Source organism: Arthrobacter sp. 01N444 (assembly GCF_056399305.1).
Genome location: NZ_JBFTRB010000017.1, coordinates 1 through 102,627, shown reverse-complemented (window position 1 = coordinate 102,627; position 102,627 = coordinate 1). Strand labels below are relative to the sequence as shown.

The window sequence follows — 102,627 nt, the reverse complement described above, 5'->3', positions numbered from 1 at the left end:
AGCCGGTAGCTGGTCCGGCCGATTTCGAGCGGGGCGCCGTCCCGGGGGTCGGTCAGGACGCGGTGGAAGGAACCGGCGCCCTCGGCGATGAGGCGGCGGGCCATCGAGGGCGGGATCGGCCCGTGCCCGTCCAGGACGGCCGGTTCGTCGGTGGCGCCGAGCAGGGCCAGGACCGGGACGGTGACCAGGACCTGCGCCCGCGGGACCGGAACACCCGCGCCGGTACCGGTGCCGCCGTCGTCCGATCCAGCACCCGTGCCGGTGCCGGTGGTGAGGAGCCAGGTGGCGGTGATGTCGGCGCGGAGCTGGGTCAGGGTCCGGGGCTCGTCCGGGCCCTGGAGGGCGCGGGCGGCGGCGGTGGCCCGGTCCCAGATCCCGGCGGCGGTGTCGGCCGGGAAATAGGCGGAGAGCCAGGCCATGCCGTCCCGGTCCGGGGTGTACTCGACCCGCCGGTCCGCGGCGCTCGTGGCGTGGCGTGCCTCGATGCCGGCCGGGTGGTGGCGTTCGCGCCAGGTGCGGGCCTTGGCTCGGAACCGGGAGGCCACGAGGTCCCCGGCCGGGCAGCCGCGGGCCGGGTTGGGTGCTTCGGGGTCCAGGAAGTGCGCTTCCAGCCCGGCCGCCCCGGCCGCATCCAGGCTGCTGGTTTCGTCCACGAGGATCCGTGCGTGGGCCCAGGAGATCGCCCCGGACTCAAGGGCGGCCAGGGTCAGCGGCAGCGCCGTCGTCAGAACTTGGGATTCGGCGAGGAGGGCCGCGGCGGTGCGTTCGCTCACGGTCAGGACACAGGCGACCTCGGCCACCAGGGCGATCTCCTGAACGGCGCGGTCCCGCGCGGACGGCGCCGGCGGTGCAACGGCTATGGCTGCCTGCGCGTAGTCGGCGGCCAGCCGCACCCTCAACGCCGCGGTCCGGGCCTCCAGCCGGGCGACCTCGGCCAGCCCGTCCAGACAGGCATCCGCCCGCCGCCGCAGCGGATCGCCGTCTCCCAACGGGTCGGCAGCAGGCGCACCGGCGTCGTCAGCGCCGGCCAAGGCAGCCAGCGCGGCAACAGAGGCGGCGACGGCCTCCACGGCCGCCCCGCTCTCTGCACTCAACTCCGCACTCCACGCTGTCCCGCGATCCATACGCCAAGCACATCACGAGCCACCGACAATATTGATGCGACCGAAACGGTGCCCGCACGAAGCCGGCACGTTTGTGAACCGCAGCGGTAGGTGGCGGTCTTTTCGCCGCGTTGTGTGGCGCCCCCGGTGCCTGTAGTCCAATCATGCACCGGGTGGTCTGGCGGGGGCAGCAGCAGAATTCGAGGAAAGGACGTCTTTGCGGACCGCCCAACGGCCGATCGCTGCCGCTGCGCCAACTGTGGCCCATGGGATCAGCAGCCAGGGCTGCCCGCCGAGACCCAGGACGCTTCCCAGCAGCCAGAACGCGAGGGTGGGCACCGCGAAAAAAGCTCTGATGTGGATCCATTGTTGCCGGACCGGGCGCAGTAGGTAGGCCAACACACAGGCCAGTGGCGCCGCGAACACCAGGGCAACTCGAAGCCATAAAGAACCACCATGCCCAAAAAGCCCCACACGTGGCCGGCATCGGTTCCGTCCAGCGCGGCGGCTACGCCATAGTGTGCTGCAACCAGGAGCAGCAGAAAGCCAACCCAGAGCGAGGTGGCGATCAGCCAGCCCTTGATGAACGCGTACGCATCCAGGACCACTCGGCATGGACGCCCGCAAACCCCTGACTGTCACCCGCGACCCAGCCACCAAAGACTACGTCGCGAAACGAACAAGCTAAGGACGCACCAAGAAAGAGATCATCCGCAGCCTCAAACGATACATCACCCGGCAGATCTACCGAACCCTCAACCACCGGTTAGTGCTGGCTAGCAGCACCTGAACCAGTGGGGGTAGAAACCGAAAACTCTCGGTCATTGAGGATGCGCGCCAAGGTGCTCCGCCCGAGCGCGCTCATCCCTGGAACCGTTTCCCGGTAGTACCAGACCAGGCCCATTGCCTGCTGGAACGCCCAGGCGGCTCCACGCCTCCACTCGAGGTCACTAGACGCCAGCTCCCGGCGTAAGAGTGCCCGCCTTTCGTTATCGAGCATGTGCCAGGCTGCGACAAGGTCAAGGGAAGGATCGGCAGCAGCAAAACCCCCACCATCCAAGACGCCAAGAAGTCGGTCGCCTCCGACGAGGAGATTGCCGGGAATCAAATCCCCGTGCGTCATCACCGCCGGGCCAGCAGAGGGCAGGCTCCGGAATTCCGACCAGAGCGCACGGAGCCGGTCTACCGGAAGCAGCCCATCGCTCTTAAGAAAACAGACTTCCATCCACTCGTCAGAGTCCTTTAAGTCGCCGCCACGACCGGATCCCGTAAATTGGCGGCCTCTCGCATCGGCGGCTCGAAGCGAATGAACGAGGGTGGCGAGGTCACGGGTGAACACTTCCGAGTTCGCCAAGCCATCGGGGGTTGCAACGACGCCGGGTAACCACGTTTGCACAGACCACGGCAACGGATAGCCGTGACCAGGACGGCCCAAAGCCACTGGCTCCGGTGTGGGGACGGGACAGCATGTTGCCAATTCACGCATTGCGGCTGCCTCCCCGGCGAGCTCAGCGCTTATGTCAGTTGGGTCAGCGGATCGGAGCGGGAAACGTGCCGTGAGATCGGCGCCGATTCTGAAGATGGCGTTGACCGTGCCGTCCGTCATGACGCGGCTGATGCGCTCGTGACCCCATCCTGGGAATTGTTCGACTACCAGTCGGCGAGCGAGGTCCTCGTCAATGTGCAACTGGTCGTCGTGCATAGTCATGCACCTGACGTTAGCCCACTTACTAGTGCGTGGTCAGGACGAGATGGGAGATGCTTTCTCCCACGTCAGGACCTGGAACACTGCTTGACGAAAATAGAGGCATCCAAGCCTACCAATGGGCAAATGCTTCGCCATGGGATCGCAGAACGGCGACTACCACTCCCCCAAGGTGTGGCAGCCGCCGTCGCTGTCGTTTGATTGTGGTTACTCCGCCGGAGCGAGTACCTTCAGGTCGAAGCCCTCGTAGCCCGATTCGCGAACTTCGGCGAGCTTGTTCCGGTAGTTGCCGAGGCCGCCGAGGTAGAACATGACCGTCCTCTTCTTGCCGGGGATATTGGCACCGAAGATCCAGGAATCGGCCTTCGGGAAGAGCGTCATGTCGGCGATCTCCTGGCAGGTCTCGGTCCAGGCTTCTTCGGCCTCGGCCGTCGGTTCCACGGAGGCCACCTGGCCGGTTTCTGCGTCCTTGACCAGTTGGGAGATCCATTCGACCTGGGTCTCAATGCTCGGCGGCAGGTTCGTGAAGGGACCGTTCGGTCCGAGGATCATGAACATGTTCGGGAATCCGGCGGTGGTGATGCCGAGGTAGCTTGTGGGGCCTTCCTTCCAGTGGTCCTGGATGGTTTCGCCGCCGCGGCCACGAATGTCCATCCGCGTGTAGTTACCGTCCACGGCGTCGAAGCCGGTGGCGAAGATCAACACATCGAGCTCGTGCTCAACGCCGTCGGACGTCCTGATGCCCTTTGGTGTCAGCTCGAGAATCGGCGTCTCCTTCACGGATACCAGCTCAACGTTGTCCCGGTTGAAGGTGGCGTAGTAGCCGCTGTCGCAGAGGGGGCGCTTGGCGTAAAGGTCGGTCGGGGTGAGCTTGCGGGCCGTCTCCGGGTCCTTGACGATCTCGGCGATCTTGCCCCGGACAAAGGATGCGGCAGCTTCGTTGGCGTCCCGGTCCGTGGCGATGTCGCCGAAAGTGTTGAACATGAAGCGGAATCCGCCGCCTTCTTCCCAGGCCTTCTGGAAGACCGCCTGACGGTCCGTTTCAGACACACTCATGGCCGGAACGGTGCTCTCCTCGAATCCGAAGGCGACGCCGGAGGCCCGGACCTGTTCCCAGATTTTGGGGTAGTCCTTCTTGACGGATGCGACGTACTCCGGCGTGACAGTGGTGTTGCCGACCGGGACGCTGTATTGCGGCGAGCGCTGGAAGACGGTGAGGTGCCCCACCTTGGGCGCGATGGCGGTGATGATCTGCAGGCCGGTGGAACCGGTGCCCATGACGCCGACGCGCTTGCCGGTAAGGTCCACGCCTTCGGGCCAGGCGCCGGAATGGTAGATCTTGCCCTCGAACGAGTCGATGCCCGGGATGTTGGGGATATTGGTGGCCGAGAGCAGTCCGAGGCCGTTGACGATGTACTTCGCCGTGATGGTTTCCCCGGCGTCCGTTCCGATGACCCAGCGGTCGGCGGACTCGTCGTAGCGGGCCGAGGTGATCCCGGTGTTGAGCTGGATATCCTTGCGCAGCTCGTACCGGTCAACCACGTGTTCGAGGTAGCTGAGGATTTCAGGCTGCGTCACGTACTTGTGCGTCCAGTTCCATTCCTTCAGCAGGTCGTCGTCGAAGGAGTAGCGGTACACGAAGCTCTCGGTGTCCGACAACGCACCAGGGTAACGGTTCCAGTACCAGGTACCGCCCACACCCCCGGCGCGGTCGAAGGCGCGGACGTTGAGGCCCAGTTCGTTGCGCAACTTGTGCAGCATGTAGATGCCGCCAAATCCAGCGCCCACGACGACGGCGTCGAATTCGGCGGTGGGGGTGGTGGAGGCAGTCTGCCCCTGTTCTTCAGCCATGATGAAATACTCCTTTGTGCTTCAGGTCTTTGTAGTGAAGTGGCCGGGGCTCAGTACTTGTACCAGCCGGCAATACGGGCGAGTTCGGCGTCGGCAACCTCGGAGTTGCCGGCCAGGAACGGGTACACGTGCTGCTGTCCTTCGCCGATGGAGAGCGTCACGTCGACGCCGGCGGCTTCCGCCAGTGCGTTCAGGCGGGTGGCATTGTCCAGGAGGGATTCGGATGAGCCTGCGGTGATGTACAGCCGCGGGAACCCGGCGAAATCAGCGTAGAGCGGGTTGGCCAGCGGGTTCTGCGGGCTGACGGACTCGCCCAGCACGCCGGCGATCATGCCCTCGAGCAGGGGCACGGAGATGAGTGCGTCCGATGCGTCGTTGGTGATCAGCGTTTCGCCCTTGTTCTCCATGTCCAGCCAGGGTGAGAAGGCGATGACCTGGCCGGGCAGCGGCTCTCCCTGCTGCTTGAGGGCCAGGGGAATGGCAACCGCAAGGTTGCCACCGGCAGAGTCGCCAATGGTGGTGATGTCCTGCGGGTCGATGCCGCTCTCGACGAGGGCCTTGAAGGCAGCCACACCGTCTTCGACCTGCGCGGGGTGCGGGTGCTCGGGCGCCCTGCGGTAGTCAAGGACAAAGGTGACGACGCCGATTGCCTTGGCAACGTGGCCGGCAAGCTTGCGGTGGCTTGACGCGGAGCCGACGGCGAAGCCGCCGCCGTGGGTGTAGAGCAGCACCTTTGTGCGGTCGGCACCTTCCGGGAAGGCCCAGATGCCGGGGACACCGCCGACGACGTCTTCCTTGTAGGTGACTGCCTCAGGCTCCCGCGTGGGCTGGTGCCACTCGTCGAAGATGCTGCGGAACAGGCGCATCGTCAGGTTGGGCGTGGTGGCGATGATTTCCGACCAGTCCGCGTACAGGTCGCGGAGGGGGTCGGTCGCCTGAGATGTTTCAGTCACTGCTGCTTCGGTCGAGATAGTCATCTCATACTCCTTCGTATGGAGAGCGCCCCCGCGTTGCCCGGGAACGGATGGATCGGTTGTTGGCTGCGTTTGCCGCTATATATAGCGTGGGTCACATTTCTGCCGGCTCAGTGTTCCACTTTGGAACACTCACGCGGCTCCTGATTGATGCGCTCAGGACATCAAAGGGGCCGCGATTTAGTATTGGATACCTATCAGAACTGGTGTCATTCTTGAATCAATACAGTCTGCGCAACGATGCGAGGTCACCATGCACGCTTTTGCCGTTTTCCAAGACAGCCCAGAGATCCAGGACATCGAACTGCCGGATCCGCTGCCGACAGGAACCGAGGCCCTCTTGAGGGTCATCCGTTCAGGTGTGTGCCACACTGACACCCATCTTCGTGAAGGTTCGTACGATCTGGGCAGCCGCGGCGCGTTGAAGCTGGTGGACCGGGGCGTCACGTACCCGCTGGTCATGGGGCACGAAGTCGTCGGCGTCGTCGAGAAGGTCGGCGACCGTGTGCACGGGACCAAACCCGGGGACATCCGGCTGGTCTATCCCTGGATCGGCTGCGGCACGTGCCGGGATTGCCTTGCCGGCCGCGACAATGTCTGCGCCAACGGACGCAACCTCGGAGTAGCGGAGCACGGAGGCTACGCCGAGCAGATCCTGGTCCGTGACGAAAAGTACCTGGTGGATATCGAGGGCCTGGACCTCAGCTGGGCGGCGACGCTGGCTTGCTCCGGACTGACGGCATTCAGCGCAGTGAACAAGGTCCTTCCGCTCGGACCCGACGAACCCGTCGTGGTGATCGGCGCCGGCGGAGTGGGACTTACCGCCATCGCCACCCTGAGCGCGCTCGGGCACCAGGCCATTTGCGCCGTCGACATTTCCGAACGCAACCTGGAGCTCGCGCGGCAGGTTGGCGCAGCCACCACCGTCCAGTCCACAGACGAGGGCCTCAGTGCAAAAATCGTTGCAGCCAGCGGCGGGCCCGTGGCGGCCGTCATTGACTTCGTGAACAACAGCCAGACAGCGCCGGTAGCCTTCGATTCCCTGCGCAAGGGCGGCCGGTTGATCCAGGTCGGGCTCTTCGGCGGCGAACTGACGGTACCCACCGCGCTCATGGCCCTCAAGATGCTCACCATCCAAGGCAGCTTCGTGGGGACCCCGGACGAGCTGAACCAGCTCATCGCCTTGGCCAAGCAGGACGCCATTCCCCACATCCCCATCATCGACGCCGAGCTCTCCGCCGCCTCTGTTGGCGAGAGCCTGGACAAGCTGACGCACGGCGGCGTGCCCGGACGCGTCGTCCTGCGCGCGGCAGACGGAGCCCAGGGCTGACCAGCCATGCAAAACCCCAGGAAGGTGCCCGATGATGCGCTCCGCGCTGCCCGGGAACAGCTCATCCGCCGCGGCCTGCTGAATGGGACCCAACTGACGGAAATCGTCTCCCCGGATATCGAGCACAGCTGGCGCCGCTCTATCGGCGTGGAGGCGTCGGCAGGGCCCGAGGCATTCCTCTTCGTCAACGACTTCGATCCGGACGGAATCCTCATCCGGGCCGCCAAGAGCGTGATGGATCACTGGCTGGAGAGCCTCAACGGCATGGGCATATCCCTGTTCCTCAGTGACCAGTCCGGTCAGATCATCGCCCGCAGGCTCGGGGACAGGACGCACGGCAATCGGTTCGATGAGGCATATGCCGCCGAAGGATTCAGTTTCTCGGAGCGCTCCGTGGGAACGAACGGGCTGGGCACCCCCATCGAAGGACGCCAGGCCGTTTTTGTCCGCGGAGCCGAGCATTTCAACGAGGCACTGGCACCCCTGTCGTGTTCAGGGGCCCCGATTCTGCACCCGGTCACCCGCCGGGTGCTCGGATCCATTTCCTTCGCCTGCGACACCGCTTTGGACAACCCGCTCATGCTGGCCATGGCCCGCGAAGCCGGCGGCCAGATCGAACGCCGACTGCTCGATCTCGGCAGCGCGACGGGACTCGCCCTGGGGATGTCGCAACTGCGTTTGAGCTCCTCCAAGGCCCCGGTCATCATGCTCGACGCCCAGGCTGTCATGACCAACGTCTCCGGACTGGCCGTCATGAGCAGCGAACTGCACACCACCCTGTGGGAACAATTGCGCGGCCTCGTGTGGACCGGCGCCAAGCAAACCATCGAGATTCCCTCCCTGAACGTCGATGCCACGGTCCAGCGAATTGACGATTCCGGCGGGAGCTCGGCCTTCGCCCTGGAGCTTTCCCGCGTTCCGGAGGCCGCAAGCAGTCCGGGCAGGGCCGAGCCTGGGGTGGCCGACGGCGGCTCTTGGGGCGGCGGGGCGGCGTTTGGGCACATCATGCGGAATGCTTTCGATCGCGCAGGTCAGGGGCCCGGGGCGATTGCTGTTTGCGGGCAGGGCGGCTCCGGCAAGCTTCACCACACACTCGCCTGGCTCAATGGGCAGGACTCCGGCCCGAATCCGCTGATCCTCGACGCCTGCCTGCTGCCAGGGGAACAGGATGCCACCTGGTTCTCTGACTGCCGCGAGGCGATCGCGGCAGGCCGGAGCGTCGTCCTGCGGCATCTGGAGGATCTTCCCCGGAGCGAGCTTAACAGGCTGAAGGCGCTGGATGTGGCGGTGCGGCAGCAGCCGGCCGGGCCGTCGGCGGGCGCCACACACGCAGGTACACCGCCGTACAGCGACACGGCCGGCCCCTCTCCAGCCCGGCTCGTCTTGACGATGAATCCGGACGCATGCCCGGACTTCGTATCCGAAGTGGTGTCCCAGATCGCCGCGCGCGTGAATGTGCCGAGCCTCTCCGCCACCAAGGAACGCATCCCGGTACTGGCGGCACATTTTCTGGACGCAGCAGCTCCGGCCGACAGATCCACGCTCTCCGCAGCGGCGCTGCAAGGGCTCATGCGCTGGCATTGGCCAGGCAATGTCGCCGAGCTGCGCGCCACCCTCGAATCACTCGGGCGGGCACATCCCGGACGCGTGGTGCAGGCCAATGACCTTCCGGAACATCTCAGAAGCACGGGCAGGAGGAAACTCTCCAAACTGGAATCCCTCGAGCGCGATGCGATCGTGGCCGCACTCGAACAGAGCGGCGGGAACCGTTCGGTCGCCGCGGAATCCTTGGGCATGGGCCGGACCACGCTCTACCGGAAGCTGCGCGCACTGGGGATCGAAACACCCGAGTCCATGGCGACCTGACCCAGTCATCCGGCGCCTGTCATCCGGCGCCGGGCAGGATCCTCTCAGCCAACTCCAGGACCGCCCGCAAGGCGGGGCTGGAGTTGTCCCGCCGCCAGGCCATGCGCAGCTCCACCGGAAGGGTCTCGTCCACCAGCTGCACAAAACGCACATGGGGATCCGTGACCGACTCGGCCACCGAGGACAGCGTGAGGGTACAGCCCACCTCCGCCGCCACCAGCGAGAGAGCCGTCCAGGAATCCGGGACAATCTGGACGACGTCGAGCTCGAACCCGGCGGCGTGCGTGAGCCGGCGGAGCCGGTCGTTCAATACGGCCCCTGCATGCGGCGGCAGCGAAACAAAAACGTCGCCCTGGAAGTCTGCCATCCGGGCCTCGGCGGCATCGGCCAGACGGTGGCTTGCCGGTACGGCCACGACGAGGTCCTCCGCCGCAAGCAGCCGCGTTTCGATACCGGCGGCAATGTAGTCCCAGCGACCGAGGGCGATGTCCATGTCCCCGCTGAGGACACGGTCCATGGCAGGTTGCGCAAAATTCTGGCTGAAGAGTTCGATCTGGATACCCGGGTGGTCGCGCCGGACCTCCCGGGCGAGCCGGCCCACCAGGGTATGGGTGGAAGCGCCCGCGTAGGCCACCCGAACGCGCCCGACTTCGCCCTTGTCCGCGGCGCGGACCGCGATGCTCGCCCGGCGCGTGGCATCGATGATCTCCGTCGCCGGCCCGATGAACGCCTCTCCGGCGCCTGTCAGCTTGACGCTGCGGGTGCTTCGGTCGAACAGCCGGGTTCCCAGCTCACGTTCCAGCTGCTGGATACTGCGGCTGACCGGAGGCTGCGCCATGTGAAGTTTTTCTGCCGCGCGGCCGAAGTGCAGCTCTTCTGCCACCGCCAGGAAGGCTCGGATCTGTTGGATCTCCATGCATGTGATTATTACACCTGACGCAACAAAAGGGCCATCAATAAGTATTGGACGGATAGCAATGTCCTCCGTCATGGTGGAGGGAGAGAACACTATTCGAGGAGCCCATCGATGGACAGCCAACACTCCGCCACCCCTGAGACGTCGGCATTCGGCCGCAGTCCGGATGGCCCGCTCAGCGGCATCGTCATCGCAGATTTCGGCAGGGTGCTGGCCGGACCATACTGCACCATGCTGCTGGCCGATCTCGGGGCGACCGTCATCAAGATTGAGAGCCCGGCCGGCGACGAGACCCGGGCATGGCGCCCGCCCACCCGCGGGGATGACTCGACGTATTTCCTCTCGATCAACCGCAACAAGACCTCGATCAAGCTCGATCTGCGCGATCCGGACGACCGCCGGACGGCCCAGCGCATCGCGGAACGGGCCGACGTCGTCGTCGAAAACTTCAAACCGGGTGACCTGGTGCGCTACGGACTGGACTACGACACCGTCGCGGCCACGAACAAGGACGTTGTCTACGCCTCGATCACGGGTTTCGGGACCGCCGGCGGCGCCCAGCTGCCCGGCTATGACCTGCTGATCCAGGCCCTGTCCGGACTGATGGACATCACCGGAGCGCCGGACACCGGGCCGTTCCGTTCCGGGGTTGCTGTATTCGACGTCATCACCGGCCTTCATGCCTGCATCGGCATCCTCGCAGCCCTCCGGCACCGGGACCGCATCGGGGAAGGCCAGCTGGTGGAAATGAACCTGATGTCCTCCGCGCTCTCCGGCATGGTGAACCAGACGGCGGCCGTCGTGCTGGGCGGGACCGTTCCGGCCAGGCTGGGCAACGAGCACCCCAGCATCTACCCCTACGAGCCATTCGAGACCGGCGAGGGGCAGCTTGTCATTGCGATCGGCAACGACTCCCAGTACCGCACCCTCTGCGCCACCATCGGCCGGCCGGAGCTGGCCACGGATCCGCGCTTCGAGAAGGCGCCGCTGCGCAGCGCCAACCGCACGGAACTGCGGCCGCTCCTGCTGGAGCGCCTCTCGACCCGGACCGCCTCCGAATGGTTCGACATCCTCACCGAAGCCAAACTCCCGTGCGCGCCGATCCAGGACCTGAGGGCCGGGATCGACTTCGCGGAACGGATCGGCTTGGAACCCGTCGTGACCGTGGGGCACGGCGGGAACACGCAGCCCGGCGTGCGCAACCCCATCCGGCTCTCCAGGACCCCGGTGAGCTACGACCTCACCCCGCCCGGTCTGGACAGCGGCGCTGAGCTCGTGCGCGCGTGGCTCGGCGAGGATACAGCAGTTTCGGCCGGCAGCCTTGCCGGTACTCCCACACGATCCCCCGAGGAGCACTGATGACCACCACAACGGACATGTCCGTCAATTCCGACTTCTATGGACTGGACGACTACCTCAACGACGCCGACCGTGCCTTGATCGCCCGGGTGCGTTCCTTCGTCGAGCAGGACGTCACTCCCATCATCAACGAATACTGGGAGAAGGCGGACTTCCCCTATCAGCTGGTACCAAAGTTCGCTGAACTGGGCATCATCGGCACCGCGATCAAAGGCTACGGCTGCCCTGGCCTGACCCGGCTGCAGACCGGACTCGTCGCCATGGAACTCTCCCGCGGTGACGGCAGCATCAACACCTTCAACGCGGTCCACTCCGGACTGGCGATGGGCAGCATCAACCTCCTCGGCAGCGACGAGCAGAAGCAGCGCTGGCTGCCGCCGATGGCCAGACTGGAAAAGCTGGGCGCCTTCGCGTTGACCGAACCGGCGCACGGCTCAGACTCTGTGGCACTGGAGACTTCCGCGCGGCTGGACGGTGACCACTACGTCATCAACGGATCCAAGCGCTGGATCGGGCTGGGCCATGTGGCGGACCTCGTCATCATCTGGGCCCGGGACACCGCGGACCAGAAGGTGAAGGCGTTCGTACTGGAGAAGAACGACGACGGCACCTACCCCGCCGAGTACCACGCCGAGGCCATCACGGGAAAGATGGCAAAGCGGGCCATCCAGCAGGCACAGATCGAGATCGAGGGCCTGCGGATCCCCGCTGAAAACCTGCTGGCAAAGTCGACGTCCTTCCGCGACGTCGGAGCGGTGCTCAACACAACCCGCAGCACCGTGGCCTGGGAGTCCCTTGGCCACGCCACCGCCGCCTACGAGATGGCGGTCAAGTACGCCCGGGAACGCGTCCAGTTCGGCCACCCAATTGCCAGCTACCAGCTGGTGCAGAACAAACTCGCCAACATGCTCGCGGACCTGACGGCCATGCAGCTGATCTGCTTCCGCACGGCGGCGCTTCAGGACGAGGGCCGGCTCAGCAACGAGCAGGCCTCCCTGGCCAAGATGTTCACCGGGGACAAGGCACGAACGCTCTGCCGGGATGCCCGGGACATGTTCGGCGGCAACGGCATCCTGCTGGAACACCATGTAGCCCGCCACCTCACCGACATGGAAGTCGTCCACACCTACGAAGGCACCGACTCCATCCAGTCCCTGATCCTGGGACGGGAAATCACAGGTCTCTCAGCCTTCTCCTGAGCGGTTCCGATTCCCAAAAGACACTGCATTCCTCAAGACAAAGCACGGCCATCCGCACTGGATGGCCGTGCTTTCGCATTGCGGACTCTCAGCGCCACTCTCCCCTGCTCCCTGCCTCGGTCCTGGCCGCTCCCCCACCGGCGCAGCTTCCGTCGACTGTTCCACATCGAAACACCTGTGACGCAGCGCACACCCCTACGGTGGAAGCAGGCACACGGACGCAACGCCACCAGGCGCTGCGCACTAATCTCGTCCCATTTCTTGTCGCATCATCACCGTCGCTTGCGAAGACCGGAGACAGCGTTGCGCCGACCCACAGTCCTGCTTCAGACCCACAGTCCTGTTTCAAAGGAGAAACAAATGACACACCCAATGACTTCGCGGCCCGCGATGACACCGCGGCGGGCGGCCACAGCTGCGCTGCTCGGCAGCGCCCTGGAGTACTACGACTTTTTCGTGTACGGCGCCGCGGCCGCCCTCGTTTTCAACGTGCTGTTCTTTCCATCCGGCGATCCCACCGTTGCGCTGATCGCATCGTTCGCCACCTTCGCAGTGGGCTACGTGGCACGGCCCGTCGGTGCGGTGGTGATGGGACACTTCGGCGATCGAATCGGCCGCAAACGCGTCATGCTGGCCACGGTCGTCATGATGGGCATCGCTTCCTTCGCCATCGGCTGTCTTCCGACGTACGACCAGGTGGGCCTGTTGGCCCCGGCACTGCTGGTGGTCCTGCGCGTCGTGCAAGGCTTCTCCGCGGGGGCCGAGTCGGCGGGAGCCTCGACATTGACCGTCGAGCACTCCCCCGTCGGGCGCCGTGGATTCTTCACCAGTTTCGTTATGGTCGGCTACGCAGTCGGCTGCTCGCTGGCCACCATCGTGTTCCTGCCGGTGGCGCTCCTGCCCGCCGGGGAACTCTACAGCTGGGGCTGGAGGATTCCCTTCTGGCTCAGCGCCGTCGTCGTCGTCATTACTTACTACGTGCGGAGCCACCTCGACGAAACGCCGGTGTTCGCCGAGGCGAAGGAAGAAAGCGCAGTTCGCAGGCTGCCGCTGAACGACGTGTTCAAGTACCACTGGCGGAAGGTCATCCGCGTCGCCGGGGCATCACTGATGGCAGCGATGCAGACCCTGTTCGCCGTGTTCAGCCTTTCGTACGCAACCTCAGTCTGGGTGGACCGGAGCGCGATGCTCGCGGTCATCTCCGGCGCAATTGCGCTGTCGATTGTCGGCATCCCGGCGGCCGGCTACCTCTCCGACGTCATCGGACGCAAGAAGACGATGCTGATCGCCTCTGCCGGCTGTTCGCTCACGATCTTCGGATACCTTTGGGCGATCTCGACGACGGATATCGTGCTGATCGCGATTTTCGCGTTCCTTAACATGACGCTGTTCTTCAGCTGCTACAACGGCGTGTGGACATCGTTCTTCGCCGAGCAATTCCCGGCACCCGTCCGGTTCACCGGCATGGCCGTCAGCAACCAGCTCGGCAACCTCCTTGCCGGATTCGCCCCTATGGTCGCGGCGATTCTCCTCAAGCCGGGCCCGTCGGGCTGGCTTCCGGTGGCAATCTTTGGCGCGGTTGCCGCCGGCATTGCCGCGGTCGCGGTGATCGGGCTGCGCGAGACCTCCAAGACTCCGACGGAACTGCTCGGTGGTCCCCGGGCGGCGGACCAGGTGCGTCAACTGGACACCGTCACGACCGTCTGATCCCGCTCCCAGGTGAGCCAGCCTCGGCTGGCTCACCTGGGCTCACTCGTTTCCGGGATCGGCGCCCAGCAGGGCACGTGCCTGGAGGATCGCTTGTTCGACGTCGTCGTTGAGGTCTCCGGTGGGGAGTGAGCCGAGTTCACCGCGGAGCAGGCCGACGTCCTTGAGAAGCAGGTCGTACTGGACGTCGACGAGGTTGTCGCTCATCCAGCTCTGCCCAGTGGAGACGCCGATGACCTCGAAGAGGTCCCCGGCGGGTACTCCGTGTTCGGCTGCGAGGTTGAGCATCCGAGCTGTGGCGGCCAGGTTGTAGGTAGCCAGGGCGTTGTTGAGGAGTTTCACCAAGGCCGGCTGGCCATAGGACTGCATCCGGAAGACGCGGCCGGAGATGTCAGCCAGCAGCCTGCCCTCGGCATCGGTGGGGGCGGGGCCGGCGAGGAAGATGGTCATCGAACCGTGGCGTGCACCCTGGGGGCCGCCTGAGACCGGGGCTTCGAACGCGCGCCAGGACTCTGGAGCCGATGCAAAAATCCTCCTGGCATCCGCGGGTGCGAGCGTGGTGTGGACGAAGACGGTCAGCGGCCGTTCGGTGTGGTCTTTGAGGGCCTCGAACACGGAGGAGACCTGGTCGGCCAACCGCACCGCAATGTGGACGCTGTCGACCGACGACCAGTCAACAGCGGCGAGGTCGTTGCCGGCAGGTGATTTGTTCTCGTCCGACCACTCGCGGATGCGGTCCTGGTTGAAGTCGTAGCCATAGACCGCTTGTCCCAGCTCGGCGAGGTGTGCGCCGATGTTTCCGCCGATGGGTCCGAGTCCTATTACCAAATGCATGAGCGTTCCTTGAGTGTGAGGGAGGAGATTGAGGAGGGCGAGGGGCGGAGGAGCATCTCAGTGCGTGGGTGAATCCGGGGTCAGACCGCGCTCTGCCATGACCTCCTTGACGAGGGTCAGTGCGTTGAGTACGCGCGGGAACCCGATGTAGGGGATGCAGTGGATCAGGGCACCGACGATCTTCTCTTTGGTCAGGCCCACGTTGAAACCTGTGTTGATGTGCAACTTCAACTGGGGCTCGGTGCCCAGGGCAACCAGCGTGGAGATGGTCACCATTGTCTGCTCCTGCTGGGTCAGGGCAGTCCGGGAGTAGATGTCCCCGAAGGCGAAGGAGACGATGTAGTCGGACAGGTCCTCGTCCAGGCTCTTGTAGGACTCGACGAGCTTGACGTGGTCGAACGTGTTGGCGTGTTCCGTGGAGACGAGTTCCATCATGCGGTCGAGTCCGCGCTGGTAACGATCTGTGGCCATGTCGGCGCTCCTAAAAGTGCGTAGGGTGGTTGTGGGTTTGTCGGGTGGGTTGCTTCAACCACCGCGAAACGCTACGTTGCGTAGCGTTATTAACATTAGCGCTTCTGGCGCGGAACGGGAAGGGGCGTGGATGTGGCTAACCCCACAGTGACGGGCGAGGACGGGACAGCCGCGGCCCCTCAACCCGCGGACACGGGTCGGCGCGCGCGGACGGAGAAGTTGATTCTTGCCGCCACGAGGGAAATGCTCGCGGAGTCTGGGGTCAACGGCCTGACTGTCGAGGGCGTGGCGAACCGTTCCGGCGTGGCCAAGACGACCATCTACCGCCGGTATCGGTCGAAGACCGACCTCGCACTGGCCGTCCTGCTGGACTCGGTCGAGTACCTGGGGACGACGCCGGATGTCGGGGATACGTACGCCGAACTGGCGGCAGTGGTTGACCGCACCATCGAGCTCCTTAGCTCCACCCTGATAGGCCGCATCATGCAGGGCCTCGTATCGGAGGTCGCTGCGGACCCGGAACTTGCGCGTGCTTACCGGGAGCGGGTGGTGAACCGCCGGGTGGCAGATGTACGCCTCCTGGTGGAGCGGGGCATCTCCCGAGGAGACCTGAGCCCGGACGTCGACGCCGAGATGCTCACCGACCTCCTGCTGGGGCCGATCTACTACCGGTTCTTCCTGAGTGGCTCGCCGCTGGATGAAGGCTTTGGGGTCCGGCTGGTCAGCACGCTGTTTTCGCGCCGACCCGCCCACGGGGGCACGCCGTAGAAGCGATGACGGCGCGGGGGCCCGTGCCGACGTCGGTCCCCGGACTGTCATTCGAAAACGACGGTCCAGCGTGCCTTACATGGGCGCGGGCATGTATAGCCCGGGCAGCAGCTCCGGGTGTGCCGGGACGAAGAGCGCGAAAACGATCAGCGAGACACCGGTTATCCGGCTGAAGGCGGGCCCGAATTTCCATGTCTTCTCCAGGAAGATAACTACCGTGAGCACGGCCATCCACGCCAGGTTCATCACGCCCACGGCAATCAGCACCACCATGAGCCCCCAACAGCAGCCGACGCAGTACACGCCGTGGTACATGCCGACGCGGACGTCCCGCAAGCGGCCCTTGTACCCGGACACGTGCAACAGGAAGGCTATGGGCGACCGGCAGTGCCTGAGGCAAAAGTCCTTCAGCGGCGTCAGCTGGTAGGCTCCGGCCGCCACGAGCACTCCGGCACCCACCCAGGGTGCGATGTCCGCCGCGTTCTCAGCGAGCAGCGCAGACAGGGCCGCGGCCGCGTAGGCCACGACGCCGAATCCGATCCATGTCAGAAGGTAGCCGCCTACCAGGGCCGTTGTCCGGATGGTCCTGATCCGGCTGCTGCGCACGGCGCGGATGGATCTGAGATACGTCGAAGTCAGGGGCGCCAGCGCCGGCAACATCATGGCTGCCATCATCAGCGTCCACACCGCCAGGAAACCCCAGAGCCTCAATCCCATCGTTCCCGGGCCCGTGGACATGTCGGAAAAGCCTAAGAACGTCAGATACCAGGCCAGCGCGGCGCACCCGATCAGCGCCAACTCTCCGGCATGGTGGCCAGCTGTCAGGCGGCTCCTGCCCGGCACCTAAGCGGACCAGGCGAAGGGGGCCGAGAATGAGTTCTTCCCGGCGTTATCCCAGGTCATCCCGAACACGTCGACGCGGGCGGTGCTGGATGTGCCGGCTGCCAGAGTGTCGGCCGGGAATCCGACCCCGCTAATTTTCACTCCCCGCCCTGTGGAATCAAATGGATTCATGAAGTCCTCGACCACCATCTCGACTGCACTGCCAATACGCACCTGGTGGACACGCCCGTCGTCGGCGTAGGCCATCTCCAGGGACTCCATGCCCGCCATTTCACCGATCAAGGGTGCGAGGCCCTCCATCGGTCCGCCGAGCTGGCCGCCGAAGACGGCACCGAGCGCTTCGGCCTGCTCGGCGGAGGCGGCGGCGTCCATCAGGAGACCGACCTTCCAGCCCCCCTCACTCATCAGGGCCGGGGTATCGGCCACGACGCAGACCGTCAGACCGCCGACGTCGACACCGTTGACTTCGCCGGTTTCCACGTGGAAGGCCAAGGCCACGTTGCAGCGGTCATTGTCCGCCGGTGCCGTCTGTCCTGTCGCCGTACACGGGCAGACCATGTCGCAATTGCAATTCTCAAAGTATGTACCCTCGACATGCCACGGCATTTAGGGCTCCTTTCGAAGAGGCCCCCCAAAACAAATCCTCCTCGCGGCCCTGAGCGGTGTCAACGTCCTGCGGACACCCCTGCAAAAGGCCATTCTGGGCGGCCCTGCCCTTCGAATGGAGGGGTGGGGGTCATGCGGCCGGGATGGGCGCCAGGGCGACTTTTCCGTTTGCAGCAGCGGTGTAACACCGCTGCTAGCTGGCCGGCGTCACGACGTCCTCCAGCATTGACCTGTCGAAGAATCGGACCTCGCCCGTTGCCTGGAAGAACACCGGGACGACCGAGGTGCTCGGGTCCTTCGAGGTTTCGTAGATCTCAGGCGCTCCCCCGTGTTTGCGCGCGATAGTTCCAACCAGGTCAGTGCCGCGAACCCGGACGGTTCGATATTTGTAGCTCATGTGGACCCCTTCGTCTGCCGACCCCTTCGTCTGCCAAGGCAAACCCTACTCCTGAAAAAGTGTCAGCCACGCCGTTGCTTGCGTGCCAGAATCCTCATATGACCAAGGAACGAAGTGAACTGAAGAGCACCGGATACGAGATCTTCATCGGTATCCTTTCGATCCTGTCGATTATCAATCTCGTGCTCTTGTATGTCGTGCAGGACCAGTACCTCGACACGGTGCTCACCGTGATGAACGCCATTTTCAGTGTGATCTTCCTTGCGGACTTCCTCTACCGGATCGTCACCGCGCCATCGGCCGGCGCCTATTTCTTCAAGCACTTTGGCTGGGCCGACCTGTTGGCCAGCGTGCCTGTCGCGCAATTCAAGATCCTGCGCATCTTCCGGCTGATCCGGGTGTACCGCCTGCTCCGAGATGTCGGCGTCCGCACGATCAGCCGCGCGCTGATCAAGGACCGGGCCGGCAGCTCCCTGTACATCCTGCTGCTCATGGGCATTCTCGTGCTCGAATTCGGCAGCCTCGCCATGCTCCGCGTCGAGCAGTACGCCCCAGGGGCCAACATCACGACCGCCTCCGACGCCATCTGGTACACCATCGTCACGATCTCGACAGTCGGATATGGTGACCAGTATCCGGTCACCGAACCGGGCCGTATGATCGGGGCAGGCATCATTGTCCTCGGCGTCGGCATCTTCGGCACATTCACCGGCTACCTGGCCAACTTCTTTCTGTCTCCCAAGAATCCCGCACCGCCGGTCGATGCCGCCGGGACGGGGACCGCGACGGTCGAAGGACTCCGTCAGCGCCTCGAAGAGTCCGAAGCCAAGCTCACCGAGATCAAAAAGCTGCTTGCCGGGCCAACCGGGTGAACGTTCGTCCCATAGCTGCCGCCATCTGACCCGGCGCCTCTATTGAAGGAGTGCTCATCGCGACGGGGGCGTGAACTGGCTGGCGGTAAACTCCGCTCCCTGGGGGTCCCGGATCAGTGCCGAGCGCGTCCACTCGGTCTCGCTTTGGCTAAGGACTTGGGCGCCGAGTCGCTTCGCCTCAACCACCGTCCGGTCCCGGTCGGCAACGGTGAACGAGACGTGCCAGTGCGGCAGTTCGCCGGGGGCCGTGGTCGCGATCCAGGCGATCGCATCCTCGAAGCCAGGTGGAGGGGCCAGCGCAGACTGCCTTTCCCTGATGCCCGGATCGATTGTCGCCTCAAGGTGATCACCGTAACCGGGCCTGCGGATCATCATCGCGAAGCCGAGGTCGTCGACTTTCCAGCCAAACACGTCCTCATAGAACTTGATGGCCGCGCCGGGGTTAGGCGTGTGGAGATCGCTGAAATTCCAAGACCCCGGCTGATTGGCCACCTGTGCCCCCAAGCGTCGCTTGGCTTGCCAGATGCGGATCGCGGCGCCCCCTGGATCGGTCAGCGCCGCACTGCGGCCGCCTTCTCCAGCGTCTGCGGCTGCCGACCGTACCGTAGCGCCGGCAGCGACCAGACGCTGCACTGCGGTATCCGCGTCCTCGACGGATACGTAGGTATTCCATGTCGCGGCACCCCGGGTGTCCGCCATCCCGGCGACGTCCTGGCCATCGAGCTTGGCAATCACGTATCGGCCTGGCGCGCCCGCCGGCACGGCGTCCTCGAACGTCCAGCCAAAGAGGCCGGCATAGAACTCGGCGGCCGCCTCGACGTCGGGCTGCTCGGTGTCGATCCAACACGGTACGCCCTCAGGGTAGGTTCGCTGGGTCATGTCTCGCTCCCGCAGTCCCTTTCGTAGTACCGCTTGGCGTGATCAGTCCTCGGCCGGGGCATCGGCTTCAGCCTCAAGCTCGGCTTCGAGCTCGGCTTCGGCCACTGCGATGACAAAGCCGAGCGCAATGGCGAGGTTTGCTGCCTGCCGCCACGATCCGGGGAGTGCCGACAATGGGCGCAACTGCGATGACGATGCCCTGGACATCATCTGCCGTGACGCCGGCGTCGACCGCCGTACCGGCGTTGAGCAGGTAGGAGGCGGGTGGAGCGTCGACGGAGACGAGGGCCGCGATACGGGCCAGCATCAACTCGCGGGGAACAAGTGTGGAGCGTTCGAGCGACACGGCGGTGATGTCGGCGAGGGCGTCGACGACGGGGGTTTCTTCTTCGGCCATGATCATGTCTCCATCTGGATTCGGTGTTGGGTGCCGAGCCGACGGCACGGGCGAGGGGCCCGGCCCGTCTGCAAAGTAACCCTGTACGTCCCAGGGAGACATCACCCCCGCGGGATGAACCGATCGCCGGCCATCGGACTCCGTAACAGACGGGCCCCGACGGCGAAAGGATCATTTCTCGGTAGCCGCCAAGTAGTGAGGTCGCCTTTGACGCACAATTGATGACCCGCCCAAAAGGATTTGAGCCCGATGTATCCGTCGGCCCGAATGCCGAGCGATATACCCCGTTACGGTGTCGGCTGGAAGTAGGTCTGGATGAAACGTAGGAGTCGGTGAGTCCGTCATATGTGGGGCCGAAATCGGCCACGGGGCGTGGCTGACCCGCGGGCAGCGCATCAAGTAGATCGTTCGTTGCGGATGAGCCGGATGTCAAGAAGCGGCTGCCATGCTTGTCCCATGGATGACCAGGTTGGTGCCGCGCAGCCGCAACCCCGGCCGTCTGCCTATCGGACCGGGCGGATGGAAGCATTCAGCGACGGCGTGTTCGCCATCGCGATAACGCTCCTCATTTTGGAGATTTCGGTCCCTGCCGGCTCCCACGAGAACCTCGTCGGCGCGCTGGTCGACCTGTGGCCGTCGTACTTAGCATACTTGGTCAGCTTCTCGACGATTGGGGCGGTCTGGTTTGCCCACACGGTCATCACCGAATACCTCGACCATGCCGACTCGGTGTTCGTACGGCTGAACCTGTTACTGCTCCTGGTTGTCTCGTTCCTGCCGTTTCCGACGAAGTTGCTGGCCGAATTCATCCACGAAGCCGGGCCCGAGCGGATCGCGGCGACCGTCTACGGCATCAACCTGCTCCTATCGATGATCATGATTTCGGTGACCTGGCGATATGCTGTCCGCGCGCGTCTCGTGCGCCCGGATCTGGCTGATGAGGATGTGAAGACCCTCACCAAACGGCTAACGCCGACGCTGGGCGTGTACGTCGCCATGATCCTGATTGGGCTGGTCCAGCCAGTCATCGCCGTCTTCGGCTATCTGGCACTCGCCCTGTTTATCCTCCTGCCGTTCAGCGCCATCCGGCGCCGTTCCCGTTCCGCTTGACCGGCGGGTAGGCAGAATCGGGGGCTTTGCATTCAAGATTCCTGTCGATGCGCTGCGGCCGCCACGGCGGGCTGAGCATCGGTTCATCCCATGGGGGTGATGTCGTCCTCCGCTTTCGAGGGTTACGTTGATGTCGAGTCGCAGCGACCGGCCCCGGTCGCGCCACTCGCCATACAATCACCGCAACCAGATGGAGACATGGCCATGGCCGAAGAAGAAACCCCGATCCTGGACGCCCTCGCCGACCTCACCGCCGTATCGGTTGAACGCTCGACGCTTGATCCTCGCGAGTTGATGCTGGCCCGGATCGCTGCCCTCGCCGCCGTCGACGCCCCGGCCGCGTCCTACTTTTTCAATGCCAGTACCGCGATGGATGTCGGCATCACCAGTGAGGACATCCAGGGCATCCTGATCGCTGTTGCCCCAATCGTCGGCACCCCCCGGATCGTGGCGGCAACCGGCAACCTAGCCAGCGCCCTGGGCTTCGCCCTCGAATTGACCGAGGCTATGGCCGAGGCAGAAGCGGAAGCCGAGGGCTAATCCCGTCCGGACCACGGCGCCGTGGCGCGCGGGCTCGTGGAGGGGAACCTGCACGGGCGGCATATCGCCTTCGGGCTACGCCGGAATGATCCTCGTCCCGGTCTGTGCAGACGACGTCGTGGGGTCCGGTGCTGACGTTCTCCTCTCCGGTCCACGCATTCCGGCTCAATGTGGCAGGGGACGCGTAGATTTGCCCCGGGTGGTTATGACCGGTTTGGATCGCACGGATAGGCAGTTATTTCTGGCCCCACCTCGTGACTCGCCGGCACCCTGGTGGATGGAGCCGAGAGTGGAGTTGGTCGCGCGGATCCGAAGCGAGGCCCGGGCATGTCGGTTCGTGGCCTTGCGGTCCTCCGCAGGGTTCACTGGGGTCGTGTCGGCCGATCAGGACGAAGCGGCTTCGATGAACTTCTCGTCACCCACCTTCACGGCCTTGACACCGGACGCTGTCTCCGGACGGTGTGGGGCAGGACCGACCCGTCAAAGGCAAGCGGCCTTTCGCACCCGGACCGGGGCGCTGGCCAAACCGGTAGCGAAGGTCCAACTCTTGCCCCGGCAGGCACACACGGGCAGTGCCAAAAGTCATTGGTTCGGCGAAGAACCCTGGCAGGCAGCCGGGCCGGGGAGGCCCAGCTAGGTTGGCTCGGTGAGCAGCTTTCTGATCTCGGTGAGCTTGGCTTCGGACTCTTCGAGGCGCAGGCGGAGTGCTTCGACCGTCGCGCTGGTGTTGGCCGCATCGACGGGCGGTGCGGGTTCCTTCTTCCGGGGAGCCAGGAAGAAGTTGGCCAGGTAGCCGGTGAAGGTGCCGAAGATGCCGACACCGACGACGATGATGCCCGTACCGAGAATACGGCCGGCACCGGTGACCGGATACTGGTCACCGTATCCCACTGTCGAGATCGTGACGATCGTGTACCAGATGGCGTCCGAGGCCGTCGTGATATTGGCCCCCGGCGCATACTGCTCGATGCGGAGCATCGTGAGGCTTCCGAATTCCAGTACGAAAATGCCCATGAGCAGCAGGATGTACAGGGAGCTGCCGGCCCGGTCTTTGCTCAGTGCGCGGCCGATTGTCCGGATGCCGACGTCGCGGAGCAGGCGGTACACCCGGATCAGCCGGAAGATGCGCAGGAACTTGAGTTGCGCGAAGGGCATGCTGGCCAGCAGGTCGGCCCAGCCGAAGTGCCTGAAGAAATAGGCGCCCGCCGATGGCGCGGTGAGGATCCGGTAGAGGAAGTCGGCGAGGAAGATCACGCTGAAAAGGGCGTTCATCACCTCGAGCACGGTGTCGAGCGACTGCTCCCGCGCGGCATACACGAGCACGAGATTGACGATCGACAGGAGCGAAAGTATTCCGATGAAGATCTCATATCCGATGCTCTTCAGTTCACTGCGTTCCCTGGTCATGTGAGGATTCTGGCACGAAAGCACTCAAGTACCCGACACTTTTTGCCCTTCTCTGACCGGACCGCAGTGCCGCTGTTCAACAGCCTGGCGCGCAAGTACCCGGCCTGGGGCCTCGCCGGGATCGAGGCAGGCGCATGGTCTAAATGTCGTTAGCCGCTCCCCCACGGCGACGACCGCTGCATGCACGCCGCCACGAAAATTCCCCTGCATTAAGTAGTCTTACTATGCAAGCTTCCAGCAGAGTCGAGGAGGTTAAAGTGGCCGGACATTTGGAGTTGGAGCACTCGCTGCAGAGTGGTGGCGGCGTTCTGATCGTGGACGCTGAGAAGTCTTTGACAGGTACTTCGGACGCCGGTCTGGAAAGATCCGTTATGGGCCGAGCCGTTGCCTGGTCAGGCACATGCGGCCGCCCTCAACCAAAGGTGGGGTAGCAATGGTGCCAGGTTCAAAATCCGAAAAGAAACGCGGGGTCCTTTTCGACGTCGACGGGACCTTGATTGACTCCAGCTATTTCCATGCCCTTGCCTGGTGGCAGGCGTTCCGGCGGGAGGGGCTGGACATCCAGATCTCGGCTATCCACCGCTGCGTCGGCATGGGCGGCGACAAGCTCATCGAACACTTGGTCCCCGGGTGCACCACGGACATGCAGGAAGACCTCAAATCCGCGCACGGCGCCGTGTTCTCCACGTTTTGGCCTTCCCTGCGCCCCTTCGACTCTGCCCGGGACCTCCTGGCCGCCTGCTCCGGCGCCGGGCTGGCCGTGGGTTTGGCATCATCAGCGCAGGAGCGCGACCTGGACGTCGCCCGGCGCCTCCTGGACGCCGGCACGTCCATCGATGCGTGGACCAGTTCCAACGACGCCGACGAGAGCAAGCCCGCTCCCGACATTCTGCTGGCGTGCCTGGACAAGCTTGAGCTCAGCCCGGCGGACGTCGTGTTTGTTGGCGACGCCGTCTGGGACGTGCTGGCCGCGGCGGCAATTGGAGTTCCCGCCATTGCCCTGACCTGTGGCGGAATCAGCGAAGCCGAGCTGCGGGAGGCCGGTGCCGCCGAGGTTTACGACAATCCGCGGCACCTGTTGGAGAACCTTGAAAGCAGCGCGATTGGAAAGCTGAGCGCCTGAAGCCTTCCGCCCGTGCGGCTTCCAACGCCTGAACGGCCGCCCAGGCAGCACGGTCTGGAATTCTCAGTCCGTGCTGCCCGGCGGGTGTCCGGCCTGTCTTTACTTGGACACCGCGGCTGTCAGTTCGCCCCGGCGCCGACGCCTGCCTCGACGGCCGGGCCGGCTGTGGCGCCGGCAAGGCGCAGCCAGGTGTCCACCACGGTGTCGGGGTTCAAGGAGACCGAATCGATGCCTTCCTCGACCAGCCACTCGGCGAAGTCCGCGTGGTCGCTCGGACCCTGGCCGCAGATGCCGACATATTTGCCGCGCGCCTTGCAGGCCGCGATGGCCATGCTCAGGAGCTTTTTGACGGCCGGATCGCGTTCATCGAAGCCGCCCGAGACAATCGCGGAGTCGCGGTCCAGGCCCAGGGCCAGCTGGGTCATGTCGTTGGAGCCGATGGAGAACCCGTCAAAGTAGTCCAGGAACTCATCGGCGAGCAGCGCGTTGGATGGGATCTCGCACATCATGATCACCTCGAGGCCGTTCTCGCCGCGGGTGAGGCCGTTCTCCCCCAGCAGTTCGATAACGCCGCGGGCCTCGTCCAGGGTCCGTACGAACGGGATCATCAGCTTGACGTTGGTCAGGCCCATCTCGTTGCGGACAAAGGACAGGGCCTCACACTCGAGGTCGAAGCAGTCCCGGAAGGACGGCTCGAGGTACCGTGAGGCGCCGCGGAAGCCGATCATCGGGTTCTCTTCGTGCGGCTCGTAGGCGGGCCCGCCGATCAGGTTGGCGTACTCGTTGGACTTGAAGTCGGACATGCGCACAATCACGGGTTCCGGCGCGAAGGCCGCCGCGATGGTGGACACGCCCTCGGCCAGGCGCTTGATGTAGTAGTCGCGCGGGCTCTCGTACGCGGCGATGCGCTCACGGATTTCCGTGGCGACGTCCGCCGGCTGCTCGTCGAGGTTCAGCAGTGCCTTGGGGTGGATGCCGATCTGGCGGTTGATGATGAATTCGAGCCGGGCCAGGCCCACTCCGTGGTTGGGCAGTTGCGCGAACGTGAAAGCCTGCTCCGGGGTGCCGACGTTCATCATGACCTTGACGGGGGCCTCGGGCAGCTGGGTGATCTCGGTTTCCTCGACGCTGAAGTCCAGGAGCCCTTCGTAGATCACGCCGGTTTCACCGTCGGCGCAGGACACGGTCACGTCGAGGCCGTCGGAGAGGGCATCGGTGGCGTCCCCGGTGCCGACGACGGCGGGAATCCCCAGTTCCCGGGCAATGATGGCCGCGTGGCACGTGCGCCCGCCGCGGTTGGTCACGATGGCGGAGGCACGCTTCATGATCGGTTCCCAGTCCGGGTCGGTCATGTCGGCGACGAGGACATCACCGGTTTTGAAGGCGGCCATCTGGTCGATCGCGGTGAGGATGCGGACGCTGCCCGCGCCGATGCGCTGGCCAATGGCGCGGCCCTCGACCAGCACCCGGCCGGTCCCGTTGAGCCGGAACCGGCTCAGGCTGCCGGAGGCCCGGCGGGACTGCACGGTCTCCGGGCGCGCCTGCAGGATGTACAGGCCGCCGTCGATCCCGTCCTTGCCCCATTCGATGTCCATGGGGCGGCCATAGTGGTTCTCGATGGCGACGGCGTGCCGGGCGAGCTGCTCGACGTCGTCGTCAGTGAGGCTGAAGCGGTTCCGCAGGGACGCCTCGACCGGCACGAAGTCGATGGTGCGGCCGATTTCGCGGCTGCTCGTGTAGGTCATCTGCAGGGCCTTCTCGCCCAGTCCGCGCTTGAGGATTGCGGGCCGGCCGGCCTGCAGCGCGGGCTTGTAGACGTAGAACTCGTCGGGGTTGACGGCGCCCTGGACGACAGCCTCGCCGAGGCCGTAGGAGGACGTGACGAACACGGCGTCCTGGAACCCGGACTCTGTGTCCATGGTGAACATGACGCCGGAGGCGCCGACGTCGGAGCGCACCATGCGCTGGATGCCGGCCGAGAGCGCCACCTCGGCGTGCTCGAACTTGTGGTGCACCCGGTAGGCGATCGCCCGGTCGTTGTAGAGGGACGCGAACACGTCCTTGATGGCGAGCAGGATGTTCTCGATGCCGCGGACGTTCAGGAAGGTTTCCTGCTGCCCGGCGAAGGAGGCATCGGGGAGGTCTTCCGCCGTGGCGCTGGAGCGGACGGCCCAGGACAGGTCCTCAGAGCCGCCGTGCTTGTCCACCAGCTGCTGGTAGGAGTTCCGGATCTGCGCTTCGAAGTCAGGCAGGAAGGGCGTCTCGCGCATGAGGGCCCGGATCTCCTGCCCGGCGGCTGCCAGGGCGGTGACGTCATCGGTGTCCAGGCCGACCAGCCGGTCGGCGATCTTCTGGTCGAGGCCCGAATCCGCCAGGAAGTTGCGGTAGGCATCCGCGGTGGTGGCGAAGCCGTCGGGAACCTGGACGCCGGCGGAGGTCAGGTTCTGCACCATCTCACCGAGGGAGGCGTTCTTTCCGCCCACCCGGTCCAGGTCCTTGAGTCCGAGTTCTGAGAACCACAGGATGTCTGTCGTCATAGTTACTGCTCCTTTGCAGATGATGGCATGCAAGTGCGCCGCCCCGCTTGCGGCGATGGCCGGTTGATGGGCGCAAGTCCTGTCCACAGTGACAGGTCTCCAGCGCACTTTCCACATGACGTGCGCCACACTAAGTTTGTGAAACTTTTCCCTAATGCTTGAGGTTCATCCGCTGCAGGATGGTTGCCGCCATTTCCTCGACGGACACCGTGGCCGAATTCAGGTACGGAATCCTATGGGAGACGTACAGCTGCTCGGCGCTGCGCAGCTCGAAGCCGCACTGCCGCAGCGACGCGTAGGGTGAGCCCCGGCGCCGTTCGGTGCGGATCTGGCTCAGGCGCAGGGGGTTGGAGGAGAGCCCGAAACACTTCTCAACGAAAGGCCTCAGCGGCTTGGGGAGCCCTTCCCGTTCAAAGTCTTCGTCCACCAGCGGGAAGTTGGCGGCGAAAATGCCGTGCTGCAGGGCCAAGTACATGGTGGTGGGCGTTTTTCCGCAGCGGGACGGCGCCACCAGGATGACTTGGGCCTTTTCGAGCGCCCGCAGGCTTTGGCCGTCGTCGTGTTCCATGGCGTATTCGACGGCGGCCATCCGGGATTGATACCGCTCCGCATTGCCCAGGCCATGGGCCCTGCCGGGTTCGCCGCTGGCCGGCGAACCCAGGGCCCGCTCCAGCTGTCCGACATGTGTCCCGATGAGATCCACGATGATTCCCTGGCACGTACCCAGGACCTGGCGGATATCGCTGCTTACCGCGGTGGAAAAGACGATCGGCTGCAGGCCCGTGGCGGCCAGTTTGTCGATAGTGCCGACCACCGTCCTGGCCTGTTCGACCGTGGTGATGAAGGGGACCGTGATGCGGTCAAAGTGGTTCGCGGGGAACTGCGTCAGCAAAGTGTTGCCGAGCGTTTCCGCGGTGATGCCGGTGCTGTCCGAAAGGAAGTAGACAGGCCGAAGATCGTCTTTGGTCATGAACGCATTCTCCCCCACGCCGGGACCGATCCGGTATCGGGCAGCCGGCGGGTCCCTACCCCGCCTCCGGTCCCGGACGTAGACTGCTCGCTTACAACGCCACCAGCTATCCGGGAGATCGACATGAACTATGCAGGGACCGGGAACGAGAAGGCCGTCACGGCAAGTGACCTTAACCGGACACATGTCGGACTGACCGTGAGCTTCCAGCCGGACGAATTTACCGTGGTCTTCGGCCGGATTGGCGCCATTGCGCGCAAGGAGGGTGGTGTGAACATCGCGCTGGCAGGGGTGGACGGTGCGGGTGGCCTGGCGTCCCATTACAGCCTGCCTCCCGCCCAACAGGTCTACGTCCAGCCGGACATGCTCACCAATACGGAGACGACCATCAAGGATTTGTTCGGCAAGGTGCAGGAGAATCTGCGGAGCCACAAGGGAGATCAGCGGCCGGACACCGTGTAGGGCTCACTGATCCCTGACACGGTCACAGTGCTACGTGTTGAGGTCCCAGTGGACACGGATCGCTTCGGCAACCGGTCCAGCGGTGACATCAATCCGGAAAGCAACGGGCGCGGTCCCAGTCTCTTCGATGACAGCGTCATGGTAAACGCGGCCGCAAGAGGAGCACAGGGTGTAGAGATCCTCGTCCTCAGGCCAGGTAGCCAGCCCCGCGGGCACGGGAACGTTTCCGCCAATGTGAACGGGCATGCCCTGTGAGTTGGCCTGAATCAATCCCTCGCTGCTTACGGTATTACCGCAAACGCAGGTGATGGTGGTGACGTCATGATCGATGACCTCGGCGAATTCGGTATCCATGATCAGCTCCCTCAGGTTCCGCAGAAGGTCCGGTACGGGCCAAAGCTTTCCGGGGCGGCAGCGGCGTAGCGCTCGAGGCCGGACCGCTCGTCGAAAGGTGAGGCGACTGCGTCCAGCAGCCGTGCCAGCGGATCCAGGTTTCCGATGGTAGCGGCCGCCAGGGCCTCCTCCACCAGGTGGTTCCGCGGGATGTAGACCGGGTTGACCCGGTCCATGGCGTCAGCATCCGGCGCCAAGGCGCGCCATCGCCCCACCCAGGCATCGAAAGCTGTCGTGTCCTGGACCTGGCCCCGCGCGGCTTCGGCACGGCCGCGGGCGGCATTGCCGAGGTGCCGGAAAAACGAGGTGAAGTCGGCCCGTGACACCTGCATTAAAGCCACAAGTTCGTCCACGAGAGGCGAGGCCAAGTCGTCGTCGAGCCCGTCACGGAACCCCAGCTTGGCCTTCATGCCTGCCGACCAGGCGTCACTGTACTGCCGGCGGAACTCGCCGAGTGCTCCCACCGCGAGCTCGACCGCCTGCTCCTCGTCGTCGTGGAGCAGGGGCAGAAGCGACTCCGCGAGCCGGGCAAGATTCCACTCCGCCACCACCGGCTGGTTGCGGTAGGCGTAGCGCCCGCTCTCGTCGATCGAACTGTAGACGGCGGCCGGGTCGAAGCCTTCCATGAAGGCACACGGCCCGTAGTCGATCGTTTCGCCCGAAATCGTCATGTTGTCGGTGTTCATGACCCCGTGAACGAATCCGACGAGCATCCACTGGGCCACCAGCGAAGCCTGGGCGGATATGACCCCTTGGAAGAGTGCGAGATATCGGTTCCCGGCTTCCGCGGCGTCGGGGTGGTGACGGGTCAAGGCGTAGTCGGCGAGGCGGCGAAGGAGGCCGATGTCGCCCGTGGACCGGGCGTACTGGAAGCTGCCCACGCGCAGGTGGCTGCTGGCTATCCGGGTCAGAATGGCGCCGGGCAGGAGCGTCTCGCGCTGCACCGAACGTCCCGTCGCGACGACGGCGAGGGACCGGGTCGTGGGGATGTGCAGCGCGTGCATCGACTCGCTCACGATGTATTCGCGCAGCATGGGACCGACCACCGCCTGGCCGTCCCCGTTGCGGGCAAACGGCGTGCGTCCTGATCCCTTGAGGTGGACGTCGCGGAGCTGCCCGTCCGCGTGCCCGATCTCGCCCAGCAGGAGTGCGCGCCCGTCGCCGAGGCGGGGCGCGTACCAGCCAAACTGGTGGCCGGCGTAGGCCTGCGCCACCGGACTGGCATGGGCGGGGACGGCGTTGCCGGTCAACAGACGCAGACCCTCCGGACTCCGGAGGAAGGCCGGATCGAGGCCCAGCTCAGCGCCGAGGTGCTCGTTGAGCACCAGAAGGTGCGGCTCGGGCGCCTCCTCCGCGCGCCAAGGAATGGCCATCTCCTGGAACTCCCGGGCGAAGCGGCCATCAAATGTGACGGTTGAATGCGCTGTGCCACTCATCTTTCAAGGATACCGGCCACAGCGGCAGCAATGCCGCTGGTCGCGGCGGAGCAGATTCGGGCCGGTGCCATGACGTGGCACGGAGCTGGTGGCAGGATGGGCGCATGGAACTGCACATCACGGGCGACGCCGCCGCCGACCAACTGCTCAGCAATGACGCGTTCGCACTCCTCGTTGGCATGCTGCTTGACCAGCAGGTGACCATGGAGTCTGCGTTTGCCGGACCCGAAAAGATCCGGACGCGCATCGGGTCCATGACCCCTGCCGCAATCGCCGAATACGACCCGGCCGGCTTCGTTGAGATCTTCAAGGAGCGTCCATCCATCCACCGCTTCCCCAGCTCCATGGCCGGCCGCGTCCAGGACCTCGCTGCGACCGTCCAAGGCGATTGGAATGGGGACGCAACTGCCATCTGGAACCAGGACGACCCGGACGGTGAGGAAGTGCTGCGCAGGTTGAAGGGCTTGCCCGGCTTCGGAGAGCAAAAGGCCAGGATCTTCCTTGCACTGCTCGGCAAGCAGTGCGGCCTGCAGGCGCCAGGCTGGCGTGAGGCCGCCGGCCCCTATGGCCAGGAGAACGCATTTCTTTCTGTCGCCGACATCGTGGACCCCGAGTCGCTGAAAAGAGTGCGCGCCAGCAAGCAGGCTGCCAAGGCCGCCATCAAAGCCGCGAAGGCATCCGAGCGCTGATACGGAGGGCCTGGATCAGAGGCTTCCAACGGCTTCGCCGGGGATCACGATTCCGAGCTGGTTCCTGATGGCGTCGGCGACGGCCATGGTCCGGATGGATTCGGCGAGCGGCCGCTGCGGAACCTCCAGCTGCCCTGCCGCAATGGCGCGGGCGACGGCGGCAGCCTCGAAGTGCAGGCCTTCGAAGTGTGCTCCGGCCGGCTCCTCGTAGGCCAGCCGGGTACCGTCCGGGAAGTGGACGCTGAAGTTGCCTGGCATGTTGAAGGGCCCGTCAATTGACAGTGAAGCCTCGGTGCCCACAATGGTGGCGGACGTCGGCGTGAAGTTGTGCAATTGGGTGTTCATCATGGCCTGGCGTCCGCCGGCAAAGGACATGACGGCCGAAAGCTGGGCATTGACTCCGGATTCGTGCGGTTCACCGAGTGCCAGCAGGCGGTCCGGTTCGCCCAGGACGGACGTGATGAGCGAGAGCGGATAGGTCCCCAGGTCCAGCAACGGGCCGCCCGCCAGAGCCGGGTCGAAGATCCGGTGGCTGGGGTCAAAGTGCTCACCGTATTCGGCGAAGACCGTAGTAAGGACCCCGAGCATTCCGGAGTCGAGCACTTGCCGGATGACGTCGAACTTGGGCAGGAAAAATGTCCACATGGCTTCGGCGGCGAACAGGCCGGCGTCGGCGGCCCGGCTGGCGATGCCGGCCGCCTGCGCGCGGTTGATGCCTATCGGCTTTTCGACCAGAACGTGCTTGCCGGCGTCGAGCGCCATGAGGGCGGCCTCGTAGTGGAAGTTGTGCGGCGTGGCCACGTAGACGATGTCGACGTCGGCGGCCGCCAGCTCCTCATAGCTGCCGAAGGCAGCGGGGATGCCGTGCCGTCCAGCAAAGGCTTCGGAACGGTCCAGCGAGCGGGACCCGATTGCGGCGATAATCTGCGAGGTGTGCGCGTGGACGGATTCCGTAAAGCGTTCCGCGATCCAGCCGGGACCCATAATGCCCCAGCGGAGCGGTGGTGCGCCTCGGGAATCCGGGACCCGGGACACCGGGAGTGAGGAGTTCCCGGTCATGTGCCGGCCGCGCTGGTGTTGACATCGATTCGCATGAGACTCATAGCCCTTTCCCTGAATTTGTCCTGACATAGTAACAAGCCGTTTCATCCTAAAAAAGCCCTGAAGAAATAGCCACTCCACCCCGGCGCCACCCACTAGTCTTCCGGCATCCTCCTCGCCGCCCCGCCCGCGGGCTTGCCCCTGACCGCCCGTCTCCAGGATGCGCGTCGATACTTTGAGCGTATGTCAAGACAAACTCTTGACTGTCTTGTTAGAGCGCTCTAACGTTGAAGGTGTGTGATCCAGCACACTCCCGGGAACGCTCCCAATTCAAAGTCCGCCCTCCAGGTCGGCCGAATCGAGGAAGTCAACAATGTCGTTGCACACAGCAAGCTCGCCCGCATCGGGCTCAAAACACCGCGGGTACCTCGCCCGTCTCACTGTCATCTCCACACTCGGCGGACTCCTGTTCGGCTACGACACCGGCGTGATCTCCGGTGCGTTGCTCTACATGCAGGACTCCCTGAGCATGAGCCCGGTCGAAGAGGCCACCGTCGTCAGCGCACTGCTCTTTCCTGGTGCCGCGGTGGGCGCACTGAGCGGCGGCAGGCTCGCCGATAAGCTTGGGCGGCGCGGCACGCTGCTCGTCTGTGCGCTGCTCTTCCTCCTCGGCGCGATAGGCTGCGCCATCGCACCGACCGTCGGGTTCATGGTCGTTGCCCGCGTCATCCTCGGTCTTGGCGTCGGCGCCGCCGCCGTAACGTGCCCCCTCTACCTTGCGGAAATGGCGCCTGCACACCTGCGCGGACGCATGGTCACCATCAACGAACTGATGATCGTGACCGGCCAGATGCTCGCTTTTGCCATCAACGCACTCCTCGACGCCGTCATCCACGACGCCGAAGTCTGGCGCATCATGCTTGGCATTGCCTCCATCCCCGCCATCGCACTCCTGATCGGCATGCTCGCCCTGCCCGAATCGCCGCGCTGGTTCGCTATCCGCGACAGGCTCGACGACAGCCGCCGCATCCTCAACCTCAGCCGCAGCCCTGAGGAAGCCGATTTCGAGTACAAAGAAATCGTTGAGTCCGCGAATACCGCCCGGAACGAGCGCTCCAGCGCCTGGCGCGATCTGAAGAACAATCCATGGATGCGCCGGCTCCTCTGGGTCGGCATTGGGCTCGCCGCAGCCCAGCAGGCAACGGGCATCAATACCGTGAACTACTACGCCCCCACCATCCTCGAGCGCAGCGGCCTCGGCGTGAGCGCATCGCTCGTGGCGACCATCGCCGTCGGTGTGACGTCGGTGCTGATGACCGTCCTGGGCATCTGGCTGCTGGGCTTCGTCGGGCGCCGCCGCATGCTGGTCATTGGCTTCTCCGGGGTCGTGGCTTCGCAGGCACTCCTCGCAGTCGTCTTCACGCTTCCCCAGTCGGACCTCGTCAGTTACACCATTCTGGCGGCCATGATGCTGTTCGTGGCCTTCGTGCAGTGCTTCATCGGCACGTGCGTATGGCTATTGCTCTCCGAGATCTTCCCGTTGGCCATCCGTGGCTTCGCGATGGGCATTGCGGTGTTCGCCCTCTGGACCGTGAACGCGGCAATCTCCTTCCTGTTCCCGATCCTCGTCGTGGCCCTGGGCTCAACCGGCACGTTCACCCTGTTCGTGCTGGTGAACATTGTTTCCCTGATCTTCGTGGCGAAATTCGTCCCGGAGACAAAGGGACAGTCGCTGGAAGAGCTGGAGGTGCATTTCCGCACCGGAGGCATACCAATCATCGTGCCCCCCACGGTACCGGGCGAGAAGGCGGTGTCTCTCTGAGAATCGAACGTCCGCAGCCATTGCCGCCAGGGCCTCCCCCACGGGACAGACAGGCGGCCGGCGTCAGGCAGCAGTGGAACCGGCGCGGTTGCCCATGGGGCGGAGGCCGGAACCGCTGTGTTTCCCGCGATACGCTTGCCGGCAGGAGGCCATTTGTCCAGGAACGAACTGAACCAGCATGGAGCGGCCAAACGCGCCACCATTGAGGATGTGGCGCGCGAAGCCGGCGTATCTCGCGCACTCGTATCCCTGGTGCTGAGGGGTTCACCAAAGGTGAGTGAACAAAAGAGGGAAGCTGTTGCCATCGCCATAGCCGCACTCGACTACCGGCCCAGCAATGCGGCCCGCTCGCTCGCCAGCGGACGGACGCAAACAGTAGGAGTGCTGCTGGACGACCTCTCCAATCCCTGGTTCGTGGAGCTGCTCGACGGCATGCAGAACATCTTCCGGGAGCAGAACCTCCGGATGGTCCTCGGCGATCCACGCTATTTGGCCCGCCCAGGGGAAAGCCCGGTGTCCGCCTTCATGGAATTGCGCGTCGACGGCCTCGTCATCGCCGGAGACTTCAACGCCGATGATGACCTCACCCGCGCCACACTGCTCACGCCAGCCGTCGTCGCCGGCACCCGCGCCTTCGACCTCCCGGCAGCGGACCGCGTCACCAACGACGACGCCGCCGGCGCCCGGATGGCCGTCGAGCACCTGATTGGTCTCGGCCACAGCGACATTGCCTTCCTCACCGCTCCCACCGGCTCTGCTACCGTGCGGGCCGACGCCTACCGGGACACCATGACCCGCCACGGCTTGCAGAACTACATCCGAGTGATACCAACGGACTTGAGCGAGCATTCCGGCTTTGAGGCAATGAGCCGCCTTATCGACGGCGGCCAGCCCCCCTCAGCGGTCTTTGCCGCCAACGACATCCTCGCCGTCGGTGCGCTCTCGGCCGCCGACGAGCGCGGCATCAGCGTGCCGGGACAACTCTCACTGGTCGGATACGACAACACCTATCTCGCCGGGATCCGCCACGTCTCCCTGACCACCGTCGACCCCGTCAGCCGGGACGTAGGCATCCGCGTCGCGGAGCTTCTCCTCGCCCGCATCGCCGACCCCTCCCTGCAGCCACGTACCGAAGTGCTGGCCCCGCGCCTCGTCGTTCGAAGCACCACCGCTCCCGCCGCCCACACCTGACACTCTTGGCCACCCAAGGCGGGCGGCCGGCGGCCGCTGCCCTCTGTCGTGGTGCAGTGGCCCTGACTAGACTTGAATTGCGCCGGATTAGACGCATGGATTCGTCTCTGGAGGGCAGGATCATGACAGACCGCAGCGACTCCGAATTGCCCGCGGACCAGGCGCCCGCGGACGTGAAACCAGAAGATAAGGAGCTCCGGGGCCGGTACGTCGAAGGAGCGTACGGTAAGGCTGGCGTGCAGAGAGGCCGGCACGCCGAGGACGAGGAAGGCCAATACGTCCAAGGTGACTACGGTGCGGCCGGCAGGGAGGGCGGCCTGCCCGAACCCTTGGGAGACCGAGCCAAGGAATCCGGGCGCTACGTAGCAGCCGACTACGGCGGCGCTGGCACGGCTCCGGGACGCACGGCCGGGTCGGAAATCGGCCAGTACACCGAAGGTGACTACGGCGCGGAAGGTACTGTAGATCCGCTGCGCAAGGCCGGAACAGGTACGCCTGGCGAAAAGCCGCCGGCCGCGGGCAAGCCCTTCGACACCGGCACCCAGGAGGGCACCTAAAAGCGCCTGCCCGGGGGCAGGCAAGGACGCATCACGAGACTATTCCGGGCTGGTAGGTGCCGGCGCTCCATTCCTGTCCTTGCGGATCGAGCACCCGGCAGCGCCGGGCGCCCCATTGGGTGGCTTCGGGCTCGATCACTGAGGTTCCGCCCGCGGCGAGGGCCTTCTGATGAAAGGCGTCGACGTCTTCGACCAGAAGATATAGTCCCTGGCCGGTTGACTGGCCGATAAGTGGCGGCCGCTGGTAGGCGGCATCGCTACTTGCCACCATTAGCACCGCCTCCCCCATGGAAATCTCGGCGTGCAGCACTGACCCTGCGGGTCCGTCGTGCCGCTGAATAACGCCAAATCCCACGGCCTGGAGCCAGTCCAGGGCTGCGGGTGCGTCACTGTAGCTGAGATAGGCGAATAACTTGGCGTCCATGCCGGAATGCTATTCCCAAGCGCAGCCGTCCGGAACTAGCGTGGCGGAATGAACTCGTCGAAGACCCCCGCCGAGATCCTCAACATAGCCGGCAACGAGGTTCGCATCTCGAGTCCGGACAAGGTGGTGTTCCCCGAACCCGGGCTGACCAAGCTCGACCTGGTCCGCTACTACCTCGCCGTCGCCGACGGTGCGCTGCGGGGCGCAGGCGGCCGGCCCATGGTACTCAAGCGCTTCCCGAAGGGGATCGGCGCTGAGCCGTTCTTTCAGAAACGCGTGCCTGAAAACCACCCCGACTTTATCGACACGGCAACGCTGCACTACGCGTCCGGAACATCAGCCGAAGAGGCCGTCATCCGGGATGCTGCAGGCTTGGCGTGGGTCGTGAATCTCGGATGCCTGGACCTCAACCCGCACCCCGTGCGTGCCGAGGACCTCGAGCACCCGGACGAGCTCCGGGTCGACCTCGACCCGATGCCGGGGGTCGACTGGGCGCAGATCGTCGACGTCGCCTATGTCGCGCGGGAGGTGCTCGACGACGTCGGACTGGTGGGGTGGCCGAAGACGAGCGGTTCGCGGGGACTTCACATCCTCGTGCGCATCGCGCCTCAGTGGTCGTACCGCGACGTGCGGCTCGCCGCAGAGACCCTCGCCCGCGAGGTCGAGAACCGCGCTCCGGGCCTCGCCACCGCACGGTGGTGGAAGGAGGAGCGCGGCGAGAGTGTGTTCGTCGACTTCAACCAGAACGCCAAGGACCGCACCGTGGCATCGGCGTACTCGATCCGGCCCCTGCCCGACGCCCGGGTCTCGACTCCACTCACGTGGGACGAGGTTACCTCCACCCGGCCGGAACAATTCACGGTGCCCACGGTGCTTGAGCGCTTCGCGGCGATGGGCGACCCCCACGCCGGGATCGACGACGCGGCAGGGACACTCGACAGGCTCATCAGTCTGGCTGCCGGGCTCGGCCCCGCCGAGAAGCCGCCGCGCGGCGGCGACGGCTTGGGCCGCCGGCAATCGGTAATGCCGCTCATCGAGGTGGCAAGGACCAAGACCAAGCCCGAGGCGCTCGCGGCGCTCGAGGAATGGAAGACCCGGCATACGGACCTCTTATCAGCCCTGCACCCCGCAGACGTACTCGTCGACGGAATGCGGGGATCGAGTTCGCTCTGGTACCGGGTCCGGGTGAACCTGCAGCACGTCCCGGAAAAGGAGCGTCCGCCGCAGGAGGAACTCATCGCCGACTACGACCCCTGGGCCGGCAAAGAGTGGCCGGGGCGCCCTGGATCCTGACCGCCGGATCCTGACACCAAGGACGGGCTCAGGCGTCCTGAGGCTTGTCCGGCTGCGCCAGGGTGTCTGCGTGGCGGTGGGCGACCTTCCATTCGCCATCCTCGCGTCGGTAGACTTGGGTCACGCGCAGTGTGTAGTCCCTCGGCTCTCCGTTCACCGAGGCGCTCGTATGCTCGTACCCAACGGTGTAGGCCATGTCCCCGATCACGTCGGCAGCAATCACCTCGTGCGTGTATGACGTGCAATCCGAGAAGGATGCCTCCAGCTGACGGAAGATGCGCCCCACGTCCTCGGAACCGCTGCCGGACATCCACGCGCCAAGCACGGTAACGGGCTCTCTTCGGGACCAGATGGCGAACCGCGGCGCGGCGTCGCCGTTATGCAGGGCGGTCTCGGCGTCCTTGAGGCGCGACCCAACCCAGGCCATGAAGTCATCCAGCTCACTCACGTCGGACCTCCAAAGGGCTCACTGTCCGTCAACGGCAGGATAGGTCTATCGCCGTCCAGGCCGTCCCGGCCCCGCCATCCTAAGCGTGCCTCGTGGTGGCTGCAAGGTTGGGGGTTACCTCTGCCCCGGGCAGCTGCGGGCTAGAGGCCTCGCCTCGATTCCAAGCTTTCCGCAAGGGGGTTCAGGCAAGATTCGGTCCGAGGTATGCCAATTGATTGCGGGGTGGTTGTTATGGATGAGAAGCCGAGGCCGAAACTCTCGGCCCTATTTTGGGTGGTTTCCGTTGCCGTTCTGGGTGCACTTGGGGCATTGGGCTGGTACGCGGTGAACGTCATAGCCGCCCTGCTGTCCCCGTCGGTGCGTTGAATATGTCTCGACGCTCCTGACACCCAATTCGACGCACACCCGGGTTGCGGGATCCATTTTGCGGCTGCCATCGCGGCCGGCCGCACATCACCGCCGTCCAACATGGCAAAAGGCGCGGCGGGGTGCACGCCGGGCCTGAACGCCAGATCTTCGCGTTAGAAGTTGACAGCGGCATAGGCTTCCCGACGACGCAGGGCACGCTTACGGTGGGCAAGAGGAGCAGGACACAAGACCTTAGAAGGGACCCACCATGCTGATCTGCGCAACCTGCGCCGTGGAACGCGACGAACCTACGCCGGGGGTCTGCCCGATCTGCACCGACGAGCGGCAGTATGTACCCGAGGATGGACAAATGTGGCTCACACTGGACGGGCTGGCGCAGGAGGGCCAGCAGACGGTGTTCAAGGAAAACGAGCCGGGACTTGTCGGCATCCGGACAGAGCCAAGAGTCGGGATCGGCCAGACCGCTCAGCTTGTGGCGACACACGAGGGTTCGCTGTTGTGGGATCCGGTCGGGTATGTCGACGACAGCGCTGCGAAGGCAGTGCTCGAGCGGGGCCCGGTCCTGGCGATCGCCGCCAGCCATCCACACATGTTCGGTGTGCAGGTCGAATGGTCGCATCGGCTCGGCGGTGTCCCCGTACTTGTGGCGGATGCAGACCGGCGATGGCTGGGGCGCAATGATCCGCTCATTAAATACTGGTCCGGCAGTCAACCTATCGCCGAAGGGTTGACCCTGCACCAGACCGGGGGCCATTTCCCGGGCAGCGCGGTCGTGCACTGGGCTGCAGGAGCCGGCGGCAAAGGAGTTTTGCTGACTGGTGACAGCGTGTATCCGAATCCAGACCGTCGCTCCATCGCCTTCATGCGCAGCTACCCTAACCACGTGCCGCTATCCGGCGCGGTGGCGGTGCGAATCGCCGCGCAGCTGGGAGAGCTCAACTTCGACCGGATCTACGGCAACTTCAACAATGTCATCGCGTCCGGCGCCAAGGCGATTCTGCACAATTCCGCCCAACGGCACGCTGCTTGGGCGCGCGGCGACTTCGACCATTTGACCTGATCCGTCCAGTTCCCCTTTTGCGTTAGCGTGGGATCAAGCGCCGCAGTAGACGTCAGAGGTATCGGAGCCATCATGGCGACAGGAGACCCCCGGGTTCTCACGGCGCTCTCATCCGTTCCCCCTATGGAATCCGAAGAAGCGGAGTAACAGTGAAGGCCATCGTGTACGAAAAGACAGGGCCATCGTCCGTGATGACCCTCCAGGACAGGCCACTGCCGGCACCCGGACCGGGCCAGGTCAGAGTCCGGGTGGTGGTCTCCGGGGTCAATCCCACCGACTGGAAGTCCCGGGCCGCCGGCGGGACCGGCAGCAGGCTGGAGGCACCAAAAGTGCCCAACCAGGATGGTGCCGGCGTTATCGACGAGCTGGGATCCGGCGTGCCGTGGCTGTCCGTCGGCGATCGTGTTTGGCTCTGGGACGTCGCCTGGGGCGGCACTGAGGGCACAGCCCAGGAGTACGTGGTGGTGCCGGCCGCGCAGGCCGTTGCCCTTCCAGACATGGAGTCTTTCGACACGGGCGCATCCCTGGGGATCCCGGCACTGACGGCACATCGTGCACTGACCTCCAGCCAGGACGGCGCGGCCAGGCTTTCGCCGGGCGCCCTGGAAGGGCGGGTGGTGCTGGTCACCGGTGGCGCGGGTGCGGTCGGGCACGCGGCCATTCAGCTCGCCCGCTGGGCCGGGGCAACCGTCATCGCGACCGTGAGCGGGGAGCGGAAAGGTGAACTTGCCCGCCGGGCCGGCGCGCACAGTGTGATCAACTATCGCACTGCCGACGTCCCACAGGCCGTGCACGAGGCAGCCCCTGGAGGCGTTGACACGATCGTCGACGTCAATGCTCCGGCGAACATCGGCAATGACCTCAAGGTGGTGAAGCCGGGCGGAACCATTTCCATTTATGCTGCCAACCCCGGTGAATCCTTGGCCATTCCCATTCGCGAGAGCATGGGCAAGAACGTCCAATTCCAGTTCATCCTCACGTACACCGTGACGGAGCAGCAGAAGGCGGCGGCCGTCGCCGCCGTCGCCGATGCGCTGAAAGCGGGGGCATTGCGGGTCGGCGATGAGCACGGACTGCCCCTCACCCGCTTTCGACTCGAGGAAACCGCGGCAGCGCACGACGCCGTAGAACAAGGCTTCGTCGGGAAGGTCCTGGTCGACGTGTCCGCGGCCTGACCACCTTCTGCGTGTCCGGCGAGGAGCCCGCGACCAGACAATGCGTTCGGCATACTGGTTCCATGCAGGCGACGACGGTGCTGGTCGAAGGTGAGAGTGACCGGCTGGCGGTTGAGGCGCTGGCCTTCCGCCGTGGCCATGACCTGGCAGCCTTGCGGGTGTCGGTCGTGCCGATGGGAGGCGCGACCAGCATCGTCCACTTCCTCGACCGCTACGGACCGAATGGCGCAGGCCACTGGTTGTTGGGCCTGTGTGATGCAGGGGAATCCCGTGGCATCGCCCGCGCGCTCGGCCGGGCAGGTATCGGGCCCGGTTCGCTGGCCGAGCTTGGGTTCCACGTCTGTCACGCCGATCTGGAGGACGAACTCATCCGCTGCCTGGGGATCGATGCCGTGCTCAAAGTCATCGCCGCTCAAGGCGAGCTCGCGTCGTTCCGGCTCCTGCAACGCCAGCCGTCACTGCGAGAGCGGCCAATAACGGCGCAGTTGCGCCGGTTCTTCGGTGGACGCAGCGGCAACAAGGTCCGATACGCGCCACTGCTGGTCGACGCCTTGCCGGCCGGACAGGCGCCTCCGCCGCTCGCCCGCCTAGTTGCATCATTCCCGCTGTGATCCTACTGTCCAAGAAATGGTCGAATGCCTTCACCGTGTCGCGGGCATCCCGCTATCTATGTGCGGCGGTGGATGGACTTGTAGCTCAGGTACGCGTTCAGGCCTTCAATCCCGTACTCGGTGCCAAGGCCGGAATCGTGCCGGCCGCCAAAGGGGGCTGCATGGTTGGATGCGAAGAAGTTGATGCCCACGGAGCCCGTGTCCATCCGGTCGGCCGCGTTCAGAGCAGCCGCCGCGTCCTGCCCGAACACCAGACCGCCCAGCCCGAACTCGGTGTTGTTCGCCAGCGCGACGGCCTCGTCAACACTGCCATCGGCGTCGTCGTATTTTAGGATGCACAGGACCGGGCCGAAGATCTCCTCGCGGGAGATCCGCATCTCCGGGGTGACGTCGGCGAAGACCGTGGGCTGCACGAAATAGCCGCCCTCAAGGCCACCGCCTAACGACGCCGCACGCCCCCCGGTGGTGACCCGCGCGCCGTCGGCCAGGCCCGACTCCACGTACTCCAGCACGGTCCGGTACTGGGACTCCGTTGCGCAAGGGCCGAACACAGTGTCCGCGTCGAGCGGATCACCCTGCTTTCCGGCCGCAATCGTGGCCGTGACCATCTCCACCACTTCGTCATAACGGCTCGCGGGCGCCAGGATCCGGGTCGAGATGTAGCAGGTCTGGCCGGTGTTTCGCATCGACGACCGGATCAGCACCTTGGACATCGCGCCCAGATCCGCATCAGGGAGCACAATGGCGCTGGACTTCCCGCCCAGCTCCAGCGTGACCGGACGCAGCAGTTCCCCGCAGGCCGCGGCAATTTTCCGGCCCACCGGCGTCGATCCCGTGAACGCCACCTTATCGACGCCCGGGTGCTTCACCAGCTGATCCCCCAGCCGGCCGGAGCCGGTTACCAGGTTGACCACGCCCGCCGGAACCCCGGCCGCGGCGACGGCCTCGATAATCACCCGGATGGACAGCGGCGTGGGCGACGCCGGCTTGATCACCACGGTGCAGCCTGCCAGCAGAGCCGGCGCCAGTTTGATGACCACCAGGTTGATGGGGAAGTTCCACGGCGCGATCAGCGCGCAGACTCCCAGCGGGTCGCGCCGCACTACTGACTCGCCGCCGCCGCGCGGGAAGGGGCGGACATCCTCATGCTCAAGGTACTCGGCGAGGGTGGCGAAGTACCGGAAGATACCGGCCGCGTTGGCTGCCGCCCCGGCGGATTCGGACACCGGTGAGCCGTTTTCCCTCGAGTTTGTCAGGGCAAGCTCCTGGGCCCGGTTCTCCACCTCCTCAGCGATCCGGAGAAGGTAGCTGGCGCGTTCAGACGGGGTAAGCCGGGGCCACTCCCCCTGAAAGGCGCTCTGGGCAGAGACGACGGCGGCGTCCAGGTCTTGCGGCGTTCCGTCCGGCACCGAGCCCCACACTTCGCCCGTAGCGGGGTCGGTCACCGGGTTGCGGCCGGTGCCCCGCGAAGGCTGCCACGCGCCGTCGACAAAGATCGTATCCACATGCGTATGCGGCAGGGACAGCTCCGTCCGGGCTACCAGGGCAGGAGCATCATGCGTGGCGGAGGTCATCGGATCACCGCCGTCTTAAGAAGGGCGTTGGATCGGTTTAGGTCCGCGGCGGCCATATCGTGGGCGGCCTGGGTGATGAGTTCGGGCAGGATCTCGGTGGCCAGCCTGTCGGTGTACGTGGCCGGGTCCATGGCGAACCACGAGGAGGCGAGGGCGATCCCGGCGCGGTCGAAGCGCCATAGCCTGTCGGCATCGCGCATCAGGGCGTCTTCCAGGGACCGGGCCACCGGCCGGGTGTCGTGGCCGTCGATGATCTCGCAGACGCGCTCAATGAATTCGGTGGAGTATCCGAGGGCGGGGAGCACCCGGCGGGCCACGTCGCAGCCCTGCTGCTCGTGTTCGTAGCGGATGGCGGCCTTCCGCCAGTCACCGGTGAAGCCCTCGGATATGATGCGGGATTCATCAACGTGGGCCCAGCCAGTGTCGTGCAGCACGGTGGCCACGCGCACCAGTTCAGCGTCGGCGCCGGGATAGGCCCGGCACAGCCGTTCGGCGTAGGCCAAGGAAATCGGCAAGTGGATGTCGTTTCCGCGTGTCCGCGTCTCATGGACCACGGCCCTCCACAGCGCGTCGAGTTCCTGAACGGCAGCCGGGGTATTGCAGATGGCGGTGGTGTCTACCGGACCAGCCGCGGGAACAGGCCGGACGCTGTACTCCGCGGCAAAGGCCTGGGCCGGCACGTCCACCGGTTCAGCGGCGGGGCTGGCTGCGACCGGAGTCTTGGGGGTGCTCATAATGCTCCTTCGGGTGGGCCGGCGTACTGTCTGAGTGCAGTTAGCTGTCCGTGGTGATGGTCTTGAGTTGCGTGGCGGGGTCCGCCGCGGCGTCGGCAGGGATGTTCTGGTCCTTTGCCAGTGCGTTCTTGACGGCCATGAAGTCCAGCGGGGCGTTGACGCAGTCCGCGGCGATGACCTGGCCCTGGCGGTAGTACAGGACGCTGAACTTCCCGCGGTCCTCGTCCCGACGGAGTACCGTCTGGTCGTAGCCGTTGCACAGCCCGGCGATCTGCAACTTGAGGTCCGCCTGATTGGACCAGAACCACGGGATCCCGGCGTATTCCTCGCGCCGCCCGGTCAGCGAGTAGGCGGCCACCTTCGCGTGTTCGATGGCGTTGTTGACGCTTTCCAGCCGGATCCGCTCCCCCGGCTCCGACCCTGGCACCGGGTTGGGCATGTTGGCGCAGTCGCCGATCGCCACCGTTGTGCCGTCCGAGGCGAGCGCGAAGCGGTCCACCACAATCCCGTTGTCCACCGTCAGCCCGAGCTGTTCGGCCAGCTGTGTGTTGGGAATGACGCCGATCCCCACGAGCACGATCTGCGCGGAGAGCTCTGTGCCGTCCTGGAGTTCGACGCCGGCGACCGCGCTACCGCCTTCGCTTGCTGTGAAGCGCTTGGCGCTGGTGTTGAGCCGAATGTCCAGGCCGCGGGAACGGTGCGCCTGCAGGAAGTACGCGGCCGTCTCATCTCCCACGGCGCGGCCAACGAGCCGCGGACCGAACTCCAGAACCGTGACGTTCTTGCCCATCTTCCGCAGGCTGGACGCGGCCTCCAGTCCGATGAATCCGCCGCCGATCACCACCACATCCGTGGCATCCCCCACCCGCGCCTTGAGTGCCAGCGCGTCGTCGGCGTTGCGGAGGTACAGCACGCCGTCGAGGTTCCCGCCCTCAATCTCCAGCTTGCGGGCCCGGGCGCCGACCGTGAGCGCCAGCCGCTTGAAAGGGAACTGTTTTCCGGAGGAAGAATGCGCGACCCCGGAGCCGTCGGGTTCCTTGTCGATCCGGACGATGTATTCGCCCTTGACCAGGGCCACGTTGTGTCCGGCCCAGTAATCGTTGGAGCGGAAGATCAGTGATTCGCTCTCTACCGTGCCCTGCAGGAACTCCTTGGACAGGGCCGGGCGCTGGTAGGGTCGGTGGTCCTCGTCGCCGAGCAGGGTGATGTGTTCGTCGAAGCCGAGTGCCCGCAGCGATACAGCAAGCTGGACCCCGGACTGGCTGGCGCCGATGATCAGGAGCCCCGTGCGCGTTGGAGTGCTTTGCTCCGCGACGAGGGTGTCAGTTGCCTGCTCCACTGCTTCCGCGCCCACGGCTACACCTGGGTTTCCGGGGTGGTGACGAACAGCTCCACCGCGTCCGTGAGCCGGAGCTGGCAGGACAGCCGCGAGTTGTCCTCACGGTCGACGGCGGTGCCGTAGAGCATTTCGTCTTCCATGTCCTCCATCGGCGGAAGCTGCGAAAGGCAGTCCTCGCGGACGAAGACATGGCAGGTAGCGCAGGACAATGAGCCGCCGCATTCGGCGACGATCCCGGGGACGCCGTTGCGGACGGCCGTTTCCATGACTGAATCGCCGGGGTTTCCCTGGACGTCGCGGACAGCGCCCCCGGCGTCGGTGAAATGAACCGTTGGCATGTGGTTCTCCTTAGGTTGAATCGGATGATGGCAGGCAAGGGAGCGCCTCAGATGAACTGGCGGCCGCCGTCCACCACCATGGTCTGGCCCGTGTAGTAGGAACTGTCCGGCCCAGCCAGGAAGAGGGCCGCGCCCACGATGTCCTCGGGCTGGCTGGCCCGCTTGATGGCCCCGCGGTCCACACCGTAGTTCTCGGCGTTCTCCATCAGGCCGTAGCTGGCTTCGGTGAGCGTGAAGCCGGGGGCGATCGCGTTGGCCGTGATCCCGCGGCGGCCCAGTTCCTTGGCCATCACCCGGGTCAGGGCCACCACGCCGCCCTTGGACGCGACGTAGTGGAGCCACTGTTCCGAGCCGCTGAAGATGGTGGCGCTGGAGAGGTTGATGACGCGCCCGCCCTCGGGCAGGTACGGGCTCGCCGCGCGGGTCACGAGCCAGGGGCCCTTGAGGTTGACGTTCATCACCAGGTCCCATTCGGCCGGGTCGATGTCCTCGAACGGGCTGCGGGTCACCCCCGCGTACACCGCCGCGTTGTTGAGGACGACGTCGATGCTTCCGTTCCCGAAGTCCGCGCAGTCCCGTGCGAGGATCTCAGTGGAGTCCACGCTGGTGACGTCCGCCGGGAAGGCGGCGGCCTCGGCGCCGAGTTCGCGGACCAGTTTGGCCGTCTGCTCAGCGCCCTCGAGGTTGATGTCGGCGACCGCCACGCGGTAGCCGCGGCCGGCAAAGCCGAGCGCAAACGCCCGACCCAGCCCGCCGGCGGCACCGGTGATCAGGACGGTCCTTGCAGCCGGCTCGTTCAGCTCAGACATGACTGTGGCTGTGGGCGTGGGCGCCGGGTCCGGTCGCCAGGAGCTCCGGTTGGTCGGCATCGAGGATCTGCACGGTGCCCTTGGTGCCGTCCACCCGCAGCCGCTGGCCGGTCTTGATGGTGGTGGAGGCGGAACCCGTTCCGGTCACCGCCGGAAGACCGTACTCCCGGCAGACGATCGCCGCGTGGCTCATCATGCCGCCGATGTCCGTGACCGTGGCCTTGATCTTGCCGAAGATCGGGCCCCAGGACGGCGCGGTGACGGTGGCCACCAGGATCTCGCCCTGCTGGACCTCGGAGAGCTGGTCCGCGTCGGTGATGACGCGGGCCAGGCCCTCCACCACGCCCGGCGAGGCAGCCATGCCGCGCAGGCCCCCGCCCTCCACTTCCTCGCCGGCGCCCAGCCACTGCTGGACCTGCTCGGTGGTGATGCCCCACAGCATCCGGGTGAAGGGTTCGGTGATGGATTCCGGCGGGGTGTTCAGCGCCGGGGCAGGCCGGGCGGTCTTGAGCGCGTCCACGATTCCGCGGCGGCGCTCGATCTCTGCCGGCCAGTAGTCGGGACCGATCGGCTGGGCACCGACGCCCCAGCCCGTGACGAGGTCGAACAGCGCGTCGCGGACCTCGTTGCGGCCCAGGTAGAGGAGGTCGTCCGGTTCAGTCCAGAAGCCCTCGGCCTGCATCATGCGGGACAGCTCGCGGATCTTGCGCCAGAAGACGCCCATGGTCCAGTGCTCGATGTAGAAGTTGTGGTTCTCCACGTACGGGTAGGCGGTGGCGGCGAGGCCGCGCTTGGCGTCGAAGAGGGCCCGGTTTTCGCCTTCGAGCAGCTCGCGGTATTCCTCGATGATGCGGTCGCGTTCTGCGATGAGCGCCTCCACCGGCCGCATGATTTCCTGGCCCTCGTCCACGCGGCGGATGTAGTCCGCGACGTAGCCGAGCGGGATTTCCTGGTGTTCGTTCCAGTACTTGTCGTGGCCGTAGAAGCCGTTGCCCACGGTGAAGTTGAACCACGGGTCCTTGGCGGCATCGTACTGGGACGTCCAGCGGTCACCGCCGGGGGCCGCGGCGATGGCAGCCAGGGTGGCCTCGACGTCGTCGGTGTTGCTGAAGTGGGCCTGGATCCCAAGTTCCACGGCAAGCTTGGCGAGCTGCTTGAGCTCGTCATCCGGGCGGAAGAGCTCCATGTCCACGCCCTGCACCATGGTGGCGATGGACTGGTCCGGGATGTTGGGGAAGACCTGCTTGCAGAAGTTGAAGAAGTCCAGGTAGGCGATGTAGCCGAGGTTGAGGAACTCGAAGTGGTACTGCCAGTTCTGGTAGGCCAGCTGGATGAGCCGGTCGTAGCTTTCCAGGAGCTTCTCGGAGCCGTCCTTGCCCTTGCCGGAGAGGATGTCCTCCATGGGGACCAGGTCCGGGAGCTTGGGGAAGGAAATGGTTTCCATCTCGTCGATGGTGCCCTTGACCTTGACGTGCCACTGCTTGAGCAGCCGGTCCCAGTTCTGGAAGTAGTGGCCAACGCGCTGTTCGAACAGGGGCACGCGGGCGGCGATCTGGTCCGCCGGGACCGGGATGGGCGACATGTAGAGGTAGCCCAGGTGGACGCGGAACTCGATGCCGTTGGCGTTGGGGATCATCAGGTGCCGGGCGTTGTACTGGCCAAGGCACTTGACCGCGAACTCGCCGCCGATGGTCTCGAAGGGCTTGAACACGGTGGGCCAATGCTGGCTGTCGCAGAACCAGAACTTGGCGTCCTCCTGCTCCTTGAGCTTGTCCTGGAAGACCAGATAGTACGGGTAGATCTTTTCCCAGCCCTCGGCCCCGGCGGGGACCGCGAGCTCGGAGGGTTTGGGGAAGGACTTCAGGGACATGGCGGTCCTTTCAATACGGGCTCGGCGTTGAGCCTGGGTGACGTAGCGGACTAGCGGGTCGGAACGTTCTAGAAGGACGGCTTCAGCAGTGAGGCGGTGATGCTGCCGAGGCTAAAGCCGGTGGCGGACGACGGCGCCGGGCCGGCCGGCGTCGTGATGGCCGGCGTCGTGGTGGCTGGCGTTGTCGGGGAAGCGGGTGCTGCCGCAGAAGTGGCGGGGCTGAGTCCGCTGAAGTAGCCGCCGGCGGCTGCCGAGGATGGGACAACAGGCTTCGAGGAGTGCACGGTTTCCGGGCGGGACTGCAGCAGGAGCAGGTTCTCCCCGTCCGGCAAGTCCGCATCGAGGGCCCACTCGATGTCCTGCGGGCACTTGTAGTGCTTCTCCGCGCGCTTGGCCATCTGCGCGACGGCGGTGAGCTCGGCGCCGGTGAGGCTGCGGCGGCCGCGGCGTTCGGCGTCGACCTCCCGCTCCACCAGGCGGCCGGCAACAGCGTCCGGGACGAGTTCGGCGTGCTTGTCGCCGAGGTGTTCGGAGACGACCGCCAGCGTGACCTTGTCCAGCATGATGTTGTCCGGCGTGACCTGGCCGGAGACCACCATCTCCCCCACCCCGTAGGAGGAGTCGATAGTGATCTTGGAACGGTCGCCGTTGGTGGGGTCCATGGTGATGGCGACGCCGGAGACCCGTGCGTTGACCATCTTCTGCACCACGACCGCCATCGAGAGGCCCTCGTTGGGGATGTTGTTCTTGAGCCGGTAGATGATGGCGCGGGATGTGAAGAGCGAGGCCCAGCACTGGCGGATGTGCTCGGTGACGGCCTTGACGCCGTCGAGCCAGAGGTAAGTGTCCTGCTGGCCGGCGAAGGAGGCGTCCGGCAGGTCCTCGGCGGTGGCGCTGGAGCGAACGGCCACCGGGACCGGCGACTCAAAGCGGGACATCAGGGACTCGTAGGCGGCGACGGTGAGCTCGCGCAGGGCCTGAGGCACCGCGCGGGAGCGGATGTCCGCCCGGATCGCGGCGGACACCCTATCCACCTGGCCCATGTCATCGGGGTCCAGTCCTGCAAGGAGCTGGTGGATGTCCCGGGTGATCCCGGCTTCCTCCATGAAGGCATCGAACTGCGCGGTGGTGACCACGAAGCCGGGCGGGACGGGCATGCCGGCGGAGGTCATGGTGACCAGGGAGGCGCCCTTGCCGCCAAGGTTTTCGAGCTTCGGTTCGATGCCGCCGTCGAAGAACTGGACGTATTCGTTGCTCTGCATATTTCTCAGGCCTTCCAGGTGACGGGGACGGTCTCGGGGACGCGGAAGGAGAGGTTCTCCCGGAAGGAGATAGTTTCCGGATGCTCCAGCTGCAGCTCCGGGACGAGCCGGACCACTTCCTCGAGGGCGATCTTGGCTTGGAGCTTGGCGAGCATGTTGCCCAGGCAGTAGTGGATGCCAAACCCGAAGGACAGGTGCTCGCGGGCGTTGGGGCGGGTGATGTCGAAGTCCTCGCCGGCGTCGAACTTGGTGTCATCCCGGTTGGCTGAGCCCATGAGGAGCAGCAACTGTGCGCCTTCTTCGATGGCGACGCCGCCAACTTCAGCGTCCTTGAGGGCCTTGCGGCGCCAGCCGACGATCGAGCCGGCGTAGCGCAGGACTTCGTCGATGGCGGCGGGAATTTTTTTCGGGTCCTCCACCAGCTGCTTCCACTGCTCGGGGCGGGCCAGGAGTTCGCGGAGGGCGTTGGAGATCAGCGTGGTGGTGGTCTCGTGGCCGGCGAAGAGCAGGCTATAGAGGACGGAAGCGACCTCGTGGTCGGAGATTTCGGCGCCGTCCTGCTGCGCTTTGACCAGGTCCGCGGTGAGGTTGTCGCCGCCTTCCTCGTGAGCCACCCTGACTAGCCGGAGGCATTCCTGCCAGTACTCCACCAGGTTGTGGGCGTGCGGGATCTGTTCGTCGTCAGTGAGGTCGCCCCACGTCATGGCGGCGCGGGAATCGCTCCAGCGCTTGAAGGTGTCGACCTGGGCTACGTCTGCGCCGATCAGGGTGAGGATGGTGATGGTGGGGACGTCGTAAGCAAGGTCCTTGACCATGTCGCCGCGGCCTTCCGGCCGGGCCAGCATTTCTTCAAGCAGTCCGACGACGTTTTGCCGGATGAACGGTTCCAGAGCCTTGTAGCGGCGGGGGGTGAAGGCCTTTTGCACCACGGCGCGGATGCGGGTGTGCTCCGGCGGGCGGCGGGCGGAGAGGCCCGAGTAGGCGGTGAAGCCGCCGTCGTCCATGATCTTCTTGGCCGCGGCACCGCGTTCGCGGACAGGCGCCTGGGCGTTTTCGCTGGAGAAAGTCTCCCAGTCTTCAAAGACGGCCTTGATGTCGTCATAGCGGGAGACGACATAGAGGCCGATCCGCTCGTCGAACATCACGGGCTGCTCAGCCCGGAGTTCGGCGTAGGCGGGGAAGGGATCCTTCATCTGGAACGGCTCGTAGCCGTGGTGCCCCGTAGGGGCTTCGGCGCCGTGTCCGAAGGGACAGCGGCCGGCCGTTTCAGTCGACGATGACATCTGGGCTCCTTGGTTTTCCGGTCCCGCTGACAGCAGCAGTGCATGCCGGGGGTTCTTCCTCCAGTGTGGCCCCCGTCACCTCGGGATGGCAGGAAAGGCTTCCACTGAGCGGAAGTCACTTTGCCGCGGGCCTGCAGCTGCAGGGTTCGGCCTAGTGCGATGCCGCAGTGTGGCTGCCCAGCAGCGTTTCCAGCGGGATCCGCGCGGTGGCGCGTTCGATCTGCGCCGAGATGCCCCTCAGGACGGGAAGGTGGCGGCTCATCGTGGCGGCCTGGCTCGTGGGAAGCACCAGGCCGATCGCGGCGCCGATTCTGCCGGTGTGGAAGACCGGGACGGCGATGGAGCACGAGCCCAGCCGGACTTCCTCGAGCGTAGTGGCGTAGCCCTGCTCCCGGATCTGGGTCAGTTCGGCGGCCAGTTTTCTCGGGTCAACGTGGGTGTGCGCGGTGTGCCGCTCGAGCTGCCGGTTCAGGTAGGCGTCGCGGACCCAATCCTCCTCGAAGGCCAGGAGGACCTTCCCGACGGCGGTCGCGTGCATGGGCAGGCGTCCGCCGACGCGGGAAGCTCGGGGCAGGCGCTTGGAGCCGTAGACGCGGTCGATGTACAGCACCTCGTGGCCGGACCGGACGGCCAGGTGCGCGGTTTCGCCCGTGAGGGAGAAAAGATCCTGGATGTATGGGCGCGCCGCGTCGCGGAGCTGCCGCCCGGTGTTCTGGGCAAGCTCCCAGAGGCGGATGCCCAGCTGATAGCGGCCGTTGGGCTCGCGGGAAAGTAATCCCCAGTCCGTGAGCTCGTTGACAAGCCGGTGGGCGGTGCTCAGGGGCAGCCCGGATTTTTCCGCGATTTCCGTCAGGCTGAGGGCACCCCGGGACTTTTCGAAGGCTTCCAGGATGGAGAGCACCTTCGAGGTCACAGTCCTACCGGGCTCACTGCTGCCGCCAGCCATCAAGGCTCCTCTGCGATATTCGCCCATCGTCGATGGTCGCCGGGACGTCCGATCAGAGTCTAGCCCTCGAGCAGGAGCACACGAGTCCGCCAAAGAGCTGCAGCCGGCCGGTAAGTAGAATCCGGGGAAGTATCTTCCATGGAATCCAAACGCTAATCTTGATCCATGGACACCAGAACTGGCCAGACTGACTTCTATCCCCTCTTCAGCGCACTGACCCGGCTGGAAACCGAGCTGTGGGATGCGGTCGACGCCCGCCTGCGCCAGGAATGCGGACTTCCCCTCGGCAGGTTCGAGGCGATGGTCGTTGTCTCCTCCCTTGGCACGTGCAGGGTGTTCGACATCGCGTCGGCGCTGGCCATAACCGTGGGCGGCGCCAGCAAGCTGGTTGACCGTGTTGAGGCGGCCGGGTACTGCTCGCGGAAGTTGAACCCGGGCGACCGGCGCTCCTCACTCCTTGACCTCACGGCGGCGGGTGCCGCGGTGGTCGCTCGGGGACGCGCAGTGATCGAGGCCGAACTCGCGCGCTGGTTCACCCCGGCCCTGAGTCCGCAGGAGACCACCACCCTGCTGGACCTCCTGACACGGGTCCGCAGCGCCCAGCGGCCCTCCGTGGACTCGACGGCGGCCGGTCAGTGAGCAGCGGCACCATGCGGGCCGTGGTGCTGGACGGCCCAGGGCCGGCCGAGGCGCTGTTCATTCGCGACCTGCCCATCCCCGTGCCGCTGCCGGGCCAGGTGCTCATCCGGGTCCGGGCCTTCGGGCTCAACCGCTCGGAACTGCACACCCGCCTGGGCCTGGCCGAGGGCGTCACGTTCCCGCGCGTGCCCGGAATCGAAGCTGTCGGCGACGTGGCCGACTCCCCCGGCGGCGAGTTCCGCACCGGGCAGAAGGTCGCCACCCTGATGGGGGGCATGGGCCGCGTGTTCGACGGCGGCTACGCCGAGTACACGTGCGTGCCGGCCCGGAAGGTCATTGCCTTCGAATCAGAGCTGCCCTGGTCCGTCATCGGCGCCATCCCTGAGATGCTGCAGACCGCCCACGGCTCCCTCACCATTGGCCTGGACATCCAGGCCGGCCAGAGCCTGCTCATCCGCGGCGGAACCTCCTCCGTCGGCATGGCCGCCGCAATACTTGCCAAGCGCCGCGGGCTCACCGTCCTGGCCTCAACGCGCGACGAAGCCAAACGGGAAGCGCTCGCCTCGATCGGCGTCGACCATGTCCTGATCGACGACGGCGACCTCGCCACTGCCGTGCGCCGCATTGTTCCGGGCGGAGTCGACGCCGCCCTCGAACTCGTCGGCACCCCCACGCTGCCCGACACGTTGCGCGCCACCCGGGTCCACGGCGTCGTCTGCTTCACCGGGATGCTCTCAAACCAGTGGACAGTCCCGGACTTCTATCCGATTGACTACATTCCGCGGGGCGTCCGGCTCACCTCCTACACAGGCGGCGCCCCCGACCTCCCCGGCGGCGTGCTCCAGGAATTCCTGCAGGCCGTCAGTGACCGCACCGCGATGGTACCCATCGGCAAGGTCTACACCCTCGATGACATCGTCCAGGCCCACACGGACATGGAGGAAAACCGCGTCAGCGGCAAACTCGTCGTCACCACGTAAGACCCACAGCCGGCAGCGAATGCTACGTCCCCCAGCCCTGCTGCGACGCCCCGCTGATTCGCAACAGTCGCTGGGGGAATACGCGACGCGCAATAATCGTTGAAGCTTCAAGAGAAAGTTATTGTGCCCAACACCCCCGAGCAGGAGCATTCATGCGCATCTCCGAGAAGTTCACCGATTTTGACGGCCATCACCCGGGCACCTCGGCAGTGGCGACGACGGCCGGGTCGTCCGACCCTGCGGCTCCCCTGGTGGTGCTGCTGCACGGCCGGGGCTCAAGCGAGCGCGAGATCATTGCCCTCGCCGACCACCTGCCGCCCGGCCCCGCCTACGCCGCCGTCCGGGCGCCGATCGCAGAGGGCGGCGGCTATGCATGGTTTGCCAACCGTGGCATCGGCCGTCCGGTTGCCGAGTCGCTGACGGCATCCATGGCGTGGTTCCGAACCTGGCTCGATGCTGTCGCCCCCGCAGGCCGGCCGGTCGTGCTCGTCGGCTTCAGCGGGGGTGCAGCATTCGCTGGCGGGCTGGTCCTTGCAGATCCGCAACGATTCTCCGGTGCGGCTATTCTTTACGGCACCTTGCCGTTCGACGCCGGCGTCCCGGTCACGCCGGCCCGGCTGGCAGGCCTTCCGGTTTTCGTCGCTCAGGGCGACCAGGACAAAGTCATCCCGCCGGAACTGCTGGACCGCACATGGAACTACTTGCTGACGGATTCCGCCGCCCCCGCCTACGGCCGCCGCGACCCCGGAGGGCACCAGATCAGCGGCCAGACGCTCCGTGAACTCGGGGGCTGGATCCACGAGCGACTGTCGTTCCTGGCTCGTTCCGGAGCGGATGAAGGCACCACCGGCGGACGCTGGTCGGCCCTGCCGGACGGCACTCTTCCCCGCAGGGCCGGTCAGCGTCCCACCGTGTCATGGACAATCCCGCAGGAACAGCGCAGTGACAATGCGCCAGTGGACCTTCAGGAAAAGTTGTTCGCCAGGATCAGTTCGCTCGCCGGAGTCTCGACTTCGCAGTCCGTTATCTCCGTTCCAGGCGCGCGGGGCCTGATGATAAGGCCGGAACCTGACGCTCCCGAGGATGCGTTCCTGGTCCCCTCAGCCGGGGAGTTTGCCCACCAGCACCCGCCCCACGACGGCTCCCTCCACCTGGCCCTGCCGCCCCAACTGGCCGCGGACGCAATCGCCAAGGGCTGGGCAGTGGCCCACCCGCTGGCCGGCATCCGGCTGGCTCGAGGCATGGTCATGGTCTACGGGCCCCGCGACGAGAATGAGCTGCACGTGGTCGCTGCCATGGTAGAGACCAGTCACGCCTGCGCCACAGGCCCCGACGCCGACAGGTTGTAGCTTCCGGCAGGCCGGCCCCGATCATGCACCCCGGCGTGGCTTGCGAACCCGCGCATGGCGTTTCGCACTGCGCCGCGCCCGAGTGCGCGTGGCAACGTGGCCCAGCTTCGCCTGGAGCAGGAGAAGGCGGGGAACGGCGAAGTAGACGGCAATGGGAACGACCACAAGAGTGAGCGTAAAAGCGCGCAGGACCGGGGGCCACCCCGGCGCCAAAGCGGCCAAAATACTCATCCCGATTGCGGCCAGCGGAAAGATCGCCACCCAGGTGATAGCAGCCCTTACATGGACGGATGCCATACCGACGGTTCGGTGATGATGCCCATCCGTTTCGTCGGCCGCTAGCGCTTTACCCTCGTGTTCCACTCAATCTCCAAACGTCTGGTTGGAATTGATGCTACTGCGTGTTGTTTCGCGAAAGCAAACAAACGGTTGGAGTTATGATGGGGGCCATGGCCTGGGACACTGATGCGACGCAGAAGAAAATCCTCGATGCCGCAATTACCGAGTTCTCTGATCGGGGCTTCTCCGGCGCGCGCATCCATCAGATTTCGCGGATCTCCGGGTGCAACCGCGAACGGATTTACTTCTACTTTGGCGGCAAGGCCGGACTCTTTGAAGCGGCGCTCACCCGCGAACTCGTCACCGCCCTGGACGACCTTCCGGTCGCCGGCATGGGTCCTGTTGCGATCGGAGATTTCGCGGGACGGTACTTTGATTTTTCCAGGAGCCGCTCCAGCCTCGCACGCCTTACCTTTTGGGAGGGGCTTGAGCAGGGACATCCGGTAGGAGCCGAGGCCCGCATCCTCCGCTCGGCGAACAAAGTCACCGAGATCCGGAATGCCCTTCCGGCCTTGAGCGAGGCCGCGGCGGAAGACCTGCTCCTGACCATCGTCACACTGTGCCACGCCTGGGTCGCGAGCCCGAATGTCCCCCTCGTGATCACCGGACCGCCGGACGCAGAGCGCAGGCGCGCGTCCATCGTGCGCACCGGCGAACTGCTCGCTCAAGATGCCGTGGATACGGCCCAGCGGCCGTCATAGGCGCGAATACTCCGTTCCGTTCGAAAAAATAGTTGACGCTTCAACTTTCCTGACGTACATTTAGTTGTAGCTTCAAGCATCACTCCCCAAGAGAACAGAATCTGATGAAAACCCTCCTGGCCCGCATATTCGGAAAGAAGACACCCATGACGAACCTCACCATCATCGGCAACGGCAACATGGCCCGCGGCATCGCCACCCGAGCACTCGCCGGCGGCCTGACCGTGGAAATCCTCGGACAGGACATCACCAAAGCGCAGGAACTGGCCGCCGAACTCGGCGCCGGCGTCACCTTCGGGACCACCGCCGAGGCCCCGCAGGGCGCCATCGTGGTCCTCGCTGTCCCGTTCGACGCCGCCAAGAACGTCGTCAGCGCCTACGGCGAGGCCCTGACCGGCAAGACCATCGTCGACATCACCAACCCGGTGAACTTCGAGACCTTCGACTCCCTGGTCGTCGAGCCCGGCACCTCCGCCGCCGAAGAAATCGCGCAGCTTGCCCCCGCAGGCGCCAACGTGGTCAAGGCGTTCAACACCACCTTCGCCGGCACCCTCGTCGCCGGAGAGTCAGGCGGACAGCCCCTGGACGTCTTCATCGCCGGCGACAACGCGGACGCCACCGCCGCCGTGAGCAGCTTCGTCAGCGCCGGCGGCATGCGCCCCCTGGTGGTCGGTCCGCTCAAGCGCTCCCGGGAACTCGAAGGCTTCCAGTTCGTCCTCATGACCATGCAGGCCAACCCCGAGTTCGCCGACTTCAACTGGGACACCGGACTTCAGGTCACCAAGTAACCCGGACTGCGATAGGCGTCAAGAAATAGACGCAAGAGCACGACGGCGGGCCGGATCCGCCGTCGTGCTCTTGTTTGCCTCGGCGGCAGGCCTCCGGTTCAACGCTTCTTGCCCCCGACACCCGGCACGGACGCGACCTGCTTCATCCACGCCGCGATCTGGCGTTCGTCGACGTCGTCCATGGATTTGAGCTCCACACCCCGAGTCGACTTGCCCATCCCCACCGGTGTCACCGGAGGTACAGGCTCGAGCGCTGCGCCATTCACAAACATGAGCTTGACATGGCCAGCAAAGCCGCCGCAGCTGAAGCACCACCCGTCGCCGACTCCGTAGTAGGACATGCCCCACTTCACTGAGCGCCGGAGGCCGGGCAGTGTCTTTGCCGCCAAAGCATCGACCGTTTCGGCGATGCCCCGCTGCGGCTGTGGCAGGCTGGCGATATATGCAAAGACCGGCTTGTCGCCGACCGCCGCTTTCGCCGGGCTTGCCCTGCCGGTCATGGATTCCGGCAGAGTTGGGGCGACGTCAACACGCGCACCGGTGCGCGTTGCCGGCTTTTGGGCTTCCCTCTTACCGATCTCCCCGCTGGTCATGGAGGGTATTATTCCTCACCCATCGCCAGACGGAACCACAACCGTTTTCTCGCGAGCCGTAGCGGGCTCTTCGGGGAAGTTGCTACCTGTCCGCAGATATCGATTCCAGGACGGCCTGGAATGCTGGACTTACTCGTATCCCCAGGCCACCATCGTCTCCCGGTGCAGGGAGGGTTTCGAGTGTTTCGACTTCCAGCCCGCGAAGGTTCGCAATCCCCTGGGTTCTGAGGGCTTCGAACCCGCCGAACTTGTTTGCGTTGCTGTGACTGAAAACGGTAACCGTGTCCGGGAGGTCGAGCGCGATCATCTCGACGATGCCCGGCGCGAAATCCCTGTGCGGGTAGCCGTCGATCCCTGGCATGCTCGCCTCATCATAAAGGCGTGCGAAAGTCTGCCTCGCTACATCAGCAGGGGCAAGGATGTCGAACGGATCGGGTGCGTCGAAGCTCGCCAGAACGCGTTGAAGATGTTCGCGTATCAGGTCCCGCCACAAGGATTGCGGCTGGTCACCACAAGCGGCGGCCACGTTCCAAAATCCGAATTCACGCCCGGAGTCATCGACAGCGTGACCGGGCTGAACATGGACTTCGAGTCCCATCTCGGCGAAAACTTCGCGCGTGATCGTTCGGAAATGGTTAGCGCCTGAAATCGTGAAGAACGTGAGGTGCGAATCAAGCGGTTCCGGTTCGGGAGACTTCTTCCTGAAGATGCCCACAATGACCCGCTTTCGTTGTGGCGGTCGATCGATTCAAGTCGACACTGCCCGGCCTGGGAGTTTCTGCTGCCGTCAGTGGGCCCACAGGCTGAACCCGATTCCGATTCTGTCGCAGTCCGATGGGAACCCAGGTTGCGACCCGCCCGGTAGAGACCTCCAGCCGGAACAGGCGGCATTGCTTTAGGGGCGGGTCCGGCACACCCAAGTCATGTCCAGGGTTCCGGCCGGGAATCCAGACGTGCCCACGTATCGAGACCGAGATTCGCGTCCATCGCACTGCCCGTAAGCCGACCGGTCTGCACAGCATGTGTATGGTGCTGATATGGCTTCTCCGCAGACGCTGAGTGAGCCCGAGCGCCGCGTCGTCGCGACTTGGGCCGCAGACTGCGCTGAGCGGGTTGTGGCTTTATTTGAGGCCGAGGCGCCGGCAGATGATCGCCCCCGCGACGCCATCGCCCGGGCGCGGGCCTTCGCCCGCGGTGAACTCAGTGCCGCCGACGAGATCCGCCGGCGGTTTGTGGCCGGCCGTGCCGCACGCGAGGTGACCAGCCCTGCTGCGGTGGCTGCCGCCCGGTCCGCCACGCAAGCCGCCGCCGTCGCCCACATGGGCGCGCACGCCCTGGGGGCAGCCGCGTATGCCGCGAAAGCGGCCGGACTGGCCGCGCCCGGTCGGCCCCAGACGATCGACGACGAGATCCACTGGCAACTCGAGCACATGAGCGCCGAAGCCCGGTCCGCGCTCCGGCGCCTGCCACCGCTGGGCGCGAATCCCGCCGGTCCGCTGGGGCCAGGACTTCTCGCATCCGGAATCCTCGCCTCGATCATCCGCACGATCCAGGCCGACTTGGCCCGCCCCGACCAGCCTGCCTCCTCCAGTTGAATCTGCCGCCCGCAAGCCGGTCCCCCACCGCGACACCATCCGCCCGCACTGGTGCTGCCAGAAAATCCGATACAGCTACTGGATTCCTGGAAGCCAGCAGCTTGGCCCACGTGCCCGGGTGAGGAGACCGTCGGGACCAGCCGCCGGAGACGGTGGTCGAGGATGCCATCACCTGCTACGATCCCCAGAATCCCCACGACCGCATGCAAGTCGCTATCACTCTGGAGGTTCGCGATGCCGGACACCACCTGCCACATGTCGATCTCGCTGGATGGCTTCGTCGCCGGGCCGGACCAGAGCCGCGAGAACCCCCTGGGCAAGCGGGGGCTGGAGCTGCACCGCTGGCACATCGGCGACCCGCGGGCCAACGATGCCGACAAGGTCGCGAACGAGTGGCTCATGCGCCCACGGGGTGCGTATGTGATGGGGCGGAACATGTTCGGCCCGGTCCGCGGGGACTGGGATGAGGACTGGGCCGGGTGGTGGGGAGCCGAACCGCCGTACCACGCGCCGGTGTTCGTGCTAACCCATCACGGACACGACCCGATCCAGATGGACGGCGGAACGACCTTCCACTTCGTCACCGAGGGCTTCGACGCGGCCTACTCCGCAGCCCGCCAGGCCGCCGGGGACAAGGGCGTGGACATCGCCGGCGGGGCCTCGACCGTCCGGCAGGCACTGATCGCCGGCGTGATCGACGAGCTCACCCTCGACATCGCACCGGTCCTGCTCGGTTCGGGCGAACGTATTTTCGACGGGGTTGAATCCTTCGGCTTCGAGCCCGCCGAGGTGCTCCACTCACCGCTGGCCACCCACATCCGCTATCGCCGCGTCGGCTGACTCCGAACTGGGATCCGGCCCGCTCCGGCCCAGGTACAACCCGGTCTGAAGCCCAGGGTGTGCACATTGCGCACACCCTCCTTTTGCCCACTTCGGAGCCCCCCACCCAGGGGCCACATATGCCTGAGACCACTCCCAACGGCCAATAAGCTCGTCCAGCGACGGTAATCCGACCTCCCCGATCGGTGTGACGGGTCTCCCCCCGGTGCGAGAATGTCTGCATGCTCACCTTCCTGGAGACTGAACGACTTCTGCTCCGGCAGTTCACCCCCGACGATGCGGAGCTACTCGTGGAACTGGACAGCGATCCGCGCGTGATGCGGTACATCACCGGCGGTATCCCCACCCCCCGGGGCGAGATAGAAGGCGATTTCCTCCCGGCATTCCTCGACTACTACCAGCGCTTTCCCGGCTACGGGTTCTGGGCCGCGATCGAGAAGACGACCGGGGAATTCCTCGGCTGGTTCCACTTCCGGCCAGGCCCCGACGATCCACAAGATCAGCCGGAACTGGGCTACCGGTTGCGCCACGCGGCCTGGGGAAAGGGGCACGCGACGGAGGGATCGCGGGCGCTGATCGCCAAGGGGTTCACCGAGTTCGGGGTGCAACGGGTTGTAGCCTCGACCATGGCAGTCAACACGGCCTCCCGAAGGGTGATGGAGAAATCCGGGATGCGCCTCGTACGGGCCTTCGTCGCGGACTGGCCGGTGTCCGTTCCGGGCGAAGAGCGCGGCGACGTCGAGTACGCGATCACCCGAGATGAATGGGAGACTGACGATTCCCGCCTTCGTCCCCAGTGACCCGCCCGTATCCGCGCGCGGCCAAGGTTGCCCTTCAGCAGCTTCAGTGCCCCCCCGCGCGGAAACCAGTTCGAAGGCTTCGATGCTTCCGTCGCGGTCCTCGCCAGCCAGGCAAGCGCACAACTGCGTGAGTTCATCCAATCCCGCCTGCTGCACGGCACAATCGGCCGCAGCGATGACGATGCCGCTCTCTGGGCTGGACTCGCCTCATCGATGCTGGTCGGGATCGTCACCAGCAGGCGGATCATCGGCGTGCCTGTGCTGGTCGACGCGGACACGGAGAAACTGGTGGCGACCGTAGCTCCGGCGATCCAGCAGATCCTGGTCGGCGCACCCTCCCAGACTGACCGGATCGTGGAAGGCACCGGCGCGTGACTGCCATTGAAAGTCATGTCACATAGGTCTCGTGGGCTGCATGAACTCGTGTTAGCTGAAATAGGCAGGTAGGGGCCCAGCCACCAGCAACGGCATCAGGTGTACAGGGGCTTGGACAATGTCCACGCTATCTATGGCCGGACAAGGGTCCGCCAGCCCCTCCCGGCCACACGCCAATTCGAAGTCATGGTGGCCTGACTGCGCTGACCCTACACGGCTGGGGAGTACGCGGACCTCCGCGTCCTCCCGGAAAACCTGACAGCGACCGATCAACGTTGAAGCCCGGATTAGACTCACGCACACGGGCAAGCGCCCCGCAGGCGCGGCACTGGTCCCGTTCCTCTGCGGCTTCCCACCGGCTGTCACCATCACCGATCAGGACCCCTATGCGGAGATTGCATGCTTCCTGAAGATCCATCGCGGGAACGTGGCCCGAATATTCAAATGAACGCTCGCACCTAACGGTTCAATTGACAATATTTCTGAGTCAACTCAAAATTGAGTAGGCTCATGTTTAGCCAGACCGTACGTCATAGAGGAGCAGCACGCCATGAGGGCATTCGTCGTCACCAAGTACAAGGAGCCGCTTCGCGCAGCAGACATCCCGGAGCCGACCGTCGGCGACCGCGATGTGCTGGTCCAGGTCCAGGCAGCTGGCCTCAACCAATTGGACGAAAAGATCCGCCTGGGTGAGTTCAAGCAGATCCTCCCGTACAAGCTCGAGCTGATCCTTGGCAACGATGCCGCCGGCACAGTCATCCGTGTCGGGGCAGAGGTGCGCGGCTTCAAACCCGGTGACGAGGTCTACGCCCGCCCCGACAAAGACCGCATCGGCACGTTCGCCGAACGCATCGCCATCACCGAGGCCGATCTGGCACTGAAACCCGCATCGATCAGCATGGAGGAGGCTGGCTCACTACCGCTGGTTGCACTTACGGCGTGGCAGGCCCTCGTTGAGCAAGGCAACGTACGTCCGGGGCAGAAAGTCCTCATTCACGCCGGGGCCGGCGGGGTCGGGTCGATCGCGATCCAACTCGCCAAGCACCTCGGCGCCACCGTCGCGACCACCGCCAGTGCCTCCAACGCCGACTTCGTGCGCGATCTCGGCGCGGACACTGTGATCGACTACCGTACGCAGGACTTCGAACAGCTCCTCACCGGGTACGATCTGGTGCTCGACAGCCTCGGCGGGGAGAACCTCGTCAAGTCACTGCGCATCCTCAAGCCCGGCGGGAAGGCGATCGGAATCGCCGGCCCGCCGGACCCGGCATTCGCGCGCAAAGCCGGCCTTAACCCTGTGCTGCGCCTGGCGATCGCGGGGCTCAGTAGCAGGATCCGGCGGCAGGCGAAGAAGCTCGGCGTCAGCTACGAGTTCCTCTTCATGCGTGCCAGCGGCGACCAGCTGCGCCAGATCACCGCCCTGGTTGACGACGGCGTGCTGCGCCCGGTCGTTGGACGGGTCTTCGACTTCGCCCAGACCCCACAGGCGCTCGAGTCGCTGGCCAAGGGCGGCCTCCGCGGCAAAGCCGTCGTCACCCTTCCCTCCTGGGCCGCTGGCAGCCATTCACCTCACAGACCACCCAGGAGGACTACCAGCATGAGCAGCTTTGACACCCCGAACGGCTCTGTCGTCACCTCGTACGCGAAGGCCGCCACACGCTCCATCACTTCAGGTGGCGTCACCTACGCCTACCGCGAGCTGGGGCCCAAGACCGGCATCCCCGTCGTATTCTTCGTGCACCTTGCCGCGACCCTGGACAACTGGGACCCGCGCATCATCGAGCCCATCGCGAAGAACCGCCACGTCATCACCTTCGACCAGCGCGGTGTCGGCGCCTCCACCGGGCAGGTTCCCGACAGCATCGAGGCGATGGCCGACGACGCCTACACCTTCATCAAGGCCCTCGGGCTCGACCAGGTCGACGTCTTCTCCTTCTCAATGGGCGGCATGATCGCCCAGGACCTGGTCCTCAAGCATCCCGACCTCGTCCGCAAGCTCGTGCTGGCTGGTACCGGGCCGCGGGGCGGCAAGGACATCGACAAGGTCGTCGGCGCCACCTACTGGGACGTCCTCCGCGCGACCCTGACGCGCTCGGACCCGAAGGAGTTCCTGTTCTTTAACCGCAACGCGACCGGCAAGCCGGCCGCGAAGGCGTTCATCAGGCGCCTGCAGGAGCGCACTGTCGACCGCGACAAGCCGATCAGCACCAAAGCCTTCCAGACTCAGCTGAAGGCAATCCGGAAGTTCGGCCGCTCCGCGCCGTCGGACCTATCAAGGCTCACCCACCCCACGCTCATCGCCAACGGCGACAACGACCGCATGGTGCCGTCGGTCCTGTCCGGGGACCTGCACCGGCGCATCAAGGGATCCGAGCTGATCATCTACCCCGACTCGGGCCACGGCGGAATCTTCCAGTTCCACGACAGGTTCTCCCCCGTCGCCGTAGAATTCCTCGCCCACTGACCAGCACGTACCTGACACGATCCCGCTAACAGAGCAGAGAGTCACTGTGGCTGTGCCCGTCCGTGAATACGGGCGGGCACAGCCATTGGAGTGACTATCCCGGCATGTGACGTGAAGGCCAAGGCACCAGGCGATCGATTCGGGTGGGAGGAGTGGTGCCACCGCGCTCACTTTTGGTGAACGCGGTGGCACCGGTTGTTCCCTTATGCGTTCGTCGCCGCCAACTGCGGGTAGACCGCTTCGAGGGGTGCGCTGAGTCCGGCCTTGAGCTGGACAGACGTGTCGTCGGCGAGGACCTCGTACTGCCCTGCCTCGGTGGCGTCGAACACGGTGCGCACCAGCACGGCCGGGTCGAGCTTCGGGTCGGTGGCGTGCGCGGCCATCGCGGTGTCGACGTATGCGACGTGGACGCCGACGACGTGCACGCCGGCGGGGGCGAGTTCGAGGCGGAGGGAGTTAGTCGCGGACCAGAGGGCGGCTTTGGTGGCGCTGTAGATGCCGGCGACGGCGTACCAGCTCAGGGCCGAGTGGATGTCGATGATCATCGCTCCGTCCTTCACCGACAGGACCGGAGCGAACGCGCGGGCGACGAAGAGAGGCCCGAGAAAGTTCGTCTCGACGTTCCTGCGGATCTCCTCGTCCGTGTGGGTGAGGATCCCGGCACTGGAGACCGACGCGCCGGCGTTGTTGATCAGCACGGTCACATCCGGTGCCGCGTCGACCGCTGCCTGGATGGAGGCGGAGTCGGTGACGTCCAAGGCGAGCGGAACGATGCGCTCGTCGTTCCAGGCGCGGGGGGTGCGGGCTGAGGCATAAACCTTTGCAGCTCCCCGGGCGAGGGCTTCGTGCACGAACTGCGTGCCGATTCCGCCGTTGGCTCCGGTGACGAGGACGACTGCTCCGTTGAGTGAGGGCATGGCTGTTTCTTCTTTCTGATCGGTACGGCGTATGGAAGGTCGGTGGCGTGCGACCTGCGGCAGACGATTAGGCGTGTGCCAGGGCCGGATAGTCGGTGTACCCGGCCGCGCCGCCGCCATACAGGGTTGCCGGGTCCACCTCGTTCAGTGGCGCACCGGTGCGCAGGCGCTCAACAATGTCGGGGTTCGCCAGGGCGAAGCGGCCCAGCGGCGCGATGTCCGCGAGCCCGGCGTCGATGTCGTCGGCAATCTGCTCGCGGTCGCGCCCATAGCGGAGGACGAGGATGGCCGCAGGCCACGCGTCGCGGAAGGACCGCAGCAGTTCGTCGTCACCGAGGTGGTGTACGTGCAGGTACGCAAGGTCCAGTGTGGCGAGTTCGCCGACCAGGTGGCGGTACTGTGTCCGGACGTCGGCGGGGTCCCCTTCGTTGATTCCGCCCAGCGGGAACGCCGGTGAGATGCGGATGCCGGTCCGGTCTGCCCCGATCTCCTCGGCCACCGCGCGGGCGACCGCGACGACGAACCGGGACCGGTTCTCCACGGATCCGCCGTATTCGTCCTTGCGGTGGTTCGAGTTTGGCGAGAGGAACTGGTGGAGCAGGTACCCGTTCGCGCTGTGGATCTCCACGCCGTCCGCTCCCGCTGCGATAGCGGAGGCTGCGGCGTGGCGGAACCCGGCGATGGTGGTCTGGATGTCTTCGGCCGTCAGCTCACGCGGCACCGGCGTCTTCTGCGGGCCCGTTGGAGTGAACATGTCCTGCTCGGCCGAGATCGCCGATGGGCCCACGGGCTGACGGTGGTGCGGGGTGTTATCCGGGTGCGACATCCGGCCGACGTGCATCAGTTGGATGAACAGGGCTCCGCCGCCTGCATGCACCGTGTCGGCGATCTTTCGCCATCCCTCGATGTGTTCAGGAGTGTAGATGCCGGGGGTGTTCAGATAGCCCTGGCCATCCTCGGACGGCTGCGTGCCCTCGGTGATGATCAGCCCGAGCGAGGCGCGTTGGCCGTAGTACTCCGCGGCCAGTTCCCCGGGGGTGCCATCAGGGTTTGCGCGGCTCCGGGTCAGCGGGGCCAGCGCGAGCCGGTGCGGCAGCTCCACATTGCCGAGGGTGAAGGGTTGCCAGAGGGAGGAAGTCATGTGTGCGGTCCTTTGCGTCGCGGGGTATAGCGCCACCACTCTGCCGGGGCGGAACACTGGGGTTCGGCCCGTGCGTGGGAGAATGAACGAAGGAACATTCGAACCCACACAGTAGTGACTACACTCATAACTGAGTGCAGTCAGAATCTATTCCGGAGGATCCATTACCATGTCTCTCGCCTCCCAGCCGGTCGGACGGCGCGAGCGGAACAAGCAGCAGAAGCTGGACCGCATCACGGCCGCGGCAAGCGAACTGCTGGCCGAGCACGGCATCGAGGATGTCACGACCCAGCAGATTGCCGACAAGGCGGACATAGGCACCGGGACCCTGTTCCTTTACGCGAAGACCAAAGGCGAACTCCTCCTCCTCGTGCAGAACGCACACTACGCCGAAGCGCTTCAGCAAGGTCGGGCTGATGCCGAAACCACCCCGGATATCCTCGATGCGGTGCTGGCAATCGTTCGGCCAATCGTGGAATGCAACCGCGTCCAGGTCGACAACGGACGCACGTACCTGCGGGAAATGGTCTTCGGTGATCCCGCGGAGCCCCGTCACGCTGAGGCCCTCTCCATCGTTGCGCAGACCGAGGAGGCCATCGCTGCCGTCCTGGGCAGGCAGGAGCCGGCTCGTGCGCACGATGCCGCTACGACGGCCCGCATCGTCAGCGCCATCATGTTCCTCAGCATGGCAGCGACCGTGAATGCCGCATTGAGCATCGACGAGATTGTTCAGGACATCCGGACACAGGTCGGCGTACTGCTGTCTCACTGACGCAATCAAGTGCTCGCGCCAACGCCCGGTGTCCACCAATTGCCTGGGGTCGTCGACCGGCAGAAGAACGGCCACCGCTGCTGCACTGAATGCGCAGCCGGACTCTCTCAGCGGACGAGGGGGCACCGTGCGGTTCCAGGCAAAGGATTTTAGACGCCGGACTTCCAGTTAGGCGTTGCCCTCAGCACCCCGCAAACCCGCCGAATCTTCTGTGTGCTGGAGCCGGGCGCGCGGTTCGCGGCATTCCGGGTTCTTAAGTCCGGCCGGGCAGCAGGTGGGGTCCCATCCGATCGGTCCGGGTCGCCAGGAGTGCGTCGGTAAGCCGCCGGACGTCCCTTGCCCGCACTTCGTCTGTGGGTGGCACGGTGCAGGACTCGCTGGTGCAGGTCAGCAGCGCTGCCATGACCTCCGCGATCAGAGCCGGGGATGGGCTAAACCGGTATCCGCCGTCGGCAGGGTCGTTAGAAGAATTCAGCGCCCTGGTGATGAACACGGCGGCCTGCGTCCTGCTCGCCATGCCGAGTTTCCTCAGAATGGTTGAGGTCAGATTCTTCACGGTCTTTTCCGCCAGCGACATTTCCTGGCTGATCTGGCGGTTGGTCAGCCCTCTCCCCAGTCGGATGGCGGTATTCATTTCCTGTCTCGTAAGGGTCAGGAGTCTCCTATCCAGGGACTGGGTTGCGGGCCCGACGAGCGGGGTAACGAGCGCGGTCCGGAACCGGCCGCTGTACGCGGTGTGCCCGGCCAGGGCACGGCGGATGAGCCTGAGCTGTTCGCAGCTGCCGTCCTGTTTGGACAGGCACCCCCATGCGCCGGCCAGAATCGAGTCGATCAGCACGGCTTCGTTGGCATCTCCGGTCATCAGGAGGCACCGGATGGTCGGGTCCGCCGCAGCGATGGCCCGGCACACGTCGGCACCTGAACCGTCGGGGAGATCATCGTCAAGGATGACCAGCTCCGGGCGGAGGGCAGGGATTCGCCGGAACGCCCGGTGCGCGGATCCTGATTCTCCGGCGATGCTGAGACCTTCGGACTCCAGCAGATGGCGCAGGCCCCGTCTCACGACCTCGTGGTCGTCCAGCAGATAGACGCCCCGGCCGGCCAAAGGGGGCGGCGGGTGGATTTCCGGTTCAGCCATCATCGCCATTACGTTCCTTCGCTTTTTAGGCACCGAAGGCGTGCTGGATGATCCCGTCCGGTCCCCATCCAGCGTGCATCCATGCGCACACTGCCCGACGGGCCCCACACTAAACCGATAGGGCCGACCCAACAAGGGCCCGCGGGGGTGGATCCGTGGCTTTTCTGAACGTGTTCTGCAGACAACCGGTGTCGTAACCTCAGACCGCCACTAGAGCTCCGTCGGGGAGTATGGCCCAGAGCACGCTCGGGCGGCGTCGGGCGCTCTTGGACGCTGCGCGCTTCTCCGATGGCGCTCATGATCCCATGGTTCGAACGTGTCGGCCGAGGATTTCGGCGCGATTCCTGACCGCGCTAACGTAATCGGTGAAAGCCTGCTGCGTGTCGGACGCAAACTCCCGGAGCAGCAGCCCGCAAAGCGGGCCAGTGAACTCTTCTCTTACGAGCAGGTGCGTCATGCCGCCCAGCGGTTCAAGCGTGAAGGTGCGCACCCCGGTGAGCAGGCCCAGAGGCAGGCCCTGGGTCCAGGTCATCACCTCGCCGGGCATCTGCTGGACGCGCAGCCGGAAGGTGCGCTCCCCTCCGGTGTGGGTTCGGATTCTGATGGTGCCACCGTTGCGCAACTCGCCCCTGATGTGCGTGATGCCGGATTCCCAGACGGTGAAGTTCCGTGCATCGGTGATGACGTCCCAGACGGTGGAGCTTCGGGCTTTGATCAGTGTCTCGGCACTGACCGAGTGCCTGGCCATGCTGTGACCCTGGCCGAGAGGGCGCCGGGTTGTGGGCACCTGGTCTGTAGACATCAGCCCGCAACCCAAGGCATTGGCCGCGGGACCGGACTGCCGACGCGACCAGCCAGGCATCGGCAGGCTCCACGGCCGATAGCGCCGGCAAGGGACAGCGCCGCGTTCTGGACGGCCATGACACCGCAGCCCTCCACGGCCGGCAGATCGTGCATCACCAGCACGACGCTCCCTACTGATTCTTCAGACAAGGGGTTCTCCTTTTCTAAACGGAGTGACAGCCGGATAGTAGCCCGGCTTCCTGTGGGCAGCCAGAGAGTCCACTGATCGGGTTATGCCTCGCAGCCTCGGCCGGTCCGAACCGCCTGCGGGAACGCCCTCGACGGCTGGCAACCGGCCACCGTGCCGCCCAATGGCATGGAGCGACAGTCTGGAGGTTGCGCAGAAGGACACCGCACCCTGGTCGAGGACTAAGACACCACCTCGTCCATGGTCATTGCATCTGCTGCCACGCGGTGCTGGGTCGATGGCGCTCTCAGACCAGAGCCTTGGTCTTGATTCTTTCGAATTCATCAGCGCTGATTGTTCCGGAGTCCCGAAGAGCCGTGGCTTTGGAGATCTCGTCGCTCGGACTCGGTGCAGCGACGCTGCGGATGTAAGCATCCGAGGCCTCCCGGTTCTCCTGGGCCCGTGCCATGGACCGCTCCGTCATGCCCTTACCGCGGGCAATCACGTAGACCAGCACACCCAACAAGGGCACGAAGACCAGGAAGAGGATCCAGACGGCTTTCCACCAACCGCTCAGCATGTCGTCGCGGAACAAGTCGCCGATGACGGCGAACAACGCCCAGAGGAAGGCGATGAACGCGTATACGAGGAAGAACCACCAGAAAATATCCCAAAAGTTTTCCCAGAAACTCATGTCAACTTCCCTGCTTTCTGTAGGAGCGGAGTGGGTCGGGAATGCAGCCGGGCAGGACTGAGGCTAGCTGCAGACCTGCCCGGAGGGGCCTTGAGGTCAGCATTTAGTCGCCGTTTGGAGGTCACTGACCGCGGCCTGGACGTTGGCGGCGTCGTCCCGCAGGGAGGCGGCCGCCTGAGTAAGGGTGGCATCATCCGGGACGGCTCTGACGGCTGCGTCGAACTTGTTTTCGGCCGTCTTAACTGCGTCCATTTCGTCTTTGGCTACATCCTGGCTGGCCTTGACCAGGTCGTCGTAGGTCTTCGCGACCTGTTCCCGTGCCGATTTGATCTGTTCTATCGTGGCACCAGGTTTGAGTGTCTGTTTGAAATTTGTCAGGGATCCGGCGAAGGCACTGGCAGCAGCGCAGGCCTGCGAAACGTTCTTCTCCGCTCTGGCGCTGCTGACACTGGTGCCGGGGCTGGACGTGCCGCAACCCGTGAGCAGTACGATGGCTGCCCCGGCTGCGATCGATCCGGCGAGGATCGGGTGTGGTCTGGACACTGGAGGCCCCTTTCCGAAATGGAATGCGGCAGGGAACCCTGCCGCACGCAAGTCCGACCATTGTCTACCCGTAACGCGGGCGTGGGCCTCATCCGGGGAAGGTGATACGTAGCGGCAGAACCACGAGTTCACCGGACTCGAGATGGCCTCCACTACCAACCGGATTGAAGGCGGCACGAACGCCCAACTCAGACTTATGCTCCACAGCCACCGGGGCATGAGCGAAGAGCACCAAAAGCGAGCCATCCCGAGGTAGGACTCGAACTGCATTCCCTCCATTTCGTCCCGGCAGCTGAGCACCAGTCCCGGAGTCACCGCCACGGGGCAGGTGCCGGGAGATCCGACGGCACCGGAGGGCTAGGACTCATGGCGCAGACTAACGGAGAAGCAGGTCCCAGCCGTCGGGTCTGGTTAGGGTGGAGGATGACCGGAGAACCGAACACCTGGCACGACAAGCACAAGGCTTCCCTCACCCGCGGGCAGCAGGCCGCGGACCTCATGCGAAACGGGATGGGGAGCTGGCCTTTCGTGGGAGGTTTCATCGCCTTCATGCTGGTCTGGGCCGCCGTAAACACCTGGGCGCTGGCGACCCATGCCTGGGATCCGTACCCCTACATCCTTCTTAACCTCTTTCTGTCCATGCTGGCCGGTCTGCAAGGAGCAATTCTGCTCATCGCCGCCAAACGCCAGGATGCCATCGCAGGGGCCATGGCCCAGCATGACTACACTACGAACCTGAAGTCCAAGGAAGAGATCGATCTCCTGATGGACATTAACCGCCAGCAGTTGGAGATTCTCCGCGAACTTCAGCAACTCACAGAACACGGACCAAACGAAAGCAGCCTTTCAACTAGCGCCCGCCCGGCCTAAAAGATGAGCCGATACCGGCAGCCGGCAACCCTGGCTAACGGCTCAGGCGTTCCGCAAAGAGGTGCCCCGTAAAACGGCAGCGAAACCTCCCGTAAGCGGGCCCCGACGTGCCACACCCCGGGCAGTGACCTGCGGTGCCGTTGTCATGAGTTGTCTGATGGGGCGCTCACAGAGTGCGCCAAGGCAGCGCGCGTGTGGAAATTTCGTTGTTCGACAACCCCGGTTGGCGGGCGGATACTGAAGAACCATGAAGCCTACCCAAAGCGGGTTGCGCATCCAGCTTCTCGGCTCGTTCATCGTGTACGTCAACGGGAACGCCGTCGAGAACAGCCACTGGCGGCTGCAGAAGGCAAAGGCCGTGGTGGCAATGCTGGCGCTGGCGCGTGGTCAGCGTAACCGTCGCGAGCAGGTACTGGACCGCCTGTGGCCTGACATGGAGCCGGTGGCCGCCGCACGGAATCTGCATCAGACCCTGTACGTCGCTCGCCGTGCGCTCGCTAGCGCTGGAGCCGGCAGCGACGGGCTGCTCGCCATCCGCGGTGAAGTGGTCGTGCTGGATGACACTGGCCCGGTCGATGTCGATGTCCTGCAGTTCGAACGTTCGGCCGTGGCAGCGTTGGCTGCAGGTGTCGAGGCCGGCCTGCGCGATGCGGCCGACTTGTACACTGGTGATCTTCTGCCGGAACTGCCGGATGCGGACTGGCTGACGACACGCCGCGATGAGCTCCGGGAAATCCATCGCGAGGTACTGGTGAAACTGGCGTCCACGGTGGCGCAACGCGCACCGGAGGAAGCGTTGGTCATCCTCACCCATGCGCTCGAATCCGATCCCGTTCACGAGGGAGCCGTGCGCGCGCAGATGGTGGTGCTGGCTGGGATGGGCCGGCGGTCGGAAGCATTGGCACGATATGAGCGGCTGGTCGACGAACTCCTCGACGCGTTCGGGACCGACCCGGACACCCGGACGGTGGAACTGTTTCGCGAATTGTTGACCGGCTCGCCGCCCGAGGAACGCCTCCACCAGCCCGCCGGAGTGACCGGCAAAGACGATGCCATCAGCTATCTGCCATCCCCGTTGACAAGCTTCATCGGGCGCGAGCGTGAGCTCGTTGACGTCGAGCGGCTGATGGGCCATGCTCGCCTGCTCACCCTCACCGGGGCTGGCGGCAGCGGCAAGACCAGACTGGCCTTGGAGGCCGCGAAGACAGTTCGTCCTGAGTACGTGGACGGAGTCTGGTTCGTTGACCTCGCGGCCGTTGGGGAGTCGCTGCTGGTGGCCGATGCCGTAGCCGAGGTCCTCGGGTTGGATTCCGGCGCTGCACCAAGCCGCGTGCAAGCGCTGGTCGACCAACTGCGGCGACGCTCGCTGCTCCTCGTGCTGGACAACTGCGAACACTTGCTCGCGGCCTGTGCGCAACTCGTCGTCGCGCTACTTGACGGATCCCCTGGGGTCAAAGTGCTGGCCACCAGCCGGGAGCCACTCCATGCCGACGGGGAGTACACCTACCGGGTGCCGTCATTGCCCCTGCCCTCGCCCCTGCCGACTGACGCTCTCGATCTGGCCGTGCTGGGCCGTCTGCCCTCTGTCCGGCTTTTCGTTGAGCGGGCAGCGCAGGTCCGGCCGGGTTTCGCGCTCGACGCCGACAACGCGCAGGGGGTGACAGAGTTGTGCCGACGGCTCGACGGGATGCCGCTGGCCCTCGAATTGGCCGCGGCCAGGACGGCCGTACTCGAACCCGCCGAGATCGTCCAGGGATTGGGCGATGCTTTGTCCATGCTCGGCGGGGGAACCAGCGGCGTCACACGGCACCAGACGCTGCGTGGCACCTTGGAATGGAGCCACGAACTGCTCACCAAACCGGAGCAGGTTCTGCTGCGCCGGCTGTCTGTGTTCGCGGGTGGTTTCACCCTCGACGCTGTGGCAGCAGTCTGCGCTGACGCGCCCCTCCAGCAGGTCGAACTGCTCGACCTGTTGGCCAAGCTGGTGGACAAGTCTTTGGTGGTCACCGAAAGGAGGGGCGCCGGGACCCGATACCGGCAATTGGAGACGGTCCGCCAGTTTGGCCGAGAGAATCTCGATCATGCAGGTGAGGCGGCTCAACTGGCGGCTGCGCATTGCGCCTACTTCCTTGCCGTCGCCGAATCCCACAATCCCGAACGGGCCACCGGGGTGGTCATCGAACAGCCGAAGTTGCTCGACCGCGAGCACGACAACCTGCGCGCTGCGTTGCGCTGGTCGTGCGCCCACGAGCCCGGGACCGCGCTCCGGCTCGCGGCCAGCCTGTGGCGGTTCTGGTTCCTCCGCGGTCACGCGGTCGAGGGAGCACGTTGGGTGGAGCGTGCCTTGGCGGTGGCTCCCGACTCGACCCGGCCTCGCGCGGCCGCTCTGATCGGCCTGACCGGGCTGGACAGCCGGCAGGGCCGTGGCGATCGGCATCGGGCGCTCGGCGCGGAGGCCCTGGCAATTATGCGGGAGATCGGCAACCCCGACGAGGTGACGATGGCCCGGCTCATTGAGACCTCGCTCGCCTGGAGCACTTTCGACCTGGACGAGGCCGAACAGCTGGCGGCCGACGTGCACACCGAGGCAGTCGAGGGTGGCAGACCCGAACATTGCGCAGCCAGCAGTTGGCTGCTCGGCCAGTGCGCGTTGTCCCGGGAGGACGGACCACTCGCCGCCCGTCACCTAAACACCTGCCTGAGCGAACTCGCGCAGTCTGATACCAGCACTCCACCCTTCCTGCCGGTGATCACGCCCAGCCTGCAACTGGTCCCGATCGCCGGACGGTTGGTGCCCTGCGTCGAGGAAACCCTGCTGTTGGGCCGGCGGGTCGGCGTCATCCAAGCCAAAGGCTACGTGCTGTCCGCGATCGGCTACGCGGCCAGGCTTTCGAGAGACACTCAGTCTGCGATATCCGTCATCACGGATGCAGCCGAACATTTCGCCGAGTTAGGAGATGACCTGGCCAGGGCGCAAACACTCCACCAACTTGGCTGCATTCTGCGCGACTGTGGCGACCACAGTGCGGCCGATGAGGCCCTGTCCTTGGCGCGGGAGCTTCGGCTCGGTCTCGGCGACCGACGCGGCGAGCTGCTGACCGAGATTAATATCGCCCTGCTCCGCGCCATGGGTGGTGATATCGACCGCGGCCTGACAGACGCTCGGCGTTGCCTTTCAGGGTTCGAGTCCGCGGGAGATCAGGTGGGGATGGGCGCCACGCTGACCATTCTCGGTGCCGCCGAACTGATCTCCGGGGAGGTCCGGGCAGCGCGGGAAATGTACAGGCAGGCAGCGGAAAAAGTCGCCCCATGGCGGCGACACACTGGCTGGCAGCGGTTGATGGTGGCAGAGCTATCCAACGAGCTCGGCGACCCACATCGGGCGGCCCGGGAAATTGACAGGGCTGGGGAAATTTTCGACCGAACGAAATGCCTCATCGCCGGTCAGCGGCTGGCCGCACTGCGTAGGCGGGACCCGGATGATGATGTTGAGACGGCGTTGAGTGCTCGTTGAGTACGGTTCACTAGCGTGATTCCTGGATCTGACAAATGGATCTGACCAACCAACAGCAATCAGGAGGAACGCATCGTGACAACGACGCAGACTAGGCCGACCCGCATCGGCGAGGCCACCATCGCCGAGTTCGCCGCCGGGCTGCGCGGCACGGTCGTCAGGCCAGGGGACGCGGCCTACGACCACGAACGCAGCATCTGGAACGGGGCCCACGACCGGCGCCCGACGCTCATCGCACGCTGTGCGGGTGTGGCAGATGTGATCCGCACGGTCGATCTCGCGCGCAGCGAGGGGTTGCCGTTGTCGGTTCGCGGCGGTGGACATTCGATCCCGGGGTTTTCCACCGTCGATGACGGTATCGTGCTGGACCTTTCGCTGATGAAGGGGGTCCAGGTGGACCCAGCCCGCCGCCGCGTGGCGGCACAGGCAGGGTGTACCTGGAAGGACCTGGATGCAGAGACCCAGCAATTCGGGCTTGCGGTGACCGGTGGCCTGGTGTCCTCAACCGGCATCGCCGGCTTCACCACCGGCGGCGGCATCGGCTGGCTCGTGCGCAAGCACGGGCTGGCCAGCGACAACCTGGTCGGCGCCGACGTCGTCACTGCTGACGGGCAGTTTATTCACGCCAGTGCCGATGAGCACCCCGATCTGTTCTGGGGGCTGCGCGGCGGCGGCGGCAATTTCGGTGTGGTGACGTCCTTCGAGTATCAATTGCACGAAGTGGGGCCCATGGTCCTTTCCGGCCTGGTTTTCTACCCCGCAGAAGAAGCGGAGCAGGTGTTGCGCGGCTATCGGGCGGCCTGCGCGGCGGCCCCCGATGAGCTGACCACGTTGGTCAACATGACCATGGCGCCGCCGGTCCCGTTCCTGCCAGAATCAGTGCACGGCAAGCCGGTCATCGCTGTGGGAGGGTGCTGGTCCGGCGATCTAGATGCCGGCGAGGCCGCCACCGCACCCTTCCGGTCATTGGGCACGGTCATCGCCGATGTGTTCGCGGCCAACCCGTACGCGGGATGGCAGCAGGCGCTCGATCCGCTGTACCCGCGGGGCGTGCACAACTATTTCCGCTCGGCATTTCTGCGCGCCGCCGACGACGCGTCCGTGCGCGTGCTGCTGGACTCGTTTGCGGCATTGCCCAGCACCATGACGCAGATTCACCTGCACCACCTTGGCGGCGCGGTCGGCCGGGTTCCTGCCGAAGCAACGGCCTTCGCACTCCGCGACCAGGAATTCATCGTCAATGTTGTTGCGCGCACGCCGACAGCGGAAGGCTTCGCGGATGTCGTCGAATGGGCCCGGGGCGTGACGTCTGCGCTCGGTCCGGATGTGACGGCCTACGTGAATTTCACAGGTGAAGCGAATACGGCGCTCGTCCGGGCGTCGTACCCGGCGGATACATACCGGCGGCTCGTGGAACTGAAAAACGAATACGACCCCACCAATCTATTCCGGTTGAACCAGAACATCGCCCCCACGGTGTGACAGCACTGCCTGCGCCAGAGGCACCTCGGATGGGTCCGCTGCACCCAGCAAACCCCTTACCTGAAGTTGCGTGAGTTGAGGCAGGAAGATCCCTGGGTTTCCGGGGGTCTTCCTGCCCGTCTCGTGGGAAGCAGGCAAGGAGCGAGCCACAAAGCAGCAACGGCAGGACACTCACTCCGGTGTGGACACCCCACACACCCCTCTTGGCCGGACAAATGGGAACCAGCCTTCCCCCAAGCCGCCGGTAAACAAAGGATTCCGGAGAAGAAGGTCTTCAATAAATCCCCGCAGGTTATGTCGTCAGTACTCCACGGCATGAATAGGTATTAGGCCAACCACAGCCACCAAAACAACTCGGAAAGGAAACCCGAATGACCCACCCCCCTGACGAGGGGAAACACAGCGCCCGAGGTGGGACTCGAACTGCATTCCCTCTCCCGCACACACTGGACTCCCCCGGACATGCGGAATCCGGCCCGATTCGAAGCCCGAAGTGTAGACAAAGTACACATTCCCAAATTGCCCAGTTCAAAGCATCGCAGCCACCAGCCGCACCCAAGAAGTGAAGAGCGCACTCCAGGCGATCTGGGCAGCACACACCTGAATTCAGACGACCCACGCGCGCACGTCGTGATGGCCTCGATTAAGCTGATGCGCTCTCGTCGGCCCGTCTGAACACCCGTCGCACGCCGCCTCGCGCGAGCATGAGAACGATGATCAGTGCAGTCACTTGAAAGAAGCCACCGAGACGGACAGCGTCGCCGAATACCAGGTCAACCAGTCCGAGCACCATGAACTTGCTCCCCGGCAGCACCAGCAACAGGGTGAACGCGCTGACAATTCGAACCCGCCGAGTATCGGCCGACCGGATCCGCGCAACGATTTTCTTCTTCGCCCACAGCACGACTTCAAGGACGACCTTCAGCAGGATCGCCGTCAAGAGCGCCAACAGGAATGTTTCGGATATGACGTCGGGAAACAGCTGGATGAACACACCCAGCACCACGAGATAGACCAGCACGTCGACCAGATCTATTGGACGGATCCGCATCCAGCGAGTATATCGACGGCGCCCGGACCGCCCTCTTGCCCGATTAGGATTCCTTCCACTTCGCTCAGGCCCTGCAAGTGCCTCACCCGCCCCACGCAGACCCAGAGCAGTCCGTTTGCCCGTTCCACGGCCTGCCCCATAAGAGTCGTTCACGCGCGGTCTCGGTCTCTTCCGCGACCAGGATGTAACCAAGGTCCGCCGCCCTCGACTCGCGGATCTGGCTCCTGGGTAGGGTGCCGACCTGTCAATGAGCAGATGGTCGGCAAGTACTCCCGTTCGTGCTCTATATGGACGGGGTCTTACGCCGGCCTTCCAGCAGGGCAAGAGTAGCCCAGGATAAAAGCGCTGGGACCAGGATCAGCAGGACGAAAACCCACCACTGGTAGTGGAAGCTCCACAGCAGGACGAGCCCACCCACGACGAGTCCGAGCACAAAGTAGAGCACGAAAAAAACGACCCCTAGACCCATGATGCGTCGATTCATGAGTACATGCTCCCATGAGGAGCAGTACGTTAATGGAAGTAGTGAGCCCGGGAGTTTGGTGAAGTCGCCGGGGTGATCCTCGTGTCCGTCGGCTGGATACTCTTCGGCCCGCTCGGAGACCGGGCAGCCAGCGATGAATACCGCAGCGATGAGGACTTATATACCTTGCTCGCGCTGTGCGGGGCGTTCCTGATCTTAGGGGGCGCCTTCCTGAATTTCGCCAGCATCTTTGGCGCCCTTCGCAAGACCGACGCTGATTGGACTTCGAACGTGGGCTAGTTGCCGACGACGAGTATGCTCGCGGCAGCTTCCGATCGACCCGTCTCCCCCAGTCACCCAAATGCGGGGTTGTAGGCTCAGAACATGTCAGCTCATTGGGGGATGCAGACTCAGCGCGGAAGAGTACTGCTTGTTTTGGCCGGACTCGTCCTTGCGCTGGCGGGTTGCACGTACAGTGACCCGCCTGAGCAGACAGTTAGCTCATCGTCCAAAGGGGCAACGTTGCCGCCCCGGTCATTTGAGGAAAACGTTGGTGACGTGGCCCGTTTGCTTGGTGCATCCGTAACGGACGCTGGTATGCCAACGGAAGCAGAGCCTGCCGGGAAATTGGCGACTGTACTTGCTCCCGGGGACTATGTCGTCACGGCCGCGTGTGCCGGCGGCTACTTCGCCAAGCTGACGATCGTTGAGGGCGATGGGCTTCCGCTGTCAACAGACGTTGACTGCGACGCCACATTCCAGCGATTCCTAAGGCACGCGGGCGGTCCCATCACGATCAGCGCGATCCCGTCGACCGGCAGGCCAGCAGCCGCCGGAGTTGCTATAGGGCCCAACACTGACCCCATGGCTTCAGCGCAACAGGACATGGGCGAATGGTCATCAAAGCAACTGAAACCCGCAGTGCCGGGAGAGCTGGCCGGCTCCGCTGCTTCGAATTCCCCGACCAGCTTCGGAATGTCCGCCAAATCCGGCACCTACGAATTGCAGTTCGTGTGTGAAGGACCCTCCGGGACCGAACTGTCGGTGGCCAGTTGGTCCGGTGTCGAAGTCGTCGCCCCGGTGCAGGTCCATTGCAATGGGAACATCTTCAAAACGACAGTGCAGCTGGGAGCAGGCGCCGACAGAGTCGATTTCAAGATGAACCCAGGAAGCGGTGGCTCGGAGACCCGATACGCCTTCAGGCTCGTTCCGCCCACGTAGCCTCTCCTGTCCGGACGCGTCGACCTCGGCTCGGAGTCTTAGACGCGCTCATGTTGAACCGCCGTGTTCGGACTGCGGTTCCCGGATGGTTCCGCCGAACCCCACCGCGCTGCCGTGCGTTGGGCGAGCGTTCAGACGACCAGGGCGTCGCCTTGGCGCAGTCGTGTGCGGGCTCGACGAAGAGTCTCACCTTACCGGGATCTTCCTGAGCCCTGGGATGGTCAGGTGCCCTGGTAGTCGCCGGAGGCCTGCTCGGGAACTTCCCACTCCCCCTTGGGGGTCCGGAATCCACGCATGAATCCGAACATCAAGTCGGTCATTCCGGCCGGGTCACCGCCGCAACGGACGAAATCTTCCCGTCGGCGCCGGCCTAGCCACGTCGTGTGTCGGACGCCCAAAACCGTGACCAGGGTTGCACCGAACACTGCAGCGGTTAGGAAGATAGGCAATTCAGTGCTGAACCAGGAGGCCAGCACTCCCGCGGAAATTGCTCCAACCCCGATCCACAGAACGAACCCGGTGACTACTGCTCCGCGCAGCGCTGCGTTACTGGGACGGTGGATTGGGATGAACTTGGCGGGGTCAACGGGCGTATAGCCGCGCCTGGAGCGGCGTCCGGTTTGTTCGGACATGAAGTTCGTATCCCCTAGATTGTCTGCGCTGACCGGGGACATCCCGACCATTACTCTCGAATCATATTCTGGACTATGGCGCCAGTACCGATAATGGACCCCAGTGTCCCGGCTCACGCTAATAACTGATGAGCCCATTTAACCGCTCTTCACCACCGGACCTTGTTGCGGGAAGGCCCGGGCGTGGACCCGGGCCAGGACCTCGACTCCGAGGCCCCCGGCGGCCCCGCACGCCACGGCCGCGAGCAACAACCCGCCGGGTGGCCGGGAAAGCAGGAAGAATTCCTGAACGAGCGGGAGGTTGAGCGAGACCAGCAGGGAGGCGCTCATGGCCAACACCACGGCCAGGCGCGCCGCGTTGAGGGGGCGCGACACGGCCGATAGGATCCACAGTCCGACCATGGAAAGCGTCAGCACAGAGGCGCTGCTGACTTGTTCGGACGTGGCCGCGCCGGCCAGCGGCGCGAATGCGTTCAGTGTGAGCAGGGAGGCCGTGACGATCAGTCCGGCAGGGACGGAGAACCATAGGGACCGGCGCAGGAATCCGGGCTGATAGCGGCGCGGGTTCGGCATGAGCGCCAAGAAGAAGGCCGGGATTCCGATCGTCAGACCGTCCGTGAAGGATAGCTGGCGGGGAAGAAACGGAAACGTCCACTGCAGGAGCCCGAAGGTCACCGCGATGGCGGTCGCATAGACCGTTTTGCTGAGGAAGAGGCTGGAGACCCGCTCAATATTGGCGATGACCTGCCGGCCCTCAGCGAGGACTCCGGGAAGCCGGTCGAAGCGGCCGTCGAGCAACACCAGGCGCGCGACTGCCTTGGTGGCGGGCGCCGCGGAGTCCATGGCGATGCCAAGGTCGGCCGTCTTGAGCGCGAGGGCGTCGTTGACGCCGTCGCCGGTCATGGCCACAGTATGTCCCCGGCGCTGGAGCGCCTCGACCATCGCCCTCTTCTGGGCCGGCGTCACTCGGCCAAACACCGTGTTTGATTCCATCACCTCCTCCAGATGCAGCGGGTCCTCCGGCAGTGAGCGTGCGTCGAAGCCCTCCGTGACCTCCAGGCCAACCCTGCGGGCAATGGCGGCAACGGTGCGAGGATCGTCGCCGGAAATGATCTTCAACCCGACCCCTTCGGTCCGGAAGAACTTGAGGGTCTCCCGGGCATCGGAGCGCGGCTGTTCCCGGAAGGTCAGCAGCGCCACAGGGTGGAGCGACGCCGGCAGCTGCTCCACCTTCCCATTGGCTGGCAACTGATCCGCGCCGGCCAGGAGCAGGGTCCGCAGCCCTGATGCGGCCAGTTCGCCAGCCTGGCGCAAGACGTCGCTCTGGCGCGGTACTGCGCCGTCGGGCGCCGAGATCGACAGCTTCAGACGTGCGGCTGCGTCGTCGCCCTGCACAAGCATCATTTCCGGTGCTCCGAGAATCCAGGTGCGCGCACCGCGGGCGCTCCCGTTGAAGCTGACTCCGCTCCACTTCCGGGCGGAGGAGAACGGCACGGACCGGACGGGTTGAAGGCCGCCATCATCCTCAAAGGCCGTGCTCAGGCAGCGTGCCGTGGCGTTTGCCTCGGGTTCGGCGCCAAACCATGCGAGGGCCTGCTCCCATCCCGGTTGCGGCGCCAGCGGGTGAACCGCGTCGAAGACCAGTCCTCCTTCTGTGAGGGTTCCGGTCTTGTCCATGCACAGTACGTCTACGCGTGCCAGTCCCTCGACAGCGGCGAGTTCCTGGATCAGTACGTTGTGTTTAGCCAGCCGGAGTCCGCCCACGGCGAAGGCCACGCTCGTCAGCAGCACTAGTCCCAGCGGGACGATCGCGATCATGCTGGCAATGAGTCCCACGAGTGCGGGGGTCCAGGCACCGGTGGAAATGGCGGACTGCCAGCCGCCGCGCGCCTGGATCTCGCCGTTGAGCACGATGAGGGCAACGGGCAGCAGGATCCAGGCGATCCAGCGCATTACACGGTTGAGGCTGTTGCGGATCTCGGAGTTCACCAGTGAGAAGCGTCGCGCATCTGCCGTCAGCCGGCTCGCGAACGACGCCGCTCCGACCCGGACAACCTGGGCGTTGCCGTGGCCGGCCACGACGATCGATCCGGAGAGTACTTCCGTCCCCGCATCCTTACCCACCGGGTCTGCTTCGCCCGTGAGAAGCGATTCGTCCACCTCGAGGCCGGACGACTCCAGTACGGCAGCGTCGGCAGTGACCTGATCCCCGGCCCGCAACACCAGGAGGTCATCTTTTACGACGTCGGCCGTGGCGATGTCGTGGATCTGACCCTCGCGCAAGACCCGCGCGAGCGGGGCGTTGAGGACAGCCAGCCGGTCCAAGGACTTTTTCGCCCTGTATTCCTCGACGACGCCGATCACGGCATTGCTGACAGCGGCGAGGCCGAACAGGGCATCCCGCCATTGCCCCAGGAACAACAGCAGCAGGAAGCTCGTGCCGACGATTGCGTTGAAGAGCGTGAAGACGTTGGCCCGGAAGATCTGCCACAGGCTCCGGCTAGTGGTGTCCGGCACGCGGTTGGTAAGCCCGCGCTCGACCCGCGTAGCCACCTCCCCCTGCGACAGCCCCTTGGCGGCCGGCCGGCGCCTGGCGGCCTTCCGGTCTTTGGCTGCCGGGGACGCACGCCGATGCAGAAAGGCTCGTCTCTTGCGCCGGCGGTATGCCTTCACCCTCCGATGGTATCCGCCGTAGCGCCACAATGTGACGCACTGCGACGCATAAGCCGGTCCCCCACCGCGACACCCATCCGCCCGCACTGGCGCGGCGAGAAAATCCGATACAGATACTGGAAGCCTGGAATCGCGCATACCCCGGCCGCAGAACTGTCCCGCTCAGGGTGGACAATCCCGACAGTTGCACCCGCGCAGATCATTGGCTGCGTCCGGGTCTGCACCAACGAACAGGGCCTGGCAACGCCGCGCAAGGCGCTTACGGGGCTGGGCGACCCCCGAGGGCCTGACCAATGGTGACCACGGCGTGACCGGCAGAAACAAGGATCGGCTGGGATTGAACGAAGCCCTGGGCGCTGTCCAGGCCGGCGACACCCTGGTCGTCGCCAAGAGAGGAACCACCGGCAGCAGCAACGGCCACCAACAAAAATGGGCCCCGCAGGGCCCATAAAGGAGATTTGTACACAGTCAGACGCTCACAAGCCTCTGAACAGGGAAAACACGTGCCCGAGGTGGGACTCGAACTGCATTCGCTCCCCCAGAAACATTGAGTTCCCCCGAAACATAAGGAATCCGCGCAGCGAGGTCCGCGATCGACTCTGAGGCGACTCAACGCTGCCATGCCAGCGCGAACATCACAGCCGTGAGGGCCGGCGTCCTGGCCCGACGTACTCACACGCGTATACCGGAGATGTCCCGCCCGGCTATTGTGCCTCAGGAACCCCCGGCCAGCACCCGCCTGAGACGATTTACGGTGAGACATATTTCCACGACACGACACGACACGAGGCGGGCCAGCACGCTGTCGATTCCTTCAATCCTCCAGACACGACGAGGTGTCTTGAAGGGTGTTGTTTGCCAAGACAGCAGCGGATACGGTCGCTGCCGTGTTTCTCACTGGCGGTCGTCTACAAGAATCCTGCACGGTTCGGCCCTGGTTGGCGGTACGAGGTGCGACGTAGAAGCTCAAGAGGGTCTTTCGGTCACTCTTTGATGGGGGGCCGAACGACGGACAGTAGTCGAGTGCACTATAAGTGCACTATAAGTGCAGTATGATGCACTCATGGATGAGAGTACAACGAGCTTGGCGCTGGCAATCGGCGCCCGGGTTAAGCAGGAGAGGCAGTCGCGGGGCTGGACGCTTGATCAGCTTGCGGAGTCTGCAGGGGTAAGCCGCAGGATGGTCATCAACGTGGAGCAGGGTGCCGCGAATCCCAGCGTGGGAACTCTGCTGAGGATCAGCGACGCGCTGGGTGTGGGGCTGCCGGCGTTGGTCGAGCCACCTCGCCCGAAGCCGGTGAAGGTCACGCGCAGTGGTGAGGGCGCTGCTTTGTGGAGCGGTGAGTACGGCGGCCGCGGGGTGTTGGTGGCCGGCACCGAACCGCCGGACGTGGTTGAACTGTGGGACTGGACGCTGGGTCCCGGCGACCGTCATGTGAGCGAGGCCCACACGTCGGGCACCAAGGAGCTTTTGCAGGTCCAGCAGGGCACGGTCACGGTGGAGGTCGCAGGTCAATTGCTCACCCTCGATGAGGGCGATGCGGTGACGTTCCCGGGCGACGTGGCACACTCTTACGCCAATCCGGGCACGGAGCCGGCGAGGTTCTCCCTGGCCGTCTTCGAGCCGGGCGTGGGGACAGGTCACCGGCCGGAGGCGTCCGATGCCTGAGTCGGGCATGCTTCAGGAATTTCTCGACGGCGGCCATGTTGACGCCACCGTGTTCGCGCTGCGGCCCGACTACCGGGCGTTGCTGCTGGCCGTTGGCGGACTCGTCCCTGGCCCGAGTGACCAGGCCGGTGAGGAGATGCTCCAGGCGGCGGAATCCGCAGCCCGGGAGCTGCTCAACGGCCGGCCGGTTGAGCAGCTCCCGCACGTGGCTGCGTGGCGCGAGGCTTATCAGGGCTTCGGCGCCAAACCGAACCGCACGCGCAACAGCCTGGAGGCGCTCCTGCGCCGGGCGGTGTCCGGGTTGCCCCGGGTGAACCGTCTCACCGACCTCTATAACGCCGTTTCGGTGCTCCACCAGGTCCCGCTGGGTGGGGAGGATCTGACCCGCTACAGCGGTGCGCCGCGGCTGGTTCGAGCCACCGGCAAGGAAGCCTTTGATACCGCCGCCGACGGCGCCACGGTGATCGAGCACCCGGAATCCGGCGAGGTGGTGTGGCGCGATGACGCCGGCGTGACCTGCCGGCGCTGGAACTGGCGCCAGGCACGCCGCACCCAGCTCGGCGAGGAGACCACCTCCGCGCTGTTCATCCTCGACGCGCTCGAACCCATGACCGATGAGGCGCTCCACGCCGCAGCCGAGGACCTGATCGCCCGGCTGACCCTACTGGGTCCCGACGTCGGCGTTGCCCGCCGCCTGATAGCCGCGGGCACGCCAGCCAACGAAGAGACTGACATGCTCGTCCACTCCCGGATACGCGCGATCGTTGACCGGCAGGCCCGAAGGGGCCAGCCGTGAGCCAGCGCGTCCCCAAGAATGTCCCCGTTCCGCCGTGGGGGCTGGCCGTGGCGGCCATGCTCTCAGTCCAGCTGAGTTCGGCACTGTCAGTGGATCTGATCGCGGCGGTGGGGCCGGCCGGAACTGCCTGGCTCAGACTCAGTGTGGGGGCGCTCGTCTTCTTGGCCGTTGCCCGACCCCCATTGCGCGCGCTGCGCCGCCCCGACGTCCCCGTGCTACTGGGGCTGGGTGTCGCCACCGGACTGATGACCATCGCGTTTCTCGCCTCCATCGAACGCATCCCGCTCGGCACCGCCGTCGCGATCGAGTTCCTCGGTCCGCTGACTGTCGCCGGGGTGCGCAGCCACAGCGCACGGGCGCTTATCTGGCCAGCCCTGGCGCTGCTCGGCGTCGTCCTTCTGACCGAACCCTGGGCTGGTGACATCAACCTCGCCGGTATCGGGTTGGCAGGGCTCGCAGCCGTCGGGTGGGCCGTCTACATTGTGCTCACCCAACGGATCGGCGACCGCTTCACGGGCATCGGTGCGCTTTCACTCACCGTTCCCGTCGCAGCTGCCACGGCAGCGGTCGTCGGCATCCCGCAGTCCGCCGGACATCTCAACCTCGGTGTCCTCTCCGTCGCTTTCGGACTGGCCGTCCTGATGCCGGTGCTGCCAATGGCGCTCGAGATGCTCGCCCTGCGCCGGATGACGCCCACGGCGTTCGGTACCCTGATGGCCCTCGAACCCGCCATCGGGGTGCTCCTCGGGCTGCTCGTGCTGCACCAGCAGCCCTCACTCACCCAATTCGGTGGCATCACGCTCGTCGTCCTTGCAGGGGCCGCCGCGCAACGCGGTGGCCGACGGCGACCGCGCTCCCGCGAACACGCCGGCGCCCGCATCGCCCCCGACCTCATCGGCCAAGGGCCAAAGTAAGCGACAGTCCTCCAAATAGGGGGTCCGCCAGACTGTCGCTACGCGGGAATTCCCTGCTGACAGGGCCCGCAGCTAAGTCCCCCAGGGAGTGCCTCAGACTTTGCTTCCCTGTTATTCAGACCTAAGGAGTTATAACCATGTTCACCGGCTTGAGTGCCTTCCCCCTGACCCCTCTGGCAGATGATGCTGTTGACGAGTCTGCCTTCGTTCGCCTGATCGAACGGCTCTCGGAGGCGAAGGTTGGCTCCATTACCGCGCTCGGATCCACGGGCTCCTACGCGTATCTGAGCGGCGAGGAACGGAGCCGTGTGGCTCGTCTTGCCGTCGAGCACGCCGGCGCGACACCGGTGTTCATTGGTGTTGGGGCCTTGCGGACCTCACACGTCCTCGCGAACGCTGAAATGGCAGAGCAGGCGGGGGCTTCCGCACTCCTGCTTGCGCCCATGACCTATCAGCCCCTCACCGAAGATGACGTGTTCGAACTCTTCCGGACCGTCACCGCGAACTCGTCGCTGCCCGTGATCGTCTATGACAACCCGGGCACCACCCATTTCACCTTCACGACCGAGCTTTACGGACGCATCGCGGAACTGCCCGGAATCGCCTCCATCAAAATCCCCGGTGTGCCGGCCGATCCGGAGCAGGCACAGGCGCGGGTTCAGGAAATCCGAGCCGCCGTCCCGGCGCACGTGACCATCGGAGTTTCCGGTGACGCAAAGGCCGCCGCCGGACTGGCCGCCGGGTGCGATGCCTGGTACTCCGTCATCGGCGGCACCTTGCCCGCCCTGGCGCTGCGGATCACCCGGGCCGCTCTGGAAGGGCGGGTCTCAGACGCGACCGCTGAGTCCGAACGGCTTGCACCGTTGTGGGAGTCGTTCGCCGAGTTTGGCGGGAGTATCCGGGTCGTTGCGGCCATAGCGGAACAGCTGGGACTGGCATCACCATCGTGCCTGCCGCTTCCCCTCCAGGGATTGACCGCGGAGCAGCGTGCCCATGTTGGCAGGATTGTCGATGAGCTCGGGCTTAACCCGTAGCGCCGGCCTCGGCGTTTCACGCGGGAAGTACCGCCGGGGCGGGGCGCTGGCGCGCTACGTCTTCGCCGCGACGCTGGTGCGAAGCGCAGACGGCGGCGCAGTGGTCGCCATCGTGCTGCTCGCGCACGCCTGCGGGATGCCGGGCTGGCTGGCCGGCATCCTGGGAGCATCAATCACCGCACCCCACGTGCTCGGCCCCTTCATCGCCCGACGCCTCGATACAGCCCGTGACGGACGCAAGGTCATCGCGTGCTCCGCAGTCCTCCACGGGGTGCTGCTCGGTGCTGCTGCACTGCTCCTGCCCGTCGCCTGGCCGATCTGGCCAGCCTTGCTGCTCTTCGTCTCCGGCATCTTCGGGCCGATGCTCACCGGCGGGATCAGCAGCCGCCTGCCCTCCATCGCCGGCCCCGGGCAGCGCAGCCAACGCAGAGCACAAAGCTGGGACGTCGCAAGCTACGGACTCAGCGGCACCCTCGGCCCGGCAGCAGTGGCATGGATCGCGGCAGCATCCGACGCACTCACCGCGACATTGGTTCTGGCCGGAGCCGCCGTCGCTGGTGCTGGAGCCGTCCTCGCACTCCCCAAGCAAGAGCCGCCCAACAAGGCCGTTGGGGTGCCATCACCCGGACGAACACTGAGCCTCATATGGGAACGTGGTCCGCTGCGCCGCACACTCGGACTCACCGTGACCGTCGCATTCTCTGTCGCCGCGCTACCGATCTACGCCGTTGCCACAGCTCCCGCGTTCGGCGGCGCCGCGGCCGCCGGAACACTGGTCGCAGCCTACGGGATAGGGAATCTCCTCGGATCAGCAGGGCTCATGCTCCGACCGCTTCGCCGCGACGCAGACCCTCTCATGAGCTCCCTCTCCGCACTCGTCGCGGCAACGCTGATACTCGTGATGCTTTCTCCGACACTCCCCACATCCCTCATTGCCTTCGGCCTGGCAGGGATCGCCAACGCAATGTTCTTCGCGGCAACCCTCGCCGCGCGAAGCGAATACGCACCCATCGAGGCCCGCGGCCAAATCTTCATCTGGGTAGGCGCACTCAAGATCGCAGCAGGATCCGCCGGAACAGCCGTCGCGGGTGCAACTATCGCACAGACGGTTTGGGCACCACTTCTGCTGGCGACAGCCCTCACAGCAATTGCTGCGACCACCAGCATCATCGAGCGCTCCCGTCCACGCTTGTCCAAACACTAGCCCGCCTGAATCCGCGGCGTGTATGCGGCGAGCAATGTCTCCAACCTGATGGCCCCGTCACGGAGCACCGGGCCGGCCGAGGGTGTCATGCCCGGCGCAGGGATCAACGCCGACGTCATCAAAGAGGAATCCCCCGGGGCCGTCGAGGGCCACTTCGGCCCCTTCTCGGCCGCCGCGGAAGCAACTGTCGCTCAGATCTGCCTGGGTCACCGACGCCATGGCCTTAATGATGGGCAGAAATCCACCGGCATACGCCCTGTGGCCACAGTTGAAAGGGAAGAAGGCTTTGGCGGGGTGGGTAGCGTTGGTCCATGGGACTGGTCGACGACAGCCCGGACCGGGCAGCCCTGACGTTGACGCGGCTCGCCCGCGGAAGAATCCGTAGGACCCGGCGACCTGGCAGGCGCATGCTCGACTATCTAGACGACCTCGGACAGCGGAACGCCACACCTTCCTCGGGTTGGTGGCCACCGCATTGCCCGGAGCCACTTCAAATCCCTGGACTATCTGGGAGCAGGGTTGCGCGAGCCGTGTTAGGGCGGGATGTTCGACACTAAATCACCGTCACCTGCTGGAATTTGACCTTGTCTTTGTCGTCGCGCGCCGTGCCCATTTGACCGGGAGCGCCGCTGGGCCCCGCGAGGCCCGGTGTGGATGGCTGGCCAGGGTCAGTGCTGGCGTGGCTGAAGTCGCCTCGGGCGCCGCTGTCGCCGGTGACCCCCGCGGCACCTCCCGGGCCCGGGTCTCCTCCTTTGCCGGGGTCTCCTGACTTCGCCTTGAACACGCTCTGGCCACCGCTTTGGTCGGAAATGTAAAAGACGAGGATGTCTCCGGCTGCGCCCGCGTCGCCGCCCCGACCTCCAATCCCGCCCTGGGCTCCATTCCCTCCTGCGCCGCCGTAAGCGCCGGGCTCGCAGTCGTTTCCGTCGCCGCCCTTTCCGCCCTTGCCGCCGGCGCCACCTTTTCCTCCGTTGCCACCTTTTCCTCCGTTGCCGCCTGAAGCGTCGACAGATACGTCGCTGCCGAGGACGCTCACGTGTAGTTCAACGGTGCCGCCCTTGCCGCCTGGCAAGCCATCCGCGCCGGGGCCGCCGATGCCGCCATCACCGCCACGTCCGCCGCGCGTGGCACCAGTGTCGGTGACGAAGAACCAGCCACTGCACACCGCTCCGAATCCCCCTTGTCCCTGCGGTCCGTCTCCTCCGGCAGCGCCAGCCGCGCCATCGCCGCCATCCGTTCCCCGCTTGTCGATGCCGCCCATTTTAGGATCTCCTGTTCTGGTGAGGTTAAGTCTCTGATGGGTTTGCTGCTGTTAAGTTCAGCGCCAGCCGGCCGTGACAGCCTCCACTCGAGCGAGGATCTCGGAGATGGCAAGACGATCCGTATAGCCCTCTATCGGCGGATGCGGGCCGGGCTTGGTCATTTCCTCCACCACCAGGGGAATCTCCAATGGTGTAGGCGGGGCACCGACCATCTCGTTGCAGGTGAGCAGGAAGTGGCTGCTCTCCGGTACGATCCAGCCGTACTGGTGGAACTTCACGTTCCCGGCCGTCAGCGCGTTGATCGATCGTTTGAGGAACAGCAGGCCTCGCACTTCGAGGTCGCGGTCCAGAAGCCGGACCTCCTTCCACACCGGAAATGCGTCGCGGACCGGTGAAATGAAACGCGCACCTTTCTCAGCGGTCAGCTTCGCCAGGGCAGGAGAATGGCCACGAGCGATAAGCATCGCCGTTGCGCGGCTGACCGCGTCACGCACCATCACAACTTCCTGCGGAATGGTTGCAGTGCCCTCGATCTCTCGGGACGACACAACACCGTGGTTACCCTCAGAGAAAACCACATCAGGCACAGAGGCATGCTCGAGACTGCGTTGGATGTCGTTCAGATCTTCCTCCGGGATGGCGGGGTGGATGATTCCGAGGCGGTAGAGGTCCCTGATTGAGCGCGGTCTTTCTTCGACCAGAAATTCAGCGGCCGGAGAGTCAGGGCTGTCAGAGAAGACGACCGGGTACTCCGACTCCTCGATTACATATGTGTCAGGCATGATCTGTCCTTGCTTGAACGGAATCTGTTTGGGGGAATGGGGTCCGGTCACGAGGTGGGGACCTGCGTGAAGCGGTCAGCTCTGGGTGATCGAACCAGTCGGCGCCTGCGAGTGTCTCTCAGGTGGGACCGCCAGCCGCCGATCCTCATCCTGGGCGCGGAGACGTGGCGGGCAAGGGACACGGTCGGGTTCTGGACGATTTTGGCTCTGTAGCCGTCCGCGATCAGCAGGTCGTAGACACCTTGCCAGCCTGATCCGTCGACGAAGCCGCCGTGCACGAGCACGAGGTTCTTTACTGGTTCCTCGGACATGCGACCCTTCTGTTTAAGGGAGTAACAACCGGATGCTAGCCGGACCCGGTCCGGGTCGCTAGGGTCCATTGACCGGGGCAATGCCTCGACGCCGCCTTTACCTGCGATTCCGTCGAATGGTTCTCGAAATGGAACGGGCGCTCCCGAGCCCGAATCGAGTTTGAGAGGGAGCGGGGAACCCAGAAAGTTGGTCGGGAAGTGTGCCTCATTCTGTCCCCCGGGGGATGGAGCCTACGGTCAGCGGAGCGCGCGCAGATACCGTGCAGGCACGATTCGCTGCCCGATTCGAAGGAGTGGGTAGATTGCCCGCCAGTCGGCCATCTGCTCCAGGCTCAGCGCGCGCCCAGACCGGGATGCACCGCAGCTTTGCAGTACCGCGGACCTTTCCCGTGAGTCAACGCGCACCCTAGCCCGGGATGCGTTCTGGAACTACGCTGGGGCAGGCGTCGCCCTGTTTCCGGGCAGGCGGCGGGCACGTGGTCGGGGAAGGAGGCGGTCCATGAACGCACAGAACATCACCCACTGGATCCGGGCGGGGTTGTGGACACTGCCCCTTTACGGTCTGATCACCGCCTGGGCCACGCTTGAGCCTCAGCCGGACCAGCAAAAGGATCCAGACGCCTGGGCACGGTTCGTCAGCTCGGGCTCGTATCAATCCAGCCACTTTCTCGGCAGCTACGGAGGCACCATCCTCGCCATCTTCGGGGTGTTCGCGCTGGGCTGCTGCCTGGCCAACAGCCGCGTCGGCCGCCTGGCACTGGCAGCAACAGTCATCACCGTCGCAGGAACTGCCTTGCTAATGGTCCCCGCTGTCCTCTCCACTTTCGCCACTCCCGCGATCGGGAAGGCGTATCTGGAAGGGAACCGGGACGTCATGCTTCTGGAGTTTCCATCCGCCATGACGGTCTCGTTCCTGCTCGGGCTGCTGCTCGCGTTCGTTGGCAACGTCTTGCTTGGAGTCGCGGTCTGGCAGTCCCGGACGCTCCCCCGTTGGGCCGGGGCGCTATGGATTGCCGGCGCCGTACTGTTCTACCTCCTCGGCGTCGTGCTGGGGCAGGCGACCACGGGCAGCAGCCTTCCGACACAACCGGCCGGTGCCTTGCTCATGGCTGCATCGGGTGGCTGGATGGCGTGGAGCCAGTCACGGCAGGGCCAGCCAGCCGCGGCCGTCCATGCGGCCGGCACGCGCTGACGGCTTAAGGTTCGTGGAGGTCGGACTTGCCCCAGCGGTCCAAGTGATTGTGTTGAGAATTCGCGTCGGCTCCATCCGTTCGGATGGATCGAGACGATGAATACCGGAGAACGCCTCATGCCACATCTACGACGTTGCGATTATGTCGGTATCACCGTTGGCGTATCACCCATGTGCGCGGTCCGGAGGATTATCGTGCCCCTGGCCCAGCGGATCGGCTGACCTGCCTTCAGCCGCGCCGACCTCACCGGTGAGGTCCGACTCGGGCCCCGAAGATGCCCACCCGCTAACGTTCAGCAACCCAGCACGGGCGCTCACGCCTTTCCCGCGGCCACGGCGGATAACCACGAAGATTTGATCCCCAAGACTCAGCCAGTCATGCAGGTCTAAGCGCTCCCGGCCATGAAGGAGTACGCAGCAACACCGCTGTCCACGTCACAAGAAGGAGCCGCCAGACCGCAACGGCCACCAACAAAAATGGGCCCCGAAAGGGACCATAAAGGATTTGTACACATTCAGCAGCCCACAAGCCCCTGACCAGGGGTGTTCCAGAAACGCACTCATCACCGCAGCCCAGCCTGACCCGACGACAGCCGGCGCCCGCTGAGGGGTGCCGGCTGTCGTCGGGTCGGCCTGGGGATGCCGGGCCGCGGGGTTCCGAGAGTGTGGTGCGGCTCAGGCCGGATCCGCGGGGGTCGCGACCTCGGGCTGGGGATCCGAGAGGGTCTTCGGGACCGTGTCCTCGAACTGCGGGAGGCGGTTCAGGTACTCCACCACCGAATCCGTGGACTCCACGTCACCGAACTTGTTGTCGATGTCGTAGAGGTTCCACTGCACGACGCCCGGGACGCGGTCGCCGATGGTCTCCCGGGGGATGATCGGGCGGAAGCCCTTCGCGATCGCGTCCTCGACGGTGTGGCGCACGCACCCGGCCGCGGTCGCACCGGTCACGATCAGGGTGTCGATGCGGTTGGAGGTCAGGAAGAGCTCGAGGTTCGTCCCCGGGAACGCCGAGGCGCGATTCTTCTCGATCACGACCTCGCCGGGCGCGGGCGCAATGCGGTCATCGATCTGCGCCCAGTAGGAATCCGCCGGAAGGGTCTCCGTGGGGATCTTCGAGTACCACAAACCCATGTCGTTCGTCCCGGAGGTGGCGTCGCGGTTGCGATACACGTTCGTGGTGTAGAAGACCGGGACGCCCTTGGCGCGCGCGGCCTCGTTGATCCGCTGGACGTTGGGGATGATCTCTTCCATGCCCGGGCAGCTGAACGGGTGGCCCGGACGGGTCCAAGCATTCGCGAGGTCGATGTGGATGACGGCGGGGCGGTTGCCGTAGCCGATCCGACGCTTGAAGCCTCGCTCGTTGTAGATGCCCGTGCCTGCTTCGAACGCCTCCTCCAGCACTGCTGCAAGACGGGCTTCGATGTCGTTGGACGTCGCTGTCTCTGTAGTCATGGTTCTCTCCACTCTCTCGGCTTTTGTGTTTCTAAGCTAGCAACGAGGTTGCTGTACTGGATACTGTAGCGCACGAACTGGCGCACCACCAGAGGTGCCCGAAGTCTGCATCTCCACCGGACCAACTTCTCGATAGGGCGAGCATCGGCGAGTGCGTCACTCCGGCAGCCCGGCGAGGGTCCGGTTCGCCGCCCGCCCACCCCAGCAACACGGGCTGAGGCGTCCGCAGTTTTCCCGGCGGAAACATTCGTGCCACGCGATGACAAAATCCGCCGGTTTCTCTATTGAGGCTCGCATTGCTCCACAAGCAACATCGTCGGCCCGCCAAGTCAGGTATATCGGGTGGATAGAGCGCACAGTAGGCCTATGCGCGTTGCTCCTGTTGTGACTATGTTGCTAGCAAAGCAGCCGATCCCTTCGGGACAAAAGGCAAAAGCAGGGAAGCCGGCCGAAGCTAGGATGCAGTGTGAGCGGAACACTTCGGAGGCCCGCCAAGGCGGGCCTTCTGTTCGTTAATCTCACGTCCGCAGTATGGAACTGACAACCTCAGTGGGGCGGGTACAGATTGCGGCATATGATGGCCCCAAAGAGTGGCGGGATAGTCACGTAGCGCGAAAGGATGAAGGTGGCAGGCAGGCCGAGGCAGGACAACGGGCAGGTCCAAGGAGCTGCGGCGTCACTGTTGAACGGTCTTGCTGTCCTGGAAGCCTTTTCCGTTCAAAGTCCGGTTCTTGGTGTGACTGAGGTTGCTCAGCGTGTTGGCCTCCACAAGAGCACGGTCTCACGCATTCTTAGCGGTCTAACAGAAGCTGGATATGTCCAGCGGGATGAGGAGACGGGACGGTATCGGCTCGGGCTGGGCCTCCTCGCGTTGTCCGCCCCTTTGCTGGCGGATCTGGATGTCCGCCGTGCTGCGGTTCCGTATTTGGAGAAGTTAACCGAAAGCACCCAAGAGACCAGCGCTATCTCGGTCTGGAATGGTCACGAGGCCATCGTCGTGGAGCAGGTTGCCAGCCCGAATCAGGTCAAACACACTGCCACCATCGGAACCCGGTACAACAAATTCGAGAGCTCTTCAGTGCGGGTTTTCCTGGCGGAGCTGGCGCCGGCTCTCGCGACGGAACTGATCGGATCCGGGCAGATACTACGCACGGCAGGAGATGGTTTGCCGTTGGACCACACCGCCCACCTGCAGGAAGTCGCCCGTCAGGCATACGCCATTAACGACGGTTCGACTACGGAGGAGGAGTTTGGGGTCTCCGCTCCGGTTCGGGATTACCGGGGCAAGGTGGTTGGGTGCATCACTGCATCCGCTCCCCGTTCCCGTGTGCAAAAGCACGCCACCATGGATGCTCTGGTTCAAGCCGTACAACAGGCTGCCTCGGAAGTATCCACCCGCTTGGGCTGGGCGGCCTCGCTTCCGGGGTGATTCACCCACGCGGCTAGGCGAACGTCAGCAACATCGTGTATTCGACCGCATTCAGATCGAGACGCTTGACCGCGCTGTCGCACTTGGAAAAAGCCTTCCGAGAGGGAGCAGATGCCAACTTCGAGGGGGTGGGCTTGCTTGAGGTTCCGTCGGTCCCTGCTCTGGCAAACCATCGAGGATCACGGCTCGCAGGCCCATCGGCTCCTGCTCGGATCAGCCAACAGCGCCGTCAGCGACCTGGATCTGTTTCCCCGGCAGGTGGCCCAACCGTGTAGACACCCGCGCCGCGGCCTCTAGGACGGCTTCGCGCAGGATCGACTGACTCTGCATGTACTGCACTCGGGATCGGGGCGCGCTGGCAGTGATGCAGCCGACGACTTCGCCCCGGTAGTCCCGCACAGGAGCGGACACGCCGTATTCCTCGTAAGTGGTCTCGCCGTCGTTGACGGCGAATCCGTCGTCACGCACGCCGACGAGCTGTTCGTGGGCCGGGTCTTCGAGACCGAGGTAGCCCTCCCGCAGGACCGTACGGTCGGCAAGCAGACGGTCGGTCTCCTCGGGCGGCAGTTCGGCGAGGAACACGCGGACTGAGGAACTGGCGAACTTGTTGTAGCGCGTGCCGATCGCCGCACTGTGCTTGACCTGGTGGGTGGAAGCCGTTTGTTCCACGACGATCGCGTTGCTGCCGTTCCAAACGGCGATCGCGGCCGTCTCGCCGGTGGCCTGTGTGAGTTCTTCGAGGTGGGGCAGAGCGGCACGGCGGACGCTAAGCTCGGCCAGCAGTGGTCCGGCCAGGCCGATCATCCCGAGCCCGAGGCGGTATCGCCCTGTTTCCTCGTCGCGCTGCACGTAGCCGGCTTCGTCCAGGCCGCTAAGCATCCGGGAGACCGTGCTCTTGTGCAGGCCAACGAGCTCGGAGATCTCCGTGACGCCCAAGAGGGAACGCTTGGCGACAGAGAAGGCTTCGAGCACGGTAAGACCGTTGAGCAGCGATGCTGCCGCCCCTTGCGGTTTGTCAGTGGTTGTTTGTGGGTCAAGCATTGGGTTCTCCCTCTCCAGGCGCTACGCGCAGTCACCGTAGCCATCGTACGGCGTGCCCATCCAACCTCTCGTCGGAGGACAAGTCTCCAGCGGCTCCACGTCGCCGAACGTGGAGTCCATATCGAACAGGTTCCACGCCACGACTCCTGGCGCGCGGTCGCCCACGGCCTCCTTGACGATGATCGGGCGGAAGCCCTTGGCGATCGCGTCCTCCACCGTGTGGCGGACACAGCCGGCCGCGGTCACGCCGGTGATGATGACGGTATCAATCCGGGTCACCGTCAGGAACTGCTGCAGGTTGGTGCCGGGGAAGGCGCATGCACGCTTTTTGGTGATGACGAGCTCTCCCGGCTGCGGGGCGATGCGGTCGTCGATCTTCACAGCTTCCGAGTTGGGATCCAGGGTCTCAACCGGGATCTTTTGGGACCACAGGCCCATGTGGGACGGCAGGTTCACATCGAGGACGTCATAGGCGGTGGTCGTGTAGATCACCGGCACGCCCTTGGCGCGGGCCGGAGTGTTGAGGTCCTGGCAGGCCGGGATGATGGTCTCCATGTTCTTGCAGGAGAGCTGGTGGCCCGGGCGGGTCCAGGCGTTGGCCATGTCGATGTGGATGACGGCCGGCCGGGTGCCGTAGCCGCTAGTTCTGCAACATGTAACCCTTTTTTCTCAGCAGTCCAAGAACCGACCGTGCCCCCTCCCCACCCTGCTTGGCAGAGCCTTGCCGAATCCTTCCGCAAGCTGCTCTCCAACTCTTAGGGAGGCGCACGTCCCTGACGCAAAAGGGGAAGTCCCAAGTAATGAACGTCAAAAGCATTGCGCGTTGTTTCCAAAGGAACTAAATTGCTTTCTAAGCAACGATGTGAGCTACCGCACATCGGATTGCGGGACCGGACCCCCGGCCCAGCGGACTAGCTCCAATCCCGGGTGAATCCGGGCCCGGCCGAGCGGCCCCCGCCTTTCCCTTCAACCCAGTCCTGAACCAAACTTTCGAAAGGACCCCCCTTATGAAGCGCATCGGAGTAGACGTCGGCGGTACATTCACCGACTTGTATTTCTCGGACGACGACCAGCGCATCGCCGTTGTGGAGAAGGTTCCCTCCACCCCGCACGATCCGTCTGAGGCCGTGATCAACGGCATCATAAAGCTCTGCGCGAAGGCCGGGGTGTCGCTTTCGGAGATCGACCAGCTGGTGCACGGAACCACTGTCGCCACCAACACCGCGCTGACGCACACGGGTGCGGAGGTCGGGATGATCACCACCGAGGGTTTCAGGGACATCCTGCACATCGCCCGTCACAAGAAGCCGTACAACTTCTCCCTCCAGCAGGATCTGCCCTGGCAGACCAAGCCCCTGATCAAGCGCCGCCACAGGCTCACCGTCAAGGAGCGCATCACCGCACCGAACGGCGAGGTCCTGGTTCCCCTGGACGAGGACGAGGTCCGTGAGCGCGTGCACGAGCTGAAGGCGGCCGGAGTCGAAGCCATCGCCGTCTGCCTGCTGCACTCGTATCTGAATCCCGCCCACGAGCAGCGGATCGGGGAAATCGTCGCGGAGGAGTTCCCTGAGGCCTATCTGTCCCTTTCCAGCGAGATCGTGCCCCTGTACCGGGAGTATGAGCGGTTTTCCACCACGGCGCTGAATGCCTATGTCGGGCCCCGGGTCTCCCGTTACCTCTACCGCCTGCAGGAGCAGGCAGAAGGATTGGGTTACAAGCGGGAGATCCTGCTGATGCAGTCCTCCGGCGGTATGGTCCCGATCAAGGAGGCCGCCAAGCGGCCCGTCACACTGATGATGTCCGGACCGGTCGGCGGCCTGATCGGCGGCATGTGGGCCGGTCGTCAGTCCGGCTTCGATAACGTGGTCACTCTGGACATTGGGGGGACCTCAGCGGACATCGGTGTGGCCTATCAGGGTGAACTGCGCATGCGCCACCTGCTGGACACCAAGATCGGCGACCACCAGGCAATGGTCCCGATGGTGGATATCGACACCATCGGCGCAGGCGGCGGCTCCATCGCCTACGTCGACGCCGGCGGTGTCTTCCGCGTCGGTCCGCAGTCTGCCGGCGCCGTCCCGGGCCCGGTCTGCTACGGCCGGGGCGGGACGGAGCCGACATCAACTGACGCCCAGATGCTGCTGGGGCGCATGCGCCCTGACCGCGTCCTGGCAGGCTCAGGCATGGATTTGGATCTCGATGGCGCCCGAAAGGCCATGGAAGGTCTGGCGGAAAAACTCAACATGTCCGTGGACCAGGCCGCCCTCGGCGCGCTGCAGATCCAGAAGTTCGGCATGACCCAGGCGATCGAGCAGAACTCCGTACGCCGCGGCTACGATCCACGTGACTTCACCCTCGTAGCGGCAGGCGGCGCCGGCGCACTGTTCGCCTGCGAGATCGCCGCGGAGCTGGAGGTCCCGAAGGTGCTGATCCCGGCTCACCCGGGCATCATGGCTGCGACCGGCCTGCTGGCTACCGACGAGAAGTATGAGTTCGTCGCCACCAGGCGGTTCACGTTCGCCAGCGCGGACCCCGCCGCCATCCAGGGCTCCTATGAGCAACTGGAGCGCGAGGCCAACGCCCAACTCGATGCCGAGGATGTGCCAGCCGGACGCCGCAAGCTCGAATGGCTCGCCGACGCGCGCTACGAGGGCCAGGGGTACGAGATCCGCTTCACTGCGCCCGCCGGACCGGTTAACCAGGCCTGGCTGGAAAAGGCCGAGGCAGCCTTCCACGACGCCCACTTCGAGGAGTACGGACACCGCTTCAAGAACGGCACCGTGGAAGTCATCAACATCCGCGTGGAGGCCAGCGCCCTGATGGATGACCTGCCCACGCCGGAAGCGATCAAGTCCGGTTCCCTCGATGACGCCCTGGTGGAAACCCGCCCGGTGACCTTCGAACAGGAAGGCAAGCCGGTCACCCTGGACACCGGCTTCTACGACCGCGACAGGATGGGCGTGGGAATCACCTTCACCGGCCCCGCCATCATCGAGCAGTACGACTCCACCACAGTTATTCCTCCGGGATTCTCCGGAGCGGTGGATGCAGCCGGCAACCTCGTCATCGACTGCCCGGCCGCCACCCAGAGCGCCGAGAAACTGGCCACCCCGATCCTGATGCGCGTGATCGGCGGCGCCCTGAACTCGGCAGCCAAGGAAATGGCATCGGTGCTCTTCCGCATGGCCTACTCCTCGATCATCCGTGAGTCCGAGGACCTCGGTGCAGGGCTCTTCGACAAGGACGGAAACGTGCTGGCCGAGTCCGACTCCACGCCAATGTTCATGGGCTCGATGCCCAAGATCGTCAAGGGTGTGATCTCGGTCCTCGGCGAGGACATCCACGACGGTGACATCATCCTGCACAACGATCCGTACCTCGGCGCCACGCACTCCCCCGACGTCGCGATCATCGAACCGATCTTCCACGACGGGGAACTCGTCGGCTTCGCCGGCGCCTCGGGCCAGCTGATCGACAACGGCGGTGCGTACTCCGGACTGATGGTGGACATCCAGGACATCCAGTCCGAAGGCACCATCTTCCGGGCAGTGAAGATTTCCGAGAAGGGCGTCCGCCAGGAATCGCTGATCCGGCACATCCTCAACAACACCCGGACACCCACCTCCAACGAGGGCGACTTCCAGGCGATGATCGCCGCCTGCGAGCTGGCCAAGTCCCGCTACATCGCCCTCATCGAGCGGTACGGCTTCGGTGCGGTCCGCGAAGCCGGCCAGAGCTGGATCGACTACTCGGAGCGGATGCTGCGCCAGGAGATCGCCAAGATCCCCGACGGCGTCTACGAGACCGAGGTCGGCTACCTGGACGACGACGGCCGCAACTACGGCAAGAAGCTGCCGATCGTCGTGAAGGTGATCGTCGAGGGTGACGAGATCACCTATGACCTCACCGGGTCCTCCGAACAGGTGCCGACTGCCTACAACTGCGCATTCGAGGGCACGACGGTCTCGGCGTTCACGTTCATCACCCGGATGATATTCCTGGACGAGGTCGCATTCCCGGTGTTCGTGCCCCAGAACGAGGGCATGCTCAAGCCGCTGAAGGTGATCGCTCCGGAGGGCACCATCTTCAACCCGACGTACCCGGCTGCGACCTTCTCGCGGTTCTCCCAGGTACAGCGGGCCGTCGACCTGGCCCTGCGGGCCCTGGCCCCAGTTATTCCGGAACGCGTCACGGCCGGCAACTCCGCCCACATCCACTTCATCTCCTACTCCGGTTGGGACGAGAAACAGGGTGAGTACTGGGTCTACCTCGAGGTCAACGAGGGCTCCTACGGCGCCCGCGCAACCAGCGACGGGCCGGACTCCGTCGACAACCTCATCGCCAACACCCGCAACAACCCGATCGAGGAGCTCGAGTGGCGGTTCCCGATGCGCACCGACCGCTACGAACTGCGCTCCGAGCCGGCGGCGGCCGGTGAATTCCGCGGCGGCATCGGCATCGTCCGGGAGAACACCTTCCTGACCGACACCGCGATCACCTGCGAGGGTGAACGCCACGAGTCGGACGTTCCATGGGGAGCCTTCGGCGGCCATGACGGCCTCAACGGCTCGCTCGTGAAGAACGTCGGCCGGGCGGGCGAGGAGTCCTGGCCGTCCAAGGTCACCGGACGTCAACTGCTGGCCGGTGACTCACTCCAGATCACCGTACCCAGCGGTGGTGGCTTCGGTGACCCGCGCAAGCGGGACCCTCTGAAGGTCCTCGAGGACGTGCTGGACGGCTTCACGACCGCCGAGGCGGCCGCCCGTGACTACGGTGTGGTCCTCAAGGAGGTCAACGGCCAACTCACGGTCGATCTGAGGTCAACCGCCGAACGCCGCGAGGTATCGGTCGCCGAGCTCAGTTCCGCAACCTAAGCCAGTAAACGCAGTAAAAGGGGCGGCCTGGAGCCAGTTATTGACGCTGGTCTCCAGGCCGCCCCCCTTCGTTCCCTACTGATCACATCCCCACCATCCCCGTGAATTAGGAACCGTTATGACCACTGCCCCAACCTTTCAATTTGTCGAGTCTGATGTCATGCCCAAGGACGTCCGGCTGGCCACCTGGATTTGCTTCTTCGCCTGGACCTTCGCTGTCTATGACTTCGTCCTGTTCGGCAACCTCCTGCCGATGCTTGCCTCAGACCTCGGCTGGAGCGCGGCCCAGTCCACGGGGATCAATACCTGGGTGACTGCAGGAACTGCACTCGTGGCCTTCGGGATCGGCCCGATCGTCGACCGGATCGGCCGCCGCAAGGGCATCCTGATCGCCGTCATCGGTGCCGCCGTCGCCTCCCTGCTGACGGCCACTGTCGGCTGGGTTGTGGGCCTCGCTGCCGGCCTTGGACTCGTCTTCCTGGTCCTCGTGCGTTCACTGGCCGGCCTCGGCTACGCCGAACAGGCCATCAACGCGGCGTACCTCAACGAGATGTTTGCCCACAACAGCGATCCTGCCAAGGCCCGCCGCCGCGGTCTCATCTACTCACTCGTCCAATCCGGCTGGCCGGTCGGCTCCGTCCTGGCTGCCGGGTCCGTCTACCTGCTGTTCCCCATCGGGGGGTGGGCGCTCTGCTTCGCCGTGGCCGCCATCCCCGCCGTCTTCATCGTCATCGCCGGACGCTGGCTCAAGGAGAGCCCCCAATTCGCCCACCGTCACCAGATCGACAAGATGATCAAGGACGGCAGGGTGGAAGAGGCGCGGCAGCTCGGGGAGAAATACGGAATCGACGTCTCGGAGAAGGCCAGTCCGCTCGTCTCGGTCTTCCGTGGGGAGTCGCTGCGGTCCACCCTGACGATCGGCGGAGCCTTCCTCCTGAACTGGCTCGGCGTCCTTGCATTCGCGATCCTCGGCACGTCGCTGCTTACCGCACCGGACGGCAAGAACATCGAGTTCGACAACGCGCTGCTGGTACTCATCATCTCCAATGCCACGGCCTTCGCCGGCTACCTGTTCCACGGCTGGCTCGGCGACCGGATCGGGCGCCGCAACGCGATCGGGATCGGCTGGATTCTGTGTGCCGTCTCCTTCTTCACCATGCTCCAGGCACCGAACGGGAACTTCCCGCTCATCATCGGGCTGTACAGCGCCGGGCTGTTCTTCCTCATCGGCCCCTTCTCCGCCCTGCTGTTCTTCACCGGCGAAAGCTTCCCCGTCCACACCCGGGCAACCGGAAGCTCCATCATCAACGCCTCCGGCCAGGTCGGAGCGATCATTGGCGGACTGCTGATCACCGCCGCCCTCGCCGCCGGCGCCGGCTGGATCAACGCCACCCTCTGGTGGGGCGTCCTCCCCATCCTGGCCTCCGGCCTGCTGATCTTCGCCGCCCGGAACGTCGACCCCAGCAAGGTCCGCAAGGACTGACAGGCTTCCGAAACCCGCACCACAAATCCATCCACACGGCGCGAACTCTATGGGACCAGGGAGTTCGCGCCGTGCGGATGACATTAATCCGTAGCCCTTATCGAGTGGACCGCGACGGCAAGGTCCAGTTGCTGCTGCCCACCTCCCGCCTGAGGTGAGCAGGAGGTGACATGCCGCGTTGCCCAGGAGGCTGTCGGGCCGGCTCGTCCCGCCAAGGTTCTTTGCGCAGCTTGGCCTGTTCCACCAGTTCGGTCATCCAAGGCCGGTGCCCGCGGTGCAGCGCCATGCCCTTGGGCAGCCCTTGGACGGAGGTGGTGGAACCGGAAATGTCGATGGTAATCCGGCCGCCAGCCATGGGGGGCATTGGTGATGTGCAGGTCGCCGTAGGCCTCCGGCAGTACCGGGTCCAGCCACAGACCACCCCGGGATACATGCGCGTCGTAGCGCATCAGGCTTGTCACCAGCAGAATCGACGCGGTCGCGGCCCAGGTCTGCGGCGAACACGCCGTCGGGTACGGCACGGGCTGGGTGAACCGTTCCCGGTCGAAGCCGCAGAAGAGCTCGGGCAACCGGCCGTCCGAGTACTGGGCAGCCTCAAGCAGTGCCGCAGCGATCTGCTGCGCTTCTTTCACGAAACCGTAGCCCACCAGGCCGGCCGCAATAGTGGCATTGTCGTGCGGCCAGGCCCAGCCGTTGTGGTAGCTCGCCGGGTTGTAAGCCCCCATCTCGGTAGCCAGGGAGCGAACACCCCAGCCGGAGAACATCTGCGGGGACATCAGCTTCTCGGCTACCAACGGCGCCTTGTCCTCATCCACGAGACCGAACCAGAGGCAGTGGCCCATGTTAAAGGCGCAGGCGTCCACGGGCGCTTGTCCTTATCCAACGCGATCGCATAATGTCCGCGATCGGGCAGCCACGACTGTTCGTTGAACCGTTTTTTCAACTCTGCCGCCCGGTCGGTGAGCTCGTCACCCACGGCCGTGTCGCCGGCGTCATAGGCCATCCACCCACGCGCCGTGTACGCTGCGAACACGTAGGCTTGGACCTCGCACAGGGCGATCGGCGATTCCGCCAGGGTGCCGTCCGGAGGCTGATCCCGTCCCAGGAATCCTTCCACCTCTGGTTGATCAGCCCCCGATCATTCAGGCGGCCATATTCGACGAAGCCATCGCCGTCGCGGTCCCCGGACCCAGTCCAGTGCCCGGTCCGCGTTGGGCAGCAGGGCGGCAATGGTCTCCTTGGCGAACCCCCAGCGGCTGACGGCCCCGAGCACACTCACAAATAGCGGGGTCGCATCGACGCTGCCATAACTAAAAACGCCGCTCCCCATCGGCCACACGTGGCGAGTGAGGCCGCCCCCGTCACGACATATTCGAGACTTCCTTGACGGTCTGTGTGACAGGTGCCATAGTCTTCATATGGACCTGTTGGACAGCTGGACAGCTGCACAAGATCGAGTGGTACGCGTCGGCGCGGCCGAAGCGGTCTTCGCATCCCTCCGCAGCGCAATCGAAGGCGGCAAGATCCCTGTCGGCACCCGGCTGGACTCAGAGGCATCGCTGGCCAAACAGTACGGCGTGAGCCGCACGATGGTCAGGGAGGCACTGCGTTCCTGCACCGCGTTGGGACTCACGGCCACCCACACGGGTAAAGGCACCTTCGTCATCGCTGACAAGGTGGCCCAGGACCTCAAACTCGGCAAATATTCGGCCAGCGCCCTCGTGGAAGCCCGCCCCCACGTGGAAGTGCCGGCCGCGGGCCTCGCCGCCCAACGCCGCAGCAACGAAGACCTGGAGGCCCTTCGGGAAATCCTCCGGGAAATGTCCGAGGAGGACGATCTCCAGCAGTGGGTGCTTTTGAACACCGAGTTCCACGTGACCATCGCCCGGTGCAGCGGCAATGGCGTGTTCGAATCATTCCTGTCCGACATCTGTGACGCCATGGCCAACCAATCGAACACGCTTAACCTCGTGGCGGACCGGCGCAAAGAATCGGGTCAGGAGCACGCCCGCATTTTCGCCGCCATCGAGAGTGGATCAGCCGACGAAGCATCCCAGGCCATGAGGATGCATTTGCACGGGGTTGAATGCGCCCTGGGCACCATCGTCCCCGGAAGCGGAAACTCCAGGTCCGGCCATACGCGCTAGATCCTAAACCTCGGATTTCACCCACCCTCCCCTGCTGCACTCGCCGCAGGCCCCGCGCGGTCTCTTTGCCCTGGAACAACCATGCCCACCGTGCTGGCAGCGGCGTCACTCAGGCCTGCCCCAGATTTTCCGTCCAAACCCGTCAACGAAGCCCTGTGAGGACCCAATGACCAACGCCCATACCGCCCCGGACACCCGCTCCGAACACGACCTCCTGGGCGACCGGGACGTTCCCGCCGGCGCCTACTGGGGCGTCCACACCCTCCGGGCCGTGGAGAACTTCCCCATCACCGGCCAGCCACTGTCCTCCAACATGCACCTGGTCCGCGGCCTGGCCGCCGTGAAACTCGCCGCCGCCCGCACCAACCACGAGCTCGGACTGCTCGACGCCGGGCGTGCCGCCGCCATCGGGCAAGCCTGCACCGAGGTCATGAACGGCAAACTCAGCGAACAATTCGTCGTCGACGTCATCCAGGGCGGCGCCGGGACCTCCTCGAACATGAACGCCAACGAGGTCATCGCCAACCGGGCCCTGGAAATCCTCGGGCACCCGAAGGGCGACTACGCCCGGCTGCACCCCAACGACCACGTCAACCTCAG

The 102,627-nt window shown here is 65.0% G+C and carries 94 protein-coding genes and 2 pseudogenes; 48 read left to right on the top strand and 48 right to left on the bottom strand.

Translation table 11 applies throughout. The features are described from left to right. The 4 genes from AC1DKN_RS17095 to AC1DKN_RS17080 all read right to left on the bottom strand — a co-directional run. On the bottom strand, window positions 1-1,124 hold a 1,124-nt coding region (locus tag AC1DKN_RS17095), incomplete at its 3' end, for a DUF222 domain-containing protein (protein ID WP_476871992.1). A 745-nt stretch (window positions 1,125-1,869) separates the two neighbouring features. Next, window positions 1,870-2,811 carry an aminoglycoside phosphotransferase family protein gene (locus AC1DKN_RS17090; protein WP_476871991.1) on the bottom strand — a complete coding sequence of 314 codons (942 nt, stop codon included), beginning with the start codon at window positions 2,809-2,811 and terminating at the stop codon, window positions 1,870-1,872. A 204-nt stretch (window positions 2,812-3,015) separates the two neighbouring features. Further along, window positions 3,016-4,659, bottom strand: a complete 1,644-nt coding sequence (locus tag AC1DKN_RS17085; protein WP_476871990.1) for a flavin-containing monooxygenase — start codon at window positions 4,657-4,659, stop codon at window positions 3,016-3,018. Window positions 4,660-4,709: 50 nt separating this feature from the next. Continuing rightward, window positions 4,710-5,636, bottom strand: a complete 927-nt coding sequence (locus AC1DKN_RS17080; RefSeq protein ID WP_476871989.1) for an alpha/beta hydrolase — start codon at window positions 5,634-5,636, stop codon at window positions 4,710-4,712. Between the two features lie 250 nt (window positions 5,637-5,886). On the opposite strand from AC1DKN_RS17080, the gene AC1DKN_RS17075 reads away from it, so the two are divergent. Further along, on the top strand, window positions 5,887-6,963 hold the full coding sequence (locus AC1DKN_RS17075) for an alcohol dehydrogenase (protein ID WP_476871988.1): 1,077 nt from the start codon (window positions 5,887-5,889) through the stop codon (window positions 6,961-6,963). A 6-nt stretch (window positions 6,964-6,969) separates the two neighbouring features. Beyond that, window positions 6,970-8,829 carry a sigma-54-dependent Fis family transcriptional regulator gene (locus tag AC1DKN_RS17070; protein ID WP_476871987.1) on the top strand — a complete coding sequence of 620 codons (1,860 nt, stop codon included), beginning with the start codon at window positions 6,970-6,972 and terminating at the stop codon, window positions 8,827-8,829. A gap of 19 nt (window positions 8,830-8,848) precedes the next feature. On the opposite strand, the gene AC1DKN_RS17065 is transcribed toward AC1DKN_RS17070, so the two are convergent. After that, entirely contained in the window at window positions 8,849-9,745 is an 897-nt protein-coding gene (locus tag AC1DKN_RS17065) for a LysR family transcriptional regulator (RefSeq protein ID WP_476851123.1), read from the bottom strand. 111 nt (window positions 9,746-9,856) lie between these two features. Here AC1DKN_RS17065 and AC1DKN_RS17060 point away from each other — a divergent pair, with 111 nt between their 5' ends. From AC1DKN_RS17060 to AC1DKN_RS17050, 3 genes are all read left to right on the top strand, one after another. Then, window positions 9,857-11,104 (top strand): CaiB/BaiF CoA transferase family protein, encoded by a 1,248-nt coding sequence (locus tag AC1DKN_RS17060; RefSeq protein ID WP_476857353.1) that lies wholly within the window; start codon window positions 9,857-9,859, stop codon window positions 11,102-11,104. Next, entirely contained in the window at window positions 11,104-12,303 is a 1,200-nt protein-coding gene (locus AC1DKN_RS17055; RefSeq protein ID WP_476871986.1) for an acyl-CoA dehydrogenase family protein, read from the top strand. The genes AC1DKN_RS17060 and AC1DKN_RS17055 overlap by 1 nt, the downstream gene beginning before the upstream one ends. A gap of 360 nt (window positions 12,304-12,663) precedes the next feature. Then, a complete protein-coding gene (locus tag AC1DKN_RS17050; RefSeq protein WP_476871985.1) occupies window positions 12,664-14,010 on the top strand; it encodes an MFS transporter in 1,347 nt (448 codons plus the stop codon). 42 nt (window positions 14,011-14,052) lie between these two features. Here the strand turns inward: AC1DKN_RS17050 and AC1DKN_RS17045 are convergent, their stop codons facing one another. Further along, the gene (locus tag AC1DKN_RS17045) at window positions 14,053-14,844 is read right to left on the bottom strand and encodes an NAD(P)-binding domain-containing protein (RefSeq protein ID WP_476871984.1); all 792 of its coding nucleotides are present in this window, start codon (window positions 14,842-14,844) and stop codon (window positions 14,053-14,055) included. 57 nt (window positions 14,845-14,901) lie between these two features. Next, a complete protein-coding gene (locus AC1DKN_RS17040; protein ID WP_476851128.1) occupies window positions 14,902-15,315 on the bottom strand; it encodes a carboxymuconolactone decarboxylase family protein in 414 nt (137 codons plus the stop codon). Window positions 15,316-15,447: 132 nt separating this feature from the next. On the opposite strand from AC1DKN_RS17040, the gene AC1DKN_RS17035 reads away from it, so the two are divergent. Next, window positions 15,448-16,083 carry a TetR/AcrR family transcriptional regulator gene (locus AC1DKN_RS17035; RefSeq protein ID WP_476851129.1) on the top strand — a complete coding sequence of 212 codons (636 nt, stop codon included), beginning with the start codon at window positions 15,448-15,450 and terminating at the stop codon, window positions 16,081-16,083. Between the two features lie 75 nt (window positions 16,084-16,158). Here the strand turns inward: AC1DKN_RS17035 and AC1DKN_RS17030 are convergent, their stop codons facing one another. The 3 genes from AC1DKN_RS17030 to AC1DKN_RS17020 form a co-directional block, all read right to left on the bottom strand. Further along, complete coding sequence (locus AC1DKN_RS17030; protein ID WP_476871983.1) at window positions 16,159-16,821, bottom strand: DUF2182 domain-containing protein; 663 nt, start codon at window positions 16,819-16,821, stop codon at window positions 16,159-16,161. 105 nt (window positions 16,822-16,926) lie between these two features. Continuing rightward, complete coding sequence (locus tag AC1DKN_RS17025; RefSeq protein WP_476871982.1) at window positions 16,927-17,532, bottom strand: DUF1326 domain-containing protein; 606 nt, start codon at window positions 17,530-17,532, stop codon at window positions 16,927-16,929. Between the two features lie 193 nt (window positions 17,533-17,725). After that, a complete protein-coding gene (locus AC1DKN_RS17020; protein ID WP_043435465.1) occupies window positions 17,726-17,929 on the bottom strand; it encodes a hypothetical protein in 204 nt (67 codons plus the stop codon). Between the two features lie 98 nt (window positions 17,930-18,027). Here AC1DKN_RS17020 and AC1DKN_RS17015 point away from each other — a divergent pair, with 98 nt between their 5' ends. Further along, complete coding sequence (locus AC1DKN_RS17015; RefSeq protein ID WP_476871981.1) at window positions 18,028-18,801, top strand: ion transporter; 774 nt, start codon at window positions 18,028-18,030, stop codon at window positions 18,799-18,801. A gap of 54 nt (window positions 18,802-18,855) precedes the next feature. On the opposite strand, the gene AC1DKN_RS17010 is transcribed toward AC1DKN_RS17015, so the two are convergent. Beyond that, window positions 18,856-19,680: a VOC family protein gene (locus tag AC1DKN_RS17010; RefSeq protein WP_476871980.1), complete on the bottom strand. Its 825-nt coding sequence runs from the start codon at window positions 19,678-19,680 to the stop codon at window positions 18,856-18,858. Between the two features lie 73 nt (window positions 19,681-19,753). Then, window positions 19,754-20,077 (bottom strand): carboxymuconolactone decarboxylase, encoded by a 324-nt coding sequence (locus AC1DKN_RS17005; RefSeq protein WP_476871979.1) that lies wholly within the window; start codon window positions 20,075-20,077, stop codon window positions 19,754-19,756. Window positions 20,078-20,533: 456 nt separating this feature from the next. Here AC1DKN_RS17005 and AC1DKN_RS17000 point away from each other — a divergent pair, with 456 nt between their 5' ends. Both AC1DKN_RS17000 and AC1DKN_RS16995 read left to right on the top strand, forming a co-directional pair. Then, window positions 20,534-21,187 carry a TMEM175 family protein gene (locus tag AC1DKN_RS17000; protein WP_476857362.1) on the top strand — a complete coding sequence of 218 codons (654 nt, stop codon included), beginning with the start codon at window positions 20,534-20,536 and terminating at the stop codon, window positions 21,185-21,187. A gap of 204 nt (window positions 21,188-21,391) precedes the next feature. After that, complete coding sequence (locus AC1DKN_RS16995; RefSeq protein WP_476851136.1) at window positions 21,392-21,727, top strand: carboxymuconolactone decarboxylase family protein; 336 nt, start codon at window positions 21,392-21,394, stop codon at window positions 21,725-21,727. A 633-nt stretch (window positions 21,728-22,360) separates the two neighbouring features. On the opposite strand, the gene AC1DKN_RS16990 is transcribed toward AC1DKN_RS16995, so the two are convergent. Next, on the bottom strand, window positions 22,361-23,134 hold the full coding sequence (locus AC1DKN_RS16990) for an ion transporter (RefSeq protein ID WP_476851137.1): 774 nt from the start codon (window positions 23,132-23,134) through the stop codon (window positions 22,361-22,363). A gap of 433 nt (window positions 23,135-23,567) precedes the next feature. Between AC1DKN_RS16990 and AC1DKN_RS16985 the strand changes: the two genes are divergently transcribed. Continuing rightward, the gene (locus tag AC1DKN_RS16985; protein ID WP_476851138.1) at window positions 23,568-24,257 is read left to right on the top strand and encodes an HAD family hydrolase; all 690 of its coding nucleotides are present in this window, start codon (window positions 23,568-23,570) and stop codon (window positions 24,255-24,257) included. Between the two features lie 119 nt (window positions 24,258-24,376). On the opposite strand, the gene ppsA is transcribed toward AC1DKN_RS16985, so the two are convergent. Together ppsA and AC1DKN_RS16975 are read right to left on the bottom strand one after the other, a co-directional pair. Further along, entirely contained in the window at window positions 24,377-26,794 is a 2,418-nt protein-coding gene (gene ppsA, locus AC1DKN_RS16980; RefSeq protein WP_476851139.1) for a phosphoenolpyruvate synthase, read from the bottom strand. Between the two features lie 151 nt (window positions 26,795-26,945). Then, entirely contained in the window at window positions 26,946-27,764 is an 819-nt protein-coding gene (locus tag AC1DKN_RS16975) for a pyruvate, water dikinase regulatory protein (RefSeq protein ID WP_476871978.1), read from the bottom strand. 123 nt (window positions 27,765-27,887) lie between these two features. On the opposite strand from AC1DKN_RS16975, the gene AC1DKN_RS16970 reads away from it, so the two are divergent. Further along, complete coding sequence (locus AC1DKN_RS16970; protein WP_476871977.1) at window positions 27,888-28,226, top strand: hypothetical protein; 339 nt, start codon at window positions 27,888-27,890, stop codon at window positions 28,224-28,226. Between the two features lie 30 nt (window positions 28,227-28,256). Here the strand turns inward: AC1DKN_RS16970 and AC1DKN_RS16965 are convergent, their stop codons facing one another. Together AC1DKN_RS16965 and AC1DKN_RS16960 are read right to left on the bottom strand one after the other, a co-directional pair. Further along, entirely contained in the window at window positions 28,257-28,580 is a 324-nt protein-coding gene (locus AC1DKN_RS16965; protein WP_476851141.1) for a hypothetical protein, read from the bottom strand. Window positions 28,581-28,591: 11 nt separating this feature from the next. After that, window positions 28,592-30,055: a protein adenylyltransferase SelO gene (locus AC1DKN_RS16960; RefSeq protein ID WP_476871976.1), complete on the bottom strand. Its 1,464-nt coding sequence runs from the start codon at window positions 30,053-30,055 to the stop codon at window positions 28,592-28,594. A gap of 104 nt (window positions 30,056-30,159) precedes the next feature. Here AC1DKN_RS16960 and AC1DKN_RS16955 point away from each other — a divergent pair, with 104 nt between their 5' ends. Then, on the top strand, window positions 30,160-30,744 hold the full coding sequence (locus tag AC1DKN_RS16955; RefSeq protein WP_230010261.1) for an HhH-GPD-type base excision DNA repair protein: 585 nt from the start codon (window positions 30,160-30,162) through the stop codon (window positions 30,742-30,744). A 15-nt stretch (window positions 30,745-30,759) separates the two neighbouring features. Here the strand turns inward: AC1DKN_RS16955 and AC1DKN_RS16950 are convergent, their stop codons facing one another. Next, window positions 30,760-31,803: a Gfo/Idh/MocA family protein gene (locus tag AC1DKN_RS16950; protein WP_476871975.1), complete on the bottom strand. Its 1,044-nt coding sequence runs from the start codon at window positions 31,801-31,803 to the stop codon at window positions 30,760-30,762. Between the two features lie 355 nt (window positions 31,804-32,158). Between AC1DKN_RS16950 and AC1DKN_RS16945 the strand changes: the two genes are divergently transcribed. The 3 genes from AC1DKN_RS16945 (at window position 32,159) to AC1DKN_RS16935 (ending at window position 35,355) form a co-directional block, all read left to right on the top strand. Further along, window positions 32,159-33,607 (top strand): sugar porter family MFS transporter, encoded by a 1,449-nt coding sequence (locus tag AC1DKN_RS16945; RefSeq protein WP_476871974.1) that lies wholly within the window; start codon window positions 32,159-32,161, stop codon window positions 33,605-33,607. A 117-nt stretch (window positions 33,608-33,724) separates the two neighbouring features. Continuing rightward, window positions 33,725-34,798, top strand: a complete 1,074-nt coding sequence (locus AC1DKN_RS16940; RefSeq protein ID WP_476871973.1) for a LacI family DNA-binding transcriptional regulator — start codon at window positions 33,725-33,727, stop codon at window positions 34,796-34,798. A gap of 95 nt (window positions 34,799-34,893) precedes the next feature. Then, entirely contained in the window at window positions 34,894-35,355 is a 462-nt protein-coding gene (locus AC1DKN_RS16935) for a hypothetical protein (RefSeq protein WP_476858709.1), read from the top strand. 31 nt (window positions 35,356-35,386) lie between these two features. Here the strand turns inward: AC1DKN_RS16935 and AC1DKN_RS16930 are convergent, their stop codons facing one another. Next, a complete protein-coding gene (locus AC1DKN_RS16930) occupies window positions 35,387-35,779 on the bottom strand; it encodes a VOC family protein (protein WP_230009733.1) in 393 nt (130 codons plus the stop codon). 48 nt (window positions 35,780-35,827) lie between these two features. Here AC1DKN_RS16930 and ligD point away from each other — a divergent pair, with 48 nt between their 5' ends. Beyond that, complete coding sequence (gene ligD, locus AC1DKN_RS16925; RefSeq protein ID WP_476851147.1) at window positions 35,828-37,072, top strand: non-homologous end-joining DNA ligase; 1,245 nt, start codon at window positions 35,828-35,830, stop codon at window positions 37,070-37,072. 28 nt (window positions 37,073-37,100) lie between these two features. Here ligD and AC1DKN_RS16920 read toward each other — a convergent pair whose 3' ends face one another. Next, the gene (locus AC1DKN_RS16920) at window positions 37,101-37,520 is read right to left on the bottom strand and encodes a nuclear transport factor 2 family protein (protein ID WP_476871972.1); all 420 of its coding nucleotides are present in this window, start codon (window positions 37,518-37,520) and stop codon (window positions 37,101-37,103) included. Between the two features lie 616 nt (window positions 37,521-38,136). Here AC1DKN_RS16920 and AC1DKN_RS16915 point away from each other — a divergent pair. The 3 genes from AC1DKN_RS16915 to AC1DKN_RS16905 all read left to right on the top strand — a co-directional run bounded on the left by AC1DKN_RS16915 (window position 38,137) and on the right by AC1DKN_RS16905 (window position 40,735). Beyond that, window positions 38,137-38,949 (top strand): MBL fold metallo-hydrolase, encoded by an 813-nt coding sequence (locus AC1DKN_RS16915; protein ID WP_476871971.1) that lies wholly within the window; start codon window positions 38,137-38,139, stop codon window positions 38,947-38,949. Window positions 38,950-39,098: 149 nt separating this feature from the next. After that, window positions 39,099-40,124: an NADPH:quinone reductase gene (locus AC1DKN_RS16910; protein ID WP_476871970.1), complete on the top strand. Its 1,026-nt coding sequence runs from the start codon at window positions 39,099-39,101 to the stop codon at window positions 40,122-40,124. A gap of 62 nt (window positions 40,125-40,186) precedes the next feature. Further along, on the top strand, window positions 40,187-40,735 hold the full coding sequence (locus tag AC1DKN_RS16905; protein WP_476871969.1) for a TOPRIM nucleotidyl transferase/hydrolase domain-containing protein: 549 nt from the start codon (window positions 40,187-40,189) through the stop codon (window positions 40,733-40,735). 56 nt (window positions 40,736-40,791) lie between these two features. Here AC1DKN_RS16905 and AC1DKN_RS16900 read toward each other — a convergent pair whose 3' ends face one another. The 9 genes from AC1DKN_RS16900 to AC1DKN_RS16860 all read right to left on the bottom strand — a co-directional run bounded on the left by AC1DKN_RS16900 (window position 40,792) and on the right by AC1DKN_RS16860 (window position 50,890). Continuing rightward, entirely contained in the window at window positions 40,792-42,309 is a 1,518-nt protein-coding gene (locus AC1DKN_RS16900; RefSeq protein WP_476871968.1) for an aldehyde dehydrogenase family protein, read from the bottom strand. Further along, window positions 42,306-43,043, bottom strand: a complete 738-nt coding sequence (locus AC1DKN_RS16895) for an HD domain-containing protein (RefSeq protein WP_476871967.1) — start codon at window positions 43,041-43,043, stop codon at window positions 42,306-42,308. The genes AC1DKN_RS16900 and AC1DKN_RS16895 overlap by 4 nt, the downstream gene beginning before the upstream one ends. Window positions 43,044-43,083: 40 nt before the next feature. Then, window positions 43,084-44,397, bottom strand: a complete 1,314-nt coding sequence (locus tag AC1DKN_RS16890) for an NAD(P)/FAD-dependent oxidoreductase (RefSeq protein WP_476871966.1) — start codon at window positions 44,395-44,397, stop codon at window positions 43,084-43,086. A 2-nt stretch (window positions 44,398-44,399) separates the two neighbouring features. Beyond that, entirely contained in the window at window positions 44,400-44,720 is a 321-nt protein-coding gene (locus AC1DKN_RS16885) for a 2Fe-2S iron-sulfur cluster-binding protein (protein ID WP_230010994.1), read from the bottom strand. Between the two features lie 47 nt (window positions 44,721-44,767). Beyond that, window positions 44,768-45,529 carry an SDR family NAD(P)-dependent oxidoreductase gene (locus tag AC1DKN_RS16880; RefSeq protein ID WP_476871965.1) on the bottom strand — a complete coding sequence of 254 codons (762 nt, stop codon included), beginning with the start codon at window positions 45,527-45,529 and terminating at the stop codon, window positions 44,768-44,770. Further along, the gene (locus AC1DKN_RS16875; protein WP_476871964.1) at window positions 45,522-47,399 is read right to left on the bottom strand and encodes a PEP-utilizing enzyme; all 1,878 of its coding nucleotides are present in this window, start codon (window positions 47,397-47,399) and stop codon (window positions 45,522-45,524) included. The genes AC1DKN_RS16880 and AC1DKN_RS16875 overlap by 8 nt, the downstream gene beginning before the upstream one ends. A gap of 68 nt (window positions 47,400-47,467) precedes the next feature. Continuing rightward, on the bottom strand, window positions 47,468-48,661 hold the full coding sequence (locus tag AC1DKN_RS16870; RefSeq protein WP_476858719.1) for a PEP/pyruvate-binding domain-containing protein: 1,194 nt from the start codon (window positions 48,659-48,661) through the stop codon (window positions 47,468-47,470). Window positions 48,662-48,666: 5 nt separating this feature from the next. After that, window positions 48,667-49,944, bottom strand: a complete 1,278-nt coding sequence (locus AC1DKN_RS16865) for a cytochrome P450 (protein WP_476871963.1) — start codon at window positions 49,942-49,944, stop codon at window positions 48,667-48,669. Window positions 49,945-50,095: 151 nt separating this feature from the next. Further along, window positions 50,096-50,890 carry an IclR family transcriptional regulator gene (locus tag AC1DKN_RS16860; protein ID WP_476851160.1) on the bottom strand — a complete coding sequence of 265 codons (795 nt, stop codon included), beginning with the start codon at window positions 50,888-50,890 and terminating at the stop codon, window positions 50,096-50,098. A 165-nt stretch (window positions 50,891-51,055) separates the two neighbouring features. On the opposite strand from AC1DKN_RS16860, the gene AC1DKN_RS16855 reads away from it, so the two are divergent. From AC1DKN_RS16855 to AC1DKN_RS16835, 5 genes are all read left to right on the top strand, one after another. Beyond that, window positions 51,056-51,529 carry a MarR family winged helix-turn-helix transcriptional regulator gene (locus AC1DKN_RS16855; RefSeq protein WP_476871962.1) on the top strand — a complete coding sequence of 158 codons (474 nt, stop codon included), beginning with the start codon at window positions 51,056-51,058 and terminating at the stop codon, window positions 51,527-51,529. Continuing rightward, a complete protein-coding gene (locus AC1DKN_RS16850; RefSeq protein WP_476871961.1) occupies window positions 51,526-52,509 on the top strand; it encodes a zinc-binding alcohol dehydrogenase family protein in 984 nt (327 codons plus the stop codon). Before AC1DKN_RS16855 ends, AC1DKN_RS16850 begins: the two co-directional genes overlap by 4 nt. A 152-nt stretch (window positions 52,510-52,661) precedes the next feature. Next, window positions 52,662-53,858, top strand: a complete 1,197-nt coding sequence (locus AC1DKN_RS16845) for a luciferase domain-containing protein (RefSeq protein ID WP_476871960.1) — start codon at window positions 52,662-52,664, stop codon at window positions 53,856-53,858. Window positions 53,859-54,307: 449 nt separating this feature from the next. Further along, window positions 54,308-54,898 (top strand): TetR/AcrR family transcriptional regulator, encoded by a 591-nt coding sequence (locus AC1DKN_RS16840; RefSeq protein ID WP_476871959.1) that lies wholly within the window; start codon window positions 54,308-54,310, stop codon window positions 54,896-54,898. Between the two features lie 146 nt (window positions 54,899-55,044). Beyond that, window positions 55,045-55,686 carry an NADPH-dependent F420 reductase gene (locus AC1DKN_RS16835; RefSeq protein WP_476851166.1) on the top strand — a complete coding sequence of 214 codons (642 nt, stop codon included), beginning with the start codon at window positions 55,045-55,047 and terminating at the stop codon, window positions 55,684-55,686. Window positions 55,687-55,784: 98 nt separating this feature from the next. Here AC1DKN_RS16835 and AC1DKN_RS16830 read toward each other — a convergent pair whose 3' ends face one another. Together AC1DKN_RS16830 and AC1DKN_RS16825 are read right to left on the bottom strand one after the other, a co-directional pair. After that, complete coding sequence (locus AC1DKN_RS16830; RefSeq protein WP_476871958.1) at window positions 55,785-56,279, bottom strand: DUF1801 domain-containing protein; 495 nt, start codon at window positions 56,277-56,279, stop codon at window positions 55,785-55,787. An 82-nt stretch (window positions 56,280-56,361) separates the two neighbouring features. Then, window positions 56,362-56,994 carry a hypothetical protein gene (locus AC1DKN_RS16825; protein ID WP_476871957.1) on the bottom strand — a complete coding sequence of 211 codons (633 nt, stop codon included), beginning with the start codon at window positions 56,992-56,994 and terminating at the stop codon, window positions 56,362-56,364. A gap of 322 nt (window positions 56,995-57,316) precedes the next feature. Here AC1DKN_RS16825 and AC1DKN_RS16820 point away from each other — a divergent pair, with 322 nt between their 5' ends. From AC1DKN_RS16820 to AC1DKN_RS16790, 7 genes and pseudogenes are all read left to right on the top strand, one after another. Then, window positions 57,317-57,874, top strand: a complete 558-nt coding sequence (locus AC1DKN_RS16820; RefSeq protein ID WP_476851168.1) for a putative immunity protein — start codon at window positions 57,317-57,319, stop codon at window positions 57,872-57,874. A gap of 234 nt (window positions 57,875-58,108) precedes the next feature. Then, on the top strand, window positions 58,109-58,714 hold the full coding sequence (locus AC1DKN_RS16815; RefSeq protein WP_476857392.1) for a dihydrofolate reductase family protein: 606 nt from the start codon (window positions 58,109-58,111) through the stop codon (window positions 58,712-58,714). A 221-nt stretch (window positions 58,715-58,935) separates the two neighbouring features. Next, window positions 58,936-59,514, top strand: a complete 579-nt coding sequence (locus tag AC1DKN_RS16810) for a GNAT family N-acetyltransferase (protein ID WP_476851170.1) — start codon at window positions 58,936-58,938, stop codon at window positions 59,512-59,514. 27 nt (window positions 59,515-59,541) lie between these two features. Continuing rightward, window positions 59,542-59,889: a TetR/AcrR family transcriptional regulator gene (locus AC1DKN_RS16805; RefSeq protein ID WP_476871956.1), complete on the top strand. Its 348-nt coding sequence runs from the start codon at window positions 59,542-59,544 to the stop codon at window positions 59,887-59,889. Between the two features lie 268 nt (window positions 59,890-60,157). Continuing rightward, on the top strand, window positions 60,158-60,337 hold the full coding sequence (locus AC1DKN_RS16800) for an acetylxylan esterase (protein WP_476871995.1): 180 nt from the start codon (window positions 60,158-60,160) through the stop codon (window positions 60,335-60,337). A gap of 102 nt (window positions 60,338-60,439) precedes the next feature. After that, a pseudogene (locus AC1DKN_RS16795) lies at window positions 60,440-61,429 on the top strand (NADP-dependent oxidoreductase); the annotation flags it as partial. 57 nt (window positions 61,430-61,486) lie between these two features. Beyond that, entirely contained in the window at window positions 61,487-62,353 is an 867-nt protein-coding gene (locus AC1DKN_RS16790) for an alpha/beta fold hydrolase (RefSeq protein ID WP_476871994.1), read from the top strand. Between the two features lie 203 nt (window positions 62,354-62,556). Here AC1DKN_RS16790 and AC1DKN_RS16785 read toward each other — a convergent pair whose 3' ends face one another. Together AC1DKN_RS16785 and AC1DKN_RS16780 are read right to left on the bottom strand one after the other, a co-directional pair. After that, a complete protein-coding gene (locus tag AC1DKN_RS16785; RefSeq protein WP_476871955.1) occupies window positions 62,557-63,270 on the bottom strand; it encodes an SDR family oxidoreductase in 714 nt (237 codons plus the stop codon). A 67-nt stretch (window positions 63,271-63,337) separates the two neighbouring features. Beyond that, window positions 63,338-64,411, bottom strand: a complete 1,074-nt coding sequence (locus AC1DKN_RS16780; RefSeq protein ID WP_476871954.1) for an alkene reductase — start codon at window positions 64,409-64,411, stop codon at window positions 63,338-63,340. A 169-nt stretch (window positions 64,412-64,580) separates the two neighbouring features. Here AC1DKN_RS16780 and AC1DKN_RS16775 point away from each other — a divergent pair, with 169 nt between their 5' ends. Beyond that, window positions 64,581-65,183 carry a TetR/AcrR family transcriptional regulator gene (locus AC1DKN_RS16775; protein WP_476871953.1) on the top strand — a complete coding sequence of 201 codons (603 nt, stop codon included), beginning with the start codon at window positions 64,581-64,583 and terminating at the stop codon, window positions 65,181-65,183. A 253-nt stretch (window positions 65,184-65,436) separates the two neighbouring features. Here AC1DKN_RS16775 and AC1DKN_RS16770 read toward each other — a convergent pair whose 3' ends face one another. The 4 genes from AC1DKN_RS16770 to AC1DKN_RS16755 form a co-directional block, all read right to left on the bottom strand. Then, window positions 65,437-66,330 carry a response regulator gene (locus AC1DKN_RS16770; RefSeq protein WP_476871952.1) on the bottom strand — a complete coding sequence of 298 codons (894 nt, stop codon included), beginning with the start codon at window positions 66,328-66,330 and terminating at the stop codon, window positions 65,437-65,439. Between the two features lie 286 nt (window positions 66,331-66,616). Next, the gene (locus AC1DKN_RS16765; RefSeq protein WP_476871951.1) at window positions 66,617-67,069 is read right to left on the bottom strand and encodes an SRPBCC family protein; all 453 of its coding nucleotides are present in this window, start codon (window positions 67,067-67,069) and stop codon (window positions 66,617-66,619) included. A 529-nt stretch (window positions 67,070-67,598) separates the two neighbouring features. Next, window positions 67,599-67,985 carry an SHOCT domain-containing protein gene (locus tag AC1DKN_RS16760; RefSeq protein WP_230009371.1) on the bottom strand — a complete coding sequence of 129 codons (387 nt, stop codon included), beginning with the start codon at window positions 67,983-67,985 and terminating at the stop codon, window positions 67,599-67,601. A 96-nt stretch (window positions 67,986-68,081) separates the two neighbouring features. Then, window positions 68,082-68,528, bottom strand: coding sequence for a hypothetical protein (locus tag AC1DKN_RS16755; protein ID WP_476857402.1), 447 nt, complete (start codon window positions 68,526-68,528; stop codon window positions 68,082-68,084). 423 nt (window positions 68,529-68,951) lie between these two features. On the opposite strand from AC1DKN_RS16755, the gene AC1DKN_RS16750 reads away from it, so the two are divergent. From AC1DKN_RS16750 to AC1DKN_RS16740, 3 genes are all read left to right on the top strand, one after another. Then, on the top strand, window positions 68,952-69,398 hold the full coding sequence (locus tag AC1DKN_RS16750; protein ID WP_476857403.1) for a DUF1003 domain-containing protein: 447 nt from the start codon (window positions 68,952-68,954) through the stop codon (window positions 69,396-69,398). Window positions 69,399-69,645: 247 nt separating this feature from the next. Beyond that, window positions 69,646-72,912: a BTAD domain-containing putative transcriptional regulator gene (locus tag AC1DKN_RS16745; RefSeq protein WP_476871950.1), complete on the top strand. Its 3,267-nt coding sequence runs from the start codon at window positions 69,646-69,648 to the stop codon at window positions 72,910-72,912. A gap of 75 nt (window positions 72,913-72,987) precedes the next feature. Beyond that, entirely contained in the window at window positions 72,988-74,394 is a 1,407-nt protein-coding gene (locus AC1DKN_RS16740) for an FAD-binding oxidoreductase (protein WP_476871949.1), read from the top strand. 643 nt (window positions 74,395-75,037) lie between these two features. On the opposite strand, the gene AC1DKN_RS16735 is transcribed toward AC1DKN_RS16740, so the two are convergent. Then, window positions 75,038-75,445, bottom strand: coding sequence for a hypothetical protein (locus tag AC1DKN_RS16735; protein WP_476851182.1), 408 nt, complete (start codon window positions 75,443-75,445; stop codon window positions 75,038-75,040). Window positions 75,446-75,728: 283 nt separating this feature from the next. Further along, window positions 75,729-75,929, bottom strand: a complete 201-nt coding sequence (locus AC1DKN_RS16730; protein ID WP_476871948.1) for a hypothetical protein — start codon at window positions 75,927-75,929, stop codon at window positions 75,729-75,731. A gap of 72 nt (window positions 75,930-76,001) precedes the next feature. Here AC1DKN_RS16730 and AC1DKN_RS16725 point away from each other — a divergent pair, with 72 nt between their 5' ends. Both AC1DKN_RS16725 and AC1DKN_RS16720 read left to right on the top strand, forming a co-directional pair. Beyond that, window positions 76,002-76,208, top strand: coding sequence for a hypothetical protein (locus tag AC1DKN_RS16725; protein WP_476871947.1), 207 nt, complete (start codon window positions 76,002-76,004; stop codon window positions 76,206-76,208). Between the two features lie 564 nt (window positions 76,209-76,772). Beyond that, a complete protein-coding gene (locus AC1DKN_RS16720) occupies window positions 76,773-77,129 on the top strand; it encodes a hypothetical protein (protein ID WP_476871946.1) in 357 nt (118 codons plus the stop codon). 770 nt (window positions 77,130-77,899) lie between these two features. Here the strand turns inward: AC1DKN_RS16720 and AC1DKN_RS16715 are convergent. Further along, window positions 77,900-80,314 carry an HAD-IC family P-type ATPase gene (locus AC1DKN_RS16715; protein ID WP_476871945.1) on the bottom strand — a complete coding sequence of 805 codons (2,415 nt, stop codon included), beginning with the start codon at window positions 80,312-80,314 and terminating at the stop codon, window positions 77,900-77,902. Window positions 80,315-81,497: 1,183 nt separating this feature from the next. Between AC1DKN_RS16715 and AC1DKN_RS16710 the strand changes: the two genes are divergently transcribed. From AC1DKN_RS16710 to AC1DKN_RS16690, 5 genes are all read left to right on the top strand, one after another. Beyond that, the gene (locus AC1DKN_RS16710; protein WP_476871944.1) at window positions 81,498-82,103 is read left to right on the top strand and encodes a helix-turn-helix domain-containing protein; all 606 of its coding nucleotides are present in this window, start codon (window positions 81,498-81,500) and stop codon (window positions 82,101-82,103) included. 7 nt (window positions 82,104-82,110) lie between these two features. Next, window positions 82,111-82,899 (top strand): B3/B4 domain-containing protein, encoded by a 789-nt coding sequence (locus tag AC1DKN_RS16705; protein ID WP_476871943.1) that lies wholly within the window; start codon window positions 82,111-82,113, stop codon window positions 82,897-82,899. Continuing rightward, window positions 82,896-83,813, top strand: coding sequence for an EamA family transporter (locus AC1DKN_RS16700; RefSeq protein WP_476871942.1), 918 nt, complete (start codon window positions 82,896-82,898; stop codon window positions 83,811-83,813). The genes AC1DKN_RS16705 and AC1DKN_RS16700 overlap by 4 nt, the downstream gene beginning before the upstream one ends. Before the next feature lie 137 nt (window positions 83,814-83,950). Beyond that, window positions 83,951-84,847 (top strand): dihydrodipicolinate synthase family protein, encoded by an 897-nt coding sequence (locus AC1DKN_RS16695; RefSeq protein ID WP_476851189.1) that lies wholly within the window; start codon window positions 83,951-83,953, stop codon window positions 84,845-84,847. Beyond that, entirely contained in the window at window positions 84,825-86,051 is a 1,227-nt protein-coding gene (locus tag AC1DKN_RS16690; RefSeq protein ID WP_476871941.1) for an MFS transporter, read from the top strand. Before AC1DKN_RS16695 ends, AC1DKN_RS16690 begins: the two co-directional genes overlap by 23 nt. A gap of 57 nt (window positions 86,052-86,108) precedes the next feature. Here AC1DKN_RS16690 and AC1DKN_RS16685 read toward each other — a convergent pair whose 3' ends face one another. From AC1DKN_RS16685 to AC1DKN_RS16670, 4 genes are all read right to left on the bottom strand, one after another. Beyond that, the gene (locus tag AC1DKN_RS16685; RefSeq protein ID WP_476857414.1) at window positions 86,109-86,270 is read right to left on the bottom strand and encodes a hypothetical protein; all 162 of its coding nucleotides are present in this window, start codon (window positions 86,268-86,270) and stop codon (window positions 86,109-86,111) included. Between the two features lie 334 nt (window positions 86,271-86,604). Further along, complete coding sequence (locus AC1DKN_RS16680; protein WP_476857415.1) at window positions 86,605-87,312, bottom strand: hypothetical protein; 708 nt, start codon at window positions 87,310-87,312, stop codon at window positions 86,605-86,607. Between the two features lie 57 nt (window positions 87,313-87,369). Then, window positions 87,370-88,095: a hypothetical protein gene (locus AC1DKN_RS16675; protein ID WP_476857416.1), complete on the bottom strand. Its 726-nt coding sequence runs from the start codon at window positions 88,093-88,095 to the stop codon at window positions 87,370-87,372. Window positions 88,096-88,142: 47 nt separating this feature from the next. Beyond that, entirely contained in the window at window positions 88,143-88,406 is a 264-nt protein-coding gene (locus AC1DKN_RS16670) for a hypothetical protein (RefSeq protein ID WP_476851192.1), read from the bottom strand. Between the two features lie 499 nt (window positions 88,407-88,905). Between AC1DKN_RS16670 and AC1DKN_RS16665 the strand changes: the two genes are divergently transcribed. Beyond that, a complete protein-coding gene (locus tag AC1DKN_RS16665; RefSeq protein ID WP_476871940.1) occupies window positions 88,906-89,598 on the top strand; it encodes a DUF4386 family protein in 693 nt (230 codons plus the stop codon). A gap of 675 nt (window positions 89,599-90,273) precedes the next feature. Here the strand turns inward: AC1DKN_RS16665 and AC1DKN_RS16660 are convergent. Beyond that, entirely contained in the window at window positions 90,274-91,053 is a 780-nt protein-coding gene (locus tag AC1DKN_RS16660; protein WP_476871939.1) for an N-carbamoylsarcosine amidohydrolase, read from the bottom strand. 682 nt (window positions 91,054-91,735) lie between these two features. Here AC1DKN_RS16660 and AC1DKN_RS16655 point away from each other — a divergent pair. Next, entirely contained in the window at window positions 91,736-92,482 is a 747-nt protein-coding gene (locus AC1DKN_RS16655; RefSeq protein WP_476871938.1) for an IclR family transcriptional regulator, read from the top strand. 213 nt (window positions 92,483-92,695) lie between these two features. Here the strand turns inward: AC1DKN_RS16655 and AC1DKN_RS16650 are convergent, their stop codons facing one another. Both AC1DKN_RS16650 and AC1DKN_RS16645 read right to left on the bottom strand, forming a co-directional pair. Continuing rightward, window positions 92,696-93,523, bottom strand: a complete 828-nt coding sequence (locus AC1DKN_RS16650) for an IclR family transcriptional regulator (RefSeq protein ID WP_028278268.1) — start codon at window positions 93,521-93,523, stop codon at window positions 92,696-92,698. Between the two features lie 21 nt (window positions 93,524-93,544). Then, window positions 93,545-94,132 (bottom strand): isochorismatase family protein, encoded by a 588-nt coding sequence (locus AC1DKN_RS16645; protein ID WP_476871993.1) that lies wholly within the window; start codon window positions 94,130-94,132, stop codon window positions 93,545-93,547. Window positions 94,133-94,530: 398 nt separating this feature from the next. On the opposite strand from AC1DKN_RS16645, the gene AC1DKN_RS16640 reads away from it, so the two are divergent. Together AC1DKN_RS16640 and AC1DKN_RS16635 are read left to right on the top strand one after the other, a co-directional pair. Continuing rightward, window positions 94,531-98,397: a hydantoinase B/oxoprolinase family protein gene (locus AC1DKN_RS16640; protein WP_476871937.1), complete on the top strand. Its 3,867-nt coding sequence runs from the start codon at window positions 94,531-94,533 to the stop codon at window positions 98,395-98,397. Between the two features lie 118 nt (window positions 98,398-98,515). After that, window positions 98,516-99,880: an MFS transporter gene (locus tag AC1DKN_RS16635; protein WP_476871936.1), complete on the top strand. Its 1,365-nt coding sequence runs from the start codon at window positions 98,516-98,518 to the stop codon at window positions 99,878-99,880. Between the two features lie 97 nt (window positions 99,881-99,977). Here AC1DKN_RS16635 and AC1DKN_RS16630 read toward each other — a convergent pair. Beyond that, window positions 99,978-101,189: pseudogene (locus tag AC1DKN_RS16630) on the bottom strand (amylo-alpha-1,6-glucosidase); the annotation flags it as partial. 109 nt (window positions 101,190-101,298) lie between these two features. Between AC1DKN_RS16630 and AC1DKN_RS16625 the strand changes: the two are divergent. Both AC1DKN_RS16625 and AC1DKN_RS16620 read left to right on the top strand, forming a co-directional pair. Beyond that, window positions 101,299-102,027, top strand: coding sequence for a FadR/GntR family transcriptional regulator (locus AC1DKN_RS16625; protein WP_476851194.1), 729 nt, complete (start codon window positions 101,299-101,301; stop codon window positions 102,025-102,027). A gap of 166 nt (window positions 102,028-102,193) precedes the next feature. Beyond that, window positions 102,194-102,627, top strand: a 434-nt coding sequence (locus AC1DKN_RS16620) for a lyase family protein (RefSeq protein WP_476871935.1), incomplete at its 3' end; no start/stop codon positions are given.

Coding starts and splice junctions, on each gene's coding strand:
- AC1DKN_RS16785 (WP_476871955.1), bottom strand. CDS start 63,270: ATGCCCTCACTCAACGGAGCAGTCGTCCTCGTCACCGGAGCCAACGGC.
- AC1DKN_RS17005 (WP_476871979.1), bottom strand. CDS start 20,077: ATGGCCGAAGAAGAAACCCCCGTCGTCGACGCCCTCGCCGACATCACC.
- AC1DKN_RS16835 (WP_476851166.1), top strand. CDS start 55,045: ATGACGAACCTCACCATCATCGGCAACGGCAACATGGCCCGCGGCATC.
- AC1DKN_RS16790 (WP_476871994.1), top strand. CDS start 61,487: ATGAGCAGCTTTGACACCCCGAACGGCTCTGTCGTCACCTCGTACGCG.
- AC1DKN_RS16895 (WP_476871967.1), bottom strand. CDS start 43,043: ATGAGCACCCCCAAGACTCCGGTCGCAGCCAGCCCCGCCGCTGAACCG.
- AC1DKN_RS17085 (WP_476871990.1), bottom strand. CDS start 4,659: ATGGCTGAAGAACAGGGGCAGACTGCCTCCACCACCCCCACCGCCGAA.
- AC1DKN_RS17070 (WP_476871987.1), top strand. CDS start 6,970: ATGCAAAACCCCAGGAAGGTGCCCGATGATGCGCTCCGCGCTGCCCGG.
- AC1DKN_RS16650 (WP_028278268.1), bottom strand. CDS start 93,523: ATGCTTGACCCACAAACAACCACTGACAAACCGCAAGGGGCGGCAGCA.
- AC1DKN_RS16695 (WP_476851189.1), top strand. CDS start 83,951: ATGTTCACCGGCTTGAGTGCCTTCCCCCTGACCCCTCTGGCAGATGAT.
- AC1DKN_RS16870 (WP_476858719.1), bottom strand. CDS start 48,661: ATGCAGAGCAACGAATACGTCCAGTTCTTCGACGGCGGCATCGAACCG.
- AC1DKN_RS16985 (WP_476851138.1), top strand. CDS start 23,568: ATGGTGCCAGGTTCAAAATCCGAAAAGAAACGCGGGGTCCTTTTCGAC.
- AC1DKN_RS17015 (WP_476871981.1), top strand. CDS start 18,028: ATGACCAAGGAACGAAGTGAACTGAAGAGCACCGGATACGAGATCTTC.
- AC1DKN_RS17080 (WP_476871989.1), bottom strand. CDS start 5,636: ATGACTATCTCGACCGAAGCAGCAGTGACTGAAACATCTCAGGCGACC.
- AC1DKN_RS17075 (WP_476871988.1), top strand. CDS start 5,887: ATGCACGCTTTTGCCGTTTTCCAAGACAGCCCAGAGATCCAGGACATC.
- AC1DKN_RS16735 (WP_476851182.1), bottom strand. CDS start 75,445: ATGCGGATCCGTCCAATAGATCTGGTCGACGTGCTGGTCTATCTCGTG.
- AC1DKN_RS17090 (WP_476871991.1), bottom strand. CDS start 2,811: ATGACTATGCACGACGACCAGTTGCACATTGACGAGGACCTCGCTCGC.
- AC1DKN_RS16905 (WP_476871969.1), top strand. CDS start 40,187: ATGCAGGCGACGACGGTGCTGGTCGAAGGTGAGAGTGACCGGCTGGCG.
- AC1DKN_RS16675 (WP_476857416.1), bottom strand. CDS start 88,095: ATGCCTGACACATATGTAATCGAGGAGTCGGAGTACCCGGTCGTCTTC.
- AC1DKN_RS16830 (WP_476871958.1), bottom strand. CDS start 56,279: ATGACCAGCGGGGAGATCGGTAAGAGGGAAGCCCAAAAGCCGGCAACG.
- AC1DKN_RS17000 (WP_476857362.1), top strand. CDS start 20,534: ATGGATGACCAGGTTGGTGCCGCGCAGCCGCAACCCCGGCCGTCTGCC.
- AC1DKN_RS17040 (WP_476851128.1), bottom strand. CDS start 15,315: ATGGCCACAGATCGTTACCAGCGCGGACTCGACCGCATGATGGAACTC.
- AC1DKN_RS16770 (WP_476871952.1), bottom strand. CDS start 66,330: ATGGCGATGATGGCTGAACCGGAAATCCACCCGCCGCCCCCTTTGGCC.
- AC1DKN_RS17045 (WP_476871984.1), bottom strand. CDS start 14,844: ATGCATTTGGTAATAGGACTCGGACCCATCGGCGGAAACATCGGCGCA.
- ppsA (WP_476851139.1), bottom strand. CDS start 26,794: ATGACGACAGACATCCTGTGGTTCTCAGAACTCGGACTCAAGGACCTG.
- AC1DKN_RS17025 (WP_476871982.1), bottom strand. CDS start 17,532: ATGCCGTGGCATGTCGAGGGTACATACTTTGAGAATTGCAATTGCGAC.
- AC1DKN_RS16955 (WP_230010261.1), top strand. CDS start 30,160: ATGGAACTGCACATCACGGGCGACGCCGCCGCCGACCAACTGCTCAGC.
- AC1DKN_RS17055 (WP_476871986.1), top strand. CDS start 11,104: ATGACCACCACAACGGACATGTCCGTCAATTCCGACTTCTATGGACTG.
- AC1DKN_RS16760 (WP_230009371.1), bottom strand. CDS start 67,985: ATGAGTTTCTGGGAAAACTTTTGGGATATTTTCTGGTGGTTCTTCCTC.
- AC1DKN_RS16945 (WP_476871974.1), top strand. CDS start 32,159: ATGTCGTTGCACACAGCAAGCTCGCCCGCATCGGGCTCAAAACACCGC.
- AC1DKN_RS16635 (WP_476871936.1), top strand. CDS start 98,516: ATGACCACTGCCCCAACCTTTCAATTTGTCGAGTCTGATGTCATGCCC.
- AC1DKN_RS16625 (WP_476851194.1), top strand. CDS start 101,299: ATGGACCTGTTGGACAGCTGGACAGCTGCACAAGATCGAGTGGTACGC.
- AC1DKN_RS16875 (WP_476871964.1), bottom strand. CDS start 47,399: ATGTCCCTGAAGTCCTTCCCCAAACCCTCCGAGCTCGCGGTCCCCGCC.
- AC1DKN_RS16665 (WP_476871940.1), top strand. CDS start 88,906: ATGAACGCACAGAACATCACCCACTGGATCCGGGCGGGGTTGTGGACA.
- AC1DKN_RS16720 (WP_476871946.1), top strand. CDS start 76,773: ATGGCTTCAGCGCAACAGGACATGGGCGAATGGTCATCAAAGCAACTG.
- AC1DKN_RS16950 (WP_476871975.1), bottom strand. CDS start 31,803: ATGACCGGGAACTCCTCACTCCCGGTGTCCCGGGTCCCGGATTCCCGA.
- AC1DKN_RS16685 (WP_476857414.1), bottom strand. CDS start 86,270: ATGGCGTCGGTGACCCAGGCAGATCTGAGCGACAGTTGCTTCCGCGGC.
- AC1DKN_RS17010 (WP_476871980.1), bottom strand. CDS start 19,680: ATGACCCAGCGAACCTACCCTGAGGGCGTACCGTGTTGGATCGACACC.
- AC1DKN_RS16935 (WP_476858709.1), top strand. CDS start 34,894: ATGGATTCGTCTCTGGAGGGCAGGATCATGACAGACCGCAGCGACTCC.
- AC1DKN_RS16845 (WP_476871960.1), top strand. CDS start 52,662: ATGCGCATCTCCGAGAAGTTCACCGATTTTGACGGCCATCACCCGGGC.
- AC1DKN_RS16965 (WP_476851141.1), bottom strand. CDS start 28,580: ATGGATACCGAATTCGCCGAGGTCATCGATCATGACGTCACCACCATC.
- AC1DKN_RS16915 (WP_476871971.1), top strand. CDS start 38,137: ATGCTGATCTGCGCAACCTGCGCCGTGGAACGCGACGAACCTACGCCG.
- AC1DKN_RS16880 (WP_476871965.1), bottom strand. CDS start 45,529: ATGTCTGAGCTGAACGAGCCGGCTGCAAGGACCGTCCTGATCACCGGT.
- AC1DKN_RS16970 (WP_476871977.1), top strand. CDS start 27,888: ATGAACTATGCAGGGACCGGGAACGAGAAGGCCGTCACGGCAAGTGAC.
- AC1DKN_RS16750 (WP_476857403.1), top strand. CDS start 68,952: ATGACCGGAGAACCGAACACCTGGCACGACAAGCACAAGGCTTCCCTC.
- AC1DKN_RS16855 (WP_476871962.1), top strand. CDS start 51,056: ATGGACACCAGAACTGGCCAGACTGACTTCTATCCCCTCTTCAGCGCA.
- AC1DKN_RS17030 (WP_476871983.1), bottom strand. CDS start 16,821: ATGTCCACGGGCCCGGGAACGATGGGATTGAGGCTCTGGGGTTTCCTG.
- AC1DKN_RS17065 (WP_476851123.1), bottom strand. CDS start 9,745: ATGGAGATCCAACAGATCCGAGCCTTCCTGGCGGTGGCAGAAGAGCTG.
- AC1DKN_RS16690 (WP_476871941.1), top strand. CDS start 84,825: ATGAGCTCGGGCTTAACCCGTAGCGCCGGCCTCGGCGTTTCACGCGGG.
- AC1DKN_RS16990 (WP_476851137.1), bottom strand. CDS start 23,134: ATGACCAGGGAACGCAGTGAACTGAAGAGCATCGGATATGAGATCTTC.
- AC1DKN_RS17050 (WP_476871985.1), top strand. CDS start 12,664: ATGACACACCCAATGACTTCGCGGCCCGCGATGACACCGCGGCGGGCG.
- AC1DKN_RS16960 (WP_476871976.1), bottom strand. CDS start 30,055: ATGAGTGGCACAGCGCATTCAACCGTCACATTTGATGGCCGCTTCGCC.
- AC1DKN_RS16710 (WP_476871944.1), top strand. CDS start 81,498: ATGGATGAGAGTACAACGAGCTTGGCGCTGGCAATCGGCGCCCGGGTT.
- AC1DKN_RS16865 (WP_476871963.1), bottom strand. CDS start 49,944: ATGTCATCGTCGACTGAAACGGCCGGCCGCTGTCCCTTCGGACACGGC.
- AC1DKN_RS16860 (WP_476851160.1), bottom strand. CDS start 50,890: ATGGCTGGCGGCAGCAGTGAGCCCGGTAGGACTGTGACCTCGAAGGTG.
- AC1DKN_RS16900 (WP_476871968.1), bottom strand. CDS start 42,309: ATGACCTCCGCCACGCATGATGCTCCTGCCCTGGTAGCCCGGACGGAG.
- AC1DKN_RS16765 (WP_476871951.1), bottom strand. CDS start 67,069: ATGGCCAGGCACTCGGTCAGTGCCGAGACACTGATCAAAGCCCGAAGC.
- AC1DKN_RS17020 (WP_043435465.1), bottom strand. CDS start 17,929: ATGAGCTACAAATATCGAACCGTCCGGGTTCGCGGCACTGACCTGGTT.
- AC1DKN_RS16730 (WP_476871948.1), bottom strand. CDS start 75,929: ATGAATCGACGCATCATGGGTCTAGGGGTCGTTTTTTTCGTGCTCTAC.
- AC1DKN_RS16840 (WP_476871959.1), top strand. CDS start 54,308: ATGGCCTGGGACACTGATGCGACGCAGAAGAAAATCCTCGATGCCGCA.
- AC1DKN_RS16640 (WP_476871937.1), top strand. CDS start 94,531: ATGAAGCGCATCGGAGTAGACGTCGGCGGTACATTCACCGACTTGTAT.
- AC1DKN_RS16780 (WP_476871954.1), bottom strand. CDS start 64,411: ATGACTTCCTCCCTCTGGCAACCCTTCACCCTCGGCAATGTGGAGCTG.
- AC1DKN_RS16660 (WP_476871939.1), bottom strand. CDS start 91,053: ATGACTACAGAGACAGCGACGTCCAACGACATCGAAGCCCGTCTTGCA.
- AC1DKN_RS16995 (WP_476851136.1), top strand. CDS start 21,392: ATGGCCGAAGAAGAAACCCCGATCCTGGACGCCCTCGCCGACCTCACC.
- AC1DKN_RS16705 (WP_476871943.1), top strand. CDS start 82,111: ATGCTTCAGGAATTTCTCGACGGCGGCCATGTTGACGCCACCGTGTTC.
- ligD (WP_476851147.1), top strand. CDS start 35,828: ATGAACTCGTCGAAGACCCCCGCCGAGATCCTCAACATAGCCGGCAAC.
- AC1DKN_RS16810 (WP_476851170.1), top strand. CDS start 58,936: ATGCTCACCTTCCTGGAGACTGAACGACTTCTGCTCCGGCAGTTCACC.
- AC1DKN_RS16885 (WP_230010994.1), bottom strand. CDS start 44,720: ATGCCAACGGTTCATTTCACCGACGCCGGGGGCGCTGTCCGCGACGTC.
- AC1DKN_RS16745 (WP_476871950.1), top strand. CDS start 69,646: ATGAAGCCTACCCAAAGCGGGTTGCGCATCCAGCTTCTCGGCTCGTTC.
- AC1DKN_RS16975 (WP_476871978.1), bottom strand. CDS start 27,764: ATGACCAAAGACGATCTTCGGCCTGTCTACTTCCTTTCGGACAGCACC.
- AC1DKN_RS16930 (WP_230009733.1), bottom strand. CDS start 35,779: ATGGACGCCAAGTTATTCGCCTATCTCAGCTACAGTGACGCACCCGCA.
- AC1DKN_RS17060 (WP_476857353.1), top strand. CDS start 9,857: ATGGACAGCCAACACTCCGCCACCCCTGAGACGTCGGCATTCGGCCGC.
- AC1DKN_RS16670 (WP_476851192.1), bottom strand. CDS start 88,406: ATGTCCGAGGAACCAGTAAAGAACCTCGTGCTCGTGCACGGCGGCTTC.
- AC1DKN_RS16775 (WP_476871953.1), top strand. CDS start 64,581: ATGTCTCTCGCCTCCCAGCCGGTCGGACGGCGCGAGCGGAACAAGCAG.
- AC1DKN_RS16815 (WP_476857392.1), top strand. CDS start 58,109: ATGCCGGACACCACCTGCCACATGTCGATCTCGCTGGATGGCTTCGTC.
- AC1DKN_RS16680 (WP_476857415.1), bottom strand. CDS start 87,312: ATGGGCGGCATCGACAAGCGGGGAACGGATGGCGGCGATGGCGCGGCT.
- AC1DKN_RS16820 (WP_476851168.1), top strand. CDS start 57,317: ATGGCTTCTCCGCAGACGCTGAGTGAGCCCGAGCGCCGCGTCGTCGCG.